This window comes from Bradyrhizobium sp. LA6.8, from assembly GCF_040547935.1.
GTDB classification, from domain to species: domain Bacteria; phylum Pseudomonadota; class Alphaproteobacteria; order Rhizobiales; family Xanthobacteraceae; genus Bradyrhizobium; species Bradyrhizobium barranii.
Genome location: NZ_JBEPQQ010000004.1, coordinates 1 through 112542 on the forward strand (window position 1 = coordinate 1; position 112542 = coordinate 112542).

General features: G+C 64.6%; 106 protein-coding genes and 1 other RNA gene (1 of these 107 only partly in view). 31 read left to right on the plus strand and 76 right to left on the minus strand.

Annotation, left to right across the window (positions count from 1 at the left end; all coding sequences use genetic code 11):
• Positions 1–258: 258 nt before the first annotated feature.
• The 9 genes from ABIA90_RS20195 to ABIA90_RS20235 form a co-directional block, all read right to left on the minus strand.
• Positions 259–1428: a Gfo/Idh/MocA family protein gene (locus ABIA90_RS20195; protein WP_354122064.1), complete on the minus strand. Its 1170-nt coding sequence runs from the start codon at positions 1426–1428 to the stop codon at positions 259–261.
• 50 nt (positions 1429–1478) lie between these two features.
• Entirely contained in the window at positions 1479–1793 is a 315-nt protein-coding gene (locus ABIA90_RS20200; protein WP_071910599.1) for a septal ring lytic transglycosylase RlpA family protein, read from the minus strand.
• Positions 1794–1895: 102 nt separating this feature from the next.
• Positions 1896–2741, minus strand: a complete 846-nt coding sequence (locus tag ABIA90_RS20205) for a CmcJ/NvfI family oxidoreductase (RefSeq protein ID WP_354122063.1) — start codon at positions 2739–2741, stop codon at positions 1896–1898.
• A gap of 353 nt (positions 2742–3094) precedes the next feature.
• Complete coding sequence (locus ABIA90_RS20210; RefSeq protein WP_354122062.1) at positions 3095–4033, minus strand: ABC transporter substrate-binding protein; 939 nt, start codon at positions 4031–4033, stop codon at positions 3095–3097.
• A complete protein-coding gene (locus tag ABIA90_RS20215) occupies positions 4030–5130 on the minus strand; it encodes an LLM class flavin-dependent oxidoreductase (protein ID WP_354122061.1) in 1101 nt (366 codons plus the stop codon). Before ABIA90_RS20215 ends, ABIA90_RS20210 begins: the two co-directional genes overlap by 4 nt.
• A gap of 29 nt (positions 5131–5159) precedes the next feature.
• A complete protein-coding gene (locus ABIA90_RS20220; protein ID WP_354122060.1) occupies positions 5160–6332 on the minus strand; it encodes an acyl-CoA dehydrogenase family protein in 1173 nt (390 codons plus the stop codon).
• The gene (locus ABIA90_RS20225; protein WP_354122059.1) at positions 6326–7123 is read right to left on the minus strand and encodes an ABC transporter ATP-binding protein; all 798 of its coding nucleotides are present in this window, start codon (positions 7121–7123) and stop codon (positions 6326–6328) included. Before ABIA90_RS20225 ends, ABIA90_RS20220 begins: the two co-directional genes overlap by 7 nt.
• Entirely contained in the window at positions 7117–8139 is a 1023-nt protein-coding gene (locus tag ABIA90_RS20230) for an ABC transporter permease (RefSeq protein WP_063981662.1), read from the minus strand. Before ABIA90_RS20230 ends, ABIA90_RS20225 begins: the two co-directional genes overlap by 7 nt.
• Entirely contained in the window at positions 8117–9220 is a 1104-nt protein-coding gene (locus tag ABIA90_RS20235; protein ID WP_354122058.1) for an ABC transporter substrate-binding protein, read from the minus strand. The genes ABIA90_RS20230 and ABIA90_RS20235 overlap by 23 nt, the downstream gene beginning before the upstream one ends.
• Before the next feature lie 475 nt (positions 9221–9695).
• Here ABIA90_RS20235 and ABIA90_RS20240 point away from each other — a divergent pair, with 475 nt between their 5' ends.
• Positions 9696–10676: an ABC transporter substrate-binding protein gene (locus ABIA90_RS20240; protein WP_354122057.1), complete on the plus strand. Its 981-nt coding sequence runs from the start codon at positions 9696–9698 to the stop codon at positions 10674–10676.
• Between the two features lie 128 nt (positions 10677–10804).
• Here the strand turns inward: ABIA90_RS20240 and ABIA90_RS20245 are convergent, their stop codons facing one another.
• Positions 10805–11284, minus strand: a complete 480-nt coding sequence (locus ABIA90_RS20245) for a hypothetical protein (protein WP_354122056.1) — start codon at positions 11282–11284, stop codon at positions 10805–10807.
• Between the two features lie 338 nt (positions 11285–11622).
• Between ABIA90_RS20245 and glgC the strand changes: the two genes are divergently transcribed.
• From glgC to ABIA90_RS20265, 4 genes are all read left to right on the plus strand, one after another.
• Positions 11623–12885 carry a glucose-1-phosphate adenylyltransferase gene (glgC, locus tag ABIA90_RS20250; RefSeq protein ID WP_354122055.1) on the plus strand — a complete coding sequence of 421 codons (1263 nt, stop codon included), beginning with the start codon at positions 11623–11625 and terminating at the stop codon, positions 12883–12885.
• Positions 12882–14345, plus strand: coding sequence for a glycogen synthase GlgA (glgA, locus tag ABIA90_RS20255; RefSeq protein WP_354122054.1), 1464 nt, complete (start codon positions 12882–12884; stop codon positions 14343–14345). Before glgC ends, glgA begins: the two co-directional genes overlap by 4 nt.
• Positions 14346–14375: 30 nt before the next feature.
• Positions 14376–14636 (plus strand): SemiSWEET transporter, encoded by a 261-nt coding sequence (locus tag ABIA90_RS20260; RefSeq protein WP_354122053.1) that lies wholly within the window; start codon positions 14376–14378, stop codon positions 14634–14636.
• A 313-nt stretch (positions 14637–14949) separates the two neighbouring features.
• Positions 14950–15633, plus strand: coding sequence for a nucleoside deaminase (locus ABIA90_RS20265; protein WP_208088093.1), 684 nt, complete (start codon positions 14950–14952; stop codon positions 15631–15633).
• Positions 15634–15657: 24 nt separating this feature from the next.
• Here the strand turns inward: ABIA90_RS20265 and ABIA90_RS20270 are convergent, their stop codons facing one another.
• Positions 15658–16428 (minus strand): phosphorylase family protein, encoded by a 771-nt coding sequence (locus tag ABIA90_RS20270; protein WP_247303855.1) that lies wholly within the window; start codon positions 16426–16428, stop codon positions 15658–15660.
• Between the two features lie 516 nt (positions 16429–16944).
• Entirely contained in the window at positions 16945–17739 is a 795-nt protein-coding gene (locus ABIA90_RS20275) for a DODA-type extradiol aromatic ring-opening family dioxygenase (protein ID WP_354122052.1), read from the minus strand.
• 158 nt (positions 17740–17897) lie between these two features.
• Between ABIA90_RS20275 and ABIA90_RS20280 the strand changes: the two genes are divergently transcribed.
• Positions 17898–18077, plus strand: a complete 180-nt coding sequence (locus tag ABIA90_RS20280; protein ID WP_014493109.1) for a hypothetical protein — start codon at positions 17898–17900, stop codon at positions 18075–18077.
• A gap of 7 nt (positions 18078–18084) precedes the next feature.
• On the opposite strand, the gene ABIA90_RS20285 is transcribed toward ABIA90_RS20280, so the two are convergent.
• Together ABIA90_RS20285 and ABIA90_RS20290 are read right to left on the minus strand one after the other, a co-directional pair.
• Entirely contained in the window at positions 18085–19557 is a 1473-nt protein-coding gene (locus ABIA90_RS20285; protein WP_354122051.1) for a carboxylesterase/lipase family protein, read from the minus strand.
• Positions 19558–19638: 81 nt separating this feature from the next.
• Positions 19639–19815 (minus strand): hypothetical protein, encoded by a 177-nt coding sequence (locus tag ABIA90_RS20290; protein ID WP_231143017.1) that lies wholly within the window; start codon positions 19813–19815, stop codon positions 19639–19641.
• 260 nt (positions 19816–20075) lie between these two features.
• Between ABIA90_RS20290 and ABIA90_RS20295 the strand changes: the two genes are divergently transcribed.
• The 3 genes from ABIA90_RS20295 to ABIA90_RS20305 all read left to right on the plus strand — a co-directional run bounded on the left by ABIA90_RS20295 (position 20076) and on the right by ABIA90_RS20305 (position 23589).
• Positions 20076–22766 (plus strand): flavin-containing monooxygenase, encoded by a 2691-nt coding sequence (locus ABIA90_RS20295; protein ID WP_354122050.1) that lies wholly within the window; start codon positions 20076–20078, stop codon positions 22764–22766.
• 133 nt (positions 22767–22899) lie between these two features.
• Positions 22900–23172, plus strand: coding sequence for a hypothetical protein (locus ABIA90_RS20300; RefSeq protein ID WP_208088099.1), 273 nt, complete (start codon positions 22900–22902; stop codon positions 23170–23172).
• Positions 23173–23283: 111 nt separating this feature from the next.
• Positions 23284–23589, plus strand: a complete 306-nt coding sequence (locus tag ABIA90_RS20305) for a hypothetical protein (RefSeq protein ID WP_014493104.1) — start codon at positions 23284–23286, stop codon at positions 23587–23589.
• Between the two features lie 327 nt (positions 23590–23916).
• Here the strand turns inward: ABIA90_RS20305 and ABIA90_RS20310 are convergent, their stop codons facing one another.
• The 11 genes from ABIA90_RS20310 to ABIA90_RS20360 form a co-directional block, all read right to left on the minus strand.
• Positions 23917–24072 carry a hypothetical protein gene (locus tag ABIA90_RS20310; RefSeq protein ID WP_166343542.1) on the minus strand — a complete coding sequence of 52 codons (156 nt, stop codon included), beginning with the start codon at positions 24070–24072 and terminating at the stop codon, positions 23917–23919.
• 115 nt (positions 24073–24187) lie between these two features.
• Positions 24188–24703, minus strand: a complete 516-nt coding sequence (locus ABIA90_RS20315) for a septal ring lytic transglycosylase RlpA family protein (RefSeq protein WP_085401556.1) — start codon at positions 24701–24703, stop codon at positions 24188–24190.
• Positions 24704–24855: 152 nt separating this feature from the next.
• Positions 24856–25023, minus strand: coding sequence for a hypothetical protein (locus tag ABIA90_RS20320; RefSeq protein WP_166101541.1), 168 nt, complete (start codon positions 25021–25023; stop codon positions 24856–24858).
• Positions 25024–25053: 30 nt separating this feature from the next.
• Positions 25054–26304 (minus strand): DUF1501 domain-containing protein, encoded by a 1251-nt coding sequence (locus ABIA90_RS20325; protein WP_354122049.1) that lies wholly within the window; start codon positions 26302–26304, stop codon positions 25054–25056.
• A 2-nt stretch (positions 26305–26306) separates the two neighbouring features.
• Positions 26307–27788, minus strand: a complete 1482-nt coding sequence (locus ABIA90_RS20330; protein ID WP_354122048.1) for a DUF1800 domain-containing protein — start codon at positions 27786–27788, stop codon at positions 26307–26309.
• A gap of 185 nt (positions 27789–27973) precedes the next feature.
• Complete coding sequence (locus tag ABIA90_RS20335) at positions 27974–29986, minus strand: serine hydrolase (RefSeq protein WP_354122047.1); 2013 nt, start codon at positions 29984–29986, stop codon at positions 27974–27976.
• A gap of 62 nt (positions 29987–30048) precedes the next feature.
• Entirely contained in the window at positions 30049–32568 is a 2520-nt protein-coding gene (locus ABIA90_RS20340) for a M56 family metallopeptidase (RefSeq protein WP_354122046.1), read from the minus strand.
• Entirely contained in the window at positions 32565–32957 is a 393-nt protein-coding gene (locus ABIA90_RS20345; RefSeq protein WP_354122045.1) for a BlaI/MecI/CopY family transcriptional regulator, read from the minus strand. Before ABIA90_RS20345 ends, ABIA90_RS20340 begins: the two co-directional genes overlap by 4 nt.
• A gap of 201 nt (positions 32958–33158) precedes the next feature.
• Positions 33159–34754 (minus strand): NAD-dependent malic enzyme, encoded by a 1596-nt coding sequence (locus tag ABIA90_RS20350; RefSeq protein WP_354122065.1) that lies wholly within the window; start codon positions 34752–34754, stop codon positions 33159–33161.
• A 219-nt stretch (positions 34755–34973) separates the two neighbouring features.
• Positions 34974–35972 carry a Bug family tripartite tricarboxylate transporter substrate binding protein gene (locus ABIA90_RS20355; RefSeq protein WP_354122044.1) on the minus strand — a complete coding sequence of 333 codons (999 nt, stop codon included), beginning with the start codon at positions 35970–35972 and terminating at the stop codon, positions 34974–34976.
• A gap of 99 nt (positions 35973–36071) precedes the next feature.
• On the minus strand, positions 36072–38405 hold the full coding sequence (locus ABIA90_RS20360) for a mechanosensitive ion channel domain-containing protein (RefSeq protein WP_166101560.1): 2334 nt from the start codon (positions 38403–38405) through the stop codon (positions 36072–36074).
• A gap of 720 nt (positions 38406–39125) precedes the next feature.
• On the opposite strand from ABIA90_RS20360, the gene ABIA90_RS20365 reads away from it, so the two are divergent.
• Positions 39126–40010: an MBL fold metallo-hydrolase gene (locus ABIA90_RS20365; RefSeq protein WP_071910560.1), complete on the plus strand. Its 885-nt coding sequence runs from the start codon at positions 39126–39128 to the stop codon at positions 40008–40010.
• A gap of 142 nt (positions 40011–40152) precedes the next feature.
• On the opposite strand, the gene ABIA90_RS20370 is transcribed toward ABIA90_RS20365, so the two are convergent.
• The 10 genes from ABIA90_RS20370 to ABIA90_RS20415 all read right to left on the minus strand — a co-directional run bounded on the left by ABIA90_RS20370 (position 40153) and on the right by ABIA90_RS20415 (position 48911).
• A complete protein-coding gene (locus tag ABIA90_RS20370) occupies positions 40153–40407 on the minus strand; it encodes a DUF3551 domain-containing protein (protein WP_071910559.1) in 255 nt (84 codons plus the stop codon).
• Positions 40408–40420: 13 nt separating this feature from the next.
• Positions 40421–41458, minus strand: coding sequence for a patatin-like phospholipase family protein (locus tag ABIA90_RS20375; RefSeq protein WP_354122043.1), 1038 nt, complete (start codon positions 41456–41458; stop codon positions 40421–40423).
• Positions 41455–42384 (minus strand): polyphosphate kinase 2 family protein, encoded by a 930-nt coding sequence (locus tag ABIA90_RS20380; protein WP_071910555.1) that lies wholly within the window; start codon positions 42382–42384, stop codon positions 41455–41457. Before ABIA90_RS20380 ends, ABIA90_RS20375 begins: the two co-directional genes overlap by 4 nt.
• Positions 42344–43363, minus strand: coding sequence for a branched-chain amino acid ABC transporter permease (locus ABIA90_RS20385; RefSeq protein WP_354097217.1), 1020 nt, complete (start codon positions 43361–43363; stop codon positions 42344–42346). Before ABIA90_RS20385 ends, ABIA90_RS20380 begins: the two co-directional genes overlap by 41 nt.
• Complete coding sequence (locus tag ABIA90_RS20390) at positions 43360–44241, minus strand: branched-chain amino acid ABC transporter permease (RefSeq protein WP_063981643.1); 882 nt, start codon at positions 44239–44241, stop codon at positions 43360–43362. The genes ABIA90_RS20385 and ABIA90_RS20390 overlap by 4 nt, the downstream gene beginning before the upstream one ends.
• A 13-nt stretch (positions 44242–44254) precedes the next feature.
• Positions 44255–44959 (minus strand): ABC transporter ATP-binding protein, encoded by a 705-nt coding sequence (locus ABIA90_RS20395; RefSeq protein WP_028150400.1) that lies wholly within the window; start codon positions 44957–44959, stop codon positions 44255–44257.
• Positions 44960–44962: 3 nt separating this feature from the next.
• Positions 44963–45730: an ABC transporter ATP-binding protein gene (locus ABIA90_RS20400; protein WP_354122042.1), complete on the minus strand. Its 768-nt coding sequence runs from the start codon at positions 45728–45730 to the stop codon at positions 44963–44965.
• Positions 45731–45745: 15 nt separating this feature from the next.
• Positions 45746–47056: an ABC transporter substrate-binding protein gene (locus ABIA90_RS20405; protein ID WP_283017480.1), complete on the minus strand. Its 1311-nt coding sequence runs from the start codon at positions 47054–47056 to the stop codon at positions 45746–45748.
• Between the two features lie 95 nt (positions 47057–47151).
• Positions 47152–47856: an NUDIX hydrolase gene (locus ABIA90_RS20410; RefSeq protein WP_135214124.1), complete on the minus strand. Its 705-nt coding sequence runs from the start codon at positions 47854–47856 to the stop codon at positions 47152–47154.
• A gap of 29 nt (positions 47857–47885) precedes the next feature.
• On the minus strand, positions 47886–48911 hold the full coding sequence (locus ABIA90_RS20415) for an ABC transporter substrate-binding protein (protein ID WP_354122041.1): 1026 nt from the start codon (positions 48909–48911) through the stop codon (positions 47886–47888).
• Between the two features lie 139 nt (positions 48912–49050).
• Here ABIA90_RS20415 and ABIA90_RS20420 point away from each other — a divergent pair, with 139 nt between their 5' ends.
• A complete protein-coding gene (locus ABIA90_RS20420) occupies positions 49051–49500 on the plus strand; it encodes a cupin domain-containing protein (protein ID WP_354122040.1) in 450 nt (149 codons plus the stop codon).
• 73 nt (positions 49501–49573) lie between these two features.
• Here the strand turns inward: ABIA90_RS20420 and ABIA90_RS20425 are convergent, their stop codons facing one another.
• From ABIA90_RS20425 to ABIA90_RS20450, 6 genes are all read right to left on the minus strand, one after another.
• Positions 49574–50347 carry an anti-sigma factor family protein gene (locus ABIA90_RS20425; RefSeq protein ID WP_354122039.1) on the minus strand — a complete coding sequence of 258 codons (774 nt, stop codon included), beginning with the start codon at positions 50345–50347 and terminating at the stop codon, positions 49574–49576.
• Positions 50344–50853, minus strand: coding sequence for a sigma-70 family RNA polymerase sigma factor (locus ABIA90_RS20430; protein ID WP_038942280.1), 510 nt, complete (start codon positions 50851–50853; stop codon positions 50344–50346). Before ABIA90_RS20430 ends, ABIA90_RS20425 begins: the two co-directional genes overlap by 4 nt.
• A gap of 49 nt (positions 50854–50902) precedes the next feature.
• Positions 50903–52372, minus strand: a complete 1470-nt coding sequence (locus tag ABIA90_RS20435) for a YncE family protein (RefSeq protein ID WP_354122038.1) — start codon at positions 52370–52372, stop codon at positions 50903–50905.
• A 9-nt stretch (positions 52373–52381) separates the two neighbouring features.
• A complete protein-coding gene (locus tag ABIA90_RS20440; RefSeq protein WP_354122037.1) occupies positions 52382–52918 on the minus strand; it encodes a DUF305 domain-containing protein in 537 nt (178 codons plus the stop codon).
• Positions 52919–53020: 102 nt separating this feature from the next.
• Positions 53021–53806, minus strand: coding sequence for an ABC transporter permease (locus ABIA90_RS20445; RefSeq protein WP_014493076.1), 786 nt, complete (start codon positions 53804–53806; stop codon positions 53021–53023).
• The gene (locus ABIA90_RS20450; RefSeq protein WP_354122036.1) at positions 53806–54624 is read right to left on the minus strand and encodes an ABC transporter ATP-binding protein; all 819 of its coding nucleotides are present in this window, start codon (positions 54622–54624) and stop codon (positions 53806–53808) included. Before ABIA90_RS20450 ends, ABIA90_RS20445 begins: the two co-directional genes overlap by 1 nt.
• A gap of 280 nt (positions 54625–54904) precedes the next feature.
• Here ABIA90_RS20450 and ABIA90_RS20455 point away from each other — a divergent pair, with 280 nt between their 5' ends.
• Complete coding sequence (locus tag ABIA90_RS20455) at positions 54905–55687, plus strand: ATP-binding cassette domain-containing protein (protein ID WP_354122035.1); 783 nt, start codon at positions 54905–54907, stop codon at positions 55685–55687.
• A complete protein-coding gene (locus tag ABIA90_RS20460; protein WP_354122034.1) occupies positions 55684–57243 on the plus strand; it encodes a glycine betaine ABC transporter substrate-binding protein in 1560 nt (519 codons plus the stop codon). Before ABIA90_RS20455 ends, ABIA90_RS20460 begins: the two co-directional genes overlap by 4 nt.
• Before the next feature lie 128 nt (positions 57244–57371).
• Here the strand turns inward: ABIA90_RS20460 and ABIA90_RS20465 are convergent, their stop codons facing one another.
• Together ABIA90_RS20465 and ABIA90_RS20470 are read right to left on the minus strand one after the other, a co-directional pair.
• Entirely contained in the window at positions 57372–59087 is a 1716-nt protein-coding gene (locus ABIA90_RS20465; protein WP_071910536.1) for a sulfatase-like hydrolase/transferase, read from the minus strand.
• A 303-nt stretch (positions 59088–59390) separates the two neighbouring features.
• Entirely contained in the window at positions 59391–60056 is a 666-nt protein-coding gene (locus ABIA90_RS20470) for a TetR/AcrR family transcriptional regulator (protein WP_354122033.1), read from the minus strand.
• Positions 60057–60162: 106 nt separating this feature from the next.
• On the opposite strand from ABIA90_RS20470, the gene ABIA90_RS20475 reads away from it, so the two are divergent.
• The gene (locus ABIA90_RS20475; RefSeq protein ID WP_063981630.1) at positions 60163–60783 is read left to right on the plus strand and encodes a hypothetical protein; all 621 of its coding nucleotides are present in this window, start codon (positions 60163–60165) and stop codon (positions 60781–60783) included.
• Between the two features lie 7 nt (positions 60784–60790).
• Here ABIA90_RS20475 and ABIA90_RS20480 read toward each other — a convergent pair whose 3' ends face one another.
• From ABIA90_RS20480 to miaA, 9 genes are all read right to left on the minus strand, one after another.
• Positions 60791–61642 (minus strand): SDR family oxidoreductase, encoded by an 852-nt coding sequence (locus ABIA90_RS20480; RefSeq protein ID WP_063981629.1) that lies wholly within the window; start codon positions 61640–61642, stop codon positions 60791–60793.
• Positions 61643–62123: 481 nt separating this feature from the next.
• Entirely contained in the window at positions 62124–63143 is a 1020-nt protein-coding gene (gene ilvC / locus ABIA90_RS20485) for a ketol-acid reductoisomerase (RefSeq protein ID WP_354122032.1), read from the minus strand.
• 132 nt (positions 63144–63275) lie between these two features.
• On the minus strand, positions 63276–63878 hold the full coding sequence (locus ABIA90_RS20490) for a LysE family translocator (protein WP_354122031.1): 603 nt from the start codon (positions 63876–63878) through the stop codon (positions 63276–63278).
• Between the two features lie 7 nt (positions 63879–63885).
• Positions 63886–64761 (minus strand): EamA family transporter, encoded by an 876-nt coding sequence (locus ABIA90_RS20495; protein WP_354122030.1) that lies wholly within the window; start codon positions 64759–64761, stop codon positions 63886–63888.
• A gap of 49 nt (positions 64762–64810) precedes the next feature.
• On the minus strand, positions 64811–65506 hold the full coding sequence (locus tag ABIA90_RS20500) for a class I SAM-dependent methyltransferase (RefSeq protein ID WP_247303935.1): 696 nt from the start codon (positions 65504–65506) through the stop codon (positions 64811–64813).
• A 3-nt stretch (positions 65507–65509) separates the two neighbouring features.
• Positions 65510–66052: an acetolactate synthase small subunit gene (gene ilvN / locus ABIA90_RS20505; protein WP_014493064.1), complete on the minus strand. Its 543-nt coding sequence runs from the start codon at positions 66050–66052 to the stop codon at positions 65510–65512.
• Between the two features lie 23 nt (positions 66053–66075).
• Positions 66076–67047 (minus strand): threonine dehydratase, encoded by a 972-nt coding sequence (locus ABIA90_RS20510; RefSeq protein ID WP_354122029.1) that lies wholly within the window; start codon positions 67045–67047, stop codon positions 66076–66078.
• Between the two features lie 4 nt (positions 67048–67051).
• Positions 67052–68827, minus strand: a complete 1776-nt coding sequence (locus tag ABIA90_RS20515; protein ID WP_014493062.1) for an acetolactate synthase 3 large subunit — start codon at positions 68825–68827, stop codon at positions 67052–67054.
• 329 nt (positions 68828–69156) lie between these two features.
• A complete protein-coding gene (gene miaA / locus ABIA90_RS20520; protein ID WP_354122028.1) occupies positions 69157–70113 on the minus strand; it encodes a tRNA (adenosine(37)-N6)-dimethylallyltransferase MiaA in 957 nt (318 codons plus the stop codon).
• 11 nt (positions 70114–70124) lie between these two features.
• Between miaA and serB the strand changes: the two genes are divergently transcribed.
• Positions 70125–71030: a phosphoserine phosphatase SerB gene (serB, locus tag ABIA90_RS20525; protein ID WP_354122027.1), complete on the plus strand. Its 906-nt coding sequence runs from the start codon at positions 70125–70127 to the stop codon at positions 71028–71030.
• Positions 71031–71150: 120 nt separating this feature from the next.
• On the opposite strand, the gene ABIA90_RS20530 is transcribed toward serB, so the two are convergent.
• The 12 genes from ABIA90_RS20530 to ABIA90_RS20585 all read right to left on the minus strand — a co-directional run bounded on the left by ABIA90_RS20530 (position 71151) and on the right by ABIA90_RS20585 (position 81867).
• Complete coding sequence (locus tag ABIA90_RS20530; RefSeq protein WP_071910517.1) at positions 71151–72656, minus strand: Do family serine endopeptidase; 1506 nt, start codon at positions 72654–72656, stop codon at positions 71151–71153.
• 157 nt (positions 72657–72813) lie between these two features.
• The gene (locus ABIA90_RS20535) at positions 72814–73020 is read right to left on the minus strand and encodes a DUF2065 domain-containing protein (RefSeq protein ID WP_025038031.1); all 207 of its coding nucleotides are present in this window, start codon (positions 73018–73020) and stop codon (positions 72814–72816) included.
• A 71-nt stretch (positions 73021–73091) separates the two neighbouring features.
• On the minus strand, positions 73092–73988 hold the full coding sequence (gene hflC, locus ABIA90_RS20540) for a protease modulator HflC (RefSeq protein ID WP_063981620.1): 897 nt from the start codon (positions 73986–73988) through the stop codon (positions 73092–73094).
• Positions 73985–75121 (minus strand): FtsH protease activity modulator HflK, encoded by a 1137-nt coding sequence (hflK, locus tag ABIA90_RS20545; RefSeq protein ID WP_063981619.1) that lies wholly within the window; start codon positions 75119–75121, stop codon positions 73985–73987. Before hflK ends, hflC begins: the two co-directional genes overlap by 4 nt.
• Before the next feature lie 154 nt (positions 75122–75275).
• Positions 75276–75785, minus strand: coding sequence for a dihydrofolate reductase (locus ABIA90_RS20550; RefSeq protein WP_166343608.1), 510 nt, complete (start codon positions 75783–75785; stop codon positions 75276–75278).
• Positions 75785–76270 carry a GNAT family N-acetyltransferase gene (locus tag ABIA90_RS20555; protein WP_354122026.1) on the minus strand — a complete coding sequence of 162 codons (486 nt, stop codon included), beginning with the start codon at positions 76268–76270 and terminating at the stop codon, positions 75785–75787. The genes ABIA90_RS20550 and ABIA90_RS20555 overlap by 1 nt, the downstream gene beginning before the upstream one ends.
• A gap of 5 nt (positions 76271–76275) precedes the next feature.
• Positions 76276–77070, minus strand: a complete 795-nt coding sequence (locus ABIA90_RS20560; protein WP_166101661.1) for a thymidylate synthase — start codon at positions 77068–77070, stop codon at positions 76276–76278.
• 170 nt (positions 77071–77240) lie between these two features.
• Positions 77241–78221 carry a tripartite tricarboxylate transporter substrate binding protein BugD gene (locus ABIA90_RS20565; protein ID WP_071910509.1) on the minus strand — a complete coding sequence of 327 codons (981 nt, stop codon included), beginning with the start codon at positions 78219–78221 and terminating at the stop codon, positions 77241–77243.
• A 135-nt stretch (positions 78222–78356) separates the two neighbouring features.
• Positions 78357–79871, minus strand: coding sequence for a tripartite tricarboxylate transporter permease (locus ABIA90_RS20570; RefSeq protein ID WP_028147708.1), 1515 nt, complete (start codon positions 79869–79871; stop codon positions 78357–78359).
• A gap of 7 nt (positions 79872–79878) precedes the next feature.
• Positions 79879–80640, minus strand: coding sequence for a tripartite tricarboxylate transporter TctB family protein (locus ABIA90_RS20575; protein WP_354122025.1), 762 nt, complete (start codon positions 80638–80640; stop codon positions 79879–79881).
• 94 nt (positions 80641–80734) lie between these two features.
• Positions 80735–81265: a chromate transporter gene (locus tag ABIA90_RS20580; protein ID WP_354122024.1), complete on the minus strand. Its 531-nt coding sequence runs from the start codon at positions 81263–81265 to the stop codon at positions 80735–80737.
• Positions 81262–81867 (minus strand): chromate transporter, encoded by a 606-nt coding sequence (locus ABIA90_RS20585; RefSeq protein WP_354122023.1) that lies wholly within the window; start codon positions 81865–81867, stop codon positions 81262–81264. Before ABIA90_RS20585 ends, ABIA90_RS20580 begins: the two co-directional genes overlap by 4 nt.
• Before the next feature lie 96 nt (positions 81868–81963).
• Here ABIA90_RS20585 and ssrA point away from each other — a divergent pair.
• The 7 genes from ssrA to feoB all read left to right on the plus strand — a co-directional run bounded on the left by ssrA (position 81964) and on the right by feoB (position 87504).
• Positions 81964–82329, plus strand: a transfer-messenger RNA (tmRNA) gene (ssrA, locus tag ABIA90_RS20590).
• Positions 82330–82443: 114 nt separating this feature from the next.
• Entirely contained in the window at positions 82444–82962 is a 519-nt protein-coding gene (locus tag ABIA90_RS20595) for an SspB family protein (protein ID WP_354122022.1), read from the plus strand.
• 89 nt (positions 82963–83051) lie between these two features.
• Positions 83052–84500: a class II fumarate hydratase gene (gene fumC / locus ABIA90_RS20600; protein ID WP_502916688.1), complete on the plus strand. Its 1449-nt coding sequence runs from the start codon at positions 83052–83054 to the stop codon at positions 84498–84500.
• Between the two features lie 278 nt (positions 84501–84778).
• Positions 84779–84967 (plus strand): DUF4169 family protein, encoded by a 189-nt coding sequence (locus ABIA90_RS20605; RefSeq protein WP_247303956.1) that lies wholly within the window; start codon positions 84779–84781, stop codon positions 84965–84967.
• Positions 84964–85218 (plus strand): ribbon-helix-helix domain-containing protein, encoded by a 255-nt coding sequence (locus ABIA90_RS20610; RefSeq protein ID WP_014493044.1) that lies wholly within the window; start codon positions 84964–84966, stop codon positions 85216–85218. The genes ABIA90_RS20605 and ABIA90_RS20610 overlap by 4 nt, the downstream gene beginning before the upstream one ends.
• A gap of 115 nt (positions 85219–85333) precedes the next feature.
• Entirely contained in the window at positions 85334–85609 is a 276-nt protein-coding gene (locus ABIA90_RS20615) for a FeoA family protein (RefSeq protein ID WP_354122021.1), read from the plus strand.
• A 23-nt stretch (positions 85610–85632) separates the two neighbouring features.
• Positions 85633–87504, plus strand: a complete 1872-nt coding sequence (gene feoB / locus ABIA90_RS20620) for a ferrous iron transporter B (RefSeq protein ID WP_354122020.1) — start codon at positions 85633–85635, stop codon at positions 87502–87504.
• Positions 87505–87982: 478 nt separating this feature from the next.
• Here the strand turns inward: feoB and ABIA90_RS20625 are convergent, their stop codons facing one another.
• Together ABIA90_RS20625 and ABIA90_RS20630 are read right to left on the minus strand one after the other, a co-directional pair.
• Positions 87983–88744, minus strand: coding sequence for an outer membrane protein (locus ABIA90_RS20625; protein ID WP_354122019.1), 762 nt, complete (start codon positions 88742–88744; stop codon positions 87983–87985).
• Positions 88745–88910: 166 nt separating this feature from the next.
• A complete protein-coding gene (locus tag ABIA90_RS20630; RefSeq protein ID WP_063981607.1) occupies positions 88911–89177 on the minus strand; it encodes a hypothetical protein in 267 nt (88 codons plus the stop codon).
• Positions 89178–89574: 397 nt separating this feature from the next.
• Between ABIA90_RS20630 and ABIA90_RS20635 the strand changes: the two genes are divergently transcribed.
• From ABIA90_RS20635 to ABIA90_RS20645, 3 genes are all read left to right on the plus strand, one after another.
• Positions 89575–91089 carry an ATPase domain-containing protein gene (locus tag ABIA90_RS20635; protein WP_247303963.1) on the plus strand — a complete coding sequence of 505 codons (1515 nt, stop codon included), beginning with the start codon at positions 89575–89577 and terminating at the stop codon, positions 91087–91089.
• Positions 91086–92792, plus strand: coding sequence for an ATP-binding protein (locus tag ABIA90_RS20640; RefSeq protein WP_354122018.1), 1707 nt, complete (start codon positions 91086–91088; stop codon positions 92790–92792). The genes ABIA90_RS20635 and ABIA90_RS20640 overlap by 4 nt, the downstream gene beginning before the upstream one ends.
• Before the next feature lie 64 nt (positions 92793–92856).
• Complete coding sequence (locus ABIA90_RS20645; RefSeq protein WP_085399738.1) at positions 92857–93354, plus strand: GNAT family N-acetyltransferase; 498 nt, start codon at positions 92857–92859, stop codon at positions 93352–93354.
• Between the two features lie 120 nt (positions 93355–93474).
• Here ABIA90_RS20645 and ABIA90_RS20650 read toward each other — a convergent pair whose 3' ends face one another.
• The 3 genes from ABIA90_RS20650 to ABIA90_RS20660 all read right to left on the minus strand — a co-directional run bounded on the left by ABIA90_RS20650 (position 93475) and on the right by ABIA90_RS20660 (position 95524).
• The gene (locus ABIA90_RS20650) at positions 93475–93960 is read right to left on the minus strand and encodes a YkgB family protein (protein ID WP_354122017.1); all 486 of its coding nucleotides are present in this window, start codon (positions 93958–93960) and stop codon (positions 93475–93477) included.
• A gap of 399 nt (positions 93961–94359) precedes the next feature.
• The gene (locus ABIA90_RS20655; RefSeq protein WP_071910488.1) at positions 94360–94788 is read right to left on the minus strand and encodes a universal stress protein; all 429 of its coding nucleotides are present in this window, start codon (positions 94786–94788) and stop codon (positions 94360–94362) included.
• A gap of 193 nt (positions 94789–94981) precedes the next feature.
• Positions 94982–95524, minus strand: a complete 543-nt coding sequence (locus ABIA90_RS20660) for a TetR/AcrR family transcriptional regulator (protein WP_248577196.1) — start codon at positions 95522–95524, stop codon at positions 94982–94984.
• Positions 95525–95674: 150 nt separating this feature from the next.
• Between ABIA90_RS20660 and ABIA90_RS20665 the strand changes: the two genes are divergently transcribed.
• Positions 95675–96412: a 3-oxoacyl-ACP reductase family protein gene (locus ABIA90_RS20665; protein ID WP_354122016.1), complete on the plus strand. Its 738-nt coding sequence runs from the start codon at positions 95675–95677 to the stop codon at positions 96410–96412.
• A gap of 381 nt (positions 96413–96793) precedes the next feature.
• On the plus strand, positions 96794–98119 hold the full coding sequence (locus tag ABIA90_RS20670) for an MFS transporter (RefSeq protein ID WP_063981599.1): 1326 nt from the start codon (positions 96794–96796) through the stop codon (positions 98117–98119).
• Between the two features lie 16 nt (positions 98120–98135).
• On the opposite strand, the gene ABIA90_RS20675 is transcribed toward ABIA90_RS20670, so the two are convergent.
• The 4 genes from ABIA90_RS20675 to ABIA90_RS20690 form a co-directional block, all read right to left on the minus strand.
• A complete protein-coding gene (locus tag ABIA90_RS20675) occupies positions 98136–98369 on the minus strand; it encodes a hypothetical protein (protein ID WP_028156428.1) in 234 nt (77 codons plus the stop codon).
• 20 nt (positions 98370–98389) lie between these two features.
• On the minus strand, positions 98390–99508 hold the full coding sequence (locus ABIA90_RS20680; RefSeq protein WP_166343635.1) for a DUF2336 domain-containing protein: 1119 nt from the start codon (positions 99506–99508) through the stop codon (positions 98390–98392).
• Positions 99509–99707: 199 nt separating this feature from the next.
• Positions 99708–103352, minus strand: a complete 3645-nt coding sequence (locus ABIA90_RS20685; RefSeq protein WP_354122015.1) for an AsmA family protein — start codon at positions 103350–103352, stop codon at positions 99708–99710.
• A 270-nt stretch (positions 103353–103622) separates the two neighbouring features.
• Positions 103623–104852: a cytochrome P450 gene (locus ABIA90_RS20690; protein ID WP_354122014.1), complete on the minus strand. Its 1230-nt coding sequence runs from the start codon at positions 104850–104852 to the stop codon at positions 103623–103625.
• 131 nt (positions 104853–104983) lie between these two features.
• On the opposite strand from ABIA90_RS20690, the gene ABIA90_RS20695 reads away from it, so the two are divergent.
• From ABIA90_RS20695 to ABIA90_RS20710, 4 genes are all read left to right on the plus strand, one after another.
• Complete coding sequence (locus ABIA90_RS20695) at positions 104984–105595, plus strand: TetR/AcrR family transcriptional regulator (RefSeq protein ID WP_085399746.1); 612 nt, start codon at positions 104984–104986, stop codon at positions 105593–105595.
• Between the two features lie 312 nt (positions 105596–105907).
• The gene (locus tag ABIA90_RS20700) at positions 105908–106198 is read left to right on the plus strand and encodes a hypothetical protein (protein WP_166101726.1); all 291 of its coding nucleotides are present in this window, start codon (positions 105908–105910) and stop codon (positions 106196–106198) included.
• Between the two features lie 129 nt (positions 106199–106327).
• A complete protein-coding gene (locus ABIA90_RS20705) occupies positions 106328–107533 on the plus strand; it encodes an NAD(P)/FAD-dependent oxidoreductase (protein WP_354122013.1) in 1206 nt (401 codons plus the stop codon).
• Positions 107534–107625: 92 nt separating this feature from the next.
• Complete coding sequence (locus tag ABIA90_RS20710; protein WP_166353337.1) at positions 107626–108543, plus strand: MBL fold metallo-hydrolase; 918 nt, start codon at positions 107626–107628, stop codon at positions 108541–108543.
• 94 nt (positions 108544–108637) lie between these two features.
• On the opposite strand, the gene ABIA90_RS20715 is transcribed toward ABIA90_RS20710, so the two are convergent.
• The 3 genes from ABIA90_RS20715 to ABIA90_RS20725 form a co-directional block, all read right to left on the minus strand.
• Complete coding sequence (locus ABIA90_RS20715; protein WP_354122472.1) at positions 108638–109387, minus strand: hypothetical protein; 750 nt, start codon at positions 109385–109387, stop codon at positions 108638–108640.
• 88 nt (positions 109388–109475) lie between these two features.
• Positions 109476–112061 carry an EAL domain-containing protein gene (locus ABIA90_RS20720; RefSeq protein WP_354122011.1) on the minus strand — a complete coding sequence of 862 codons (2586 nt, stop codon included), beginning with the start codon at positions 112059–112061 and terminating at the stop codon, positions 109476–109478.
• A 156-nt stretch (positions 112062–112217) separates the two neighbouring features.
• A protein-coding gene (locus ABIA90_RS20725; RefSeq protein ID WP_354122010.1) for an MFS transporter crosses the window boundary here: on the minus strand, positions 112218–112542 show its 3' end. It continues 977 nt past the right edge of the window; only the last 325 of its 1302 coding nucleotides appear in the window; its start codon lies beyond the right edge, outside the window; it ends in the stop codon at positions 112218–112220.

Here is a 112542-nt window from a genome sequence, read left to right on the forward strand (position 1 = left end):
GCTGTCCCGTCCGCTTGACCGCCATCGCTACCCTCCAAGGCTTTGCCCTAGGGAATCACAATTGACGAATTACGCAACAGGCCCCTTGTGGGAGAGGGTGGCTAGCCGCGTAGCGGCGAGACGGGTGAGGGGTTATCTCCGCAAGCACATATCTTACGTTCGAACTCGCGGAGAGAGACCCCTCATCCAGCGCTTCGCGCCACCTTCTCCCACAAGGGGAGAAGGGATGGCAGCGTGCCTGCGGTCTCTTCAGCGGCCCTACAACACCACCCGCCGTCCCTCCTCTGCGGCCCAATAGCCGGCGTAGTTCACCTTGATCGTCTCATACGCCAGCGCCAAGTCCGACAGCGGCTGCCTCCCGCTCGCGGCGCATTCCATGAAATCCTGGATCTCCTGGAGATAGCCGCGTGTCCACTCCTCCTCGAGGCAGACATATTGCCAGCCGGTTTTGCGGTCGACCTTCTCGGTGATGTAGACGCTGGCGAGCTTCTCCTCGCTGGTCTGGTAGCTCATCAGATGCGTGTTCGGGGTGATGTTGGCGAACAGCGAACCGCCGGAGGTGTAGGTTTCGATCAGATTGCGCACGCCGCCCATGATCATGTCGCCGGAAAACACGGTCGCCTTGGTGCCGTCGGAGAAGGTCGCCGTCAGCGTGCCCCAATCCTCGACATCGACCGGATTGGCCTTGATGTAGGTGCGCTCCTCGGGTTTCAGGACGGCCGTGACGTTGCCGACATCGCCGGTGACGCTGGCGACACGGATGTTTTCGCCGCGCGCCCTGGCCTCCACCTGCTTGAGATAAAGCACGGCCGAGAGCGGATGGCAGCCCATGCGGATCAGCGAGCCGCCGCCGGTCATCGCCCATTGCGCGGCATGCGCGGCGTGCGAGCCGGAATGACTCTCCTCGCCCTTCATGAACAGGATCTTGTCTTTCGTCGCCCTGATGATCTCTGCGGTCTTGGTCACCGCCGGCGCGTAGATCCAGTCCTCGGCATACATGAAGAGTTTTCCGGTGCGCTCGATCGCGGCGCGGGTCGCGTCCATCTCCTCCAGCACCCGCTCATACATCAGCGCCTTCGGCACATGCTTGCCGATCGGCTGCGCGTCGCCTGCCCGGCCGAAATAGCCGGCGAACGGCTTTTCGCAGATCACGTGCTTGCCGGCCTGCATGCTGGCGACAATCATGTCGGCATGGAGATTGGGCGGGGTGCAGATGTCGATGACATCGAGCTCGCGGTCCGCGATCAGTTCGGCGAAGCTGCGATAGACCCGCGGAATGCCATGGCGGCCGGCGAATTCAACGACATGATCGCCGCGCGCCGCGACCGCCGCGACCTCGACATCCACACCGTAGACGCGGCGGAACGCATACATGTGCAGCTCCGACACGAAGCCGCAGCCGACAAGCCCCACCCGAATCCTGGCCATAGCGCCCCCCTTAGCCTTGCGTTGGGCGGCACTATAGCGCGACGACCAGCCTATTCCACCGAGACCCGCACCACGCCGGCGCTCATCATACCGAGCGCTTTGGCCGCCGGCACCGAGAGATCGACGATCCGGCCGCGGATAAACGGGCCGCGATCATTGACGCGGCACTGAATCGACCGGCCACCGTAGGACACCGTCAGCACGCTGCCGAACGCGCGCGTGCGGTGAGCGCAGGTCAGTTCGCCGCCCTTACCGGCTTTTCCGTAACCGTAGTATGAGGCAAGCCCGCTTTCGGCTTGCGCGACAGAAAATGCAGAAAGCGAAAAAGTGGCCAGACTGAAGAAAAGCGTCGTCTGCGTTCGCACGGCACCGCTCCCGGTTGCCCTGCCCGGCGCTGCAAACGTCGATTTGTTCCGGTAAGTTCCAGGAGCACTGCCGGGCGCGCCCGGCAGTGCCATCACACATTGTTACTGTTTATGGAACACCAGCGTGCGGACCTCGATGCTTTCGCGCGGCGCCGCATCGGCCGGCGTGGTCGGATCGACGAAGGCCGTATGCGGCCCGAACCGGGTCCGGCCGTCGGTTGCGGAATCATAGCACTTGAGCAGCAGCGCCTCGTCCGGCGTCATCTCGGGAAAATAGAACCAGCGGTGGTTCGGATTGTATTTCACCGAATAGGTCTCGCCGCGGCGATTGGGATAGATCAGATCGGAGGCGACGAGATCGTCGGGCGCAACCGTCGTGCCGTCTGCCATCGCCAGCGGTGAATCGCGCAAGGGTCCGCGGATCGGCCGCCAGAGGTTGATCACCTGCACACGCCCCTTCAAAAGCGCGTCGGCTTCGTCGGGCAGATGCTCGCGCACGCGGTTGGCGCCGGAGACGGCGGTCTGGTCGACATGCACGCGCGTCGCAGGCTGGCGCGGGCCGCCGTCGCGAATATCCGCCGCCCCCTCGACACGCCTGCGCACGGTGTGATCGAAAATGAAGACCCGATCGGCCTTCAGCGTCGCGCGCAGGAACGCCTCGACCGCGGGGTAGTAGACCGTGCGGATTTCCTCGTCGTTGTAAAAATCCTTCACCTGCGTCGGATGCCGCACCAGCGCAAATCCCTCGCGGTCGAGCGAGATATTGTTCGCGATCAGCCGCGCATCGAAGATCGGGACCTGATGCGGCTCCGGCAACGACGTGCTCTTGGGCTCGCCCGGCGGCGGATCGAAAGCATAGGTGCGCGGCTTGCCCGAAACCGGCGCGAGGTAGTTGAGTTCAGCAGTGACGAAGGGAAGCGATTCGATTTTTGTTTCTTGCAGGCCCATGGCCGGTCTCCCGATGTGGTCGTCTGAATGATTTTTGCGGGGATGCGGCGCGGTGCAAGGGAGGCGGTGTAAATAGCAATGGGGCTGTTGTCGGGAGTTCGAAATGCAGAAGGAATGTTTCGAGGAAGGCGATTGCGCTGGAAACGTCCTTCTTTTCTCACGATCCCTTGAAGCGCCCGTGAGAGCGTTCTTCCTTCTCCCCTTGTGGGAGAAGGTGGCGCGAAGCGCCGGATGAGGGGTATCTATCCGCGAGCTCCATCGCGAGAGGTGAGTACGCGGAGAGAGACCCCTCACCCGTCTCGCCGCTACGCGGCGAGCCACCCTCTCCCACAAGGGGAGAGGGAAAGCGCGCACTACAGCCCCGCCTTCGCAATCGCATCGGCAAAAGACCGATCCACGATCTCGGCCGCATCGAGCTTCTGCTTGATCAGGCCCCAGCGGAAATAGAGGTCGATCGTGCTCTGCTCGTCCGCGACCACGCCGTCGTCGATCGGCGCGATGCGGATCTTTGCGCGCGACAGCCAGTTCTGCGGCACGGCGGTCGGGATGTTCATCAGCTTGCCCCAGGTCGCGGCATAGCTGTCGACGTTGCTCAGCGACCATGCTCGCGCTGCCGTGAGGCGACGGATGAAGTCCGTCAGCTCCGCGCGCTTGTCGCGGATGGCGTCGGGCCGTGCGACCTGGAAGCTCAGCCCCGGCGTCAGGCCCTCAGAGGTGATGACGCGGCGCGACTTGAACAGCACCTCCTCCTGGCTGACATAGGGCTCCCAGGTCGACCATGCATCGACGGAGCCTTGCGTATAGGCGATCTTGGCATCGGACGGCGCCAGGAACGCGATCTGCACATCACTTGCGCTCCAGCCGTTCTTCTCGAGCGCGGCGAGGATCAGCTGATGGCCGATCGAGCCGCGGCCGGTCGCGATCTTCTTGCCGCGCAGATCGGCGAAGCTCTTGATCGGCGAATTCTCGGGCACGAGGATCGCGAGTCCCTCGCGCGTCTGACGGATCGCGGCAATCGCCTTCACCGGCGCGCCGGAGGCGGCGGCGAAGGTGAAGGGTGCATCGCCGACGATACCGGTCTCGATCGCGCCGGCGCTGAGCGCTTCCAGCAGCGGTGCCGCCGCCGGAAACTCCTTCCACTCGATCTTGTAAGGCACGTCCTTGAGCACGCCCGCCGCTTCCATCACGGCCTGCGAGTTGCCCTTCTGGTCGCCAACGCGCAAGGTGGTTTGCGCCGCCGCGAGCTCCAACGAGCCGAACAGCAGCGCACCGGCCAGCATGAGACGGATCATTCCGCCGCCTCGCCGCGAACGGCCTGGCGCTTGGCGACCAGCTCGCGTGTCAGCGGGATCAGCTCGCGGCCATATTCGATGGCGTCGATCAGGGGATCGAAGCCGCGGATCAGGAAGTGGCTGATACCGAGATCGTAATAGTCGCCGAAGACTTCGGCGACTTGCTCGGGCGTGCCGACCAGCGCGGTGGTGTTGCTGTTGGCGCCGGTGAGCTTTGCGATCTCGGTCCAGAGCCGCTTGTCGATGCGGCTGCCCTGGTCGGCAAGCGAGAGCAGACGCCGCGCGCCGGCCGTGGCATGGCCGTCGGCGGGCTTGCGGTAGCCGGTCTTGTCCTGGAGCGCGGTGGCGCGCGCCAGAATCTCTTCCGCCTTCTCCCAGGCCTGCTTCTCGGTCGGGGCAATGATCGGCCGCACCGAGAGGCTGAAACGCGGCGTCGGCCGTCCCTGGCGAACCGCCGCGTTGTGGACGCGAGAGGTGACGTCGCGCACCTGGGCATAGGATTCGCCCCACAGTGCAAAGGTGTCGGCATGCTTGCCGGCGACCTCGATCGCCGCATCCGAAGCGCCGCCGAAATAGATCCGGATGCCCTCGGGGCGATACGGCTTCACCTGCGAGAATGCGTTCTCGACCTGGTAGTGCTTGCCCTTGTAGGTGAACGGCTTGTCGCTGGTCCATTCGAGCTTGAGGACATCGAGGAACTCGGAGGTGCGGGCATAACGCTCGTCCTTGTCGTCGAGCGTGTTGCCATCCTGCCGAAGCTCGGTCGCATTGCCGCCGGTGATGACATGCAGAGCGACCCTGCCGCGCGAAAACTGGTCGAGCACGGCGAACTGGCGCGCCAGCAGCGTCGGCGCAGTGAAGCCCGGCCGCTGCGCGATCAGCACATTGAGGCGGTCGGTGACGCCCAGCACGTGCTGGGCAATCTGGAGCGCGTCCGGCGTCGTCGAATGAAACGCCAGCAGGGCGCGGTCGAAGCCGGCATTCTCGTGCGCCTTCGCCACCGTCTCGATATGGGTGGGGTTGAGGACCGGCCCTTCGCGAACGACGGTCTCGGACGAATTGTTGTTGCTGATGAAGCCGATGAACTCGATCGACATGATCGTCTCCCTGTTTGTTTTCCTGAAAGCTAGAGGCCCAATGCGGCGCGGCCGAGGCCGGTGCGGGTCGCATCGTCCTGCGGCGTGTGCACGCGGCCGCACAGCACGTCGCGATAGTGCCGCTCCAGTGGATTTCTGCGGGACAGGCCGTGATTGCCGGTCAGCGATAGTGCATCCTCGACCACGGCGACGGCGTTGTTGGTCACCGTCAGCTTGATCACGTTGGATTCGCCGGTGGAGAGAGCGACGCCGTCATCGAAGTCGCGGGCGAACGTCTCGATCAGCCGCGCATTGACCGCGAGCCTGGCCTCGATGGCACCGAGAATCTCCTGCGCCCGCGGCAAGGTCGCAAGCGGCGCGCCGAGGCTGGCGGGGACGCGCTGCTTCAGGAACGAGACGAACCAGTCGCGCGCGGCGCGGGCAATGCCGTCATAGATCGCGGCAACGAACACCGTGTGGACGGTCGCCTGCGCGACGTCGGGCGCACGCCACTCCGAAGGCCTTCGGACATCGACCTCGGCATCAAGCGGGATCACGACGTCGTCGAAGATGACGTCGTGGCTGCCGCTGGCGCGCAGGCCATGATGATCCCAGGTCTCGACGATGCGGGTGCCCGGCAGCCCCGCCGGCACCAGGAACTGGCCGACGCGCGGCTCGGCTTCGTCGGTCCGCGCCCAGACCAGATACCATTTCAGGATCGGCGACCCCGTCGAATAGATCTTGTGACCGGTCAGGCGCCAGCCGGTCTCGGTGCGCCGCGCGATCGTCGCCGGCAGGCCGCCGCGCGCGGGCGAGCCCAGCTCGGGCTCGACGCGGAGCGCGTTCACGAGCGCGAGGCCCTCGACGCTCTCACGCGCAAGCTTGCGCGAGAGCTTCGCCGGCCAGGTCGGGCTGCGCCCCATCACCAGATGGTTGATGTAGTGCATCGACAGCACCAGCGCGGTCGAGGAATCGGCCTTGCCGATGATCCCGATGACCCGCGCGGCATATCGCGCGCCCGCTCCGGCCCCGCCATGAACGGCCGGCACCGTCAGCGACAGCAGGCCCGCCTCGGACAGCTCGCGAAAATTCTCGAAGGGAAAGCTGCCGGTGCGATCATGCTCGGCTGCACGCGCAGCAAAGCCTTCAGCCAGCGCCTCGGCGCGCGCGATGTAGTCGGGCTCGCTATGGGCCGCCCGGCCCTTGGCTACGGACGTTACCATGTGGCGTCTAACCCCAGGAGACCAAGAATCTGGCGGCGCAGATCCGCGAGATATGGATCGCCGCGATGGCGCGGATAGGGCCGGTCGACACGGATGTCGGCCTTCACCCGCGCCGGGCGGTCGCTGAACACGATGACGCGGTTGGCGAGCACCAGCGCCTCCTCGGCGTCATGCGTCACCAGCAGCGTGGTAAAGCCCTTGCGCTGCCAGAGCGAGACGAGCTCGGCCTGCATGGTGATGCGGGTCAGCGAGTCGAGTTTGCCGAGCGGCTCGTCGAGGATCAGGATTTTTGGATCGTTCACGAGCGCGCGGGCGAGCGCGACGCGTTGCGCCATGCCGCCGGAGAGCTGATGCGGATAGGCATTGCGGAACGACGACAGCCCAACGAGATCGAGCGCGTCATCGACACGCTTCCGCTGGCTCTTCAAAATGCCCTGGGCCTCGAGGCCCAGGGCGACGTTGTCCCAGACCGACCGCCAGGGAAACAGGGTCGGATCCTGGAACACGACCACACGCGAGGGATGCGGGCGGGTGATGCGCACCTCGTCCTCGCGGAGCGTTCCGGCCTTGGGCTTGTCGAGGCCGGCGACGAGCCGGAGCAAGGTCGACTTGCCGCAGCCGGAGGGGCCGAGCAGCGCGACGAACTCGCCCGGCTCCACGGAGATGCTGACGTCGCTGAGAACAGGCAGCTCAGTGCCATCGATATCGAAGGCGTGGCTGACCTGCTCGATGTCGAGCGCGGCGCCGGCGGCCGGCGGCGTGACCTCGGCCAGTGCGGTTGCGGCTACCATTTCACGGTCCCCTTCTGCCAGACCAGCAGGCGATCGCGGATGGCGAACAGCAGCGTGATGGCGCCGGAGCAGAGCAGCGACATCACGATCAGCGCCGCATACATGTTGGCGTAGGCGGCCCAGCCCTGCGCCCATTGCAGGTACCAGCCGAGACCGGCCTTGACGCCGATCATCTCGGCGACGACCAGCACGGCGAAGGACGAGCCGAGGCCCATGAACAGGCCGACAAAGACGTGCGGGAGTGCCGCGGGGATCGCGACCTTCAGCACCAGGAAGGATGGCTTTGCGCCCAGCGTACGTGCGACGTCGTAGTAGGCGTTGCTGACGCTCGCGACGCCGGACCAGGTCAAGACGGTGACCGGGAAGCCGGTCGCGAGCGCGATCAGGAAGGTCGAGGCGCTCCAGCTCGACGGGAACGTGAAGAAGGCGATCGGCAGCCAGGCGGTCGCCGGCAGCGGGCCGATGAAGCGGAGCACCGGATGCACCCAATAGCCGACCGCGCGCGACCAGCCGATCGAGACGCCGGTCAGGAAGCCGACCGTGGCGCCGATCAGATAGCCGCCAAGCTGGAGCTTGACCGAGGCGAAGACGCTGTCGAGCAGCTTTGGCAGATCGTCGGTATAGACCTCGATGATCGACTGCGGCGGCGGGAAGAACGGCAGCGGCAGCCAGGCGAATTTTGCGGTGGCAACTTCCCACAGCGTCAGGAATGCGCCGAGCGCCACGAGCCAGGGCGCGCGCTGGCGCAAGGCCTTACCGGCGGAGCCGAGGTAGTCGGCGCCGACGGTGCCGAACAAGGCGATTGCGGCAACGATGAAGGCGGCGATGCCGAGCGAGTGCGTCCGCGACCAGTCGCCGACATCCTCCCACCACAGGCAGGACAGGCCGAACGCGATCCACGCGACGCTGGCGAGAATGCCGACGCCGGATTCCCGGACCCAGCTCGCAAGAACCGGCGCGCGCGAGAGGCGCGGCGCGCCGGAGGCGAGGCCGTCAGACAGCGAATACGTCGACATAGATGCGCTCCGCGAATTTGGCGGTATCGGTGCTTTGCTTGAAGACCTGGACGCTCTTCAGATCGTCGGCATAGGCCTTGAGCTCGCGCTTCAACACCTCACCCACGGGATGATGATGGTGGGTGTGGTAGCGCACCATGCCCTCGATATCGGCGAGTGATGCCGTCTTCGGCGCATAAGGCTGGAACGACTTCGCCGTTACGGTCGGGTTCTGAGCGGTGAACATCGCGGCATCGAGCAGCGCCTGCGTCAGGGCGCGCGCGACCTGCGGCTCCTCGCGCACCAGGCTGCCGCGCAGGCCGAGGATGCAGCAGCTCTTGTCGCGATATTCGCCGTCGAGGTTGGAGGCGACTTCCTTGTACTGGGTGTCCTTGAGCCAGAGATAGCCGAGCGGATCGGAGGACAGGAAGGCCTGCACCTCGCCCTTCTCGACGGCGACGGTGAGCAGGTTGCCGGGATAGGCGCGCCAGTCGACATCCTTGACCGGATCGATACCGAGCTTGGCGAGCTGAATGGAGAAGAAGTTCTTGTCGGGGCCACCGAGGTCGCCGACCGCGACGATCTTGCCCTTGAGGTCGGCGAGCTTGCTCACGTTGGAGTCGGCGCGGGTCAGGACGCGCATGCAGCCGCCATGGGTGCCGGCGGCGATCTTGACGTCAAAGCCCTGCTCCAGCGGCTTCAGCCAACGCAGCGCCATGCCGAGCCCGGCATCGCTCTTTCCCGTCGCGATCGCCTCGAGCAGCTGATCGGTCGAGCCCGAATAGTTGATGAGCTCGATGTCGAGATTGTGCTTCTGGAAGAAGCCGTGCTCGATGGCGACGGGCACCGGGGCGAGACAGACCGCGCCGGCGTTCCAGGAGAGTTTCAGCTTGCGCGGCGCGCCGGTGAGGACGGGGCCATCCGCGGCCGTCCGGCACAGCGGAAACTCAGAGAGATCGACACCGGGCGCGATCGCCTGTGGCGCAAAGGCCTGGGCTGCACCAAAGGCACCAAGCGGCGCGGCGAATGCCGCCGCAAGCCCCGCCTGCAGCAAATGACGCCGGTCGAGGCCCGATCCGCTGCCCTTGTTGTCGTTGCCCATCAGTCCCCACTCCTGCGCTGGCACAGCTCCGCCATTCACGCAACGTCTCGCGTTGCGCATGTTCCATGTGGAGCTGCGTTGAGAGAATAATTTCGCCGGCGCTTCCCGCGCCGCTTTGATGCGATGCGCAAATCATGCGGCGCGCCCGTCGCATCGTCAATGAAATGGAATTTCGAATGTGGCGCGAAGCGAGGTCATTCTCTCCATCAGCGCATGGGACAGCGATGAAACGATTTTCGTTGCTGCATCATCTTGCAAGGATACGCCGCGACTCCGCGGCCTGCATCATTCTTGCGCATCTCCCGCCGCGCACGCGGTGCGTTCTCGAAAGCGGCGCTGCGCTGAAACGTCATTGCCCGACGCATCTGCAATACGGATAGCCATTTCATTGACTGCGCATCGCGCCGTCATAGACTTGATCGTCTCGCTGCATCGCTCGCTCACGCGTCGTGGGCAAAGCAACAAGACAGGCTACATGAGCATCAACTCCGACGACCATTCCATCACACGCCGGCTCGCAGCATCGCTGTTCGCCGCAGCCATCACCTTGTCGACCGCGGCCGCCTCGTTCGCGGCCGACACCGTCGTGCTGCGCGTCGGCGACCAGAAGGGCGGCAACCGTTCGCTGCTCGAAATCTCCGGCTATGCGAAGGACCTGCCCTACAAGATCGAATGGTCGGAATTCCCTGCCGCCGCTCCGATCCTGGAAGCGCTGAACGCCGGCGCGCTCGACGTCGGCTATACCGGAGATCTCTCCTTCCTTTCGGTCTATGCGGCCGGCGCGCCGATCAAGGCAATCGGCGGCACAAAGTCGGATGCGAAGACGCAAGCGATACTCGTGCGCCAGGATTCGCCGATCAAGTCGGCCGCCGATCTCAAGGGAAAACGCCTCGCCGGCACCCGCGGCGGCTGGGGCCAGTTCCTGATCGACGCGACGCTGGAGAAAGCGCAGATCAAGCTGGAGGACGCGACCTTCGCGCCGCTCGGCCCGGTCGACGCCAAGATCGCACTCGTCGCCGGCTCGATCGATGCCTGGGCGGTGTGGGAGCCCTACGTCTCGTTCGCGACGCTGAAGGACAAGGCCCGCGTGATCGCCGACGGCGAAGGCCTGACGCCGACCATCACCTTCATCGTGGCCTCCGACAACGCCATCGCCACCAAGCGCGCGGCGGTGCAGGACCTCGTGCAGCGGCTGAACAAGGCACGGCTGTGGTCGCTCGATCATGTTGCCGAATACGCAAAGAGCACGGCCGAGCTGACAAAACTGCCGGAGGACGTGCTGCTGTCGGCCTACACCGCGCAGCGCACCAGCCCGATCGTGATCGACCAGAACGTGGTGAAGGAGGTGCAGGAAGCCTCCGACCGCTCGACGCGCTACGGCATCCTGCCGAAGACGCTCGATGTGAGCAAAGCCGTCGACCGCAGCTTTACAGCCGCGGCCGCGGGGTCAAACTAGCGCGGGGCGCGGCGGGATGCGCAAGTCTAGCCTCAAGGCCGGCCCGCTGCATCTCGTCGCGATCGTGCTCGCGCATCTCGCCTGCATGAGCCTGATCGTGTGGCTCTCGCTCTAGCCGCGCAGCGTCCTTACCAATATCCGCGATCATAGGCCCGGTACGGCCGGTAGTAGCCGTAGCGAGGGCCGTAGTATGGACGATAGGCTCGATAGCCGTAGTAGCTGGGACGCGCGTAGTAGCCGCCATACCCATAGCTCGGCCCGTAGCCGCCGTAATAGGCCGGCGCATAGCCATAGGACGGAGCGTAGCCATAGCCGTAGCCCGAGCCATAACCAGAACCACCATAACCGCCGTAATATGGGCCGCCGCCATAGTAACCATAGGGCGCGCTGCTCGCGATGGCACCGCCGATGATTGCTCCGGCGAGGAGGCCTCCTGCGCCCCATCCCCAGCCACGGCCGCGCCAATACACCGGGGTGACATCGTCACCAACGGCAGCCTTCATGGTCGCGACGTTGGTCGGCAGCGGAGCCGCCGCCGCCTGCTCGATTTGGCCGGCCATCACCGCGCCCGCCAGCGAACAGGCAATTGCCGTTTTCCAGATACTCATCGTCTTGCTCCCTGTCTGACGTTTTGCTTGGAAAAGGATCGCAAGGCCATGATCGGGCATCCTTGCCCCAAGTCAAAGCCTCCGAAAGTCACAGCCTGCATTGCGTGCACCGCACAAGAATACAAGCGCATGCCTCGATTGTGGTCCGGCCAACGCCAGCGCCCGCACGGGCATGACACCGGTGCGACGGAGCCACAGGCCACAGCAAAGCATTAAGCTTCCCGGGCGTTCGCAACCAACAAGCACCTTCCCGATTTACTATTCGTACCGTTACTATCGGTTCCAATGTGCGCGGCCGGGAGGCTTCTCGCAAAGCGCCAGAGGTGTGGGAGGATGACATGAGTGCCGCGAGACCCGAGCCGCTTGCCCGTCAGGCGCTGGCGTTCGTCCTGGCCGGCGGACGCGGCAGCCGGCTTCTGGAACTGACCGACCGGCGCGCCAAGCCCGCGGTCTATTTCGGCGGTAAGTCCCGCATCATCGATTTCGCGCTGTCCAATGCGGTGAATTCCGGCATCCGCCGGATCGCGGTCGCGACCCAGTACAAGGCGCACAGCCTGATCCGGCACCTTCAGATGGGCTGGAACTTCTTCCGCCCCGAACGCAACGAGAGCTTTGACATCCTCCCGGCCAGTCAGCGCGTCTCGGAGAACATGTGGTATGTCGGCACGGCGGATGCGATCTATCAGAACATCGACATCATCGAGTCGCACAACGCACGCTTCATCGTCGTGCTCGCCGGCGACCACATCTACAAGATGGACTACGAGGTGATGCTGCGCCAGCATGTCGACAGCGGCGCCGACGTCACGGTCGGCTGCCTCGAGATGCCGCGCCAGGAATCTTCCGGCTTCGGCATCATGCATGTCGACGAGAACGGCTGGATCCAGCAGTTCCTGGAGAAGCCGGCCGATCCGCCGCCGATGCCGGGCAAGCCAGACGTCTCGCTCGCCAGCATGGGCATCTACGTGTTCGATACGAAATTCCTGTTCGACCAGCTCAAGCGCGACGCCGAGGATACGAACTCCAGTCACGATTTCGGCAAGGACATCATCCCCTATATCGTCAAGAACGGCCGCGCCATCGCGCATCAATTCTCGACCTCGTGCGTACGCTCGGGCAGCGATCCCCGCGCCTACTGGCGCGATGCCGGCACGGTCGATGCCTATTGGGCGGCCAATATCGACCTCACCGACGTCGTGCCGGAGCTCGACCTGTTCGACCGCGCCTGGCCGATCTGGTCCTATGCGGAGATCACGCCGCCCGCCAAGTTCGTCCATGACGAGGAGAGCCGGCGCGGCCAGGCCGTGAGCTCGCTGGTCTCGGGCGGCTGCATCATCTCCGGCGCCTCGCTGCGCCGCTCGCTGCTGTTCACCGGCGTGCGCGTCAACTCCTACGCCACTGTCGAGAACGCCGTGATCATGCCCTACGTGAACGTCGCTCGCGGCGCTCGCTTGAAGAACGTCGTGATCGACCGCGGCGTCGAAATCCCCGAGGGGCTCGTCGTCGGCGAGGACCCGGAGCTCGACGCCAAGCGCTTCCGCACCACCGAGCAGGGCATCTCGCTCATCACCCAGACAATGCTCGACAGGCTCAATACATGACGCCTGTTCGCGTCCTCGCGGTCGCCTCCGAAGTCTACCCGATCGTCAAGACCGGCGGCCTCGCGGATGTCGCCGGCGCACTGCCGCTTGCTCTGAAGGCGCACGGCGTCGAGATGCGCACGCTGATGCCGGGCTATCCCGACGTGATGCGGATGCTGGGGGGAGCCGGCGAAATCCGGCGCTGGCCGGATTATTTCGGCGGCCCGGGCCGCCTGCTCGCGGGCTCGCATGACGGCCTCGACCTGTTCGTGCTCGACGTGCCGCATCTTTACGCGCGACCGGGCAATCCGTACGTCACCCCTGAGGGCGTCGACTGGCCGGACAATGGCCTGCGCTTCGCCGCGCTGTCACGTATCGCCGCCGACATCGGCCACGGCCTCGTCCCCGCGTTCGTGCCCGATGTGGTGCACGCCCACGACTGGCAGGCGGGGCTTGCGCCCGCGTATCTGCACTATGACAACCGTCCGCGGCCGGGCACCGTGATGACCATCCACAACATGGCCTATCAGGGCAAGTTCGATCGCACGCTGACAAGCGCGATCGGCCTGCCCGCGGCGGCGGCGTTCGACGTTCACGGCCTCGAATATTTCGGCGGCATCAGCTTCCTCAAGGCGGGGCTTCAACTCGCCGATCGCATCACGACGGTATCGCCGACCTATGCGCAGGAGATCCAGAGCGATGAAGGCGGCATGGGGCTCGGCGGCCTGCTGCGCGAACGCGCTGATGTGCTGAGCGGCATCCTCAACGGCATCGACACCGACGTGTGGAATCCGCAAACCGATCCGCACATCGCCTACCGCTTCGGCGCGGAGGACCTCACGTTCCGGGCCGCGAACAAGGCGGTGCTTCAGCAACAGTTTAATCTCGATTCCTCGGACGAGGCGCCGCTGCTCGGCGTCATCAGCCGCCTGTCCTGGCAGAAGGGGCTCGATCTCCTGCTCGAGGCCATTCCGACCATTTTGGGCGACGGCATGCAGCTCGCACTGCTCGGCAGCGGCGATCGCGATCTCCAGGATCGCTATCAGGCCGTCGCCCGCGCGAACCCCGGGCGTATCGGCGTCGTGATCGGCTATGACGAGATTCTGGCGCACCTGATCCAGGCCGGATCGGACGCCCTCATCGTGCCCTCGCGGTTCGAGCCGTGCGGCCTGACCCAGCTCTACGCGCTGCGCTACGGCGCCGTCCCGATCGTGTCGCGCGTCGGCGGCCTCGAAGACACCATCGTCGATATCGGCGAGGCCGACACATCGGACCGCGACGCGACCGGCTTCAAGTTCGCGCCCGTCACCGTGGAGGCCCTCACCGGCACGCTGCGCAAGGCCAACACCGCCTTCCACAACAAGGCGACCTGGCGCCGGCTGCAATTGAGCGGCCTTGCGACCGACGTCTCCTGGCGCAACCGCGCCGGCGACTATGCCGTGCTCTATCGCGATCTCATGGCGGCGCGCCGGACCTCATGATCATCACCGAATCCATGCTATAGAGCCGGCATGGAACCCTTCGCGATCAAGCTGATCGGCTTTGCCGCCGCAACCTGCACCACCGTCGCCTACGCGCCGCAGTTCATCAAGGTCTGGAAGACCCGCTCGGCGCGCGACATTTCGCTCGGCATGTTCCTGGTCATGGTGCTGGGCCTGGCGCTCTGGCTCATCTACGGCCTGCTCTCTGGCGACGCCCCGCTGGTCGCGGCCAACGCCATCACCATGGTGCTCGCCGGCGGTATCCTGTTCATGAAGCTGAGGTATGGGTGAGGTTGAAGCTGCGTAGAGCGGATTGGCGCGAGTACCCATAAAATCCGGGATGTCTGTTTTCGAGGGGCCCCGGAGCGGACATAGACAATCGATCATCGTGTGGTCCGTGCGGTACCTGAAAGGTAACGGTCCTTGATCCAGATCAAGTCAGACTGTTTGTAGCCCGCTGCTTAATTGCCAATATGCCAGGCCGCAGGAGCCGCCTCCGTAGCGGCGCCGGAAACATTCTTCGTCGCTACGACGCCGCCGTAACATGAAGGGGCAGCGACAGACGCATTCTCAACACCGATCTCGCGTTCCCAAGGGGGCGCCTATGAGTAGATCAGAAGCTGACGTCCAAGATCTGCGAATGATGGAAAGATGCCTCGAACTCGCTCGGCAAGGGGTGAAGCAAGGAGAGCTGCCATTCGGCGCCGTAATCGCGTTTCGAGGACAGGTCATCGCAGAAGCGACCAACCACGTTTCATCGGAATGCGACGTGACCCGACACGCGGAACTCGTGGCTCTTTCAGAGGCGCAGAAGATTCTAAGACAAAAGCGTTTGCCGGATTGCACCTTGTATTCAATCGTCGAACCTTGCCCAATGTGTTCTTTCCCGGCACGGGAGGCGCGGATTGGTCGCGTGGTGTTCGCCATTTCATCTCCGATCATGGGCGGATTTTCGAGATGGGACGTTCTGTCGGACAACAATCTGTCGAGCAAATTGCCGGAGGTCTTCGGACCTGCGCCGGAAATCGTCTCTGGCTTGCTATCCCAAAGGGCCGAGCAGGTTTGGCGCGACTGGAACCCGCTCGCCTGGCGATTTATGAGACGACGAGGCTGCTTCGGACGAGCGGCCGAGCAGACTTCGTGCCACGCGGGCGCGCCTCGGCCAACGTTTTCCTGGAACGCGCTGGCAGATATTTTGGCCGCGCCGGCTCTTTCGGTGAGTAACGTCTTCCTGCGCCGGCGTGCAGATTCAAACACCATCTCGGACCTGGACAAGCCTGGAGTCTGAGATCGGGAGCGCGCTGCTGCAGGATCAGGCGCGTGTGGCTATCGTTTCAAGTGCACGCGTCGGAATGGGGACTCGGTCTCGTGAACACAGGTGCGGGAAACCAAAGTGAGCTCCGAGCCGTCGCTTGGCGCTGCGCAAAGCCATCACCGCCATGACAGAGTCAACGGCGAGCCGGCCAAGACCAGGGAGTTGCCCCGGGTCTTGAACAAGCGAACGTCCAATCTTGCGCAGTTCAGGCTTACCTGCTGGCCCGATATCTATGAGCGCTGCCCTCGGAAGTTTTCGATGAGCGGGGTTTAGAACAACACGACAGACGGCAAAGGGAATTCTGAGTTCGGAAGCAATTCGAGCGACGATCTGCGACTCCATATCGGCGGCAACCGCCCCGGTGATGCCATGGAAATCCCGTCTCTCTTCAAGACTTGTCATCGGGGAAGCGACACCAGCTATCGCAGAGTAGCTGGCACCCGGGATCATCCGAATGAGTTCCTCGGCCCAGGGGAGGTCAGCTGGATAAGCTTCATCTTTCGCGGCAAATACCGACGAGGCGATGACGATGTGACCTGGTCGGAGCTTCGGATCTAGCCCGCCGCACACCCCGAAACTTATAATGCCGCGCGCGCCATGTCTGATGGCGTCACGCAAGTAAAAGGCGGTCCGGTCACCTTCAGCGATCATCGCTGGCGCGCCGGCTATTCTGGCCTCGATCGCAAGTCCAACGACGGCGATGACCGCCTTCACGTCACAGCGGGGGGCGCCAGTCTGAGCGTCGTTGACCGTGACATGCAGCGTCATCAGAGGCGTCGATAATCCTGAAACCGAAGTATTTCCAGACTCGGACAATCAAGAGTAAGCCGGCACTAGCACTGTCCGTCTAGACAAAATCGACAGGCCTCCCGATTGGAAGCCAGTTGTTGGAGAACTGTGCCTCGGACACCACAGCTGCCGCCTGATCGCGGCGGAGACTCGCACCTTCAATGGCGCAACGAACCCAAAGCGGACTCCTCGCAAATACCGTGAATCGCTGTGCTTCAGCGAGAGCGGTGCCATGATCGAATTTTGCCGCTGTTTTGCCCGACGTGTCAAACCCGTCGAAATACCGCTCGCGTATCCTGCCCGGCAAAAGTACGCTGCTAAGCTATTCTATTTGCTGGGCCGTTCTACTGTGCATGGGGTTGTTTTCGACATTTTTAGTCGGAACCCCGTAGGGTGGATTAGCCCGCGGCTGCGCGAAGCGCAGTCCGCCAGCGTAATCCACCACCTTCATTGCGGCTCGATGGTGGATTACGCTGCGCTAATCCACCCTACGATTCATCCAAACACATACGACGCCATCGCGACGTTCGCGACCTCGTCGACGAAGACGCGCTTGCCCACGTCGTTGCCGGCGGCACCTGCCGCGACCATCAGCGGCAGCAGATGGTCCTCGCGGGGATGCGCGAGACGCGCGCTCGGCGCGTTCTCCCAGTCGACCAGCATCGCGTTGCGGCGCGCCGCATCCGGGTTGCTGATCGCCTCGTTCAGATAGGCCTCGAAATCATACGAGACCGGCTTTGACTCCGGCCGGTTGAAGCCGCGCATGTTGTGATAGGTCAGCCCGCTGCCGACGATCAGGATGCCTTCGTCGCGGAGCGATGCGATCGCCTGTCCGACCTTGATGTGCTCGGCCGCATCGTAGCTCGCCTTCAGCGACAGCAGCACGATCGGCATGTCCGCGTTCGGATACATCAGGCCGAGCGGCACGAAGGTGCCGTGATCAAAACCCTGATTGGGATCCTCCCGGCAATCGAGGCCCGCGTGCTTGAGCAGTGCCCTCACCTGCGCGGCGAGCTCGGGCTTGCCCGGCGCCGGATATTTGAGGTGATAGGTATGCTCGGGGAAACCGTAATAGTCGTACACCATCGGCGGATGCGCCGAGGTCGACACGGTGAAGGCGTCGGCCTCCCAATGGCCGGTGATGACGAGCACGGCCTTGGGCTTCTCGGGGAGAAGCTGCGGCAGCCGGCCGAACTCCGCGGCCGTCTTGGCATATTGCACCCGCCGGTCCTCCATGAAGGGCCAGGGGCCGCCGCCATGCGACAGGAAGAGGGTTGGAAATCGCGTCATGGATGCCGGCTCGTCTCGTTGACAACATGCGCGTGCGAGCTGCCCGCGCGAACGGCGGCGAGCATAGGCAAACCGGTATGGTTAGCAAGTCGTTAACGATTTGCCGCCCACAATCCGGCCGTGGCCGAAGGAGTCGGCCTGAAGACAAGCGAGATGAGATGAAGAAGTTTGCGCTGGGGGACGTCGTCAACAGTGACAAGGGCCGCCGCGGCGTCGTTCGCGCCGCCTACAGGTCCAAGGACGGCCAGCAGTTCTACGCCGTCGAGAAGGACGGCGCGATGGACCATCTGGAAGAACACCGGCTGAGCCCGGCGCCGCGCGTCGAGCTCGCGGCCTAAGCCCAACTCATTTTCTGCTCTCGCTTGCAAGCCGGTCCAGGCGATCCGACCAGGGGTCGTCTCCGCTCGCGATGCGATCGTTCGTGATCAGCAGCAGGCGATCGCGGTCTGCGGCCGCGTCCCAATGCGGCAGATCCGGGCCGTTGGGATTGCCGTTCTTCGCAAAGTTGATCCAGTAACCGCGCATGCGGGTCGCGACCTCGCGATCCCCCCATGTGAGCAGTCCCGCGCCGGGCACGCCTTCCGCGCCGAAGATGAATTGCAGCTCGCGCCCGTGCCCTTCGTCGGGATTTGTGCGCCGGGCCTCGGTCACGTAAGCGAAGCGATAGCGAAACGTAGGCGCACCGGTTGCCGCATGGAGGCGGGCAAGCAGCCTGACCGGCTCGGAGAAGACCTTGTCGGTGTAGAATTTGGCTGCGCGCTCCGATGGCCTGGCGATATCAGGGTAGAGCTGGCGCAGCTCATCGCTGCTCTCGCCCGAGGACGCCAGCGTCTCCTTGATCTCCCGCTCGCCGTCGAAACGCGTCTCGTCGTCATTCGAGCCGATGATGAGGGGAATGCGGCTTTCGTGTCCCGCCGCAAATCCAGTGGCCACGTCTTCGTTCACCAGGATTCCATCCATCGCGGGCGCGAAGCTGCGCTCGGATTTGGCGAGCAGTTTTTGTTCGGCCGCAAGCAGCCGCGCCGGCGCGGCGACGCGCAAATCCGTCTCCTGCCCCAGCGCCGCCACGAATTGCCGGCCCATGGTCTCCGCCTCCTGCACCGGGCGCAGGCGCGCGCGGCCGGGCAGCGATTGCAGAATGGCTTTCTGGAAGAGGTCGCGCGATGGCGCGCACAGCATCAGCAGCGCGATCGACGTCGCGCCTGCGCCGCCGCCGAACAAGGTGACGTTGTTCGGATCGCCGCCGAAGGCCGCGATGTTGTCGTGCACCCAATGCAGCGCCGCGATCTGGTCCATCAGGCCGTAATTTCCGGAGCCACCTTCCGACAGCGCGGGATGAGCGAGCCAGCCGAGCGCGCCGAGACGATGATTCACGGTGACCACGATGAGGCCGGCTTGCGCGAGCTTTGCACCGTCGAACAGCGGATCGTTCGCGGTGCCGCTGATGAAGCCGCCGTCATGGATGAAGACCATCACCGGCAGCGGACCATCGACCCCGAAGGGACGGAATACGTTGAGCGTGAGGCAGTCCTCGCTCGCGCCCGGCAGCGAGGGCTGAAGACACGGCGCGCCGTACTCATAGGCGGTGCGCATCTCGGGGTTCTCGGCCGTTGCCTGCGGTGGGCGCCAGCGCAGCGCGCCGACCGGAGCCGCCGCGTAGGCCAGCCCCTTGAACGACGCCACCTCGCCCTCGACCGCGCCGAGCATCTGTCCTTCACGCGTCAGCGCGAACGGAAACTGCCCGACCGCCTGAGCGACGGCCGCACCGTCCCAGCAAAGGAGTGAAGACGCCACAACGAGTGCAAACTGGAGTCGCATCCTGGGGGATCTCGATGCGCCAAAAGGTTCCCCGACAGGTTACGTCTGCGGCCCGCGATGAGGCAAGCTCGGCGGCGCCGGCTAGCCGCCCTTGGCGACGATCTCCGCCAACGCGCGGCGTGCGACGATGCCGAGTTCACCAAGCGTGGAATGGCCCGATTGCGCCGCCTCGATCAGGCGCTCGGCGATGAACCTGCGGCTGTCGTGATCGCCGCCGTGCGGCAATTGGCGGCACGTCTGCTCCAGGACGACGTCCATGTTCGCTTTCGTCCGCTCACTCAGCTCTGTCATGACGCCCTGGGTACGCGTGGCTTGTAACCGCAAGCATACACAGAAGGATGTGGTCTGATTAGCCCGGACAATCCCGGCGGTTGTGCATCGCGGTGCGTGTATCGCCGCAACCTTCGCGCGGTCACGATGGTGCCGCAAACGACTACCGAAGATTGTACCTGTCCTGATGACAAGCCAAGCCTGCGGCGATAGCCTGCCGGCAAAACAAAAGACACGGGAGGAATACCATGCCAGACGCAATGGTCGCCGCACGTGAGTCCAAAGCGGCGAGTGGAACAGCCCAACAGGTCGACGTTGCCGTGGTCGGTGCCGGATTTGCCGGCCTTTATCTTCTCCATCGCCTGCGCAAGTCCGGCCTCACGGCGGTCGCCCTCGAGGAAGCCGGCGATGTCGGCGGCACCTGGTACTGGAACCGCTATCCCGGCGCCCGCTGCGATATCCAGACCATCGACTACAGCTACACTTTCGATCCGGAGCTCGATAACGCGTGGACCTGGTCGGAGAAATACGCGACCCAGCCCGAGATCCTGCGCTATCTCGGCTTCGTTGCCGATCGCTACGATCTGCGCCGCGACATCCGCTTCAAGACCAAGGTCACCGAAGCCAAATGGGACGAAGCGACTGAGCGCTGGCAGCTCACCACGAGCAGCGGCACGCCGGTCTCCTGCCGCCACTACATCATGGCCACAGGCTGCCTCTCCGCGCCGAAGCCGCCCGAGATCGACGGCGTCAAGGATTTTGAGGGCAAAGTCTATTTCACCGGGCGCTGGCCGCATGACGGCGTCGATCTCGCCGGCAAGCGCGTCGCCGTGATCGGCACGGGGTCGTCAGCCATCCAGTCGATCCCGCTGATCGCCGAGCAGGCCGCGCATCTGACCGTATTCCAGCGCACGCCAAACTTCGCGCTGCCGGCGCATAACGGCCCCTCGCCGTCCGATCGCATGGATATTTTCCAGAGCGACCGCGCGGCCTATCGCGAGCAGGCGCGACAGTCGATGACCGGCGTGCCCTATCCGCAGCAGACCGTCGTGAGCTGGCAATTGAGCGATGCCGAGCGTCGCGAGCGGTTCGAACGTGCCTGGGCCGCCGGTGACCTCGTCCACATCCTGACGCAGCTCTGGGCCGACCAGGGCGTCGACTTCAACGGCAATGCGCTGATCGGCGAGCTGATCCGCGAGAAGATCGGCGCTGCCGTGAAGGATCCGGAGACGGCGGCGGCGCTGATGCCGCACGACCATCCCTTCGGCGCAAAGCGCCCCTGCCTCGATACCAATTACTACGCGACCTACAACCGGCCGAACGTCACGCTGGTCAATCTGCGCCAGGAGCCGATCAAGGCGATCACCGCGAACAGCATCACGACGGCCAGGCGCAGCGTCGATGTCGACGTCATCGTGTTCGCGACCGGCTTCGACGCCATGACCGGCGCGATCCGCGCCGTGCATCCGATCACCGGACGCGGCGGCAAGTCGCTGACCGATGTCTGGGCGCAGGGGCCGCAGACCTATCTCGGGGTCACGGTCGAAGGGTTCCCCAACTTCTTCATGATCACCGGGCCCGGCAGCCCGTCGGTGCTGTCGAACATGGCGGTGTCGATCGAGCAGCATGTCGACTGGGTCGTCGACCGCATCGCTGCGCTGCGCGACGCTGGCTTCACCACGATCGAGCCGACCGAGACGGCGCAGGCCGGCTGGGGCCGGCACATGACGGACTGTTCGATGGTGACCCTGCACCGGCTCGCCAACACCTGGTACACGGGCGCCAACGTCCCCGGCAAGGTGCAGGGCCTGATGCCTTACACCGGCGGCGTCGGCCCCTATCGCAGCATTTGCGACGAGGTCACGGCCCGCGGCATGCTCGGCTTCAAGCTGACCGGCCCCAACGGCGCCGCGCAATGCAACGACGGCGAGGTGGTATGCCTGCAGCCGGATGTGCGGCTGGTGCTGAACCTGCTGGCATCGCTGAACCTGCCGCCGATCGAGTCGATGGGTGCGCTCGGCGCACGCGCCTTCGTCAACGAGTTCAACCAGGGCCGGCCCGCGGGACGGCTGATCGGCGATATCGTCGACGGCACGCTGCCCGGCACGAACGGCCCGCTGCCTTACCGGATCTACAAGCCGGCAACGCCGGGGCCCCATCCGGTCGTGGTCTATTTCCACGGCGGCGGCTGGGTGCTCGGCGACGAGCAATCGGACGAGCCGCTCTGCCGCGATCTGGTTCGGCGAACCGGCATGATGTTCGTCAGCGTCGGCTATCGCCATGCGCCCGAGCATCGTTTCCCGACCGCGGCCGAGGACGGCTATGCGGCAACGCGCTGGATCGCCGAGCACGCGACCGAGCTTGGCGGCAGGCCGGGCCCGGTGCTGGTCGCGGGCTGGAGCGCCGGCGGCAACATCGCCGCCGTCACCTGCCAGCTTGCGCGCGATCGCGGCGGGCCTGAGATCGCCGGCCAGCTCCTAGTCTGCCCGGTCACCGATTGCACTTTCGACCGGCCCTCCTACAACGACAATGCGACCGGCTATTTCCTGACGCGCTCGCTGATGTACTGGTTCTGGGACCTCTACTGCTCACCGGCCGACCGCACTGATCCGCGCGTCTCGCCGCTGCGCGGCAACGTCGCCGGCCTGCCGCCGGCCTTGGTCGTCACCTGTGAATTCGACCCGTTGCGCGACGAGGGCATCGCCTATGCCGAGGCAATGGCGGCCGCCGGCGTCCCGGTCGAGCAGCTCAGGGCGCGCGGCCATTTCCACTCGTCCTTTGCGATGGTCGACGTGGTGATCACCGGTGTAGCGGGTCGGGTGCAGATGGCCGAAGCCCTGCGGCGCTTCGCCGGGCTTCCGCCGAAAGCCAGCCGCGGCGATGAGGATAGCCACGATCATGCCAGCCCGGGCCACAGAATCGCGGCGGCCGCGAGCTGATTTGCGACAAGGCGGCCGGGAACCTTTTCCCGGCTGCTGCGTTAAGCGCTTGGCATTAAGATGCAGCGATAAGTGTGGGCCCCGGCACGCAGATCCGCGTGTTGGGGCAATTTTTGTTGCGTGAGGCGGGACGATGGGAGACGTGGTTGCGGATTCAAAGGTCGATTTCGGAGCGCCCGCAACCCTGCATAAATGGCCGTCGCTTGCGAACCAGCGCCGACCGGACAGAGATTCTTATCCGATAAGCGAAGGTACGCTCGACCAGTGTATATCGGCCTTCATGGAGAAGCCGGCCACGACCAGGCATCTCTATGAGATTCACACGATTGCGCAGCCGCCGCTGGTCACCGATATCCTCTCGCCCGAGCATGTCATCGAGCTATCGCGGTTGAGAGAATTTCTCTGATTGCGTGCAGACGCGGAAGCTGCACGCGCGCGACAAGCTTTTCATGAGGCAGGAACCTTCTACCGGATTTTCCCGTTAACCGGGATCGGAAGTCGAGACGAGAGCCCCAAGATGCTTGAAGCCGGCGTACCATCCGCGGTCGTGCCCTATGGCGCAGACCAGACCCTGTTCGTGGTGATTGATCGCCGCGACAAGGCGACTGAAATCCGCATCGAACGAAGCGATCTTGAAGCCACGATTGGCGAGCTTGTCGCCGGCTGCTTCAACGATCCGATCAAGGTGATCTCGTTCAACACGCTCGAGCATTGGATGAAGGACATCTCGACCGAAATCGCCGGCGAGATCAAGGCGCGCTGCGACATCGATGGCGTCCGGCTTCCCGACTATCTCAGCGACTTCGTCGAGAGCCATAGCTGACCTGACCGCGCGTCGTTCTCATTGATACGCTTCAAATCGCAGGCAACAAAAAAGCGCCGCTTCCGCGGCGCTTTTCGTGTGGCAGCATTATTGTTTGAGCGTGATCTTATCGGAAAATCACTCCACGCTTTTCCGGATCATGCACTAGTGGTGCCAGAACAATGCCAGCAGCAGAACGATCGGCAGCGGCACGCCAAGCAGCCAAAGCAAAGCACCTCGTCCAAAACCCATGACTTTACTCCTCCACGTTCATCATTGACATGACGCCAGAGACGAACAGAAGTTCCGCGCCTCGCAGCGAGGGCGAATGCGTTCAGTGCATGGTTATCAGGCGCGCCGGTACCTGCCGGCGATGACCTCGATTTCGCGGCGGCGTTCGCCGGCGAAGGTCAGGAGCTTTTCGATGGTCAGCGTATCCGTGATCCGTTTGGCGAGCCGCTCGGCGCGCGCGGCCTGATCTTCGAGATACTGGATCGTGTTCAAACGCCGCCTCCCCCGAGGACCCCAAATTGGAGCCCCGACTTGTTTGGGCACTCATGGTGCGCCAGGGCGACTAACACTCGGTTAAGCGGGGCAGCTCAAGTCAATCAATCGCGCTCTATCGCACCACGTCGAGCCGGACATTGGTGATGCCCTTGTCGACCATGCCGAGCGCCTCGGCCGCGGACGGCGAGATGTCGACCACGCGCCCGCGAACATAGGGCCCGCGATCGTTGACCCTGACGGTCACGAAGCGGCCCGAGGAGACATCGGTGACGCGCAGCTTGGTGCCGAACGGCAGGCTGGGATGCGCCGCGGTCAATTCGTTCTTGTCGAACCTCTCGCCGCTCGCGGTCTCCGTGTCCGAATAGAAGCTGGCAACGCCGTGCGAAGCGGTTTGCTTTGCGTCACGGTCGGGGACGCGTACCCGGCTGATCGGACGCGGATGCAAGGCCGCTACCCTATGGGGCCGCTGGACCGCAGCCTGCCGATTGGTGCCAAGATCGGCCTTCTGGCGGCCGACCGGCGATTGTGCGCAGGCGGCGAGCGATGCGGCACCGACGATGGCGAGCAGCAACCGGCATGAGCTTGCGAGGGAAATTCGGGCACTTTCGGCACGTGCAATGCGAGACATGGTACGCCCTCCGAACTGCCCGGAGTTTCGGCGGGCAATGAGGGCAGAACCTTGGCTGAAGGAAAGCAGGCTTAGGGCCACGACCGTTTCGCGCCGGCTGTGGCGATTCCACCACAGTGGCGTGTCCTAAGTCGAGCCAGACTCGCGAAAAACTAACCCGATACAACACGCCAGACGATCGGGCGCGTCTCCAGCTGCGCGTCGCTCGCCTCGGTGTCACCCTTCAGGAGCCGCATCAGCTCGCGCCGATAGAGCCGCCGCCAGCCGGTTTTCAGACTGGCGAGAAAGTCGAGTTCCCGTTGCGTCAGTGTGCACATCATGGACCCGATCCGGTTGCGCAGGCCGCGCCGTCAGCCGACGAGGCCGCCCATCGGCTTGACGTCAGCACTGCCGGGGAAGACCGCATCCGCCAGCACCTTCTCCTCGACACGCAGATGATCCCTGAGCAGGCCCTTCAGCACGGCGCGGAGATCGGTGGTCGGCTTGAGGTCGCGATCCTCGAACAGTTGCGCCGGCTTGAGGCCCGGCCAGTCCGCGATCACGCGGCCGCCGGCGAGCGCGCCGCCAATGAGGAAGGCGACCGTGCCCGTGCCGTGATCCGTGCCCTGCGTGCCATTGATGCGCGCGGTGCGCCCGAACTCGGTGACGACGGCGACGACCGTCTCGCCCCACACCTCGCCCATGTTGTTCTCGATCGCGGCAAACGCACCGTCGAGCGCGCCGAGCAGATTGTAGAGCTGGCCTGACGCTGCGCCTTCCGCGATGTGCGTATCCCAGCCGACGAAGCCCATCGCGCCGACGCGCGGGCCGTCGGGCTTGGCGAGATAGCGCGCGGCGGTGCCGGCGGCTTCGGCGAAGTAGGCGCGCACGCGCGCGATGCCGGGCGGCATCAATGTCGGATCGTCCGACATCGGATCGCCCGTGCCGGGCGCGCCGCCAAGCGAGGCGAGCTTCATGCGCGCCTGAAGCACGGTCGCGAGCTTCGGATCGGTGTGCTGGTAGAGATCGAGCAGGCGGTTCTGCGTGTCCTCGCTCGCCGGTAACAGTTTTTGCGGCACCCATGTCATGACGGGCGCCGAGCCGCGCACCACCAGCGGCGTCACCGAGCCGATGCCGAGCGCGCGGCTGCCGCGCGGATCGACGCGCCCACCCGACTCCATCGCGAGCAGCGCGCGGTTGAGCCATCCCGATGCGGTGGCACCGGGCTTGGTGAACCCGCTCTCCAGCACGTCCTGGCCGTCGAAATGCGAGCGCTCGCGGTAGGGCGTCGCGGCGGCATGGACGATTGCGGCCTTGCCGGTCTTGTAGAGCCGGTGCAGGTTCGGCATCGCCGGGTTGAGCGCGAAGAAGGAATCGAGCGGCAGCGCCGGCGGCTTGCCGTCCAGCACCAGCGCGCGATCGCCGCGCAAGCCGACCCAGTCGGGATCGCCGACCGGCGCGACCGCACCGAGACCATCGAGCGCGCCACGCAAGACGACGACGAGAAGGCGCGGATCGCGCCCTTCGGCGCGTGCGATCCGCGGCATCTGGCTCCACGCGAACAGCGCACCGGAGCCGACCAGAAGCTCGCGCCGCGTGGGCAAATGATTGACGAAGCCCATGCTCACCTCCTCTGAAAATCCGCCGACATGAACAACAATGCCAGCGCCTGCTGCCGGCTCTCGGCGCGGCCGACCGCCTGCTTCACCTCGGGCGCGATCTGCGATGCGAAGACGTCCTCGACGATCCCCTGCGGATCCGCTGTGGCCGCCACGCGCTCGGCAAAATTGTTGGCGATGTCGAGCCGCCGGCCGATGCCGTCGATCCAGCTTGCCTCGTCATCCGGATAGCCCTTGGGCGCCGACGGCCGCCACAGCCCTTCGCCGAGCAGCTCCTGGCCCGCCGTGAAACGCGTGGGGTCGACGACCGTAATCCCTGTCGCGCGCACCATGCCAACGCCCCATTCACTCGGACGCTTCAGTTTCGATGGCGGCCCGCGCCACGCCTCGTCCGACGAGACCATCGTAATCGCGACCTGCTTGAGATCGCCCTCGGTGTCGCGGAACGTCTTCGCCATTTGTTCGACGAGTGGCGGAGGCGGCTCGTCGGCCACGAAATGCCGTACGAGCTTGGTTGCGACATGGGTCGCGGTCGCCGGATGCGCAGCGAGGTCGCGCAGCACGGCGCGGCCCTGCTCGGCGTCCTCCTGCTCGTAACGCTTGCCGAGCACCGTCTGCCCGCCGGGCTCGTGGAGCCGCGGGTTGAAGGTGAATTCGCCGCCGTGCTCGGGATTGTCTCCGGGCGGAACAAGCGTCCATCCCGTCAACACATTGGCGAAGCTGATCACGTCGTCCTGGGTGTAGCCGGTCCGCACACCCAGCGTGTGCAATTCCATGATCTCACGCGCGATGTTTTCGTTGAGGCCGCGGCTGCGGTTGATGCCGGCGATCGAGTTCGCGCCCATCGAGCCGAGATTATCGAGATAGAACAGCATCGCCGGGTGGCCTTCGACCGCCAGCAGAAGATCGACGAAGTGGCCGAGCGCATTTGCGCGAATGGCCTCGCGCTCGTAAGCACCCGACATGCTCTGGATCTTGTAGGCCGAGATGCAGAAATGATTGGACCAGAACCACACCAGCCGCTCGGCGAAGCCGATGTCGGCGGCGAGCGCGGCTTCGATGCGCAGCTTGGCTTCCTGCAAGTAGATCGGACGGCCGGGATCGGGAACGGCGTCGGCCGCCTGCTTGGCCGCCATCTCGGCAGCATCCTTCTCCTGGCCCTGTGCTGGCGCTTGCCCCTCGGTCTGCGCCTGAGCCTGAGCCTGGTCACCCGGAGCAGTTGGCACCGCAGCCACCTGCTGCTTCTTGGCCTGTTGCTGCGCCTGCTTGGCGCGCGCGGCTCGCCGTGCATTGGCATCGGCCACTGTGCGATAGGCCTTCGCACTGGTGGGAAGGCTGGCGGCGGCGCTCAATGCGAGCGGCCGATCGAGCTCTGCGATCAACGCGCCGCGCGGGTCGGTCCCGACAGCCGCAAGTGATCCCGGTCGCGGCCCCATCCCGAAGCGATGAAGCGCCAGCACCGCTTCAGCCTTTGCAGAATTGCTCATGGCGAACGCCCAATTCTCCGAGCCACCCGACGGCAGCGCGATGTTGCCGCGTGCGGACTACGAACCGTAATGCTACAGACCGTAACACTAGAGATCGGCTTGCGCAAGCCGGGATTGAAAACGCCGCTGCACTATCTCGGTAGAACAAGCGCGCATCCGCTGCCCGGCGGACGCGCGTGAGAGGCCTAGAAATTCGGCCCGAGCGCGATCTTCGCCGCGCGCTGCTCCCAAGGCCCAGGATTCAAGATGAGCCCAGAGACTTTGCCCGCGGCGTCCCTGACGAAAGCGATCCGGGTACGATCTTCGTCGGCTGCGGTGAATTCGTTGCTTGATGTCGCCACGAACGGGGTCGCCTTGCCCTTCTCGAATTCGAGGACCGGCCAGACCCCCGTCGCTTCCGCGACGAGCTTGCCTTCCGCGACGCGAACCTGAAGCCGGACCGAATTGACACGGCGGTCGGTTCTCACGACACTGAGGTCGTTCACGCCGTCTTGCCCCTTGTGGACGAGCTTCATCTTGATCGTCGAGTTGGCTGGCCCTCGCAGCTTGGCCAGGACATCGGCGAGCGCGAGGCCTCTCAGCGGCGCGCCGTCAATTTCAGTGATGAGGTCACCCGCCGTCACACCGGCCTTGGTTGCGGGGCCGCCGCCAGGGTTCGGCTTGTTGATCCTCAGCCCCTCCTGCTCCATGGCGACGAAATTGCCGATTCCAAGCCATCCGGTTTTGCCATCGGCCAGACCCTGCCTGTCACGCGAGCTCACCGTGGCGCCGAAGTCATAGGTCCCGGCATAATCGGCGAGCGCTTCCGGGCTCAGGGTCACCGGCGCGGCCGGCGGGACGGCGATCGACTCGGGAATCGTCAATGCGCCATAGACGAGGTGATTGATCCCCGAATACAGCACCGCCTGGCGCCCTTTGCTGCCGGGCGTCGCCTGGACCATCTGTACGCCGATCAATTGCTCGGCCGGATCGATCCAGAAATACGTGCTCCAATGTCCAGCCCAGGAAAAGCTTCCAACCGCTCCCGGTATCCAGCTTTGGACCGGATCGGCGCGGATGGCGAAGCCAAGCCCGAAGGTTGTTCCGGCGCGGGCGCCGACCTCGTCGCCTCCGAAGATGCTGACACCCGATGGCAGTGCGTACGTCGTCATCTGCTTCACCGCATGCGGGCTGAGCACGCGCACGCCATCGAACTCGCCGCCGTTCAGCAGCATCTGACAAAAGCGGAGATAATCCGATGCAGTCGAGACGAGTCCGCCGCCACCGGAAAACAGCTTCGGCGGCGTCGTGACATCCCAGATCGGCGGCCGTTCCGGCATGGGAGAATCGACGAGGCGGTCGAGCTTCTCTTTCGGCACGTAGAAGCCCGTGTCGACCATATGCAGCGGCGCAAAGATGCGGCTCTGGAGGAATTGGTCGAAAGACTGACCGGAAGCGACTTCGACAACCCGGCCCAGCACGTCAATGCTCCAGCCATATTCATGGACCTCGCCCGGCTCGTGGGCGAGCGGAAGGCCGGCCAGACTGGACACGAAATCCGCCAACGTCCCGTCGCGTCGAAATACGGCCCTGAAGCCATAGAGCCCATGGATTGTCCTGATCCCGAAATCGGCGCTTGCGTCGGCAAGGCCCCGTTCCGGGTAGGCAAAATCGAGCTCCGGATAGATCAGGCCAGACGTATGGCGCAACAGATCGCGAACCGTCATCGGACGTTTTGGTGGTTTTGGCAGACCGAGCCCGTAGTCCATTTCGCCTGTCGCCGGGTCCGTCTTCTGGAAAGCGACCCGCATGTCCGCAAGCTCCGGCAGATATTGCGAGACGGGTGCGTCGAGATCGAGTTTGCCATCGTCCACCAAGATCATCGCGGCGACACTGGTTACCGGCTTGGACATCGAGGCAATCCAGAAGATGGAATCCGTCTTCATCGGGACGGTCTTGGCGCGGTCCTGAAATCCGATGGCCTGCAAATAGGCGAGCTGGCCGCCCTTCGCGATTGCGACGACGGTACCGGGGAGAAGGCCGTCCGACGGCGAGAAAGAATCGAAGCGCGCCTGATACCACGGCGCGATCCGCGCCAGCCGCGAGGCCGAGAATCCCAGGCTTTTTGCATCGCCCGGCGTCGCGAGGTCATCGGCGAACGCCGTCCCCGACAGGCAAAGCACAACGGGAATCGCCCACATCGATGCGACGAGTCTCATTCCGCAGTCTCCGCAGAAGCACAACAAATCTGAACAGGCACTCCTGCGGCAGATGTGAACCGTTAGAAATTGGGTCCGAGCGCGATCTTCGTGATCGTGCCGTTCCTGACGCCGATGCGCCATTCCGCCGAGCCGTTGGCGAACTGCGCGACATAGATGTCGCTGTCGAGCGCCGTGACACCGCGGAAGGAGACCGCACGCAACGCACCGAGCCGCGCCAGGATCGCCTGATCGAACGGAAGCTGCTGGCGCGTGATGTCGGCCACTTCCGACGTCATGTGCTCGTAGTCCGGCTGGCCCTTGCCGACACCATCGATGTAGCGGCGCAGCATCTCCTCACCATTGGCGATCGGAACGGCGCGGCGCGCGGCGCGGCCGGGACGCGCACCGAGGTTTGACGCCTCGACGTTGTGGAAGCGCGTCTGCCGGCCCGGCACCAGAACCTCAAGGCAGCGCCCCGACTTGTCGGCGATCATCCAGGGATTGTTCACGGTGGTCGTGGAGGCCCAGGTCGCGTTGGGCCTGACGACGCTCTGCATCCTGCGATTGCCGCTGGCGTCGAGATTGAAGACCTGAAGGTCCTCGCCCATCTCGTTGTAGACCATGATCCTGATCGGCGAGGTGCCGGCGCGGCCGCGCGCGCTCGCCTCCTCCGAACAGGAGACGATGCCGCCGAGTTCGTCATTGCCGTCGGCCCGGAACAGCACGTCGCCGGCCTTGCCGTCGGGCTCGAGCATCAGGCGGAATTCGGCCGTGCCGTTCTCGAACTTCGCGCCATAGATGTCGTAGCCGCCGGGGCCGACGCCACGGAAGAAGAGCGATTCCACCGCACCGAGCGCCTGGAACGTCCCGCGCATTTCATCGAGCTGCCGGTGGACCTTGGCTGCGAGCGGCGCGCTCATGCGTTCGTAGTTCGGCGTGCCGCGGCGTAAGTCTTCAATCCCGCGCAAGATCATCTCCTTGCCGCCGGCAGCCGGGACCTGCTCCCGGAAGCGGTCAGGAACCTCCGCAAGGCGGCGCGCGAAGTCGGCTTCGACCGCCTGCGCCAACGCCGCATCGATCCGCGGCGCGAGGCGCGCGCCGAAGACCGCGTTCTGGACCAGGACGCGCGACACTCTGGCCTGCTCGTCACGCAGAAAGACCAGGAGACTCTCGCCGTGGATCGAAAAGACGTCGGCACCTTCGGCAAGGAGCGTGGCCCGGCCCTGCACGGTTTCCTGTACCTGGAGCCGATCGCCGTCGCGCCGCACCGTCAGCACGCGGTTCGGCGCGATCCTGTACCAGCCGACATATTGATCGAGCGACGCGGGGTCGACGGCCGCCGTCGGCATCTCGGCGACGCGAACCGCGCGGATATCGCGGCCGTTCATGCGCAGCGTCAGCTCGGAGGAGCGGCGCTCCGCATCGAGCGGGAACGTGATCTCGCCGGACGAGGCCGCGTAGGCCGCGGTGCCGTCACTGCCAACCGTCAGGCGCAGCCTGCGCTGTCCGGTGAGCTGGCCGTAGAGGTCGTCGCCCTCGCGGAAGATGGCGAACACCGAGGCAGGACCCATAGCGTAGAAATTGACGAAGGGGCGGTAATGCTGGGCCGGCACCTCGCCGGTATCCGCGGCGACGGGCACGGGATCCGGGGTGCGATAGGCGATCATGCCGGCGGACACGATCACAGCCGGAATGATCGCGGCTGCGATCCACAGCCGCTTGCGCCAGCCGACCGCGACGGGCATGGCGGCGGCCGCGATGATGCGCTCGACGCGTGCGCGCACGGTCGATACCCGCGCCATCGCGAGCTCCACCGGCCGCGGATTTTCGCTGGTTGCGACATCGAGCAGGATTTCGGCATAGGACCACCGGTCGTCGATGACTTCGATCGCCTCGGCGTCGCTGATGATCTCGGCGAGCTCGGCAAGGCGCGCGAGCTGCCACCACGAGAACGGACTGAACCAGAACACTGCACGGTTGAGCGAGGCGAGCAGCAGGACGTAGAAATCGCGATTGGCGACGTGCGCGCCCTCATGCGCGAGCACCGCGAGGCGCTTCTTCGCATCCCAGCCGGAGAACTGCGGTGGCACCAGAATGGTCGAGCCGAACGTGACGGGACCGCCGACCTCGCGGCTGACGCGCACGTCGGCGTCGATCAGCTGCGGGCCGCTCATCGGCCTTGCCGCGCGTGCCAGACGCCAGGTCAGGCAGAGACCGATGGCCAGCCGCAGCAGCAACGCGCCGGCGACGCCGGCATAGACGATGGTGGCGACCAGCCACCAATTGATCGATACAGCAGCTTTTGCCGGCGCCACGACAGCAGCGCCCGGCGGAATCGGCAGCGCGGGTTGCGGGGCCTCCAGCATCGAGACTTCGGCCGGCAGGAAATCATCCGGCACGGATACCGGCAGAGGCATCCGGGTGATCGTCAGCGTCGGCCAGTGCATCACGAAAGGCATCGCCAGCGATGCCAGCAGCACGACGACCCACGCCGTCATGTGGACGTGCGGATTGCGCACGCGAAACAGGTTGAGACCGAACCAGACGACGCCTCCCAGCACGAAGGAGCGTAGCGCCGCCTCAGCCAGAGTTGCGATCATTCTTTCTTCACTCCCCTCGCCTTCTTCGCGTTGGCCACCTGGTCGGCCAGTGTACGCAGCTGCTGCTGGTCGAGCATCGCATTGTCCACCATGCCGACGAGGACTTCCTCCATCGAGCCGTTGCAGAACCAGTCGACGATACGCTGCACCGCCTTGGCCGCGACCCGCGCGCGCTCTTCTGCAGCGTGGTAGACATAGGTGCGTCCGTCCACGGTGTGCCGAGCATAGCCCTTTTCTTCCAGCCGGCGCAGCACCGTGCGGACCGTGGATTCCTTCAGACGCCGCGACAGCCGCTCGCGCACGACCTCGGCCGTAACGGGACCATGGGCCCAAACCAATTGCATGACCTCGTGCTCGAGGTCGCCCAGTTCGGGCAAACGATCGTCCATGGCATCTGACCTTGCGGATTGAGTTTTCTTGTAACGCTACAGATCGTCGCATATGCGGCCGCGCCGCGCAACGGCGATTCCACCTGAAATGGTGTTGCTATGCCGTCATGCCCGGGCTTGTCCCGGGCATCCACGTTCTTCGTCCCGCGCGGCAAAGCGTGGATGGCCGGGACAAGCCCGGCCATGACGATGTGGAGGCAGTCAGTACTGCGGCTCGTACATCTGGGACTGGACCAGGCCCTTCACGTCGTTGGGTGCGGGTCCGTCGGCGAGACCGCGCTGGTAGGCGACGTCTGCCACCGCAACGGCGATGCGGGCCGAGACCTCGCGAATGCGAGGGAGTGCCGGATAGAGACTGCCCTGCGCGAGGTCCTCCTTGCCGACGCAATCGGCGAGCGTATGGGCGGCCGCCATGAACATCTCGTCCGTCACCAGGCGCGAGCGGCTGGCGATGACGCCGAGGCCGACGCCGGGGAAGATGTAGGAGTTGTTGCCCTGGCGCGGCACGAAGGTGCGGCCGTTGAGCGTCACCGGATCATAGGGACTGCCGCAGGCGAACAGTGCGCGGCCCTCGGTATAGCGGTAGGCATCCTCGGCCGAGCATTCGGCCTTCGAGGTCGGGTTGGAGAGCGCGAACACGATCGGCTGCTCGTTGAGCGCGGCCATCGCCTTGAGCACCTCGGGCGTGAAGGCGCCGCCGACCGCGGCGACACCGATGATCGCCGTCGGCTTCAGCGTCTTGATCGCGGTGAGGAAATCAGCGATCGGCGCCTGGCCGGCATGGGCATAGCGCAGCTTATGGCCAGAGAGGCCGTCACGGCCGCCGACGACGAGGCCGCGGGAATCCACCAGCCAGTTGCGCCGGAGAGCTTCCGCCTCGGAAATCCCCTCCGCCATCATGGCGGAGACGACGAGATCGGCGATGCCGGTTGCCGCCTCGCCCGCACCGAGGAACAGGATGCGCTGATCCCTGAGCTTGCCGCCATTGACGCGCAACGCCGAGAACAGGCCGGCGAGCGCCACGGCCGCGGTGCCCTGGATGTCGTCGTTGAAGACGCAGGCCTCGTCCCGATATTTGTGCAGCAGCTTGAACGCCGAGTGATTAGCGAAATCCTCGAACTGGATCAGCACGCCCGGAAACGTCTTTCGCGCAGCCTGCATGAACTCGTCAACGAAGCTGTCATAGGCCTCGCCGGTGAGCCGCCGCTCGCGCAGGCCGAGATAATAGGGATCGTTCAAGAGCTCTTCGTTGTTGGTGCCGACGTCGAGCACGATCGGCAGGCAATGCTCGGGATGCACGCCGGCGCAGGCTGAATACAGCGAGAGCTTTCCGACCGGGATGCCCATGCCATTGGCACCGAGATCGCCCAGCCCAAGGATGCGTTCGCCATCGGTCACGACGATCAGCTTGGCCGGATAGGGCCAGTTCTTCAGGATCTCCGCGATCTGGCCGCGATCGCGCGATGAGATGAACATGCCGCGCGGCCGCTGGAAGATCAGGCCGTATTTCTGGCAGGCGAGCCCGACCGTCGGGGTGTAGATGATCGGCTGGATCTCGTCGATATTGTCGACGACGACGCGGAAAAACAGCGCCTCGTTGCGGTCATGCAGCGCATTCAGCGCGACGTATTTTTCAAGGTCCGTCGGCAGCGTGCGCAGATTGGTGAGCACGCGCTCGACCTGGGTCTCCATCGTCAGCACGCAAGGCGGCAGCAGGCCGCGCAGGCCGAGCGCGTCGCGCTCCGCTTCCGTGAAGGCGGTGCCCTTGTTGAGCAAGGGATCGCGCAGCAGCGTCATGCCGTGAGCGGGGTCGGATGATGTCGAATGGGCGCTGACCCGAGCAGGTCTATTCACGAAATCCCCCAGGGAGTTTCTTATTGAAGGGCAAACATTGTCGGCCAGCGCTCACCTGAGATCAAGGACGTAGAGACTCAAAGCTCGATTGTGATCTCGCACCGCAGCGAGATTTCGTGAAAAGCCGGCATTTGCGCGCGAGAAGAGGTTAACGTAGCAGGACTACTCGGGCTTGATGTCCGCGGCCTTCACGATCGGCCACCATTTCTCGGTCTCGGCCTTCTGGAAGGCCGCAAGCGCTGCGGGCGTCTGCTGCTCGGTCGGCGGTATCTCCTGCCCCAATTCGCCGAAGCGCTGCTTCACGGATGGATCGGCGAGCACCGCGACGATGGCCGCGTTTAGCTTTGTGACGATCTCCTTCGGCGTGTTCTTCGGTGCCCAGATGCCGTGCCAGTAGGAGATGTAGAGACCGGGCAGGCCCGCCTCGTCGACGGTCGGGATATCAGGCGCGGACGCGAGCCGCGTCGGCGACGTCACCGCGAACGCCTTGATCGCGCCGTTCTTGTACTGCGGCAGCGAGTTCGAGGCCTGGTCGAACATGATGTCGATCTGGCCTGCAACGAGATCGATCATGGCGGGTCCGGCGCCGCGATAAGGCACGAACTGGAAATCGGTGCCGGTCTTCTCCTTGAAGAAGACGCCTGCGACGTGCGCGCCCGTGCCGGCACCAGCCGTGCCAGCAGTCGCCTTGCCGGGGCTGGCCTTCAGCCACGCAATCATCTCTTTCAGATTGTTGGCCTCGAGCGACTTCCGGCCAACGATCAGCTGCGTTCCCATCGCGATCGTCGCGACCGGCTCGAAATCGGCGATCACATCATAGGGCAGCTTGAAGATTGCGCCGTTCAGCACATGCGTGCCCCAATGGCCGATGGTGATCGTCGTGCCGTCAGGCGTCGCGCGCGCGACGCGGGCGCCCGCAATGCTGCCGGAGGCACCGGCGACGTTCTCGACCACGACGGTCGTGTGCAGCTGAGCGGCGATCCGCTCGGACAGGATCCGCGCCAGCGTGTCGGTCGGGCCACCCGCCGCGAACGGCACCACGAGGGTGATCGGGCGCGACGGGAACGGCTGGGCGCCCGCCGGTACGGCCCACGCCGCGGATCCGATCAACGCGCAAATGACGATCACATGACCGCGTAGTCCGGCCCACAGCCCCTGCATTCCATCCACCCTTTTTCATCGCCCGCATGTTGTCAGCGGGCTGGGGCCGGAGTGAACGCTGCCGGGCGGGCAGAGGCAAGCTGGAAATTATGCCGAGCGCTAACCAGCCGCCCGCCGCGGGGCCAGATTGGCGGCGCCATCAGCCGGCGGCGCGATCTGCATCAGGATGGTCTGGACCGGGGACGCGACCTCGATGCCGTTCTGCTGGAAACGCAGCTTCATGCGGCGGTTGAATTCGCGCTGGACCGGCCAGCGGCCGGCCTCCGTGCAGCGGATCTGGCCGACGATCGACACCATGGCACCATCGACCTTGTCGATGCCCCACAGTTCGAGGTCGCCGCGAATTGCCGCGCGAAACTCCGGCTCGCGGCGCATCTCCTCGACGATGTCCTTGAGGATCTGGCCGGCGCGGTCGGTGTCTTCCTTGTAGGCGACATTGACGCTGACGGATGCATTGCCGGCGCCGCGGCTGGCATTGGTGATGGTCGTGACCGCGCTGAACGGCACGATGTGCACGGCGCCGTCGCCGGCGCGCAGACGAATGGTGCGGATCGAGACGTTCTCGACCACGCCGGACAGCCCCGAGACGCTGACATTATCGCCGACCTGGACCGTGTTCTCCAGCAGCAGGAACAGGCCGGTGATGAGATCCTGCACCAGCTTTTGCGAGCCGAAGCCGATGGCGATGCCGACGATGCCGGCGCCGGCCAGCAGCGGCGCGACGTTGACGCCGATCTCGCTCAGCGCGGTGAGGCCGACGACGGTGGCGATCAGGCAGAGCAGCGCCGTTCGCAGCATCGGCTGGAAGGTGCGCAGGCGCGCCGCGCGGGCGTAGTGCCCGTCGCGTGACAGCGTATTGATCTGGCGGTCCAGCAGCGCGTTGCTGGCTTCCCAGATGGCGGCAGCAATGAGCACAGCGATGCCGATGGTCGCAACCGCCGAAATCAGCCGGCCGCCGATCTGGCCTCCATAGAACCAGACGATGGCGTCGACGCCCCAGACTTCAAGCACGGCCACGAAGCCGATGAACGCGATCACGCTGGATACGATCTTGCGCAGCAGCGGCAGATAGCGGTTGGCGCGGATCTCGAGGCCCGGAAAGCGCTGGAGGATCTCCGGCTTGATGCGGAAGCCGCGGTCGATCAGGCTCAGCGTCACCATGATGGCGACGCGCGTGATCAGCGCGACCACGACGGTGCCGACGAAATATTGCAGCAGCAGCGAATAGCCGTTGCGGATGTTGAGCGCCCACACCGCCCACAGCGCGAGGTCGAGCGCGATGGCGAGATAGTGCCAGCCGCCGGCAATGCGGTTGCGCAGTCGCGCCGCGATCCCCTGCCGCTCCGCCGGGGCGCGGATGGCTTCGGCGACCTGGCGGCGGCATTGCAGGATGATGACGACGACGAAGAGATGCACGACCAGCAACACCATGCGCAGCAGCGCGGCATAGCCGGCGCGATGCAGGCCGAGCAGCAGCGCCACATTGGCGAAGGCGATGCCGGAGACACCGACGCCGACGATGCGCCGCGCCCAGATCTCGATATAGGCCGCGGTTTCTGCCCGAACCGGAACCAGGCCAAACGGCCCCGCCAGCGCGCGGACGACGCAGATGAGCCCGCGCGAGAACGCATAGGCATTGACGACGGCGAGGATCACGAGGCGGACGGTTGCGGGATCGCCGATCTCCGTGCCGAGCAGTGCGGTTGCGACGCCGATGAAAACGAACACGGGGAGCAGCTCGAGCAGGAGACGCCCGAGCACGAAGGGCAGCCGCAGCAGCAATTGCCAGACACGTGCGAGACTGTGGCGGCGCTTGTGCAGTTCGGGCGCAGGCGTGACATCGGCGACCGATGACGGCGGATCGGCGATGGGCAGCACCTGCGCCGGCAGGCGCGCGGTTTGCGGGACGCGTCCTTCCAGGAAGGCAACCGGCCGCCGGATCGCGCGAAAGATCACCCACTCCGCCGCAATGGCGCAGCCAAGCACCAGCGCGAGCTTCCACGCGATCTCGATCAGGAGGTTGTAGGCGACGGGATCGTTGGCGGTCCGTACGATCCAGTAATAGAAGGCGGGGAAATGCGTCAGCGTCCGCGCCACGTCGGCGATCTCGCGCGAGATCTCGCCGATCTCTTCCGACACCGTGAGCAGGAGCTGTGCGCCAAGGCCGTCGGCCGAGAGCGGGATCGGCGATTTCTGCTCGGGCGCGGCGGGCACCGGCTGCTGCTGACCGGGCACATTCGCGATCACGCGCAGCGTATCGATCATCTGCGCACGTTTTTTGTCGTCCTGGAGCGTCTCCAGCGCCCGCTTGGCTTCCTCCGGCGACAGTGCGGCAGCCCTGTTGGCGGCCGGCGGCTCGGCGCGAACGGTGGAAAGAGATGAGATCGCGATGAAGAGAGCGGCGAGGAACGCCGGGGCAAGCTTGTGCGACACGAGGATTCCCTGGAAAAGCGCATGCGCCGGCGGAGTCGGGACTGTCGCCGCCGAAGCACTGCGTCATGTCGTATCGACGCTATTCGCCCCGGCGCTGTGTCGGAAGTTGGCCAACGAGGCGACATTCTCTTGGCATTTGCCGCAATGCAGGAACGGGAACCGTCGGCTCCGCGCGGCCGAACATCAGCCGAGTGCGATGCGCACGACAAAACCCTCCCGTCATTCCGGGAGTCGGCCCGGAATGACGGCGAGGAGGAGGAGAAAGCAGGATGTCAAAGCGCCTGTCATGGCGGCCGCATCACGGCCATCCGACACGATCGGTGTGATGCAAAATACAGCGCCGGGTAGGTAGGGGCTTTGCCTCACTGATGCAGCCCGCTAAACCTTTACCCGGCGTGCCGTTCGCGGTTTCTGCCGCTATGCGATAGTCCGAACGAGCTCCATCGCACTTAACGCGGCTGGATCTGCGGAGGTGGAGTCATAGACCTCCCCTTGCTCTGAGATGGACGACGCGTCGCTTGTTTGCGACCAACAGCATGCTCCTCCCGTGACATAAAACTGTCAAGCAGGATCAATGGTGCCGGTATCACATTTGAGGACGTGTTCCCTCCACCGCGATAGATTGATCGCAGTGGATCAGGGAATAAATTCCCTCCCGCCGCGTTTGTGTCAGAGAGTCCATTCGCCTTCCGCATTCCATCCATTTCCAGAAAGCAAGACATGAAAGCATTACTTTGCATCGCCGCTGTCGCGGCCCTCCTGACTGGATCAGCCTTCGCGCAGACCCCGCCGCAGACCTCGACCAAGAAGGTCGACGGCACCGAGAACGTCTACGTCTTCCGCTATGGCGGTCATCAGTCGATGTTCATCGTGACGCCGCAGGGCGTGATCGCGACCGACCCGATCTCGTATTTGCGTCCGGCAAAGCCCTATATCGACGCCATCAAGGCCGTCACCGACAAGCCGATCAAATACGTCATCTACAGCCACCACCATTACGACCACATCGCCGGTGGCCAGCCCTTCAAGGATCTCGGTGCCACCTTCATTGCGCACCGGCGGACCAAGGAGCGCCTGCTCGAGCTAAAGAAGCAGAATTCGCTGCTCGCCGATGTCGTGATGCCGGACCAGGTGATCGACGACAAGAAGAGCATCACGCTCGGCGGCACCACGCTCGAGCTGAACTATGTCGGCCGCAACCATTCCGACAATTCGCTGGTGATGCGGCTGCCGAAGGAGAAGATCGTCTTCGTCGTCGACTTCGCGCCGATCGAGTCCGTGCAGTTCCGCAACATTCCCGACAACGCCTCGCCGATCGAGTATATCGCCTCGCTGAAGAAGCTGGCCTCGCTCGACTGGGAGCGGATGATCCCCGGCCATCCCTATGCCGGCGGCCGCTTCGGCACCAAGAAGGACGTCGAGGACGACATCGCCTACATGGAAGATCTGTCCGCGGAGGTGAAGAAGGCCGCCGATGCCGGCAAATGCTTCGACACCGCGATGAAGGAAGTGAAGCTGCCGAAATACGAGAAATGGGCGAATTACGAGACCGCCCTTCCCGCCAATATCGAGCGCTTCTGCTATTGGTGGGGCCGCGGGTATTGAGGGTCGGCTTGCTCAGACGCGACGAGCTTCGCTCGCGCTGAGATCGTAGGGTGGGCAAAGGCGCTCTTGCGCCGTGCTCACCACCTCTCGCCGGATGAAGATTGGTGGGCACGCTTTGCTTTGCCCACCCTAGGGATCGCCGCTAGCGAACGCGCCGCCCTGTCCTCGCCGACGGCGCCTGCGCGAAATACGGATTCGTCAGACATGTCGCCGGACGCCCCTGCGCGCTTGCCTGGCACTGGGCGAACGAGGAGAAAATGCAGTCCATCCGCTCGCCCTCCAACTCGCCGAAGACGTGCAGGCAGACCGGCGCATCGCCCCCATAGGTCTGGGCGCGCGCGGAACCGGCGATCAAGAGCGCGGCGAACAGGGAAACGACGACAGCAGGCTTGTACACGACAACCTCGAAATCAGAGAAACATTTCAGTCAAATCAACCGTCGACGAGCTGCCGATCCAGTCAAAGTTTTGCGTCAGCCAGATTCGCGCGGCCTCGCGCCCCTCGTCACGCAGGCGGCACAAGAGGCTCCATTCGGGATGGAACTGCGTGGCCGTTCCGAGCTGCGACATCAATTGGTCGTTTCCAATCCAGTGCATGAACATGCGGCTGTGCGTATTGCGATCGAGCTCGCCACTATCGATCAGCCGGGTCGCGAAGGCAATCGCGCGCATCTCACGCATCAGTGACGAATTGAAGCTGATCTCGTTGATGCGATGGAGAACGTCGGCGGCGCTCGCCGGCAGTTCGTCACGCCGGATCGCGGTCACCTGCACGATGATGACGTCTTGGCTACCTTTTCGATAGATCAGCGGAAAGATCGCGGGATTTCCGAGATAGCCGCCATCCCAATAATGCTCGCCGTCGATCTCGACCGCCTGGAAATATGGCGGCAGACAGGCCGAGGCGAGCACGGTCTCCGCGCTGAGCAGCGGCGTCTGGAACACCTTGATCTTGCCGGTACGGACATTCGTGGCGTTGAGAAATAGCTGCGGTGCGTCCGGCGATGAATTGAGCCGATCGAAATCGACCACGCGTAGCAGCAACGACCGGAGCGGATTGAAGTGGAGGGGGTTGAGCAGGTTCGGCGGCACCGTGTGCGTCAGCGTGTGGATGAAAGCATGGACAGGGTGATATTCCGGCGGCAGCTTGAGGGCCTGGATCAACTGGTTGAGTGGCGAGAACAGGTCATAGACCTGATCCATCCGCGAGACCTCGTACCAGAACGCATGCAGGTTCTGCCGCGCCCCCTCGGCTCCGCCGATGGCCATGCCTGAGGCCAGCACCACCGCATTCATCGCGCCCGCGCTTGTAGCGCTGATCGCCTCGATGGCGAGCCTGCCGTCCTCGAGCACGTGGTCCAGCACGCCCCAGACGAAGGCGCCGTGCGCACCGCCGCCCTGGAGCGCGAAGTTGACGTTCTTCTGGTTGCTGGTCTCACGGGCGGTCACTTTGCGGGCTTCCTGCCTCCCTTCCCCTCGCGCTCCAGCGCCTTGCGCACCTCGTCGAATTCCCCAAGCGAGGCCTTGTCGGCGCGGGGGAAGCGCAAGTCCAGCTTTTCGAGCGCCGCGACGATCGCCGAGCCGATCACGACGCGCGCGAACCATTTGTGGTCGGCCGGCACGACATACCAGGGCGCGTGCGACGTTGCCGTATGCCGGACGATGTCCTGATAGACCGCCTGGTAGCGCGGCCACAGCGCGCGCTCCTTGATGTCGTCCATCGAGAACTTCCACTGCTTGGCCGGTTCCTCGAGCCGCTCAAGGAAGCGCTCGCGCTGCTCCTCCTTGGATAGATTGAGGAAGAATTTCAGAACCACCGTGCCGTTGCGGCTGAGGTGGCGCTCGAAGGCGGAAATGTCTTCGAACCGCTCCTTCCAGATGTTCTTGGTGACGAGCCTTTGCGGCAGCTTCTGCCTGGCGAGAATCTCCGGGTGCACCCGCGTGACCAGGCACTCCTCGTAATGGGAGCGGTTGAAGATGCCGATATGGCCGCGCTCGGGCAGCGCGATCGCGTGGCGCCAGAGGAAATCGTGATCGAGCTCCTTGGTGCTCGGCGCCTTGAAAGCATGGACCTCGCAGCCCTGCGGATTGATGCCCTCGAAGATCGCCTTGATCGCAGAATCCTTGCCGGCGGCGTCCATGGCCTGGAGCACGATCAGCACCGACCAGCGGTCCTGGGCGTAGAGCTTCTCCTGAAACTCGATCATCCGCTTCTTGTTGGCGTCGAGAATCTCCTGCGCCTTCTCCTTGTCGAGATCGCCCTTCTCGTTGGTCTTGTAATCCTTGAGGTGAAACTTGCCCGATCCGTCGTAACGGAACGGCGTGATGTAGCGGTCAAGTTCCTGGGCGAGCGATTTGGATGGCTTCTTGCTCATGAGCGCGGGACACCTTGCGTTGCGGCTTCAATCGGTCGAGCACGCTACCAAGGATGCCCTTCGGAAGGAATATGATGAAGAGCACGAGCAGCACGCCGTAAACGAGATTGTCCCAGCCCACCGCCTTGGTCCCGAAGCCGATCCGTAAGGTCTCTGCGAGCAGGATGGTGATGACCGCGCCGACGGTCGGCCCGAGCGAGACGAACAGGCCACCGACGATGGCCGCGAACACCATCTGGAGCGACACCGCGATGCCGCTGACCGTGTCGGGCGTGATGAACATCTGGTACTGGACGTAGATCGAGCCCGCCAGCGCCGTCATCAATGCGCTGATCAGCGTAATCTTCAGCTTCTCCGCGGTGACGTTGACGCCGGCGGCGGCCGCGGCGTCCTCGTCCTCCGAGATCGCCTCCAGCGCGTAGCGGCTCATGCTGCGGTCGATCAAGTGCCAGACGACAATGCCCGCCAGCCACACGCCAAGCGCGATCAGGTACCAGGTCGTCTTGTCGTCGAATTGCAGCGCAAGCAGCTTGTTGCCCGACGCGCGGTTCGGCGTATAGCCAAGCGAGCCGCCGGTATAGTCGCGCGTGGCCGTGATGACCTGGAGCACGATGCCGGAGAGCGCCAGCGTCACCAGCACGAAATAGTGCCCAGTGATGCGGAAGCGGAAGCAGGGATAGCCGACGATCAGCGCCAGCACCCCGGCCGCGGCCATGCCGACGGGAATGCCGATCCAGGGCGACACGCCGAGATGATTCCAGAGCAGCGCCGTGACATAGGCGCCGATCCCCATGAAGCCGCCATGGCCGAGCGAGACCAGGCCAAACCGCCCCATTATCGACCACGACGTATAGGCGAACGACCAGATCAGGATCAGCACCAGGATGTGCAGATGATAGGGATCACGATAGACGAAGGGCAGCGCGATCAATGCTGCAAGCCCGATTGCCCACGCCACAAGCCGGCCCTGCCCCATCATCGGCGCCTCGCAAGCAGGCCCGCGGGCCGGATGAACATCATGACGATGAAGAAGGCGAAGGCGAGCACGTAGCCCCATTCGAGGTCGGAGAACAGGCCGCCGAGCGATATGATCTCGGCGAACACAAAGGCGGCGATGAAGCCGCCGATGAAATTGCCGAGCCCCCCGAGCACGCAGATCAGGAAGGTGATCGGTCCGAAGGAGAGGCCGACGAAGGGATGCACGTCATATTGCAGCACCAGCAGGCAAGCGGCGAGCCCAGCCAGCGCGCCGCCGAGCGCGGAGGTGATGAGATACATTCTCTTCGTGTCGACGCCCATCAGCGCCATGATCTGCCGATCCTGGGAGATGGCGCGGATCGCGGTGCCGGTGAAGGTGCGGGTCATGAACAGGTACACTGCGACCATGCCGACCAGCGCGGCCAGAAAGGATAGCAGCCGCGCGTAGCTGAAATTCATGTCGCCGAAGGCGAGCACCGGCAGGCGGATGCCGAGATTGCGGAAGTCGATGCCGAAGGCGACGGTGGCAAAGCTCTGGAGCACGAACAGCACCCCGCCTGTCGCAAGCAGCTGGTTGATCGGCGGCGCGGTGAGCAGCGGCGCGATCACGAGGTAGTGCAGCGCGGCGCCGAGGATCGCGACGAGCAAAATGGTGAACGGCGCTGCGATGAAGTAGCTGAGGCCGTAATACTGCACGATGAAATACATGGCGTACATGCCGATCATCACCAGCTCTGCGTAGCAGATCCAGGTCACGTCGATGACGCCAAAGATCAGATTGAGCCCGAGCGCGAGCAGTGCCAGCACGCCGCCGAGCAGGATGCCGTTGATCACGGCCTCCAGCAGATAGATGTCGAAAATGCCCAAAAAAGCTTGCATGCCTGCATGAACCTCATACCCCGAGATACGCTTCCTTGACCGTGTCACTCGCCAGCATCTCCGCCGAGGTGCCGGACGCCCGGATCGTGCCCGCCTCGATCAGATAAGCGCGATCAACCACTTTCAGCACCTGCTGCACGTTCTGCTCGACGATCAGCACCGTCAGGCCGCGGGCGCGGATTCGCTTCACCAGCTCAAACACCTGCTGCACCACGACTGGCGCCAGCCCCGCCGACGGCTCGTCGAGCAGCAGGAGTTTTGGATTCGACATCAGCGCGCGGCCGATCGCGCACATCTGCTGCTCGCCGCCGGACATGGTGCCGGCCATCTGGTGGCGGCGTTCCTTCAGGCGCGGAAACAGGTCGAACACGACATCCAGCCGCTCGGCATAGTGGCCGCGCGCCTCCTTCATGAAGGCGCCCATCTTGAGATTGTCGTCGACCGTGAGCTGCGGAAACAGCCGCCGGTTCTCCGGCACATGGGCGATCCCGAGGCTGACGATCTTGTGCGGCGGCGTCGCCACGACGTCGACGCCCTCCATCCTGATCGACCCGCGCGTGGGACGGATCAGGCCGGAAATGACGCGCATCAGGGTGGTCTTGCCGGCGCCGTTCGGACCGATGACGCCGACGGCCTCGCCCGCCTTCACGTCGAGATTGACGTCGAACAGCGCCTGAAACGTGCCGTAACCCGCGCTGACCGAACGAAGCTCCAGCATCGTCTAGCCTCCCGAGCGGCGGCGCGCTTCCGCCGCCGCGGCCTGCGTGGTCTCGGCATCGGTGCCGAGATAGACCTCGATGACGCGCGGGTCGCCGGCAACCGCGCTCGGCAACCCTTCCGAGATCTTCTCACCATGGTCGAGCACCATCACGCGGTCGACGACGCGCATCAGCACGCCCATGATGTGCTCGACCCAGATGATGGTGATGCCGAGCTCGTCGCGGATGTTGCGCAGCATGTCCGCCGCCTGGTCCATCTCGGTCTCGTCGAGACCGCCGAGGCTCTCGTCCGCAAGCAGCAGTTTTGGCGCGGTGGCGAGCGCCTTCGCAAGTTCGAGCTTCTTCAGGCCGGCTGCGCCCAGGCCATCGACGCTGGCATGGCGATCGGTCGGCAAGCCCACCATCGCAAGTGACCGCTCGGCCGCCTCCTCCGCCCTGGCACGACTGTGGCGGCCCTGGCCGTAGAAGCCGGCCAGTGCGACATTCTCGAAGATTGTCAGGCGTCGGAACGGCCGCGGAATCTGGAAGGTGCGGCCGATGCCGCTGTTGATGATCCGGTGCGGCGCAAGGCCCGCGATCTCGACGCCGCCGAACAGGATCGAGCCGGATGTCGGCGCCAGCGTGCCGGAGAGCATGTTGAAGATCGTGCTCTTGCCCGAGCCGTTGGGGCCGATCAGGCCGAGGATCTCGCCCTGATCGACCCGAAACGACACGTTGTTGACGGCGGTGAAGCCACCAAAGCGCTTCACCAGCCCGCTGACTTCCAGCACCGCCCTGCTCCGCCGCTACTGGTTGCTGTAGGTGGTGCCCTTCGGCAGCGGCAGCACGGCCTCGCGCTGCGCCTGACTCTTGGGCCACACCACAGAGGATTTGTCGTCGATGTACTGGATCACGACCGGGAACGAGCGCTCGTTCTGCCCGGCCATCGGCGTGCCCTCGCCGTAGAACTTGACGCCGAAGCCGAGCATCGTGCCGCCTTCGGGGATGTCGGTGTCTAGCGCGGCCTTGCGCAGCGCGTCGGGATCGACGCCGCCATACTTTTTGATCGCGCGCGGCAGCACATCACTCATGAACACGTAAGTGTTGGACGCGCCGATGCCGACATGCGCCGAGCGGATGGCAACGCCGGGCCTGATCTTGTCGAACTCCTCGCCGACCATCTTGATGACGGGCGGGAGCTTCGGATCCATGGTCTTCTGGTTGGCGAGCCAGATCGATATCGGGTCGGTGTTGAAGATGTAGGTGGCGTCGACCCCCATCCCCTCTTTCAGCTTCTCGTAGACGCCGTAGCCGGCGCCATGGCCCATCAGCGCGCCGAACTTCAGCCCCTGCTCGCGGGCCTGGCGCAGCAGCAGCGTGATGTCAGGGTTGTAGCCGGTGTGGAAAATGACATCGGGCTTGGCACGCTTCAGCTTGGTCACCAGCGCGGAGAGATCGGGCGCCGTCGCCGAATAGCCTTCCTTCATCACGACGTTGAAGCCCGCCTTCTTCGCGCCGGCCTCGTTGCCCCTGGAGACGTCGACGCCATAGGCGCCATCCTCGTGGATGATGGCGACGCGCAGGTCCTTCGGCTCCTTGTCGAACTTCGCCTTGGCATTCTGCGCGATGAAATCCATCGTCATCATGCCGAACTGGTCGCCGCTCGCCTGCGGGCGGAACACGTATTTGTAGCCCTTGTCGTTGAACACGGCCGACGAGATGCAGGTCGTCATCCACATGAACTTCTTGAGCTGCTCGACGCGGGCAGCGACCGGCACGCATTGCGCCGATGAGAAGAAGCCGAGCACCATGTCCACCTTCTCCTGCTCGAGCAGGCGGACGGATTCGTTGATGGCGATGTCGGGCTTGCTCTGCGCGTCGGCGTAGACCGCCTCGATCTTGTAGCCTTCGACGCCGGTCTTGGCGAAATGGTCGAGAATAATTTTTGCGCCGATATAGCCGAGCTCAGATCCACCGCCCGCGAGAGGCCCGGTCAGGTCGAAAACAACGCCGATCTTGATCTTCTTCTCTTGAGCCTGAGCCGAAGCCATCAAGCCCGTCGCTGATATCGCGACCAACAGCCCACGTACCAAGCGGGCAGCCATGCGCAGGCGCATCAAAACCTCCCTGGACGATTGTGCATTGCAGTCTTCTTGCTTTTGCTTTTTGGCCCATCACATGGGCTGGGGGCAGCGATGTCAAGCCTCGCGCTTCAGCGCGACGCGAACTGCTGCTCGATAAAGGCCGTGACAAATCGCGGCATGGTCGGCGTGAGATCACTCATCCCACGCACGAGATGAATGGCCGACAGCTCCGGATCGTCCTCGCGGGCGAGGTTGGCCTCGATCCGGGCCCGGGCCACGTCACCCGGCATGTCCAGGTTGATAATTTGAATCATTGCAATCGACGGACCGGTGACGACACAGTGCCAGTCCGGCTGGGTCCGGTAGTCGGCCGCGGTCAAGCCGGTCTCTTCCCCGAGTTCGCGGATGACACTGCCGGGAATGTCGAGCGCGCCGTCACTGACGTCGTCCAGATCGGGCGTGCCCGAGGGGAAATAGATGCGGCCCGCATTGGCGGTGTGCTGCGCCATCTCGCCCATGATGAAGGCGCCGTCGGAGGCGCGCAGCGCGCCCATACCAAAACCGTTGAACACGGCCTTGTCGGGAAAGCCCCAGTCGCGCCAGGCAAGGAAGCTCGCGAAATCCGTCTCGAAATAGGTCGCGGCGAGATGGCCGTCCGTGAACACGGCATCGCGCCCGAGCAGGACGCGGCCGTTCCACATCTTCGGCCGCTCGCGCTGCTTCTCGGCGAAATGCGCCGCAATCTCGGCGCGGCGCTCTTCGGCGAACGGCCAGGCGATTGGCCGCACGGCAAGATCAAGCGTCGTGACGCGATGAATGACCAATGACGTCATGACAGCTGACTACAATGCCTTCGCGTCAGTTATTTGGCATTCCCCGTGGTCTTCTTGGCCTGATCGACGTACTTGTTGGTAAAGGTCTTGCTGACGTCGATCTTGGCGGCGGCCACCTCGGGCGAGCCGACGCTGAACACCGCGAGCACCGCGTCCGCGCCCTTCGGGTCCATCTTGCCGGTTTCGGAGAACATCGGGATCGTGTTCTTCAGCGCGGCGAGATAAAGCTCCTTGTTCTTGCCGACCATCTCGTCCGGCATCTTCGCCATGATCTCCTCCGGCGAATGCGAATGGATCCAGCCGATCGTGGCCAGCATTGCGTTGGTGAGCGCCTGCGTTTCCTTCTCGTGGCCGTTGATCCAGGCCACGGTCGAGTACAGCGCGCCGCCCGGATATTCGCCGCCGAACGTCTCGAGCGTGTCCTTCTGGGTCCGGGTGTCGCTGAGGATGCGCAGATCCTTGTGGCTGCCCTGGAGCACGGTGACGGAGGGATCGAGCATCACGGCGGCGTCAATCTGCCCCTGCTCCATCGCGGCCACGGCGGTGGCGCCGAGGCCGACGCCGATCACGGCGGTGCCAGCGGGATCGAGCCCGTTCTTCTTGAGCAAAAATTTGAGGAAGAAGTCGGTCGAGGAGCCCGGTGCGCTGACGCCGACCTTCTTGCCGGCGAGATCCTTGATCGACTTGATTTCGTTCGTGTGCGACGGCGAGACCACCAGCACGAGGCCGGGATAACGGTCATAGACCACGAAGGCTTGAAGCTCCTGCTTCTTGGCGGCGAGGTTGACGCAATGGTCGAAATAGCCGGAGACCACGTCGGCGCTGCCGCCGAGCACGGCCTTCAGCGCGTCCGAGCCGCCCTTGAGGTCCACGAGCTCGACATTGAGGCCCGCTTTCTCGTATTCGCCGAGTTGCTTGGCCAGCACCGTGGGCAGATAGCACAGGCAGGCGCCGCCTCCGATCGCGATGGTCACCTTGCTTTGCGCCGCGGCAAGACCGGTGGTGAGCGTCAGCGCGAGCAGCAAGCCGGCGAGCCTGGCAATCGTGTTCTTCATTGGTTTCCTCCATTCGGCCGGCGGCACCATAGAGCAGCGGGACTGGCTTGAGAAGCACCGCTTAAGTGGCACTGGCCATTGGCCTTTCGGCGCAATAACATGCTCAGACAAGAACAATTCTTGATGGGGAGGATCATCCATGAATCGCCTTGCAATCGGGCTGTCGATCGCCGCCGCCTTTGCCGCCGGATGCGGCGCAAACCAACTGCTCCGGCCGGCGCTGGCCGCGGAGAACGTCACCGCGCAGATCATCCATACCGGCGAGATGGAAGGCGACGCGCTCGGGCCCGCCAACAATGTCGGCTTCCGTTCCAAGATGTTTGCCAGCGCCGACGGCGCCACCATCTCGATCCAGGTCGGCAATGTGCCCAAGCACATGCATCCCAACACCAACGAGATCCAGTACATCCTCGACGGGACCGGGACGATCTGGCTCGGCGACAAGGAGGTGACGGTGAAACCCGGCGACCTCGTCATCATCCCCAAGGGCACCCCGCATGGCGGCACCAAGCCGATCAGCGGTCAGGTCAAGGCGATCGCGATCAAGACGCCGCCGCAGGCGCCCGATGACACCAAGCTGCTGGACTAGGCTGCCCGCAACTCGGGCCGGTTGAACGTTCGGGCTCGCACTGCCGTGCGGGCCCATTTCGTCAGTTTCGAGGCTAGATCGGGCGCGTCTGCTTCCGGATCTCGTTCGCGATCGGCTTGAGGGTGTCTCCCGGAAGCTGGCCGACGAGCGTGTAACCCATGCCGCCATCCGCCCACACGAAGCCAGCGACATCGCCGGTCGATTGCGGCATCATCGGCGTATCCAGATTGCGGTTGCTCATCGGACGCGTCAGCACGACAACCCGGTCGCCGCGATCGTCATCGTACATGAACATCGCGGCCGGGCCGTGCGACGTCGCAACCAGGCGACCGCCCATCAACCGATAACCTGAGCCGGAGAGGTCCGGCACCTTGACCGGCTGTTTCAGCCGATTCGATACCCATCGCGTGAGCTCGGCACTGTCGGACGCCCTTATCTCGACCGGCCGCACGCGGTCCGGTGCGTAAACGCCATACGAATAGGCTGCCTCCTGTGCCAGCGCAGACAGTCCGTTCGAGCCCTCCTGCAAGACGCCGCGCATGGTCCACCCGCCGAGACCGCCGATGCCGAGAAGCAACATCGCAGCGATCGCCCACCACGTCCGCATGGGAGACCGCCTCCGGCTCTCGATGATGTGCGACAGATTCAGCTCGGCCGGCAACGGCTCGTCGGCGATCGACGCAAACGCCCCGCGCAGCTCCTCCCGCTGGGTGGCGAAGGCCGCAACGCGCGCGGCGACATCCTGATGATCGTCCAGATAGGATGCGACCTCCGCGCGCCGCTCAGGCTCGAGCGCCTGGTCGACATAGGCGTGGAGATCGTCCTCGGTGATCGGCCGCCGGTTCATTTCACGCCCCGCAATGCCACGACGTTCCCTGGAGCCACGCCCTCCATCTCCTGCAATAGCCTCTCCCGCGCGCGCGACAGGCGCGACATCACGGTCCCGACCGGAATCTTCAGCACTCCCGCGGCGTCCGCGTAGGATAGATCCTCAACCGCAACAAGCAACAACACCGCACGCTGCTCTTCCGGCAGTCTCGCAAGCTTTTTCAGGACATCCTGATAGATCAGCCTATGCTCCTGCGCGGCGGCGCTGGCGAGCTCACGCTCGCCTGCATCGTCGATCGGCATATGCCTGCCCCGCGCCGTCGCCTGGCGGAATTGCGTGACCGCCAGATTGTGGAGGATGCTGAACAGCCAGGCGCGCACGCTGCCGTCGCGCCGCTGATGCCAATGGCTGACGGCACGCTCCAGGCAATCCTGAACCAGATCATCGGCAGCCACGCGATCGCGCAAAAGCGCGCGCGCGTAGCGGCGGAGCGCGGGGATAAGCGGCTCGACCTGAACCAGCATGTCCTTCACGAGGCGCTCCACCTGCCCTTTGCCGACGTCGGACGGCGCGTCATTGCGCCTCGATCTGGACCGCCTCACCGGGCATAGCCGCGTCGCCGGCCGCAATCACCAGGTACCGCCTTGCTTCAGCGGCAGACTGGTCGACGATCTGCCGGATCGGACCGGCCACATTGACGATGGCAGATCCAGCCGGATTGGTCATGAACGCCGCCAACGGCTGCAACGGGCCACTGCCGTCGCCATGCTCCGCCAGGGCAAGCACATATTTCTGCTTGGGCTGAAGTCCCGTCACCGAAGCCTGCAAGATCTGAATCAGGCCTTGATCGAACAGCGACACGCTGGTCGGCGCCATGCCGTCCTTTGCACCGTCCTTCGACGCAAGAGTGAGATGAGCGACCTGCCCGGCGACGCCGAGTGCCTGCAAATTCCGGCGGTCATCAGGGTCAGGCGCAGCATTTGGAACATACGCGATCGCCTGCGGCGCCTGGCCGATCGGAACGTTCCCGACCACTTTATTGGTCGCCGTATCGATGGCCGCGAGCGCGTCGGCGTTCTCCAGCCCCACATAGATGCGCGTGCCGTCGCCGGACGGCCAGACGCCGTGCGGCAGATTGCCTACCGGGATCGTCGCGACCTGCGAGAAATCGTCGGTGCGGAACACTTTTACTTCGTTCAGGCCGCCAATGGTGACGTAGGCGAACGTGCCCTTGGCGGTGTGCGCGAAATTGACGTGGTTGGTGATCGGCCCGGTATCGATGGTCTTGATCGCGTTGAACGGTGGCCTGGCGTTGAACACCTGTGTCCGGCCAGTGTCCTTTAGCGTGAACCATACCTGGTCCCCATCCGGCGATGCTGCGATGTTCGGGCAGAATGGGCTCTCCTGCTTCACCGTGGCGATGATCTTGTGCTCGGCCACCGCGACGACGTCGGTCTCGGGATTGAACGACGAGCAGATATAGCCGTATTTGCCGTCGGGTGAGAAAATCTGCATGCCCGGCCCGTTCGGGGTCGTGATCCGGGTCTTCTCCTTGAAGCTGATCGGATCGATGACGGAGATGTAGTTCTCGCCGCGAACGGTGACCCACACTTCCTTGCCGTCCGGCGTGAAGAACGCCTCGTGCGGCGATCGTCCGACGTAAGTGATATGCTTGACCGCGTTGGTTGCGGTGTCGATGAAGCTCACCGAATTCGAACCGATCGACACCACGGCGAGCGTCTTGTGATCGGGCGAGAAGCCCATGCCATGTACGAGCACCTGGCCCTTGTAGAGCGGGCTGAAATTGCCGGGCTGCGGGTCGCCCAGCCGGATCACGCCAAGCAGCTTGTTGTCGACGGGATCGGTGACCGAGACCGTATTCGAGAACTGCTCTGCGGCGTAGACGCGGTCGTGGTGGCTCACCGGAATATCGGGAGCGGACAGCGCGCCCGGCGCCTGCCCTGCCCACGCGACCGAACCCGTCGCAAGCATCGTGGCCGCCAGGAAAATGCTCTTCATCATAGTGCTTCGTGACGTGGTCATCTGCGACTCCTACTTCTTCATTCCCGTGGACATATCCATCTGCATGCCCGGATGATGATGAACGGTTGTGTTGGGAGCTGAGGGCGGTTGGGTCGGGGCGGGCGTGGTGTCTGTCGCCGGCTCGCCGATCGCGAGCTTCATGGCCGCGATCTCCTGCATCTGGTCGACGATGATTTCCTGGGCGATGCGCCGCAGCTGCTCGTTCTTGCCATAACGCAATTCGATGACCGCCATGTCGATCGCGCCCTGATGATGCGGGCTCATCATTGCGACGAAGTCGCGATCGATGTCGCCGGTCGGCTTGGCCGCCATACCGTTCATCATCTTGGTCATCGCCGCTTCGTTTTCTTCCAAAAACGCACGCTCCTCCGTGCTCACCGCGGCCGGCGGGGCGGCCGGATGGGATTCATGCGCGAACACGAGTAGCGGGAGTGCGGACGCGACCAGAATTGGCGCGGCAAGGAACGCCGTGCCGAGGCCGGGTCTGGGCCATCGGCATCTGCTTCCGAACACCGCTACGGCGCGGCGGAACCGTGAGGGGGGCATCCTGAACTCCCATGCAGGTGGTTGCATGGGGGTATGACGTATGGCCGCGCGTTCTATTCCGGGCGGTCAATCACATAAACGTCAGCAGCCAAACGAGGCGGCCTACCCCCGCCCGTCCACGGTCGGGCGCCAGACCAGCAGCCTGCGCTCAACCAGCGTCACCCCGAAGTCGATCAAGATGACGAAGGCCGACAACACGAACATGCCGGCGAACACACCGGCGACGTCGAAGATGCCTTCGGCCTGCTGGATCAGATAGCCGAGCCCTGCCGCCGATCCCAGATATTCGCCGACGACCGCGCCGACCACGGCGAAGCCGACCGAGGTGTGCAGCGAGGAGAACATCCACGACAGCGCCGACGGCCAATAGACGTGCTGCATCAGCTGCCGCTCGCTCATGCCGAGCATGCGGCCATTGTCGAGCACGGTGCGGCTGACTTCCTTGACGCCCTGATAGACGTTGAAGAACACGATGAAGAACACCAGCGTCACGCCGAGCGCGACCTTGGACCAGATGCCGAGGCCCAGCCACAGCGCGAAGATCGGCGCAAGCACGACGCGGGGCAGCGCGTTGACCATCTTGACGTAGGGGTCGAACACTGCGGCAACCAGCGGCTGGCGCGCGAACCAGAAGCCGACCAGCACGCCGCCGAGCGATCCGATCACGAACGCCAAAATCGATTCCGTCAACGTGATGCCGAGATGCTTCCAGATCACGCCGGACGAGAACCATTTGACGATCTGGCTGAACACGTCGACCGGGTTGGAGAAGAAGAACGGCGGCAACAGGATTTTTCCGAACACCGGCACGGTCGCAAAGAGCTGCCACAGTACGAGGCAGACGACAGCGACCAGGACTTGCAGCGCAAGCAGCGTCACGCGCGACATCAGATCGCCTCCGCCGCTTGGGTCGATTGCGCGTAGCCCTTCATCACCTCGTCCTTGAGCACGCTCCAGATCTCGCGGTGGAGCGCATGGAACTCCTTGTCCAGCCGCACCTCGAAAATATCGCGCGGGCGCGGCAAGCTCACGCGCCAGTCGCCGATGATGCGCGAGGACGGCCCCGCCGACATGATCACGACGCGGTCGGCGAGCGCGATCGCCTCTTCGAGATCATGGGTCACGAACAGCACGGCCTTGCGGTCGGCGTTCCAGAGGTCGAGCAGCAGATTGCCCATGACCTGGCGGGTCTGCGCATCGAGCGGCCCGAACGGCTCGTCCATCAGGAGTATCTTTGGGTCGCGGATCAGCACCTGCGCCAGCGCCACGCGCTTGCGCTGGCCGCCGGAGAGCATGTGCGGATAGCGGTTGGCGAAGGCGCCGAGGCCGACGGAGGTCAGCCATTTTTGCGCGCGTTGCAGTGCCTCGGCGCGGGACGTGCCCGCGATCTCGAGCCCGATCGCGACATTGTCGAGCGCGGTCTTCCAGGGGAACAGCGCATCGGCCTGGAACAGGTAGCCGGCGTCCCGGTTCAGCCCCGCGAGCGGCCGGTCGAATATCTTGATGCTGCCGGCAGCGGGCTTGAGCAGGCCGGCCGCGACGTTGAGCAGCGTCGATTTCCCGCAGCCGGTCGGCCCGACGATGGCGACGAACTCGCCCTGCGCCACCGAAAGATGCGCCTTCTCCACCGCCGTATAGACCCGGTCGTCCCCCAGCCGGAACGCGACCTTGGCGTCTTCCAGCGCCACTGCCGTGGGCATCGTCATGTGTTCCCTCCGAACTTGGCCCGATGCCTTAGCCGCTCGCGCGGCCAAGTTCAATCGAGCCGCCAAGCGTGCTACGCATGGGGGCCGTCGCCTCCTTCACCCTCCCCTTGGAGGGGGAGGGTCGGTGCGCATGAAGCGAAGCGGAATGCGGACCGGGGTGGGGTGACGGTCCCTCCACGTCCAACACCGCCCGTGTTGAGAGATCACCCCACCCCGCCCGCGCTTCGCGCGAGCGACCCTCCCCCTCCAGGGGAGGGTAAGGAAGAGTGAGCCGCGTCGAATGCCTTCCAAACCTGCCATCAGCTATTCCCACGTCAGCAAGAACTTCGGCTCACTCAAGGCCGTCGACGATGTGTCGCTCGACATCGCCGAGGGCGAATTTCTGGCCATCGTCGGCGGCTCCGGCTCCGGCAAGACCACGCTGCTGCGGCTCGCCAACCGGCTGATCGAGGCCGATGCCGGCACGATCACGGTCGAGGGCGAGGATGTGCAAGCCGTCGATCCGGTCGCGCTGCGGCGCCGGATCGGCTACGTCTTCCAGAGCGGCGGGCTGTTTCCGCATCTGAGCGTCGCCGACAATATCGGGATCACGCCAAGGCTGCTGGGCGCACCGGCAGCGGACATCACCGCGCGGGTCGACGAGCTGCTCGAGCTCGTGCAACTCGACCGTCGCGCGCATCGCGATCGCCTGCCCGAGGCGCTCTCCGGCGGCCAGCGCCAGCGCGTCGGGGTGGCGCGGGCGCTCGCGGCACGGCCCCGCATCGTGCTGATGGACGAGCCGTTCGGCGCGCTCGATCCCCTCACCCGCGATGCGCTCGGCGACGACTATCGTTCACTGCACCGCAGCCTCGGCCTGACCACGGTCATGATCACGCATGACATGACCGAAGCGATCCTGCTCGCCGACCGCATCGCGGTGATGCGCGGCGGACGACTGCTGGCGCAGGGCACGCCCGCGGAACTCTCAAGCAGCAGCGACGCCTATGTTCTGGAGCTGCTGCGCACGCCGCGGCGCCAGGTCGAGCGGCTGAACGCGCTGCTGCCACAGAGCGGTGCGGCATGAGCCTGTTCGCCGATCCGCGCTGGGGCGAGGCGCTGTCGCATCTGCCCGACTATCTCGGCAACCATGTTCGGGTCAGCCTCGCCGCGCTCGCGCTTGGCCTCGCCGTCAGCCTGCCGCTGGCGATCCTGACGCGCAACCGCCCGGCCCCGCGCGCCGTCCTGCTCGCGCTCGCAAGCATCGTGCAGACGGTGCCCGGCTTGGCACTGCTCGCGCTGTTCTATCCGCTGCTGCTGCTGGCCGCGTCCTTGACACTCGCCTGGTTCGGAATCTCCTTCTCGGCTTTCGGCTTCCTGCCGGCGATGCTGGCGCTCGCGCTCTATTCGATGCTGCCGGTGCTGCGCAACGGCATCACGGGCCTCAACGGCATCGATCCCGCGCTGATCGAAGCCGCCAAGGGCGTCGGCATGACCGCGCGGCAGTCGCTCATCATGGTCGAGTTGCCGCTGGCGCTGCCGGTGATGATGGCCGGCATCCGCACCGCGGCGGTGTGGGTGATCGGCACCGCGACCCTGTCGACGCCGATCGGGCAGACCAGCCTCGGCAATTACATTTTTGCCGGGCTTCAGACCCAGAACTGGGTGTTCGTGCTGTTCGGCTGCTTTGCCTCGGCCCTGCTCGCGCTCACCGTCGATCAGCTGCTCGGCCTGATCGAGAGCGGCTTGCGCCACCGCAACCGCCTGCCTGCCGCGCTCGGCGGCATCGGGATCGCGGCGCTGGTCCTCGCAACGCTGGTGCCGACGATGGGACGCTCGTCGCAGAGCTATGTCGTCGGCGCCAAGACGTTCGCCGAGCAATACGTGCTGTCGGCCCTGCTGAGGGACCGCCTCCAGGCCGCCGGCCTCCCCGCGACCGCGCGGTCGGGACTCGGCTCCAGCGTGATCTTCGAGGCGCTCAAGGCCGGCGACATCGATCTCTATGTCGATTATTCCGGCACGCTGTGGGCCAACCAGCTGCACCGCACGGACATCAAGCCGCGCGCGGAGTTGTTGGCGGAGCTCAAGACGGCGCTCGCGAAGGACAACATCACCCTACTCGGCGAGCTCGGCTTCGAGAACGCCTATGCGCTGGTGATGCCGAAGAAGCGCGCCGAAGCGCTCGGCATCCGCACCATCGCCGATCTCGCCGCGCATGCACCGACGCTGTCCATCGCCGGCGACTACGAGTTCTTCTCGCGCCCCGAATGGGCGGCGCTGCAAAAATCCTATGGCCTCTCGTTCCGCGCCCAGCGCCAGATGCAGCCGGATTTCATGTATGCGGCCGTCGCCAGCGGCGAGGTCGACGTGATCGCCGGCTACACCAGCGACGGGCTGATCGCAAAGTACGATCTCGTCGTGCTCGACGATCCCAGGCACGCGATCCCGCCCTACGACGCGATCCTGCTGCTGGCGCCGAAGCGGGCCGGCGATGAGCGACTACAGGCCGCGCTCAATCCGCTGCTCGGCAAGATCGACATCGCCACAATGCGCGAGGCCAATTTGCGCGCCAGCGGCAACGACGCGAATTCATCGCCGGATGTAGTGGCAAGATGGCTGTGGGAGAAGGTGGGCCAGCGGTAGGCCCGGATTTCGTAGGGTGGGCAAAGGCGCGTAAGCGCCGTGCCCACCGTCTCTCAACACGCGCAACAGGATGGTGGGCACGCTTCGCTTTGCCCACCCTACGATCTGGGTCTGCGTAGCGATCAGCGCTACAGCCCCCGGATGATCCCGGCATTGATCAGCAGGCGGTTGAGCCGCCGCGCCTCGGCGCCGTCCTTGCAGCCGTAGAAGATGCCTTTGCAGCGGAGCATGATCTGCTTCTGCTCGGCAAAGGAGGGATCGAGCGGAATGCCGGCGGCTTCCTGGATCACCAGCGGGAGATAGGGGCCGTCAACCGTGTCCATCACGGCCTCGCTCTTCACCGGCTCGAAATTGATGGCGTCGATCGCGTAATAGGTCGCGTAGAGACGCGGGTCGTAAGCGTCGAGCTTCTTGCCGAGGGCACCCTCGTCGAGCCCGGGCTCGAGGAGGTTCGGCGCAAACTCAGGCTGGTGATCGCCGTAGCGCACGATCAGGAAGGGCTCGCCGGGAAAATTCTTCTTCAGCCCCGCGACAAACGCTCTGTACTGCTCAGCGCTCATCGCCTGCCGGCGCAGATATTCGTCGATGGACGCCACATTATTGCCCGGCGCGCGCCAGTTCGGCAGTAGGTCGGGGCGGAAGCGCGTCTCCCAGGGGAAATGATTGGCGCCGAGATAGATGAAAGTGAACAGCGGCTTGTTCGGCGGCTGCTGGCCCATTAGCTGGAGCGCCTTGTCGTAGAAAAAGGAGTCCGGCTCGACGTCCTTGGCGCCGAGATCCTTCGAGTCGAGGAAGCGTTCGACGCCGGTCGTCACCTGAAAGCTGCGCGCGCCCATGAAGCCGCCATAGGCGGGATAGAGCGATAGCGTGTCATAGCCGCAGCGGCGCAGCGCCAGCGGGAGGCCCCGCTCGACGCGGTTTGAGGCGATGCGCGTCACGAAATAAGCGAAGCGGCCGAACGAGCGCGAGGAGAGGCCAGCGAGCACGTTGTATTCGGTGAACCAGCTCGGCCCGCCATTGCTCTCGGCAAGGAACGTGCGCTGCTTGCCGTCAAAGGATTTGAAATGATCGCCATAGCGCGGCGGCACCTTGATGCCCTGGGCGGCGCGGATGTCGAAGCTCGATTCATCATGGACCATGATGATGTTCGGCCGGCGGCCCGCGGGGTGGCAGGCATCCACCAGCGGCATGTTGAGCCGCTCGTTGGTCGAGGCGGCCGACTCCATGAAGCCGTATTGCGCGAAGTCGGAAACCGCGCTGACGCCGGAGCGGAAGAATTTCGAGAGATAGCCGTCGTCGTAATAGCCGCGCCAGGCCTCGTCTGGATGATAGAGCGAATAGCCGACCAGTGCGGCAAGACAGGCGAGCGTGGACGCGAACGCCGGCAGGCGGCGGATGCGAAACGGATCGAGCCACCACAGCGCATACATCAGCGGCAGCGTGACGAGGCCGGCCCCGATCACCGACCAGCGCAAGTTCGGGAAGATCGTGAACAGGAACGCCACGGTGTCGCGGTCGATCATCATCAGGTCGATGAAGTTGACCGTCATCTGCACGACGTCGTGCTTGAGACGCGACAGCAGCACCAGCACGACGACCATGGTCAGCGACAGCGCACCCGACAGTGCCGGCCGCCGCAAGAGCGTGATCCAGAAGAAATTGAGGATGCCCCAGGCGAGCACGAACGAAAGCCGCGAACCGAAATCGGTCTCGGTCTCGTACATGAGCGCGAGGGCGGCAAGATGCGGCGCGGCAACCGCAAGCAGGCGCCAGATGCCGAGCGCGGCAACGCTCGCCAGCACGGCGGTGGTGGCAGAAGGACCTGGATTCGGCGCGGACGCCATCGACGGCACGCAACTTCTGGTCCGGCGCGATGAATACCCAGCCGTCGGGCCGGCCTGCGGCGTTCGGCGCAGCCGGAAGCCTGCACCGTGTCATAAAACTGTAATTGAATGGTCACGGACAAGCAACGCGTGTCGCGGTCCGACCTTCGCTTAATGTTAGCAGGCGGCGAACAGCCGCACGGCCAACTCCATCCCCTCACCCTGAGGAGCCTGCGAAGCAGGCGTCTCGAAGGGCGAGGCCCGAGTGGGCCTGCATGGTTCGAGACGGCGCTACGCGCCTCGTCGCCATGAGGGTCAGTCAGTTCAGGAGCCGCGGCCCGACTTCGCGATCCCCGCGATGAAGAGGTCGATCACCCCTTCCGCCATCCGCTCGGTCTCGCCCTCCTCCACCCCCCAGCGCGGAAAGTGGCCGTCGAGGTTCATCCGGGCAAAGCCGTAGACCAGGGCGCGGCCGGCGATCTGGATGCGCTTGAGGTCGGCCGACCGCAGCAGGCCCTGCTCCGCCGCGTCTGCCAGCATCCGTTCGGTCAGGGCGATCAGTTCGACATTGTCGCGTGCCAGCTCCGCGGAGCTGCCATGGGCGAAGTAGCGCCCCGTGGAGATGATCTCGAAATGCGCGGGGTTGCGCATCGCCCAGCGCAGGTAAGCGAGCCCGAAGGCGCGGAAGCGGCCGAGCGGGTCGGTGGCCGGCGCCTGGTCCAGCGCCACCTCGATCTCGGCACGAAAGCGCCGCTGCGCCTCCCCGGCCACCGCCGCCATCAGCGCGTCGCGGTTGGGGAAGTGCCGGAACGGCGCCCCCGGCGAAACCGCGGCCCGGCGCGCGGCCTCGCGCACCGAGACTTCGGCGCCTTCCGCAGCCAGTTGCAACGCAGCATCGATCAGCACGCGGCGGAGGTCACCGTGATGATACGGCCGGGCTTCTGGCGATTGGCGGCGGGCGCGCGGCTTGGACGGCTGTCGGGCAGGCATGGCGCTTCCTAGCATCACCCGAACGTGAATGTAAGCACCGATTACACCGTTGACGATTTCGCCAGCCTGAAATGTAATCGATGCTTACATTAAGGAGGAGACCGCCATGTCACAACGCCAAAACTGGTTCGAGGGCTGGCGGCTGCTCGCCGTTCTCACCCTGAGCCTGATCGCGCTCAGCCTGTGGATCGCGTCGATGCGGCAGTTCGAGGTCGAGGGCGTGCGGATGGTGATCCGTTTCACGGCGCGAAGCTCGCTGCTGCTATTCTGCCTTGCCTTCAGTGCAGCGGCGCTCGCCCGGCTGTGGCCGAACGCCTGGACCCGCTGGCAGCGCCGCAACCGCCGCGATCTGGGCCTGAGCTTTGCGGCCTCCCACGCCATCCACGCAGTTGCGATCGTTGCCTTTGCCAAAATGGACCCGGCCGGCTTTGTGGAGGCCACCTCGGCCGCCTCCTACATCTTCGGCGGCATCGGCTATGCATTCATCATCGCCATGAGCGCGACCTCGTTCGACCGCACCGCCGCGCTGCTCGGGCCGCAGGCCTGGCGCGTGCTGCACCTCGTCGGCGGCTACTATCTCTGGTTCCAGTTCATGGTGTCGTTCGGCAAGCGCGTGCCGGCGATGCCGCTCTATGCCGCCTTCCTCATTCCGCTGCTCGCCGTGATGGCGCTGCGGCTGATCGCGATGGCCGCCCACCCCCGCCGACGGACGGCCGAAGCGAGCTGAACGTCGATCAGCCCTGCGGCAGGAACCCCAGCCGCTTGGCGATGATGCGATCGACCGTCCGTTTCGGCAGCAATGCGCCGATCAGATGGCGCAGCGGGTCCGGCGTGATCTGGTAGCGCACCTTGGGGCTCGCGGCGGTCAGCGCCTCGAACACGATTTCGGCGATCCGCTCGGCCGGCAGACCCTTCGCACCGAGGTCCATCATGAACGCCATGACCTTGTTCAGCGCCGGCAGATAGGGCGAGTTCTGATAGACGGAGAGATCGATCTCTTCGGCCTTGCTCCAGATCGGCGTCTTCACTGCGCCCGGGGCGACGATGATGACGTCGATCCCGAACAGCATCAGCTCGCGCCGCAGGCTCTCCGACAGGCCTTCGATGGCATGCTTGGAGGTGCAGTAAGGCGCCGACAGCGGATTGCCGTTCTTGCCGGCGACCGAGCTGATCATCACGATCCGCCCCTTCGGCCCCTTCAGCGATGGGTCCGCGCCGAGCAGCGGCCCAAAGGCTTGCGTCGCGATGACCGGGCCGATGACGTTGATGTCCATCTGGCGGCGGAAATCGTCGACCGACAATTCCAGGACCGGCCCCGCGACCGCAATGCCGGCATTGTTGACGAGCCCCGCCAGCGTCTCGCCAGCCAGCGCCTCGCGAACCTGGCGCGCAGCGGCGAGCACGGCGGCCTCGTCGGTAACGTCGAACAGGAGCGGCGTGAAGTTCGCGCCGAACTCACCCCTGAGCCGGTCGGCGTCGGCCTGCTTGCGGACGCTGCCGAAGACGCGGTAGCCGCGCCCGATCAGAAATTTCGCAATGGCCCAGCCGATGCCGGTGGACGCGCCGGTGACGACGACAGATCGCATAGACCCCTCCCCCCTCAAGTTCCCGCGATCATGGAGAGAAGGATGTGTCAGCGCAATGCCACCCAACGCTCAAAGGGACGTCGCGGGTGTCGATTCTTAAGATGAAGCGGCGCGCGAACTTCGCGACATGAGATTGATTGCGCCCTGAAGATGCAGATGAAGATCCGAATCCTCGATCTTGAAGACGCTGGGCTTTTGGCGATCGCGAGCTTCTGGAAAGGTTCTGAAACGACGCGAGACCAAGAATGCGGTTTAAGCGTCAGTTCTTCGTGCTCAGAGGGCACGTCAGCTCGCGAAGAATTTGAATGAAGCAGCAATGCTTCGCGCGAGATGACGAGATGAAAGGAGCGAGACCGCCGTTCGCGATCTCGCTCCGATGTAGTCGAGAAGGTTTAAAATTTGGTTTGGCGAGCGAAGCTTGTGTTTCGCTCGTCATTCCGGGGCGCGACGAAGTCGCGAACCCGGAATGACGGCGCAGCCGTCAGTTCTTGCTCTTGTCGACCAGCGCGCCCTTCTTGATCCAGGGCATCATGTCGCGGAGTTTCGCGCCGACTTCCTCGATCGGGTGCGCGGCGAGCTTGGCGCGGGTCGCCTTGAACGAGGTCTGGTTGACCTTGTTCTCGAGCATCCAGTCGCGGGCGAACTTGCCGCCCTGGATGTCGGCGAGAACGCGCTTCATCTCGGCCTTGGTCTCCGCCGTGACGATCCGCGGACCGGTGACGTACTCGCCATACTCCGCGGTGTTGGAGATCGAGTAGTTCATGTTGGCGATGCCGCCTTCATAAATCAGGTCGACGATCAGCTTCACTTCGTGCAGGCACTCGAAATAGGCCATCTCCGGCGCGTAGCCGGCCTCGACCAGGGTCTCGTAACCGGCCTTGATCAGCTCGACCAAGCCGCCGCAGAGCACGACCTGCTCGCCGAACAGGTCGGTCTCGCACTCTTCCTTGAAGGTGGTCTCGATGATGCCGGCGCGGCCGCCACCAACGGCGGAGGCGTAGGACAGGCCGAGGTCATGGGCGTTGCCCGAGACGTCCTTGGCGATCGCGATCAGGCAGGGCACGCCGCCGCCGCGCTGATATTCCGAACGCACCGTGTGGCCGGGGCCCTTCGGCGCGATCATGAGCACGTCGAGGTCGGCGCGCGGGTCGAGCAGGTTGAAGTGGACGTTGAGGCCGTGCGCGAACACGAGGGCGGCGCCCTTCTTCATGTTGTCGTGCAGGTGCTCACGATAAATGTCGCCCTGGAGCTCGTCCGGGGTCAGCATCATGACGAGGTCGGCCCATTTGGCGGCTTCGGCGACTTCCATCACCTTGAAGCCGGCGGCTTCCGCCTTCTTGACCGAGCCCGATTCCTTGCGCAGCGCAATGGCGACTTCCTTGACGCCGGAGTCCTTGAGGTTGAGCGCATGGGCGTGGCCCTGGCTGCCATAGCCGACGATGGCGACCTTCTTGCCCTTGATCAGGTTCAGGTCGGCGTCGCGATCGTAATAAACACGCATAGTCGTTTCCTCGTTCAGGGCCAGAAGCGGCCGATAGTCAGTGTCCGAAGGGTGAAATTTGCGGATTTCGGGGGCTGTCTAGAGCATTTTCAGCCCCTAGGGAAACCCGTTTCTGCATGGAAATCCGCGACATCATGCATCCATGAAAACGGGGTAGAGGGAGGCGAGCAACAGGAGCGCCATCACGATATTGAAGGCGCGGACCAGCCGCTCCGAGGTCAGTACCGGTCGTAGTGCAGTGCCGAACAGGGCCCAGACCACCGTCGAGACCGTGCCGACGAGCAGGCTGATCAGGGTCTGGATCGCGATGTTGATCGGGAACTGGGCAATCGCCGCATAGGCGGTGATGGTGCCGATCACGATCACCCAGCCCTTGGCGTTGATCCACTGGAACATCGCCGCGGCCCAGAAGGTCATCGGGCCACGGCCGTCCTCCTCGCCCGGCTTGGCCGGACCCGAGAAGGCGATCACCGCGGCGAGGTAAATCAAGTAGGCGGCGCCGGCATATTTCAGGATGGTCTGGAGGATCGGATAGGCCAGAAACACAGTGCCGAGCCCGAGGCCAACGGCGCCGACCATGAAGGCGAAGCCGATCGTGATGCCGGCGATATGCGGGATGGTGCGGCGGAAGCCGTAAGTCAGTCCCGACGACAGCAGCATGATGTTGTTCGGCCCCGGCGTGAAGAACATCACGAGGGCGAAGATGATGAAGGCATAGAGCAGCGACTGGGACATGCTCACCTCACGCGGTCTTCGGCAGCGGCTGCGGGCGTCTCGCCAGCACCATCACCGCGATGCCGCCGATGACCGTCAGCATCCCTGCCAGCCGCAACGGGCCGAACTTCTCGCCAAACACGATGCTGGAAGCGGCCGAGCCGACGAACGGCACCAGCAGCGCGAACGGCACCACTTGAGCGGCTGGATAATCACGCAGCAGCCGGCCCCACAGCCAATAGGCGATGCTGGTCGAGATGGCGCCGATCGCCAGCAGGCAGACGAGGCCAGTCGGCGACATATGGATCAGCGACTGGAAGGTCGGCGCCGGCCCGTTGACGACCAGCGCCAGCGCGAACAGCGGCACGGCGGCGGTGAGGCAGAGCCAGGCGAACAGGTCGAACATCGGCGCGCCACGGGCGCCGCGCAGCAGGAGATTGCCGACGGCAAAGCAAATCGGGGCGATCATCAGCACCGCGAAGGCGCCAACGCTGAAATCGTAACCGACGGTACCGCAGATCAAGAGCAGTCCGACTGCGGCGACGACGATGCCAAGCGTCTGCACCGGCGTCGGCCGCTCGCCAAATGCGATCGCGGCAAAGCCGATGGTAAACAGCGCCTGGCTCTGCACGACGACAGAAGTCAGCCCCACCGGCACACCGTGGGCGATGCCATAGGCCTGGCTCAGGAACTGGCCGAGGAACAGCGTGAAGCTGATCGCGATCAGCAGCGACCAGGCGATCTTCGGCTTGGGAATGAACAGGCACGGCACCGCGGCAATGGTGAAGCGCATCGCCGTCATCAGCTCCGGCGAAAATTCGTCGAGCGCGATCCGGCTCGCCACGAAGGCAAGCCCCCAAATGACCGCCACCAGAATGGCGATGAGGATATCGGCCGGCTTCATTGTTGTTCTCGGTTCTGCTTTGTCGTGCAGCCCTGTTTGTTGTTCTGTTCTAGCCTTGCTCGCCGGCTTTCGGTTTCCGCAGCAGATAAGTGCCGTGCATGGGCGCGTGGTAGTCGACCGAGACCAGCGTGAAGCCGACATCGATCAGCATCCGTTCCATCACCCAGCCGAAGGTGGAATATTCGTCGCGCATGTGCGTGACGACGCTTTCGCGCGAAAAATCGTGGTTCTTGATATGGAAGTCGGCCCATTGCTCGACGTCGCGCTCGATGGCGTCGGGCATCGAGGCGTAGACGATGTCGCGCAGATAGAAGCTCGCGCCCGGCTTCAGTGCACGATAGATCCGCGACATCGCCACCGCCTTCCAGAAATCCGGCAGATGGTGCAGCGTGAACTCGCTGACGATCAGATCGTAGGATTCCGGCCGGTAGGCGAAGCTGAGCAAGCCGGCCGACTGCGTGCGCACCGGCGCCTTGCGGTCGCGGGCGTAGATCTCGGCGAGCGCCAGCATCGCCGGCGAGATGTCGATGGCGTCCACCTCGGCACCCAACAACGCCGCTTCGGTGGCGAGCACACCGTTGCCGCAGCCGATATCCGCGATGCGCCAGCCTCGCTGCACCCCAAGCATTTTCAGCGCGGCGCGCGCCCGCAGATCGGCATCGTCATGGGCGTCGTAGATCGAAGCCACTGCGGGCTCGATCCCCATCCGGTTGCGCTCGTTATAGTACCAGTCGCGCGCCAGCATGGCTCACATCCCCTCAGGCCCGCGGCCAATCGCGGCAACGCCGGTGCGCGACACCTCGACAAGGCCGAGCGGGCGCATCAGGTCGATAAACTGATTGATCTTGTCAGTATTGCCTGTGATCTCGAACACAAAGCTCTCGGTGGTGGCGTCGATCACGCGAGCGCGGAACGCATCCGCCAGCCGCAGCGCCTCGACACGATGCTCGCCCTGCCCGCGCACCTTCACCATCGCAAGCTCGCGCTCGATCGAGCGCTTGGTCAGGGTCATGTCGACGACGCGATAGACCGGGATCATGCGGTCGAGCTGGTGCTTGATCTGCTCGATCACCATCGGCGTTCCCGTGGTGACGATGGTGATGCGCGACAGATGCTTCTGGCTCTCGGTCTCCGAGACTGTGAGACTCTCGATGTTGTAGCCGCGCCCGGAGAACAGCCCGATGACGCGCGCGAGCACGCCCGGCTCGTTCTGCACGAGCACCGAGAGCGTATGCGTCTCGTTGGGATCGTGGCGGTCCTCGATGAAATAGGCGGATGCCGGCTGGTTCATGGTCGTCCCCTCTTGTCTCTCCGTCACGCCATCGCTGGCGCCTCTGCCCCGACCCAACTGCGGAACAGATCGAAATCGATATTGCCGCCGGACAGCACGAGACCGACGCGCTTGCCTGACAGTTTGGCTTTCTCCTGAAGCGCCGCGGCGAGCGCGGCGGCACCGGCGCCTTCCGCAAGATTGTGCGTGTCGGTCCAGTAGGCGCGGATCGCGGCGGCGACCTCGTCGTCGGAAACCTGCACGATGCGCGCGGCACCCTTGCGGATCAGCGCGAACGCGTCTGCGTCGGGAATGCGCGTTGCCATGCCGTCGGCCAGCGTGTTGCTGGTCTTCGTCGTCACGACCTTGCCGGCCGCGAACGACAGCGCATAGGACGGCGCTTCGGTGGACTGCACGCCGACGATCTCGGTCTTCAGGCCCAGAAGGTCGCGCGCCATGATGCAGCCGGAGATTCCAGAGCCCTGCCCGATCGGCACATAGAGAACATCGAGATCCGGCGCAGTCCGGAACAGTTCGAGCGCATAGGTGGCGACGCCGAGCACGAGATCCGGATGGAACGACGGCACCATGTGCAGGCCGGTGAATTGGGCGCGCCGCTGCGCCTCTTCGGCGGCTGCCTGAAAGTCCTCGCCATGCTCGACGAGCTCGGCGCCAAACGCCTTCATCGCCCGGTTCTTCTCGACCGAGTTGCCGCGCGGCACGTAAATCACCGCCGGCACGCCGTGGCGGCTCGCGGCAAAGGCCAGACTCTGGCCGTGATTGCCGCGCGTCGCCGAGATGATGCCGGGTGTGTTCGGCCGCTCGCGCTTCAGCCTTTCGAGATAGACGAGACCGCCGCGCACCTTGAAGGCGCCGATCGGCGTGTGGTTCTCGTGCTTGACGATGACCTGCGTCCCGAGGCGCTCGGCGAGCAGCGGCCAGCCGCGTGCCGGCGTCGCCGGCATCGCCTGCCCCACGATCGCATGTGCGCGCTCGAGCTCCGTCAGGTCGAACATGACGTCACACCAGCGCCTTGCCGCCGGCGAACGCCTTTGCGGTGGCTTCGTCGTTCGCCTGCTCGGGCAACAGCATCTCGTTGTGCGCCTTGCCGGAGGGGATCATCGGGAAGCAGTTTTCGAGCGCCGCGACGCGGCAGTCGAACAGCACCGGACGCTTGACCGAGATCATCTCCTGGATGGCGCCGTCGAGATCAGAGGGCTTGTGCACCTGGATGCCGACGCCGCCATAGGCTTCGGCGAGCTTGACGAAATCCGGCAACGCCTCCGAATAGGAATGCGACAGCCGGTTGCCGTGCAGCAGCTGCTGCCATTGCCGCACCATACCCATGTACTGGTTGTTCAGGATGAAGATCTTGATCGGCAGTTCGTACTGCACCGCCGTCGACATCTCCTGCATCGTCATCTGCACCGAGGCATCGCCCGCGATGTCGATGACGAGGCTGTCGGGATGGGCAACCTGCACGCCGATCGCGGCCGGCAGGCCGTAGCCCATGGTGCCGAGACCGCCCGACGTCATCCAGCGATGCGGCTCCTCGAAGCCGAAGAACTGCGCCGCCCACATCTGGTGCTGGCCGACTTCCGTCGTGATGTAAGTGTCCTTGCCGCGTGTCGCCTCGAACAGGCTCTGGATCGCGTGTTGCGGCAGGATCACGTCGTTGCTCTTCTTGTAATAGAGCGAGTTGCGGGCGCGCCATTGCGCGATCTGCTGCCACCAGGCCTTGATGTCGGGCTTCTTCGCTTCCGCCTTGAACACCTGGAGGATGTCGCCGAGGATGTTGCCGCAGTCGCCGATGATCGGCACGTCGACACGGATGTTCTTGTTGATCGAGGATGGATCGATGTCGATGTGGATCTTCTTCGAGCCCGGCGAGAACGCATCGACGCGGCCGGTGATGCGGTCGTCGAAGCGCGCGCCGACGCACAGCATGACGTCGCAATCATGCATGGTCATGTTGGCTTCATAGGTGCCGTGCATGCCGAGCATGCCGAGCCAGTTCTTGCCCGACGCCGGATAGGCACCCAGACCCATCAGCGTGGAGGTGATCGGGAAGCCGGTGACCTCGACCAGCTCACGCAGGAGCTTGGTCGCCTCGGGGCCGGAATTGATGACGCCGCCACCGCTGTAGATCACCGGACGCTTGGCGTTGGCGAGCAGCGACACGGCCTTGCGGATCTGCGTCGCGTCGCCCTTCACGCGCGGCGCGTAGGAGCGGTGCACGTCGGACTTGCGCGGCGGATGATAGGTGCCGGTCGCGAACTGCACGTCCTTGGGCACGTCGACGAGCACCGGGCCGGGACGGCCGGAGGTCGCGACATAGAAGGCCTCGTGCAGCACCTTGGCGAGATCGTTGACGTCGCGCACCAGCCAATTGTGCTTGGTGCAGGGCCGCGTGATGCCGACCGTGTCGCACTCCTGGAACGCGTCGTTGCCGATCAGATGCGTCGGCACCTGGCCGGAGATGCAGACCAGCGGGATCGAGTCCATCAGCGCGTCGGTCAGCGGCGTCACCATGTTGGTGGCGCCGGGACCGGAGGTCACCAGCGCAACGCCCGGCTTGCCGGTCGAGCGCGCATAGCCCTCGGCGGCGTGGCCCGCGCCCTGCTCGTGGCGGACCAGGATGTGCTGGACCTCGCTCTGCTGGAAGATCTCGTCATAGATCGGAAGCACGGCGCCACCGGGATAGCCGAAAATGTCGGTCACGCCATGATCGATGAGCGCGCGAACGATCATCGCGGCGCCGGTCATCTGGTTCGGATCGTGGCTCTTGTCGCTCATTGTCTTGCTCCGGATGCGCTGTTGTCAGCGGCTTCGTTCGTGTCGGGTTCGGGAAATAAAAAAGGCCCCGAAGAGGGCCCATGCACACCGCCTGTCTTGTGGATGGCAGCTAGCCACCCCCGGCGGTGTGCCTGGGTACGACGGCGATAAGGAGTTTGGTAATAATGTTACGCATGGCAGGTGCCCGGCTTCCCAAAGGTTGCGCGAAACATAACGGTCAAAGCCCGGATGTCAAGGCAATGCGACCGTTCCCGCGCGATTTTGCCAATGTAGCGGTGTTCCCAGGGTTCGGCGAGAGGTAAATTCGGGAACCCGGGTACAAAAGCGCGTCAGCCGGGGTCTCGGGCCGCATTCACGATGGCGGCAAGCCACCCCCTCGCCTCCTCCGGCTTCACCCATTCGAACTCGGGCAGTTGGTGCCGGAACCAGGTGAATTGCCGCTTGGCGTAGTGGCGGGTGTCGGCACGACCGATCATGGCCGCCTCGTCCAGGCCGATCTCACCGCGCAGATGCCGGATCAGGGCCGGCACGCCATGGGCTTTCATCGCCGGCAGCAGCGGATCGAGATGTCTGGCGGCGAGCCACTCCACCTCCCTCAACGCGCCGGCACCGAGCATGGCATCGAAACGGGCATCGATGCGGGCATAGAGCTCGTCGCGCTCGGGGGCGAGAAACACCGCGCGAAAACTGTCCTTGGGCAGCAGCGGCGGCTGGCCTTCATGGTGCCAGTCGAGCAGCGAACGGCCCGTCGCTTCGACCACTTCGAGCGCGCGCGCGATCCGGGTGCGGTCGCGCAGGTTCAATCGTTCGGCAGCGCGCGGATCACGGCGTGCAAGTTCCTCATGCAGCGCCTCGACGCCGTTCCGCTCCAGCCGCGCGCGCACGTCCTCACGTGTTTCGGCGGGAATGGGCGGCACCACGGAGAGGCCCGCCGTCAGCGCCTTGAAATAAAGGCCCGTGCCGCCGATGAAGATCGGCAGGCGGCCTTCGGCCTTCGCCTCTTCCAGCGCCTTCGTCGCGTCGACCACCCATGCGCCGGCCGAGAAATTCACGGCCGCATCGACGTGGCCGTAGAGACGGTGCGGTGCGCGTCCTTCCTCGCCATGTGTGGGGCGCGCGGTGATGATGCGGAGGTCGCGATAGACCTGCATGGAATCGGCATTGATGACGATTCCGCCCGTACTCAAGGCAAGCTCGAGCGCCAGCGCCGACTTGCCGCTGGCGGTCGGGCCTGCGATAAGCACGGCCTTGCCAACATGTCTTCTGCTGACTTGTCCCTCGCTCACGAAAACCTCAAATGTCCCTCGTCGCCACGCTGATCTGCAATCCCGACAATCCCGCGCTCGACAGCACCATCGTCGACGGCGCCCGCGCCGTGCTGCCCCAGGCGCAACCTGCGCACTGGCTGTTCGACGGGGTTGCGGTCGACATCCCCTTCGGCGCGCAGGATAACCTCCAAGGCGACCGTCACGCCATCGAACAGCGGTTGCGCGAGCTTCGCGGCGACCTCCCCATCGACATCGTGGTGCAGCCAGTCGGCTTCCGGCGCAAGAAGCTTTTTCTCGCCGACATGGATTCCACCATGATCGGCCAGGAATGCATCGACGAGCTCGCCGATCTCGTCGGGAAGAAGGCCCACGTGGCCGCCATCACGGAACGCGCGATGCGCGGCGAGATCGAGTTCGAGCCGGCGCTGCGCGAGCGCGTCGCGCTGCTGAAGGACCTTCCCGCCAGCGTGGTCGACGAGGTGCTGGCCAAGCGCATCACGCTGACGCCGGGCGGCCGCGAACTGGTCGCGACCATGCGCGCCCATGGCGCCTATACCTGTCTCGTCTCCGGCGGCTTCACGCTGTTCACGCGTGCGGTCGCCGCCAAGATCGGCTTCCAGGAGAACCGCGCCAACGAGCTCGTCGTCCGCGACGGCAAGTTCACCGGCGAGGTCAAGGAGCCGATTTTGGGCCGCGCGGCAAAGCTTGCGACGCTGGTGGATCTGATGGAGTCGTTCGATCTCGACGACATCGACTCCGTCGTGGTCGGCGACGGCGCCAACGATCTCGCGATGATCCAGGCTGCGGGACTGGGCGTGGCGTATCACGCCAAGCCAGCGGTCGCGGCTGCGGCTGCCGCGCGGATCGACCATGGCGATCTCACCGCGCTGCTCTACGCGCAGGGGTATCGGCGGGACGAGTTCGTGGAGACGTAAGTCTCAACACCGTCATGCCCGGGCTTGTCCCGGGCATCCACGTCTTGGTCAGTCCACGTTGCAAAGGCGTGGATGGCCGGGTCAAGCCCGGCCATGACGAGAAGCAAGAGCGAGCGCCCCCTACTGCACGCTCAGCGCCACAAACCTCAGCTCGCCGTCGGCGTTGGAGACGAGCAGCAGCACGGACTTCTTGCCGTCCTTCTTGAGCTGGTCGACCCGCTTCTGGATGTCGGCGCCGCTGGAGACGGCCTCCTGCGCAACCTCGACGATGACGTCACCGGCGGAGAGGCGCTTCTCGGCAGCGTCCGAATTGGCGTCGACATTGGTGACGACCACGCCCTTGACGCTGTCCTTGATCTTGTAGCGCGTGCGCAAATCCTTGCTGAGCGCGGCAAGATCGAGACCGAGCGCCTTCTGCGTCACCGGCTTCTCGGGCGCCGGCTCGTCGGTCTTGACCGCGGCCTGCACCTTGTCGGGATCCTGGAGACGGCCGAGCGTGACCTTCTTGGTCTCCTCCTGGCCCTTGCGGATGATGACGACATCGACTTCCTTGCCGACCGCCGTGTCGGCGACGACGCGGGAGAGATCCTTGGGATCCTTGACGTCCTTGCCGTCGAACTTGACGACGACGTCGCCGGGCTCGATGCCGGCGGGCTTGGCCGGGCCCTTGTCATCGACGCCGGCGACCAGCGCGCCGCGCGCGGGCTTGATGTTGAGGCTCTCGGCGATCTCGTCGGTGACGCTCTGGATGCGCACGCCGAGCCAGCCGCGGCGCAGTTCGCCGAACTGGCGGAGCTGATCGACCACGGCGACAACCGTCTTCGAGGGCACGGCAAAGCCGATGCCGATCGAGCCGCCGGAGGGCGAGATGATCAGCGTGTTGACGCCGATGACGTCGCCATCGAGGTTGAACAGCGGACCGCCGGAATTGCCGCGGTTGATGGAAGCGTCGGTCTGGATATAGCTGTCATACGGCCCCGAGGAGATGTCGCGGTTCTTGGCCGAGACGATACCGGCCGTCACCGTGCCGCCGAGGCTGAACGGATTGCCGATCGCGATCACCCAGTCGCCGAGGCGCAACTTGTCGGAGTCGCCGAACTTTACCGCCACCAGCGGCTTCGGCGGCTTGATCTTCAGCACGGCGAGGTCGGTCTTCTTGTCGACGCCAACCAGGTCGGCCTTGATCTTGGTGCCGTCGTTGAGGATGACGTTGATCTCGTCGGCGTCCGCGATGACGTGGTTGTTGGTGACGACGACGCCAGCGGTGTCGATGATGAAGCCGGAGCCGAGCGAGTTGGTCTTGCGGGGCGGGTTGTCACCGCGCTCGCCGCCCTTGCTGCCGCCGCCGGGGCCGCGGCGGTTCTTGAAGAAGTCGTCGAAGAACTCCTCGAAGGGCGAGCCGGGCGGCAGTTGCGGCATGGTGTTGCTGCCGCCGCCGCCGCCCTTGGCTTCGACGGTCTGCGAGGTCGAGATGTTGACGACCGCGTCGATCACCTTCTCGGCGACGTCGGCGATCCCGTCCGGGCCACGGGCAAGGGCCGGCGTGCCGAACGCGCTGAATGCACTGACGGCGAGCGCGGCCAGCCCTAAGCGCAAGCGGGTCGGGGCAATGGTGGCAGCGGTCATTGGTATCTCCAGAGAAAAGGATCAGGCCCCAAGGATTCGCCTCCAAGACTGCGCTCGAACGGGGGGACGGCGCAAGCGCGGAGCTTAACGGGCCTCAAGACCCGGATAATACGGCGAAAACCAGTCTCTCGCCTTCACTTTGGCGTTGGCGTGACGCCTAAATCGGACGGCGCATAACCCAGATCAAGACCAGGCCGGCCACGGCCGAACCGATCCCAACCGCCCGCAGGATATTGTCCGGCGTGGCGATGGCGCTTTTCATGGCCTTGCGCATCCAGTTGGGACTTGCCGCGAACATCAAGCCTTCCAGCACGAACAGGATGCCTAAGCCGATGAGGAAGTCGGCGAACGCAATGGACCTCATCGGAATGGAACCTCCCGTTGTGCTGTTCTTGTCTGGACGAAGGGCGGCAGAACTGCCGCCCTCTGTCTAGCTCACGGCTTCGCCGGCGTCTCGGTCGCCGTCTTGCCGGACGGGTTACCAAAGAACCGGAAGAAATCCGAGTCCGGCCGTAGCAGGAAGCGGGTGTCGTTCGCGCGCAGCCCGTTCTCGTAGGCCGTCATCGACCGGTAGAAGGCGAAGAAGTCGGCGTCTTTGCCGTAGGCTTCCGCGAACAGGCGGTTGCGCTCGGCGTCGCCGACGCCGCGGATCTGCTCGGCCTGCGATTTGGCTTCCGCCTCGATCACGGTCGCCTCGCGGTCGGCCTTGGAGCGGATCTCCTGTGCCTTCTGGCCGCCCTGCGCACGGAACTCGGCGGCTTCACGCTCGCGCTCGGTCTTCATGCGCTGGTAGACCGCCTGGCTGTTCTGCTCCGGCAGGTCGGCGCGGCGGATCCGGACGTCGACGACCTGGATACCGTAGCCGTCGGCCTCGCGATCGAGCTGGTCGCGGATGCGCTGCATCAGCTTCTCGCGGTCGTCGCGCACCACGTTGATGAAGGTGACCTCGCCGAGCACGCGGCGCAGCGCCGCGTTCAGGAGCGTGGTGAGCTGGATGTTGGCAGCCTGGATCGAGCCGACGCTCTGGTAGAAGCGCAGCGCGTCCTTGATGCGGTAACGCGCGAAGGCGTCGACCACGAGCCGCTTCTGGTCGGACGCGATCGCTTCCTGCGACGGGTTCTCCAGATCGAGGATCCGCTTGTCGATGTTGATCACCGAATTCCACGGCGCCTTGAAGTGCAGGCCGGGCGCGGTGACGACGTCGACGGGACGGCCGAACTGCAGCACGATGGTCTGCTCGGTCTGTTGCACCGTGAACAGCGACATGTAGCCGACGATCACGACGAGCAGGAGGGCGAGCAGCGTGACGATACCTGTGACCGGAGACCTCATCGGTTGCCTCCGCTCGACTGCTGACCGGTGGTAGGCGGCCGCTTGGTCGTCAACTCACTGAGCGGCAGATAGGGCACGACGCCCTGGCCCGAGGGGCCGCCGTCATAGACGAGCTTGTCGGCGCCGCCGAGCACGCGCTCCATCGTCTCCAGATAGATCCGTTCACGCGTCACGTCGGGCGCCTTCTTGTATTCTTCGTAAACCTTCAGGAAGCGGGAGCTCTGGCCCTTGGCCTCGGCGACCGTCTGCTCCCTGTAGCCTTCGGCGGCCTGCGTGATCTGCGCCGCACGTCCGCGGGCCTGCGGCACGACCTGGTTGGCGTAGGTCTGCGCCTCGTTCTGCAGCTGCTCGAGATTGGCGCGCGCCGCCTGGACGTCGCGGAACGCGTCGATCACCTGCGCCGGCGGGTCGACCTTCTGCATCTGCACCTGGCTGATGAGAATACCGGCGCCGTAGCTGTCCAAAGTCCTCTGGATCAGCTCCTGCACGCCCTGTTCGGTGACGTTGCGCGCACCGGTCAGGATCGGCTGGATCTGCGAACGGCCGATCACCTCGCGCATCGCGCTCTCGGAGACCGCCTTCACGGTGCCTTCGGGATTCTGGATGTTGAAGAGGAAGTCGCCGACGCCGTCCGGCTTGATGCGCCAGAGCACGGTGAAGTCGACGTCGACGATGTTCTCGTCGCCGGTCAGCATAAGGCTCTCTTCCGGCACGTCACGAATGGAGCGGCCGCGCCGCGCCGGATCGTCGATCAGCGTCATACCGATGGAGATCGTGTTGACGCGCAACGCCTTCGGCAGCAGCACGGTTTCGATCGGATAGGGCAGATGATAGTTCAGACCCGGCTGCACGGTGCGGACATGCTTGCCGAAGCGCAGCACGACGCCGAGCTCTTCGGATTGCACCCGGAAGAAGCCCGACAGCAGCCAGAACGCGATGATGAGCAGGACGATCAGCGTGATGCCGATGCCGGAGAAATAGCCGCCCGGCATGATCTGCTGGAGGCGGTCCTGGCCGCGCCGCAGAAGGTCTTCCAGATCCGGCGGCCTTGGCCCGACCGGTTGCGGGCCGTTGCCCCATGGTCCCTTCGGACCCGAGCCCCATGGGCCACCGCCCTGATTCTTCCACGGCATTCGACGCTCTCCTCGGCAGGGTGAAAATCGCCCCCGCCCGCTTTGTCCGGTCCGGCTTTATAGGGGACAGGCAAGTCCCTTACAACGCGGCCCGGGCTGTCCTTCGAGCTATGCTCGGGCACGAAAAAGTCAATGTAAACATTGACGAATGCGGTTAATTGCCCGCCCGCCGACGATATGTCACATAGGAGTAGTCGGCGCTGTCGTCGGGTCCGGCAGGATGCCGGATGCGCTCAACCTCATCCCACTCTGCCTTGTCGATGTCGAAATGCGTGTCGCCTTCGGGACGCGCGTGCACTTCGGTGATTTCGAGGCGATCGGCGCGATCGAGCCATTGCCGATAGATCTCGGCGCCACCGATCACCGCGATCTCGGCGACCGAACGCCGCAGGGCATCGCCACGCGCAACCGCGCCCGCATCGGCAGCCGATGTCGTCACGATGGCGCCATTGGCGCGATAATCCGCATCGCGCGTGATGACGATGTTGGTACGGCCAGGAAGCGGCCGGCGCAGGGTTTCGAAGGTCTTGCGGCCCATGATCACGGGCTTGCCGATCGTGAGCGCCTTGAAGCGCGCCATGTCGGATTTCAATCGCCACGGGAACCCGTTGCCGGCGCCGATGACGCCGTTCTCCGCGATCGCGACGACGAAGATGATCTCCATCAGGACGCGCTCCCCGCAAGTCGTGTCAGTGCCGGGCCCGTGACGCGGCACAGCGTCCAGTCGTCCATCATGACGGCGCCGAGCGATTGGTAGAACGCGATCGACGGCGCGTTCCAGTCGAGCACCGCCCATTGCAGCCGCGACCAGCCGTTGTCGACGCACTCCCTGGCGAGATAGACCAGCAGCGCCTTGCCGAGGCCCTTACCCCGATGCGACGGCCGCACATAGAGATCTTCGAGATAGATGCCGTGACGGCCGCTGAAAGTGGAGAAATTGACGAACCAGACCGCAAAGCCGACGGGCTCGCCGTTCCACTCGGCAATCGCGCAATAGAGCTGCGGACGCTCGCCGAACAGCGCTTCCGCAATCATCGCCTCGGTCGCCTCGACCTCGTGCGAAAGCTTTTCGTATTCCGCAAGCTCGCGGATGAGAGCAAGAACCAGCCCGGCTTCACCGGCGCGCACGCGGCGGATGGTCAACGGCATTTGCGCTAGACCGCGACTTCCGCCTTGATGTGCGGATGCGGATCGTAGCCGACGAGCTCGAAATCCTCGTAACGGAAGGAGAAGATGTCCTTCACATCAGGATTGATCCGCATCACCGGCAGCGTCCGCGGCGCACGCGTGAGCTGGAGCCGCGCCTGCTCCAGGTGATTGGAATAGAGATGGGTGTCGCCGAGCGAATGCACGAAGTCGCCGGGCTTCAATCCCGTGACCTGCGCGACCATCATCGTCAGCAGCGCATAGGACGCGATGTTGAAGGGCACGCCGAGGAAGACGTCGGCCGAGCGCTGATAGAGCTGGCAGGACAATTTGCCGTTGGCGACATAGAACTGGAACAGCAGGTGGCAGGGCGGCAGCGCCATCTTCTCGACGTCGGCGGGATTCCAGGCGGTGACGATCAGCCGGCGCGAGTCCGGGGTGCGTTTGATCATGTCGATGACATTGGCGATCTGGTCGATGCTGCGCCCGTCGGCCGTGGGCCAGGAACGCCATTGATGGCCATAGACCGGTCCGAGATCGCCATTGGCATCGGCCCATTCGTCCCAGATGGTGACGCCGTTGTCGCGCAGATATTTGATGTTGGTGTCGCCCTTCAGGAACCACAACAGCTCATGCACGATCGCCTTCAGCGGCAGCCGCTTGGTGGTCAGCATCGGGAAGCCGGCAGACAGGTTGAAGCGCATCTGATGGCCGAACACCGACAGCGTGCCGGTGCCGGTCCGGTCGGTCTTCTCGGCGCCGTCTGAAAGAATCCGCTCGAGCAGGTCCTGATACTGGTGCATGTGCCATTGAGCCTTTGGGGAGGCGGCGAACTTAACGGCGCGCCCCGCGCTACGACAGCAGCGATTCGCTGTTTAAGCCCATTATACCCCGAAAAGTGACTGTTCCCGGTGCAAACAACAAGGGGCGGAACTTGCGTCCCGCCCCTCGCCTATCGGCTTGAAAGTGCTCGTTAAGTTGCCGGCTTGAGCACCGGGGTCCACTTCGCGATCTCGTTCTTGACGAGGGTCGCCAGCGCCTCCGGCGTCCGGTCCTTGGGACCCGGAATGACGCTGCCGAGCTCGAGCAGGCGCTTCTTCACGGTCTCGTCGTCGAGCGCCTTGATGGCGGCGGCATTCAGGCTCGCAATGATCGCGGGCGAAGTTCCCTTCGGCGCGAACATCGCGTTCCAGGCCTGGGCCTGGAATGCAGGCAGGCCGGCCTCCGCCGTGGTCGGCACGTTCGGCAGCGACGGATTGCGCTCGGCCGTCGCGATCGCATAGGCCTTGATGGTGCCGGCATTGATCTGCGGCACCGCATTGACGATCTGGTCGCACATGTAGTCGACCTGTCCGGCCACCAGCGCATTCATCGCGGGGCCCGTGCCGTTGAAGGGCACGCCGACCGGCTTGATGTCGAGGATCGAGTGCAGGAGCTCGCAGGAGACGTGCGAGACCGAGCCGACGCCGGCATGCGCGGCGTTGACCTTCTCCGCGTTCGCTTTCACGTAGGCGACGAACTCCTTGAGGTCTTTCGGCGGAAAGTCCTTGCGCGCCAGGATCAGGATCGGCGTGCCCGCGAGCAGCGCGACCGGCTCAAAATCCTTTTCCGGGTGGTAGGCGAGTTTCGGATAGAGCGGCACGGAGGCTGCATGCGTGCCCATATGCCCGGTAATGAGCGTATAGCCGTCATTGGCCGCGCGCGCAGCGCGCGTGGTCGCGGTGGTGCCGCCAGCGCCGACCACGTTCTCGATGATGATGCTCTGTCCGAGCGTCTGCGCCATGTGCCCGGTGACGATGCGCGAAATCACGTCGGTCGGTCCGCCGGCCGCGAACGGCACGATCATGGTGATGCTGCGCGTCGGATAGGTCTGCGCCTCCGCCGGTGCGACAAAGCCGCACAACGATGCGAACGCCGCAGCACATGCGCCCGCAAGCGCGCGAATGGAAGTCATCTCGATCCCCTCGGACGTAAAACAAAAATGCCGGCCACAGGGCCGGCATTTTCATTTCACGAAGCGGTCACACAAGTCGATTCGACTTCCGAATGCGGCGTGCGGACGCAGGGCGCTGCGACGACGCAGGCGCGGTCAGTTCTCGGATTCGGTGAACACCTCGTCGCGCTTGGCACGCAGCACCGGCAGGACCGTGAGGATCAGCAGAAACGCCGCGATCGCCAGCAGCACCGCCGACAACGGACGCGTCAGGAACACGCTCCAGTCGCCGCGCGAGATCAGCAGCGCACGACGCAGGTTCTCTTCCATCAGCGGTCCGAGCACCATGCCGAGCAGCAGCGGCGCCGGCTCGAAATCGTGCTTGATCAGCCAGTAGCCGACCAGACCGAAGACGCCGGCAAGGATGACATCGACCGGTGCGTTGTTCACCGAGTAGATGCCGATCGCGCAGAAGATCACGATCGAGGGGAACATCAGCCGGTAAGGCACGCGCAGCAGCCGCACCCAGATTCCGACGAGCGGCAGGTTGATGATGATCAGCATCAGATTGCCTATCCACATCGAGGCGATCATGCCCCAGACCAGATCCGGCTGCTTCTGCATCACCTGCGGGCCCGGCACGATGCCGTGGATGGTCATCGCGCCGACCATCAGCGCCATCACCGCGTTCGGCGGGATGCCGAGCGTCAGCAGCGGAATGAACGAGGTCTGCGCCGCGGCGTTGTTGGCGCTTTCCGGCCCCGCCACGCCCTCGATCGCGCCGCGGCCGAACCGCGACGGGTTCTTGGCGAGCTTCTTCTCGAGCGTATAGGCGGCAAACGACGCGATGACAGCGCCGCCGCCCGGCAGAATGCCGAGGATCGAGCCGAGCACCGTGCCGCGCAGGATCGCAGGCGCCGAGTCGGTCAGGTCTTTCCTGGTCGGCATCAGGCCGGTGATCTTCTGCTGCACCAGATCGCGATTCATCTCGGCGCCGGCGTCGAGATTGCGGATGATCTCGGCGAAGCCGAATACACCCATCGCCACCGTCGCGAAGCCGAGGCCGTCGGCGAGCTCCGGAATGTTGAAGGCCATGCGCGAGGCGCCGGTCTCGATGTCCGAGCCGACGATCGAGAGCAGCAGGCCGAACACGATCATCGCGATCGCCTTCAGCACCGAGCCTTTGGCCAGCACCACCGCGAAGATCAGGCCGAGCACCATCAGCGAGAAATACTCGGCCGGACCGAACGCCAGCGCGAGCTTCGTGAGCGGCGCGCCGAGGACGGCGATCAAAACGGTCGCAACGCAGCCGGCGAAGAACGAGCCGATCGCCGCGATCGCCAGCGCCGGGCCGGCGCGGCCCTGCTTGGCCATCTGGTGACCGTCAATGGCGGTGACGACCGAGGTCGCCTCACCGGGTATGTTAACCAGGATCGACGTGGTCGAGCCGCCATACTGGGCGCCATAATAAATGCCGGCGAGCATGATCAGCGCGCCGACCGGCGGCAGGCCGAAAGTGATCGGCAGCAGCATCGCGACCGTCGCGATGGTGCCGATGCCCGGCAACACGCCGACCAGCGTGCCCACGAGGGCGCCGATCAGGCACATCAGCAGGTTGATCGGAGAGAACGCGACGGCAAAACCGTGAGCGAGGTTGGCAAAGAGCTCCATTACACCCTCACTGAACCAGGAAACGCGGGAACATCGGCATCGGCAATCCGAGGACGTACGGGAACAGGATTGCGCAGCCGAGCGTCAGGCAGGCGCCGACGATGGCGGCCTCCAGCCAGCGCGTCTCATGCGAGCCCAGCGCTGCAATCATGAAGCTCACGAAGGCCGTGACCACGAGGCCGAGCGGCCGGATCGCCAGCGCGAAAAACAGGATCGCGACCATCACGAACAGAGGCCCGCGCCAGGAATAATGGGCCATCGCCGGCCCATCGGTCAAAAGACCGGTCAAGGCGATGGCGGCCGACAAGGCCACCAGCAATCCACCGAACATCCGCGGTGCCGTGCCGGCGCCGAAGGAGAAGCCGCGCATGCCCTGCAGATCGCTCGACGCCCACAGCGCGAACAGGGCGAGCGCCATCAGGATGACGCCGCCGACATAATCCTGCGCCGACCGGATCGTCATGAACAGCGTGAGGATCGCCACTGCAAACAGTGGATAGGAATAGATCAGGGCCAGCAGCACATCGGATGATGCCTTCTTGGTGCCGCTACCGAACGATCCGAATATTGCACTGGGCGCGCCGGCGAGCAGCGCCGTCGCATGGCCGGTTACGACCTGCAGTGGGCCGCGCCCGGCACCCCAGCCGAAGATCGTCCCGATCGACCAGATGAATTCGAAAATCTGCGGCGCGATCGCCAGCAGGCAGAAGCCGATCGCCACCGAGGTGTTTCGGGTGGCAGTCGCCGAGTGGCCCATCGTGTCGGCCATGCTTGTCTCCTCCGCGACTCCTAAGTCACGAGCACTGTTGTTCTAATCGGCTGGAAAAGGATCCCCCGCCCGGATCACTGCCTAGCGATTTTCATTACACAATGCCAGCAAAACCAATCAGGCCTCCGGCGAGCAGAAGCCAGAGTGGATTGATGCGCGAGACGGACGCGAGCACTGCAACCGCCGCGGTCAGAAGCAGCGCAGCAAAGGTGCGATCGGTCGACTGGGCCAGGATCAGGGCGCTGGCTGCCATCAATCCAATCGATAGCGGAACCAGTGCAGTCTGAATCAAGGCGGGCCAGCGCGATTGGCTGGGCCGGCTCAGCAGACGGCTGACATAATAGGCAAGCAGCGCCGTCGGCAGGCACATCGCCAGCGTTGCCGCCAGCGCGCCGGGGATGCCGGCGACGGCATAGCCGATTAACGTGACGATAAGTACGTTCGGACCTGGCGAGAGCTGTGCGATCGCATAGGCGTCGGCGAACTGCTTCTCGGTCATCCAGTGATGCACGTCGACTGCGATGCGGTGCATCTCCGGCACCGCCGCCGCTGCGCCGCCGACCGCGAACAGCGACATTAGACCAAAGGTGAAGATCAGCGCCCAGATCGGGTTTTCGCTGTTCATGCTGCTACCTTCCGCCGCACCCAATATGTGACGCCGATACTGATGGGAATCGCGACCAGCAGCACCGCCTGGAGCGGCAGGCGAAGCACACCGATCGCAACGAACACGCCGAGCATGAGAATGAGCACGACAACGTCCATCCGCTTGAGCAGGGGCATCATCATGCGGAAGACCACCGCGATCAGCAGCCCGACCGCCGCGCAGGAGATGCCCGCGAGGATCCGGCGCAGCACCTCCACATCGCCGAACCGGGCGTAGATGATCGCAAGCACGGTCATGATCACCCTCGGCGGCAGCAACAGCCCGGTAAAGGCGGCAACGCCGCCGGCGATGCCGCGCAGCCGCGACCCGAACACCATCGACAGGTTGACGATGTTGGGCCCGGGCAGGAAATGGCAGAGCGCAAAGGTCTCGTTGAACTCGTCCGCCGTCATCCAGCGGTGCTGATCGACGATGGCGTGGCGGGCAAACACCAGGACCCCGCCGAAGCCGGCCAGCGACATCCGGGCGAAGGCCAGGAACAGCGCGACGAGGCCGGGCGGAGGAGCGTGGGCGGCTGGATGGTCCGGCTCTTGGGCGGCCGGTGCTGAATCCGTGGACATGTCAGGAGCTTAGAACGCTGGCCGTCCCAGGGCCAAGATCATACGGAGGCCCGGCCAGAACCTATCCAAAGGGAACCGCGGGATCACCGCTCGAAACACCTGTCATTTGAAACCTTTGCCCCCTATATTGGGGGTGCCGGTTCGCCGGCTATGGAAATAAACGGTCGTCGCAATAAACCATTCGGACCCGGGGGCGGTACCCGGCGCCTCCACCAAAGCCCACCAGCGGGCGCACCCAGAGCGGGTTTTGGCGGGGGCGAAATAGGATCGACGAGGGCGTAAAGGGCGTGCTTTTTCCCGGTATTGTTCCGCCGTTATCGGGCTACTGCAATAGTTGCCAACGACAACTTTGCTCCGGTTGCTCAGGCTGCGTAACGCAGTTTGAAAGACCATCTTAAAGTCCTAACGGGTTAAGCTCCGTTAGGCGGGGTTCGGAGGCACCTGGCAACAGAAGCCTCCACTTACCTCTTATTTCCTTCCCGGCGGGGACTCCTGCTGACCCGTCAGGCGCGGTACTATTGCGGCTTGGCGAGTCGGGCCGGCAGGGCCCAACTCCTGGAATGCAACAGGACCACCATGGCGACCGATCATATCCGATACGATGTGCTGGCCCGCGACGCGCTGCGCGGCGTGCTGCGGAAGGTGCTGACCGATGCCGCGTCCCATGGACTGCCGGGCGAGCACCATTTCTTCATCACCTTCGTGTCGAAGGCCGAGGGCGTGAAGCTGTCGCCGCGGCTCCTGGCGCAATACCCGGAAGAGATGACGATCATCCTCCAGCACCAGTTCTGGGATCTGACCGTGCTCGAGGACCGTTTCGAGGTCGGCCTGTCCTTCGGCGGCATTCCGGAGCGGCTGATCGTGCCGTTCAGCGCGATCAAGAGCTTCCTCGATCCGTCCGTGAAGTTCGGCCTCCAGTTCGACACCTCCGATGTCGCCGAGGTCTCATCCGAGACATTGCCGGCCGCTCCCGCGCCGTCGGCCGTCGCAGTGCCCGCGCCTGCCAGTGAGCCGGCCGAAAGTGCCGAGGAGCCGACCGCCCCGAACCAGGGCGGCGCCGAGGTGGTGCGGCTCGATCGTTTCCGCAAGAAATGATCTAGGTTGGGCGCGAAACGGTCGCGCCCGGCCAAACTGCCGATATAGAAGAGCACATGAAGAGGCTGCACGGCATTCCGTGCCGCAGAATGGATGTGCTCATGGCCAAGACTGCTCGCTCGAACACTGCTCGCTCGAAGACTGCCCGCCCCGCCAGCCGCACCGAGACCGACAGTTTCGGTCCCATCGAGGTCCCCGCTGATCGCTATTGGGGGGCGCAGACTGAACGTTCGCGCCAGAATTTCCGTATCGGCATCGACCGCATGCCGATCGAGCTCGTGCATGCGCTCGGCATCGTCAAGCTCGCCGCCGCACAATCCAACCTCGCGCTCGGCCTGCTCGACCAGCGCCGGGCCAACGCCATCATCCGCGCCGCGCGCGAGGTGATCGAGGGCAAGCTGGACGATCATTTTCCGCTTGTCGTGTGGCAGACCGGCTCGGGCACGCAGAGCAACATGAATCTCAACGAGGTCATCGCCAACCGCGCCAATGAGCTGCTCGGCGGCGAGCTCGGCGCCAAGAAGCCGGTGCATCCCAACGATCACGTCAACATGAGCCAGTCGTCGAACGACTCATTCCCGACCGCGATGCACATCGCGGCCGCAAGCCGCATCAATGCCGATCTCGTCCCTGCCCTCGGCGAGCTGCTGCGCGCGCTCCGCAAGAAGGAGAAGGAGTTCGCAAAAATCGTCAAGATCGGGCGGACACACACCCAGGACGCGACGCCGCTGACGCTCGGCCAGGAATTTTCGGGCTACGCCGCACAGGTCGAAAGCGGCATCGCCCGCCTCAAGGTGGCGGTGAAGGACCTCTATCCGCTGGCCCAGGGCGGCACCGCCGTCGGCACCGGCCTCAACTCCAAGCCGCGCTTCGCAAGACTGTTCGCAAAGCACGTTACCGGGATTACGAAGCTGCCCTTCACCAGCGCCGCCAACAAATTCGAGGCGCTGGCCTCGAACGACGCCTATGTGCTGGCGCACGGCGCCATCAATTCCGTCGCGACAGGCCTGTTCAAGATCGCCAACGACATCCGCCTGCTCGGATCGGGCCCGCGCTCGGGCCTCGGCGAGCTGATCCTGCCGGAGAACGAGCCGGGCTCTTCGATCATGCCCGGCAAGGTCAACCCGACGCAGTGCGAGGCGATGACGATGGTGTGCTGCCAGGTGTTCGGCAATCACACCGCGATCACGGTCGCCGGCAGCCAGGGCCATTTCGAGCTCAACGTCTACAAGCCCGTGCTCGCCTACAACATGCTGCACTCGATCCGGCTGATGGCGGACGCCGCGCGCTCCTTCACCGAACATTGCGTCAGCGGCATCCGCGCCGACGAAAAGCGCATCAGGGAGCTGATGCAGCGCTCGCTGATGCTGGTGACCGCGCTCGCCCCGAAGATCGGCTATGACAACGCCGCCAAGGTGGCGAAGACCGCGCATGCCAACGGCACCACGCTGAAGGAGGAGGCGCTGCGGCTCGGCTTCGTCTCGGCCGACGAGTTCGACCGGCTGGTGCAGCCGGAGAAAATGACGCGGCCCGGATGAATTCCGAATTCCGATAGTCATCCGTAATGATACGGTGCCTTGGGGCTCATAAATATAAGGCCTAAGGGCCGGGATTTGATTACCGTCAATGTTGTGGCGAGGCGGCGTGCTACGCAGGCCTCTCTGCCCTTTGACGGGGCTAATTCATCGTTTGATGGCCCAAGGGGCCAATTGACGAGGACGAGCGAATGGCGATCAAGTCTCATAGGGCGCAACACGGCACCCAGTTTCTGAATGTTTCATCCTGCCAGAAGAGGAGCGGATGATGGAGACGCGGCATGGGGAACGTCATCAACCTGAATCGTTTCAGGAAGCGCGCCGAGCGGGAAGCATCGGCGAAGCAGGCGGACACCAATCGGGCGAAGTTCGGCCGCACGAAGGCGGAGCGGTCGGCGGAGGAGACGCGCGCGGACCAGGCGAAGGCGCGTCTGGACCAGCATCAGATCGATCGCGAGGATCAGTCATGAAGTCGCCCGTGGTGAAACGGTCGATCGTGGTCGCCGGCCACAAGACCAGCGTCAGCCTGGAAGAGGCGTTCTGGAACGGCATGAAGGAGATCTCGGGCCTGCGCAACATGACGCTGTCCGAGCTGGTCGGCGAGATCGACGGCAACCGCCAGCAGGGCAATCTGTCCTCGGCGATCCGCCTGTTCGTCCTCGACTACTTCAAGAGCCGCGCCATGGCCGCCATCCAGCCGGAAAAGGTCCCGGCCCAGTAGCCGTTGGGCGTCCTCCAACGGCGCCTCCCGGTTCTGCACTTTAAAATCACTCTAAGGTGCAGTTTCAGCCGACCCGCGCGCTTGACCTCACTGCCCTGCGTTGAAAATACAGGGCATGACCGACACCAATGACACGCGTTCGCGGATGCCGCTGGGCCTGGCCCAGCGCGGCTATATCGGCGTCATCCAACACCTTTCCGCCAGGGATGCGGGCTCGGCGCTCTCGGACATTGAGCTCGAGAGCCGGCTGATCGAGCTCGGCTTCGTCGAGGGCGCCCGGGTCGAGGTCCTGCACGAGGGCCTGATCGGGCGCGACCCGATCGCCGTCCGTGTCGACAACATCACGATCGCGGTCCGCCGTCGTGAAGCCATGGCCATCATTGTCGCCTAGATAGCGACCGGAAATCTGATCCCATGGAAGCTCCTCTGCTGCATCTCGCCCTGGTGGGCACGCCGAACAGCGGCAAGACGTCGCTGTTCAACGCGCTGACCGGCAGCCGACAGAAAGTCGCGAACTATCCCGGCGTCACCGTCGAGCGCAAGGAAGGCTTCTTCGTCACGCCCCTGGGACGCCAGGTCTCGGTGGTCGACCTGCCCGGCACCTACTCGCTGCGCGGCCGCAGCCCGGACGAGGAGATCACCCGCGACTTCGTGCTCGGCAAGGCGTCCGGCGAAACCGTGCCCGACCTCGTGCTGTGCGTGGCCGACTCGACCAATCTGCGCCTGACCATCCGCCTGCTGCTGGAGTTGAAGCGCACCGGCCGGCCGATGATCCTCGTGCTCAACATGTTCGACATCGCGAGCCGCCGCGGCATCACCGTCGACGTGGAGCGGCTCGCCAAGGAGCTCGGCGTGCCCGTGGTCACCTCGATCGCGGTGCGCAAGAGCGGCACGGCCGACCTGTTGGCGCTGACCGACGAGATCTCGGCGAAACTCGCCGCGGAGCCGCGGGAGAACAGCTGGCGCGCGCTCAGCGTCGCCGAGCTGCGCGCCACCCAGCGCGAGGCCGACCGCATCATCGCCGACTGCGTCAGCCTGCCTGCTAGACCCGACACCTGGACCGCGCGGATCGATGCGGTGGTGCTGCATCCCGTCGGCGGGCTCATCGTGCTTGCGCTGATCCTGTTCGTGATGTTCCAGGCGGTGTTCGCCTGGGCACAGCCGCTGATGGACCTGCTCAACAACGGCTTCGACGCGCTCGGCGAATTCGTGCACGCCACCCTGCCCGCCGGCCTGCTGCAGAGCTTCCTTCAGAACGGCGTGATATCAGGCGTCGGCAGCGTCATCGTGTTCCTGCCGCAGATCATCATCATTTTCCTGTTCATCCTGCTGCTGGAAGACTTCGGCTACATGGCGCGCGCCGCGTTCCTGATGGACCGCATCATGGGCGGCGCCGGCCTGCACGGCCGCGCCTTCATTCCGCTGCTGTCGAGCTTTGCCTGCGCCATTCCCGGCATCATGGCGACGCGCGTGATCGACAACAAGCGCGACCGGCTGACCACGATCCTGATCGCGCCGCTGATGACCTGCTCGGCGCGCATTCCCGTCTACACGCTGATCATCTCCGCCTTCATTCCGGCCAGGGACGTCTGGGGCTTCATCAACCTCCAGGGTCTCGTGATGTTCGGCCTCTACGCCGCCGGCATCACAAGCGCGCTTGCGGTCTCGTTCCTGATCAAATTCTTCATGCTGCGCGACTATGCGCCGGCGCCATTCATGCTGGAGCTGCCGGACTACAAGATGCCGCGGCTGAAATCGATCGCGATCGGCGTCTACACGCGGGCGAAAATGTTTCTGCACCGCGCCGGCACCACGATCTTCTCGATGATGGTGCTGATCTGGTTTCTGGCCTCGTTCCCGCAGCCGCCCGCGGGCGCCACCGAACCCGCGATCGACTTCAGCCTGGCCGCGATCATCGGCAAGGCGCTCGAGCCGCTGCTTGCCCCCGTCGGCTTCAACTGGCAGATCGCGGTCGCGCTGATCCCGGGCATGGCGGCGCGCGAGGTCGCGGTCGCAGCGCTCGGCACCGTCTACGCGATCGAAGGCGGCAAGGAAGCGGCCGAGCAGATCGGCCAGGTGCTGGCGACGAAATGGTCGCTCGCGACCGCGCTGTCGATGCTGGCCTGGTACATCTTCGCCCCGCAATGCGCATCCACGCTCGCGGTGATCCGGCGCGAGACCGGCAGCTGGGCCTGGATGGCCGTGACCTTCTTCTACATGCTGGTGCTGGCTTATGCCGCGAGCCTTCTGACCTACAACGTCGCGGTCGCGCTCGGCGCGGGCTAGCGCCCTCTCCAAACTAAAATTGCGAAAACAACCCCATGCACAGTGGACGGCGTTTGCCGGGCCTGCGCCCGGTGACGTCAGTGAAGTCGTTGATACATCCGAGGAAACAGACCTAGCCCGGATGGAGCGCAGCGAAGTCCGGGAAAGCGCATCCGATGCGAGGATTCCCGGATTGCGCTTCGCTCCATCCGGGCTACGGACTACGGCGTGCCGGTTGCGCCGTCGGGCAAAACAGGAGGACGATGGCATCCTCCGCGGATTGCCACCTCGACTGCGCCACCACACGACTGGACGCGTTCGGTCCGAACCAAAATCAACAAATCAAATGGAGGCGACGCAAGGCCTCCTCCGGTGCCTCATCATTACTGGCAAACATAACCGCAGGAATTGATGCCGGACATCCGCGCGTTTTTTTACGCTCCCCATGAAAAAGGCCCCGGTCGATGCCGGGGCCCGAAGTCACTGGGAGGACACCAGCTCAGTAGCGAGCAGGAGCACCATAACCAGCACCATAACCGCCGAAGCGATAGTTCACGCGAAGCGTGACCATGTCCACATCCTGGCTGACCCCGGTGCCTAGGAGGGTGCGCCCTCCGGGCGTGACCACGGCTGCGAAGGAGGTGTTGTCATTCCCCATCCAGAGATGGTCGTATTCAACACCGACGGACCAGTTCGGTGCGAAGCCGTATTCCCAGCCGACACCCAAGGCGCCGCCCCAGCGCGTGTGACCTGCCGAGGCCAGGCCGACTCCGGTGATGTTGTTGAATACATCAAAGCGATTGCGAGTGACGGCCGCGCCACCCTTCACGTAGAGCAGTGACGCGTTCCATGCCCATCCGAGTTGGGCCGTGAAGAGGCCAATGCCATCGGTTTTCCCTGTGGTTGAAATCAGCGGATCAATCAGGCTCACGCGCGTGTTCTTGATCTCCGCCCAATCGCCCTGTGCTTCCAAGCCAAGCACAAACTGATTGGTTTGCCAGCGATATCCGATCTGGCCGCCGACGAGACCCCCGGAGCGATCAGCGCAACCGCCTCCCACTGTTCCTACGAGCGTGACGAAATCCACGCAATTATGGCTCTGCCCCCAACCTCCATTGGCGCCAATGTAGAATCCGCTCCAGTTATAGACCGCCACCATCGGTGCCGGCGGCGGTGCCTTGACGGCCATGTCAGCCGCCATGGCCGGAGCCACCCAGCTCAGCGCCGCGAAGCCGATCGCGGCTATCGAAAGCTTTTTCATCGTTTCGTCCCCTTTGCTCAAATCTCTCGTCCGTCAAAAAAGCGAGCCCTTATGCAGGCTGGCGTGCATAAGTGCTGCGAACAGCCTGAAGTCTATGCGCGAGGGGATTCCTGGCCCGTACCAAAATGGCAACACTCAAACGCCATCGCTGTGCACAGAAGAGTGCTTAGTCAGTCTTTGAAGTGCCGTGCGCTCCAGCACCGTCCTGTTCGTCAGCAAGCCACGCGCCGATGCCGGAGGATGGGATCACCCGCTTCGGCAGGTGCGGGTTGATCGTGCCTGCAAAGACGGAAAGTCCCTCATCGCGCTTGGCGCGCGCAAACAGCTTCGCTTCATGCTCAGTCGCGAAGGTCTTCGTCTCGCGCGGACTTCGTTGTCTCGGCAGAACGCCTCGCCGTTGCACTTCGAAGGTGACGTACCAGGTCGGACTCATTGCGCACACCAACATGTCACCAGTCCCTGGAGTCGCGTTGTGGTGCGGCTGTCATCCGCCTGTTTGATTCAGATCAAGCAGCGACTTGACTGCGAACGCTTGACGCGCCGGGCTGCGAACTGAGGATCGGTTGACCCGTCGGGCAACACAGGAGCACGATGGCATCGTCGGCTTCAGCGACATCCGGCTCGCGACCTTCTCCGTCCTGCGAGTGGCGGTGCGATACCGTCTTCGGGCTGGGTCGGCGTCGTGATCAGGGCCGACCGCCTCCCCATGAGCAGGGAACCCGGCGCCGAGCTGAGAGTTCGTTCCAAGGCCGTTCGGCTTAACCGAGTGCGAGCCCCGGAGCTCGTGCAGGGGCGGTGGCGCCCTTCTCTCGAAGCGTCAAGGGAAACCAATGAGCAGTCCATCCAGCACTGTTGCGGACAGTGCGCCCCGAGAGCTGTCCAGAATATCGACCGGCAGCGCCGGCCTGGACGACATCCTGGGAGGCGGCTTCGACGCCAACCGGATGTATCTCTACGAGGGGCAGCCCGGCACGGGCAAAACCACCATCGCGCTTCAGTTCCTGCTGAGGGGGGTGCGGGACGGAGAGCGCGTGCTCTACATTTCGCTGTCCGAAACCAAGCGCGAGCTGGACGTCGTGGCACAGCGGCACGGCTGGACGCTGGACGGCATCGACATCTTCGAACTGGTTCCGCCGGAGACGACGCTCGATCCGGAGCGCGAGCTCACGGTGTTTCATCCCGCCGAAATGGAGCTGAGCGAGACGACCGGCCTGATCTTTAGGGAAGTCGAGCGGGTCAATCCCAACCGCGTCGTGCTCGACAGCCTGTCCGAACTGCGCCTGCTTGCCCAGAACCCGCTTCGTTACAGGCGCCAAGTGCTGGCCCTGAAACATTTTTTCACCAACCGCAATTGCACAGTGGTCCTGCTCGACGATCTTTCGTCATCTCAGGACGATTTGCAGCTCCATTCCATTGCGCACGGCGTGGTGATGCTCGAACAGGTCGCGATCGATTACGGCGCCGAGCGGCGCCGGCTCCGCGTGATCAAGATGCGCGGCATCCGGTTTCGCGGCGGGTTTCACGATTTCACGATCGAGCGAGGCGGCCTGCAGATATTCCCCCGCCTGGTGGCGGCCGAACATCACAAGACCTTCGTCGGCGACTTCACCCCGAGTGGCAACGCCGAGCTCGACCAGCTCCTGGGAGGCGGCCTCGAGCGCGGCACCAATGCGCTGCTCATCGGCGCCGCCGGCGTGGGCAAATCATCGGTTGCGCTCACCTACGCGATCGCGGCGGCCGAACGTGGCGAGCACGCGGTGTTCTTCGCGTTCGATGAAGGCCGCGGCACGGTCGAAGCGCGCGCCCGGACACTTGGCCTGCACCTGCAAGAACACGTCGATTCGGGGCTTGTCCGGTTTCAGCAGATCGATCCCGCCGAGCTGTCGCCGGGTGAGTTCGCCGCAAACGTGCGAAAGAGCGTCGAGGCCGACAATGCCCGCCTCGTCATCATCGACAGTCTGAACGGCTATCTGGCCGCGATGCCCGACGAGCGATTTCTCATCCTGCAGATGCACGAACTCTTGAGCTACCTGGGGCAGCAGGGTGTGCTGACCATCCTGGTCCTCGCCCAGCATGGCCTCGTCGGTCCGATGGATACGCCTCTCGACATAAGCTATCTCAGCGATTCCGTGGTCATGCTGCGCTATTTCGAGGTCGGCGGAACGGTGCGGCGCGCTCTGTCTGTCGTCAAGAAGCGCAGCGGCCGACACGAGCATACCATCCGGGAATTTCGGCTTAGCAGCGCCGGCATCACGCTCGGCCCGCCCCTGAGGGAGTTCAGCGGCATCTTTTCCGGCAATCCGCATTATACCGGGGCACCTAAGCCCGAAGGGTCGGTTGAATGAGCGTTGAGCGAGATCACCATGTTCTCGTCTTTGCTCCGATCGGGCGCGACGGACTTGCCTCCGTCGAGCTGTTCCGGAGTTCGCACCTGGAAGCGACCAGCTGCCGCAGTCTGCCCGAACTCGTCAGCGAGATGGCAGCCGGCGTCGGCGCCGTGTTCGTTGCCGAGGAAGCTCTGTTCGGGAAAGACACCTCGCCGCTGGCACAATGGATCGAGAGCCAGCCGCCCTGGTCCGACCTGCCCTTCGTCGTCCTGACCAGCCATCGCGAGCAGCCGGCCGTCCTCGCCTGGCGCCGCAGCATTGTCGCGCTTCTCCGTAACGTCTCGCTGCTCGAGCGGCCGGTTCAGCCAATGACGCTGACCAGCGCCGTTCAATCGGCACTGCGCGCACGGCGGCGCCAATACGAAATCCGGGCTCTGTTCGCGGCGCGCGAACAGGCGGCTCAGGAGCTCGAGACGCTGGTGGTCGAGCGCACGCGGGCCCTTGCGGAAGCCGTCGAGCAATTGCGCGTCGAGATGGACGAGCGTACCCGGGTCGAGGAGACGCTTCGACAAGCCCAGAAGATCGAAGCCATCGGACAGCTGACCGGCGGGGTGGCGCACGACTTCAACAATCTGCTGATGGTGATCTCCGGCGGCCTCGACATGCTCGACCGCCAGACCGATCCGGACCGTCGCCGCCGGCTCATGGACGGGATGGTCCAGGCCGCCCAGCGCGGGGCCAGCCTGACCAGGCAGCTTCTCGCGTTCTCCCGCCGGCAGACGCTCCGGCCGGAGCCCGTCGACGTCGCCTCGCAGATGGGCGGCATGCGCGAACTGCTCGATCGAAGCCTGAGAGGCGACGTCCATGTCGAGTTCGATTTTCCGGACACGCTCTGGCCGGTGGAGGTCGATCCCGGCGAGCTCGAACTCGTGATCCTCAACCTCGCTGTCAACGCCCGCGACGCCATGCCCAATGGCGGCACGATTCTCGTGCGCGGGGAAAATCTGCCCGATCTGAATGACGAGCAGATCGCCGGAGACTATGTGCGCCTGTCCGTCGTCGATACCGGTGTCGGCATGAGTCCGGAGATCCTGTCACGCGTTTTCGAGCCATTCTTCACGACCAAGGAGGTCGGAAAGGGCTCGGGGCTCGGGCTTGCCCAGGTTCATGGATTCGCGACGCAGTCACGGGGGACGGTCCGCATTCGATCCGAAGTCGGCCGAGGCACCAGCATCGAACTCTATTTGCCGCGATCGCTCAGCATTCCTTCCAGGGAGCGACACCTGATCGATCTCAACATGGTGCGGCCGAAGAAGAGCAATCATGGCCGAATCCTTCTGGTCGAAGACGATGACGAGGTTGCCGCACTGGTGAGCGAGATGCTGGGCCAGCTCGGTTACGAGGTCACGCACGCGGCGAGTGGCGCGGCCGCGCTCGGTGCCCTGGCCGACGGCCGCGCCGTCGACCTCGTCTTTTCCGATGTCATGATGCCCGGTGGCATGAATGGGGTCGAGCTGGCGCGGGAGATCAAGAGAAGGCGAAGCGACATACCCGTGCTTCTGACCAGCGGATACTCCGAAGCCGCAGTTCACGACGCCGAATTGGCGGGTCTGCAGATTCTGCCGAAACCCTACCATATCGACGAGCTGGCCGCGGCGCTCAGCGCGGCCAAGTCAGAACCCGGGCGCGACATGGAGTCCAAGCGGTCCAGCCGCTGCTGATGGCGTGCGGTGTCGCATCGCGAAAGCGATCGACGACCGGCCGCCAAAGCGGCTATCAGTCCCCATGGACCGCTTCAGCACCGACAGATTGACCGCCGAGAGGCTTCGCGAAGACCACCTCGACGACCTCGTCACGCTGCATCTCGATGCCGAGGTGTCCCGCTATCTCGGCGGCGTGCGTGCACCCGAGGTCACCAAGACCTATCTCGCGACCAACATGGCGCATTGGGACCAGCACGGTTTTGGGCTGTGGGTGCTGCGAACGAAGGACGGCGCCTTCGCCGGGCGAGCGGGCATCCGGCACATCCTCGTGGACGACATCGACGAGATCGAGATTGCCTACGCCTTCAAGCGCGAGTTCTGGGGCCGCGGATTTGCGAGCGAGGTCGCAATCGCGCTGACGGACATTGGGCTGTCGCACCACGAACTGCCGTCTCTCATCGGCCTTGTCTATGTCAGCAACGGCGCATCCCGCCGCGTGCTGGAGAAGGCCAATTACATCCTCGAGAAGAGCACGACGCGTCATGGCAATGATGTCGTGATTTACCGCGCTCGGCGGTGAGATGCGTCTCGCGGGATGGGTAGCAAAGCGAAACTCATCCTTGCTTCCAGGCGCGTTGAAGCGTGATGGGTTTCGCTGTGCTCTACCCGTCCTACGGGCTATCGCAAAGCCGCTTTACGCTCAGCCGGTGCGGAGCCGGACAACCGACTGCGGCAACGAAGCGAGAAACAGAACGACGCACACACACAGCAGGACGATATCCTTGAACAGGAACTCGCCGGCCAGATTCCACGCCATCGGATCGGTTGAGAGGCTCCATGTGACGACGCCCGGCGTCGTAAAGAAGAACGACCACGTGATCGCGAAGGTCACCATGCCCATGAACGAACCCAGCGCCGACAAGACCGGACTGAAGCTGCCGGCCACGAGCAGCGCCGCGATCACGAATTCGGCGACACCGAGAACATAGGCCTCTCCCCTCAGGCCGAATACCGACAGCCAGGAGATGAACGGGCTGTGGCTGATGAACTGGGCGATACCCTGTGCGGATTGCAGTGTGAATTTCTGCATTCCAAACGATACGAATATGACCACCATGACCCAGCGCAGAATGGCGAGCGGACGATAAGAACCTCCACCATTCTCCGCGACGTTGAATCCCATCATGCGACGATTTCTCCCCGGATTGCGCATCCATCTATTGGCGAACGAAGCGTCCGCTACGGGCTATTCGGAGGGGAGCGTCTGTCGTTACATCCGCGGCGGGGTTCCACGATCACAGCTGCGTGCAACGCGCGTGTTCGCGCCGCGGTCGAGACTCGCGCATTTCGGATCGACAGGCTCTAGCCGTCGCCGCAATTGCGGTGACAGTGCATTCAATTGATGCGCACGGGGTCTCCTGCTTCGAGTTAAGTGCACTGTCACCGGCTACCCGGGTGCCGGGCCGACAAGGCCTGACCGGCAGGTAAGGCCCGCAGATGACGAAAGCAGACAAGGCGGTTTATGCGGCCGTTGAGTTTTCTAGTCCTCGCGGCGAGCGAGAACTCTGTCAGCAGGTCCGCGCATTCACGGACAAATCAGTACGGGAGTTTTCGCCTGCGCCAGCACCTTGTTTGTCACGCTACCGATGAGAAGCATGGAGAGTCCGCTGCGGCCATGGGATGACATCACGATGAGATCGCAACCTTTATTCTCGGCTGCTGCGATGATGGCTTGATGGGGTTGCCCGTTCTCCACTTGAATCGGTTCGCAGGAAACGCCGGCCTCCTTGGCCGCATTTGCCGCGCGATCCAACGTGCTCGTGGCCTGTTCCTTGCGCAGCTCGGCATATGTTGCGACTGCTTCACGGAACCGCCCTGTCATTTCTGAAAACGGCTCCACAACGAAGATTAGAGATACCTTGGCTCCAAGGGATTTCGCCAGCGCCAACCCATGCGCCACGCCGTGCTCCGCTAGCTCCGACCCATCTGTCGGAATGAGAATATGCCGGTACATGCTTCACCTCCCGCCTGTCTGGACGTATCGTTGCCTTCCGAATGTAAGCTGGGCCCGCGTTTCGGATACGGTCTTGAGATAGATCAATCTCTCGGCCCAGCTCGTAGGATGGATAGAGCGGAGCGAAACCCATCAATACGCCTGGATGGAACGATGGGTCTCGCTGCGCTCTACCCATCGTACAGGCCGCGAGCTACCGCTCGCCCGGCCACATCGCCATGGCCGCCTTCGCTACGCCTCTCAACTCCTCAGGCGTCGCGTCGTCCTTGGCCTGGATCGCCATGCCTTCGAAGACGCTGAGGTAGAACCGGCTCAGCGCATCGATGTCGGTTGCGGCAGGCAGTTCGCCGCTCGCGACCGCAGCCTCCAGCCGCCCGCGCAAATTGCCGAGCATGTCGAGCCGGGCCTTCTTGATCTCGCGGGCAATCGTTGCCGGCCATTCGTCGCTGACGGCGCCCAGCACGGCCATGCAGCCGGCCGGCGCTCTCCGGGATTTCGGCAGGGTCTCGGCCGCCCCGATCAGCAGATTCTCGATGCCGGCGCGCGCGGTCGCGCCTTCCGCAAGCCGGTCCCAGACCGGCTGGCCCTGGGTCTCGACGTAATGCTCGATCGCGGCAAGGTAGAGTGCCTCCTTGCTTTCGAAGGCCGCATAGAGGCTGGGCGAGCTGACGCCCATGGCGTCGCAGAGGTCGTGCATCGAGGCTGCCGCAAAGCCCTTGCGCCAAAACAGCAGCATGGCGGCCTCCAACGCCGCGTCGCGATCAAATTCCCGTGGCCGACCTGCCATCGCCCGTCTTTCTGTAATGATCAACACATAATTCACTTGACCGCGGCAATCAAGACTCCACATATTCTGTGTCGATCATTACAGAATTGGAGAGATCACATGACGCTGGCAGGAAAACGGGCCCTGGTGACGGGCGCAAGCAGGGGTATCGGTGCGGCCATCGCGAAGGCGCTCGCCGCGGAAGGCGCCGATGTCGCGATTACTTACGAGAAGTCGGCGGAGAGCGCCGCCAAGGTCGTGGACGCGATCAAGGCGACGGGCCAGAAAGCCGTAGCGATCCAAGCCGACAGCGCCGATGTCGCTGCCGTTCAGGCTTCGGTCGACAAGACCGTCAAGGAGCTGGGCGGGCTCGACATCCTGGTCAACAATGCCGGCATTCTGCGATTGGGCGGCCTCAACGACATCTCGCTCGCCGACATCGACGCGATGCTGAACGTCAACGTGCGTTCGCCGATCGCCGCGAGCAAGGCGGCGCTGCCGCACCTTGGCAAGGGCGGCCGCATCATCACCATCGGCAGCTATTTCGCCGACCGCGTGCCCTCGCCGGCGCTCGGCGTGTACGCGGCGTCGAAGTCGGCGCTAACCGCATTCACCAAGGCGCTGTCGCGGGAGCTTGGCCCGAGGGACGTCACGGTCAACCTCGTGGCACCGGGCTCGATCGACACCGACATGAATCCGGCGCACGGACCGACCGCGGAGACGCTGAAACAGTTCATGGCACTGGGCCGGTATGGTGCGACGGAAGACATCGCGAATGCCGTGGCATTCCTGGCGAGCGCGAAGGCAAAATACATCACCGGCTCGACCTTGACCGTCGACGGCGGCGCGAACGCCTAGACATTCTGGCGCTTCGTGTTCGTCCAACAGGAGGTTGAGAAGCTGGCCATGATTGCGATCGAGTTTCCGCCGACGCAGAAAGGCGCGAGCTTCAAACGCGATGCCGGCAAGGCGAGGATCGAGTCGGCCGGGACGGCGATGACAAAATAAGATGATGTTCGCGATCATCATGGCGGGCGGCCGATGCCTCGGCCGCCCCCGAGCGTTAGATGGAGCGTGTCGCGTGCTTCGTCTCTCGTCCAGCTTCGAGCATGACAGCACGACTGTCACTTTGGCTTGAACGTCAAAATGCCGTTTGCACTCATCGTTCGCACCCGTCATTGTTTCGCAACGCCGCCCGGATGTTGAGCGGGTTCCGGTGATCAAACGGGAGGCCTTGCCATGCAAGACGTCGAGAAGCGTGTCATTGGCAAGGTTATGTGGCGGCTTATACCGTTCCTGATCGTCTGCTATTTCGTGGCCTATCTTGACCGCGTCAATGTCGGCTTTGCCAAGCTGCACATGAACCAGGCGCTGGGTTTAAGTGAAGCAGCGTTCGGACTGGGCGCGGGCTTGTTCTTCGTCGGGTATTTCCTGTTTGAAGTGCCCTCCAACATCTTCCTGGAACGAGTCGGCGCGCGCGTCTGGATCGCCCGCATCATGATTACGTGGGGGATCGTCTCGGCGGCCTTCGCATTCATCCCATCGATATCGGCAGCAACGGGAATACCGACGACGGGCGTCTTCTACTCTCTTCGGTTGCTGCTCGGCGCCTGCGAGGCGGGATTCTTTCCTGGCATCATCTTCTATCTGACCCTGTGGTTCCCGGCGGTTTACCGGGCTCGGGTGATCAGCCTGTTCATGCTGGCGATCCCGATTTCGTCCATCATCGGGTCGCCCATCTCCGGGCTTCTGCTCGGCGTGACCGGTTGGGGATTGGAAGGCTGGCAGTGGCTGTTCATTCTCGAGGCGCTGCCGTCGGTCGTGGTAGGCATCTGCGTCCTGCTCTATCTGACCGATTTTCCGCGCCAGGCCCGCTGGCTGCAACAAGACGAGATTGCCTGGCTGGAAGACGTGCAGGCCACCGAGAAGCGAAACAAGGAGAAAGTCGAACACCTGTCATTGGGTCAGGCGCTCACCGATTACCGCATTTTGTTGTGCGCTCTGGTGTACTTCTGCCTAAATGCGGCAAGTTACGGCGTGGCGTTCTTCCTGCCAACCATCATCAAGGGTTTTGGCGTCAGTGATACCCAGACCGGCTTGCTCGCAGCGCTGCCCTTTATTTTCGGGGCCGCGGGCATGGTGCTGCTTGGTCGTCATTCCGATCGCACCATGGAACGAAAGGGTCACGTAGCCGCGGCACTGTTGATGGCAGCGGTGGGCATCGGAGTGGCAGGTCTCGTTTCCAACTCCGTCCTTGTCATGGCATTGCTTTGCTTCGCACAGATCGGCGTCTCCGCGGTCCCCCCGATGTTTTGGCCGCTGCCGGCGAGCTTTCTAACGGGAGCATCGGCTGCCGCCGGCATCGCCGCGATCAACTCGCTTGGAAATCTTTCCGGCTTCGCCGGTCCTTACGCAATGGGCTACCTGAAGGACTTAACCGGCAGCTTTACCGCAGGGCTTCTGTTGCTGGCAGGTTGTGCGCTGGTGGGCGCAGTCGTTGTCGTGCTGCTGCGCATCGATGCAAGGCGCGAGCAAGTGTCCGGCGAAATCGCGATGGCGCACTAGACGCTGGTGATCGTCGCTACCTGAAATAGCCGAGCACGAGATCGATGTCCGAGCTGCCGGCGACCGTGCCGTTGAGCTCGGCGTCGATGACGCGGCGGCAGGCTGCGATCGCGGCGTGATCGCCGAGATCGTTGGCGGCTTCCAGCACGAGCCAGGCGGCGTCGACGGAGGCCTTCTCGGGGGCCGAACCGCCGGCATCGACGGGCAGGCTCTTGTTCTTGCGAATTGCGGTGCCGAATTGAGGCAACATGGCAAATACTCCCCTCTGGCTCAGTGCACCTGGAGCTCGGGCTGACGGCCCGTATCGGCACCCGCGCCGGTCTTGCGCGACTGGTAGAACTTCAGAATGCTGCGCGACGTCTCGATCTTGAGCTTGCCGAACTCGCGCTCGCTGTCATGAAGCTCGCGCGCCGTGATCAGATGATCCTTGGCGCCGAGGAACAGCAGCGACATGGTCGTGTCCCACGAGAAGTCGAGCGCCTTGCACAGCACCAGAAGTATCTCGCGATTGCGGTCCATCATCGCGCGCTCGATCACGTCGACCGGAAGCGACGACAATAGTGACAGGCCGATCTGCACCTCGTCGAAACGGTGCTGGCGCGCATAGTTCGAGATCGAGTCCTGGTTGAGGTTACCCTGGCGGTACTGCGTCGTCACCACGCGCTTGGCGACGAAATAGCTGCGCGAGGACGGACCGAACTTGGACTGCAGATCGCCGGTGACGTCGGTCACCGAGCTCTGGATCTGCGCCATCATCTCGGGCCGCTCGTGCTCGAGGCGGCGGCGGACGTCTTCCGACGCCTTGGAAATGAGCTGCTGGAAGATGTGGCGCGGCACGTCCTTGCGCAGGCCGAGCTGCTCGGCGAGGATCGAGTCGCCCTCCGCGCGCCTGACCATGTGCAGCAGGCCCGAGCCCGAGAAGCGCGCGCCCTCGTTCCTTGCGACGGAGGTCACGACCGCCTGGTCGCCGCGCTTGACCAGCACGTCGGTGACGGCTTCGCCGATCGACTTGCGCTGGGCGATCGCAAGCAGATGCGCCTGGCCCTTGGTCATGGCGCTCTGGACCAGCATCTTCTCGTCGATACGAGCGGAGTCGCGCAGCACGGGACCGGCCACGTCGATCTCGTCGTCGAGGGCGAGCTTTTCGATGACATTGAGCGGAGCGTGGTCGCAGGCCGACATCAGCTCGGAGAGCTGCGCCCGCGCGGCGACCTCGATCTCGTCGGCGAGCCGCCCGATGACCTCGCCGAACATGCTGATCTCGTCGTCGCTGTAGCGGCCGGTGATCAGGATGTCGGTCGCATGCCACAACGCCTTCGCCCGGCTCTCGTCGGTGCCGCGCGCGATCGCGTCGTCCAGATCCTGCAGAAGCGATTTCGCCCCGTTCATCTCGTTACCCCAGTTCTTGGCTAGCCATCCCGCTCGTGCTGGCAGGACGCCGAATTCCTCTGGGAACCGACACTAGAGATCAAACGCGAGAATCCAGTAAAGTCGGCAGATCAGTTTTGCCGAGCAAAATTCGTTAAAATGCGCGGGAATGGGTTTACCGGCGGGCAAGGGCCAGCGCTTGCCGAACAGGCTGCCGCGTTCACGGATTCGACGGCGTCAGCACCAGCGGTGGCTTCGGCTTGGGTTTTGCGGGCGGCGGGCCCGGCGCCGGCCTCACCTCGATCGGCGGCGGCAGCGGGGCGATCTGCTGGCTCGCGAGCGGCGGGCTTGTGAGTGGCGGGCTCGGCACCGCGGGCGCTGCCTGCGGCGCCTTCGGCGTCGGCGCGGCCTTTGGCTTCGGCGGCGCGCGGCGCGGATCGCGGCCGGGCAACGGCACGTCGGTCAGCGACGGCTCGGGCACCGGATCGGGCGAGACCAGCGTCGGCAGCGCCGCGGTCGCCGGCGGCGGCTCGCCGCGCTCGATCGCGTCCAGCCGGCGCGTCTCGCGATCGATCGTACGCACCGCGAGCCAGGACGACAGCGGCGCGAGATCGACGGTGCGGCTGAGCTTGTCGGGGGGACCTGCCGCGAACAACTGGATCTCCGGCGGCGCGCCGGAAAGCCCGGTCATGATCGGCGTCAGGCTGGCGCGGATGTCGGCCTGGTCGGCGGGAATGTCGTAGCCGCCAGAGACGATGGCGCGGGCGTTCTTTGCTTCCAACGGTGTCGCGCCGACGCGCAGGCGCCCGTCGCGGATCGTGAACGGGATCTGCGCCGAGGCGACCGCGATCGGACCTGCCGACAGCGCGGGCTCGACGAGCTGCCGCAGCCTGTTGTCGTCGGCAACCTGGCCGCCGTCGCTGGCGCGGATGGCGATCTCGAAGGCACGCGGATTGAGGCCGCTGATTTCCGCGGCCTCGAGCGTCACCGTGCCATTGCCGGCGAGCGCACCGGTCAACGCCGCAACGCTGCGGCCCTGGCTGGTCAGGGCCATCTGCACCGAGGCGCGTCCCTTGGGCAATGCGAGATCGCGGTAGCGCAGCGCCGCCGCATCGACATTGCGCAGCTCGATACGTGCATTCAGCGCAACGCCATTGGCGCCATTGCGCGCGTCGAAACTCGCCGACATCTCACCGCCGCCGACACCGCCCTTGAGCGCGTCGAGCGCGAGCGACTGGCCGTCGCTCCGGATCGTGCCGCCGACGGGGCGCAGCTCGATGCCGTCAGGCAAGGTGCCGCGCAAGGCCTGGAAGGCGATCCGGCCGCGCCAGCCGCCGAGCAGCCCCGCACTCAGGGGATCGCCGGCATCATGTCCGGCGGCGCCGATGGCCATTGCGAACGCGGGCGCAAGATCGAGCGCGTCGAGGCCGATTTCGCCATCGACGCTCTTCTCCTGGTCGAGCGTCACCGCGAGATGGCCGCGCAGATGCGAGCCGGCCGCGCTGCTGTCGAGATCGTCGAAGGTCAGGCGGTTGCCGGAGAGGCCGACGCGCGAGGACAGGTTGACGCTCTGCACCGATCTGTCGGTTGGACTGGTCCCGAACAGCGGCGCCAGATTGGCATTGCGCACGCGCAAATTCACGCTGGCCTTCGGCTGGGACGAATTGGGGTCCGACAATTCGATGCTGCCTTGCGCATCCGCATCCAGCCCGCCGCCACTGAGCTTTGCGTTCAATTGCAACGGCCGGCGCCACGCGCCGCTCAACCGGCCCTCGAACTGCGAAGGGCCCTCGCCCGCGGCGGCGACGCGATCGAGGCCCAGCAGCGCCAGCAATGCGCCGGCCTTCGGCGTCGAGATTTTCGAGTCCAGCGTGAAGTCGCTGTTGCGCAAGCGGTCGATGTCGATGCCGTTGACCGCCGCCACCGGCGTCTGCCCGGCCAGCGTCGCCGTTGCCTTGAGCTGCGGCGCATCGAGATCGAGCACGGCGCGCGCGTCGTTGCGATCGGCATGGTCGGCGTTCTTGTCGAGGCTGAGGTCGAGCTTCAGCCGCGTCGCGCCGGGCAATGACGGGATGGCGTCGAACCGTGCGCGCACCGAAGGCGCAATCGGCTCGAGCAGCGCGGTGAGCTCACGCAGCGAATTGGCCGAGGATTTCAGCGCGAGCTTGCCGGTGGCATGAACGCGGTCGAAGCTGCCGCTCGCTTCGGTGGTCACCCCGCTCGCCTGGCCGAAGCGCAACTGCTCCAGCGACAGCGCCGCAGGGCCGTAGCCGAGCTTCGCCGTGAACGGCCGCAGCTCCTGTCCGGCCGACATCGCGCGGCCGACATCGAGCGCAAGCTTGGCTTCCTCCGGCCATTCGCCCTGCGGCCCCGCGAGCGCGCGCACGAAGCTTGCGGCGGCATCGAGGTCGAGACGGTCGGCCTTGAGCTCGGCGTCGATCCGCGAGCCCTTGCTCGCGCCGGTCTGGACGAAGGCGATGCGGCCCTCCACCGCGCCGCCCTCGATCTCGGCCTTCAACCTGTCGACGGCGAGATGGTTGGCGGCGATGGTCACGTCGCCGGCAAGGCGCAGCGGCCGCGTGCTACGGCGGTTGATCTCGCTGCGGCCCTGGAGCCAGGCCACCAGCGTATCGGGATCGGACGACTCGACGCTGAGACGGCCACTGAAGCTGTCGGCGCCGGGCGTTGCGCCGTTGAGCGAGAGCTGCGTCATGCCGGGTGCGCGCAGCTCGAGCCGCTGGAAAGTCCAGGACCTTCCGTCGGTCTGAAGCTCCGCCGTGATGTTCTGGAGCGGACGCCCGCCCAGCATGATCTGGTCGGAGTTGAACTCGATCTGCGCCGGCATCGGCGCCTGCGGGATCGCCGCAAGGCCCGCGCGCAGCGCCGGCAAGACGCGCTGCGGCTCGGCATCGTCCTTGCCCGCCAGCTTGTCGGCATCGACCTGGCGCGCCGACAGCACCGCGCGCAGCAGCGGCGAGGCGCCGAACCTGACATCGCCGACACCGCCAAACTTGAGCGCATTGTCCTCGGCGCCGAAGCTCGCATCGATCTGATCGAATTTGGCGCCGGCCGGATCGGCCTTGAGCTTTGCCGTGAGCTTCCAGGGTGTCGGCCCCGCCGTGCCCGCCTTCTTGACCGGGGGCACAGCGAGCGTCAGCGCGCCGTCGAATTTCGGCAGGCGGTTGTCGAAGGCGAGCACGCCTTCGAGATCGGCCAAGATTGCGCGCTCGCCGGGATCGATGTTGAGGTGGAGACGGGTGGCGCTGCCGTCGGCGCTCGGGCCGGAGGAGACGCGGAACGGATAGCGCACCCCGGTGGCGGTGAAACTGCCGTCGCCGCGGACCGAGCCGGCCAGCGAGCGCACGTCGCCGGAAAAGGTGATGTCGTTCAATTCCAGCGTCGAGCGGCTGGCGGCATCGTGCAGGGCGATGCGGCCGGTGAGGTTCAGCCGTTCGATCGCGAGCGAGGCCAGGTTGAAGGTGCCGCTCGCGGTGGACGGCAAATCGACCCGGCCCTTGGCATCCAGGCCGAGATCCACCGCCATGCCGTTGACGGTCAGCTCGGTGGCGCGCCATTCGCCGCGCATCAGCGAGCTCAGGCTGAACTCGACGTCGAGCTTGTCGGCGCGCAGGCGGCCGAGATCGTTGTTGCCGCCGAAGGTCACCGAGCGCAGCCGCAGCGTCGGCGCCGGCAGCAGCCGCGCATCCAGTTCGCCCGCCACCCGCACCGGCACGCCCATGATCGTGCCCGCCTCCGCCTCGAACTGGGGCCTGAATTGGTTCCAGTCGATGAAGTAAGGCCCGATCAGCGCGGTCAGCAGCGCAATGATGAAGGCAATCGCCAATCCGAGCAGCGTCGTCTGCACGGGTCTCCCCTCGGCCAAATCGGCCCGGGCCGAACCTGAGGGCCTCAGGCGCGCCGGAACAGCCCCTTATATAAGGGGAAGTGTGGCGAAGTCACAGCGACTGTTGCGCGCGGAGGTTAACGCTGGCGGGAGACCCTCATGGTGAGGAGGCGCGCTAAGCGCCGTCTCGAACCATAGAGGCCCCCGCGCCCGCGGCCATCCTTCGAGACGGCTCCTTTGCAGCCTCCTCAGGATGAGGACCGGCGCTCGCAGATGCAGCGCTGGCGGCCATCACCAGCTTGCCGGCAGGCGTTTCAGGCCGCGCAGCACGAAGGTCGGGCGCCATTCCGGGTTCTCGACGTCGTCGATGCGCAGATCCGGCAGCCGCCGCAACAGCGTCGCGATGGCGATTTCGGCCTCGATGCGCGCCAATTGGGCGCCCAGGCAGAAATGGATGCCGCCGCCGAACGACAGCGGCTTGACGTTGGGCCTGGTGACGTCGAGCCTGTCGGGGCGATCAGGGTAGACCGCCGGATCGCGGTTGGCCGAGCCGAGCAGGCACAGCACGGTCTCGCCCTTTGGGATGCTCTTGCCGCCGAGATCCGCGATGTCCTCCAGCGCAACGCGTCCGGTCATCTGCACCGAGGAATCGTAGCGCAAGAATTCCTCGATCGCGTTGACCATCAACTCGGGCCGCGCCTTCAGGAGCGCGAGCTGATCCGGATTGCGGTGCAGCGCGAGCAGGCCGTTTCCGATCAGATTGACGGTGGTCTCGTGGCCGGCGCCGAACAGCAGGATGATGTTGGCGGTCAATTCCTCGTTGGTGAGCTTGTGGCCGTCTTCCTCGGCCTGCACCAGCTGGGTGGTGAGATCGTCGCCGGGATTGCGGCGGCGCAGCTCGAACAGCTGCTGGAAATACATCTGCGCCATCATGTTGCCGGCGTTGCCCTTCGCGATCTCCTCCGGCGTCAGCGGCACGGGGTCAAGCAGCCGCCCGCCATCGCGCGAGCTGTTGTAGAAGGTCTCGCGATGATCCTCGGGGATTCCGAGCATGTCGCAGATGATGGTGACCGGCAGGCGGAAGGCGAAATCCTCGATCAGGTCCATGTGGCCGCGCTCGATCACCGCATCGATGGCCTGGTCGACGATCGCCTGGATCCGCGGCCGCATGTCCTCGACGCGGCGGGCGGTGAAGGCTTTCACGACGAGGCCGCGCAGGCGGGTGTGGTCGGGCGGATCGGATTGCAGCATCCAGTGGCTCATGCTGCGGAACACCGGCTCGTCCATGATGGCAGGGCTATAGCGGCGCTTGGAGCGCTCGACAAAATCCTTGCCGAAGCGCTTGTCGCGCATCACGAGGCTGACATCGGCGTGGCGGCTGGTGACGAATTGGCCGAACGGCGTCACATGGATCGGCTCCATCGTGCGCAGCCGGTCATAGTGCGGATAGGGATCGCGGATGAAGTCCGGCGACAGCGGGTTGAACAGCGGTCCGCCTGTGGGTTGCACTTGCTCGTTCATGGTGACCTCAATCGGTTGCCGCATGACACGAATACGCCGGCAGCCCCCTTGCGTGCGCGGCGTAACCATCCCCAAGATTATAAACTCGATACATTGTTGTATCGAGTTGCATTCTGCCCTAACCTGCGCCGATGTCAAGGCTGAGAACCAGGCCGACCAGGGACCACACACGCGACAAACTGTTCGAGGCGGCCGCGCGCGTGTTCGAGGCGGACGGCATCGGCGGCGCCAGCATCGAGGCGATCGCGGCCGCCGCGGGCTTCACCCGCGGCGCGTTCTATTCCAACTTCAAGAGCAAGGACGAATTGATCATCGCCATGCTCGAGGATCATGTCGAGCAGTCGATCCGGCGCAACCTCGACATCCTCGCGCAGCACGACAATCTCGACGATTTCATCGCGGCGCTGAAGACGATGGATCGCAGCCGGCAAGACCCGCTCGGCCGCTCGCCCCTCCTGCACATGGAGATGATCCTGTTCGTCGCGCGCGCCGAGAAACGCCGCCCGGAGCTTGCCAAGCGGCTGCGCGCGCGGCGCAAGCTGGTCGCCGACATCGTCGAGGCCACGCTGAAGAGCAACGGCAGGAACGACACGCTGAATCCACCGTGGATGGCCTCCGTCGTGCTGGCGCTGGAAGATGGCTTTCGCCTGCACCGCCTGATCGATCCGGAGACGACGCCGGCCGACAGTTTTCTGCGCGCGATCACGGATCTCAGGCGCAGGACGGGATTATCGTCGAACTAGCCTGGATCGCCGATATGAGGCTCGCGACCGGACCGTCATCCGACCGGCGTTGGATTCTCCGACAACTCGCCGTCCGCCCCCAATCGTGCGTTTGTGAAAACGTGGGCCTGCTTGCGGCAGGATCGGACAAGGCATGGCCGCTTCGGGAAATACGCCGGGCCTCCGCGCCGCTAACCGGTGAGACACCGAGCGATTGGCGCAGGCGCGTGGGTTAGCAGCAATCTCTCGACAGGGACGGCAATCGCTCTGGCGCAGTCGACGATCCGGTTGGCTAAACATCGCAACGTCACATCATGGGGACGGAGACAAACGATGGACAGGAAACGGCTTGCAATCGCGCCACGACGGAAGGCCGTCTCGACGGCGCTCATGTACGGGCTTTCGCTGACCGTGCGTTTCACCTCGCCGACGGCCGAAGAGGCACCGCCACAGATCGCACAAGACGCCAAGGTCTCGACGTCGATCCTGATCGATCGGGGCTGGACCAACAAACCTGCGCTGCCGGTCGCCCTGCGCGGCTGGCCATCGGGCCCGCGAAGCTGCCGCGCAGGATGTGAAGGCCCTGCGCTGCTGTCCTCGCTGCCGAACTGCACCGCGCCGTAAAGGCCCGGCGGTCTCCGTCTCACCTCTTCGCGTCATCATCGCTCGCAACAGGCACTGCTCGCATCGAGCGGCGGCGATGGCGCGCGTTTCGAACCAACAAACCCAGAACCAAATCCAGGAGTGAACCACATGCGACTGCTCATCATTGGCGCCGGCTTCGCCGGCATGTACGCCGCCCTCTCCGCCGCCCGCCTGCGCGACATTCAGGGGGTCTCGCCGGAAGAGCTCGAGATCGCGCTCATCGCACCGGAGCCGACGCTGGTGGTCCGCCCTCGGCTCTATGAGCCGAAGCCGGAAACCCTGACGGCGCCGCTGCTCGATGTCCTCAAGGCGATCGACGTCGACTACATCCAGGGGAGCGCCGAGACTGTCAACACCGAAGCGCTGACGGTGCAGATCTCGACTCCCAAAGGCACCCGCAAGACCCTGTCCTACGACCGCCTGGTGATCGCCACCGGCAGCCGCCTCTTCCGACCCAACATTCCCGGCCTTGCCGAACACGGCTTCAGCGTCGACTCGCTCGACGATGCGGTTGCCCTCGACAAGCATCTGCATGGCCTCGCCGACCGGCCGGCCGTCAATGGACGCGACACGGTCGTGGTCGCCGGCGGCGGCTTCACCGGCATCGAGGCGGCGACCGAGCTGCCCGCACGCCTGCGCGCCATCTTCGGCCAAAACGCCAGGACGCGCGTGATCATCGTCGAGCGTAACGGCGCGATCGCTCCCGACATGGGCGAAGGCTCCCGCCCGGTCATCGAGCAAGCGCTGCGCAAGCTCGGCGTGGAGACAAGGCTCGGTACCGGCGTTGCCTCGCTCGACAGATCCGGCGTGACGCTGTCGACCGGCGAACACATCGAAACCGAGACGGTGGTCTGGGCAGCCGGTATTCGCGCCGCGCCGTTGACGGCGCAGATTCCCGCCGAGCGCGACAATTTCGGCCGGCTGCTGGTGGACCGCGATCTGCGTGTGCCCGGCATCGCCGGTGTCTTCGCCACCGGCGATGCCGCGCGGGCCGCATGCGACGACGAGGGCAATTACGCGCTGATGTCGTGCCAGCACGCCACGCGGATGGGCGCCTTTGCCGGCAACAATGCCGCCGCTGAACTCCTGCGCGTCCCGACCAGGCCGTATCACCAGAAGGCCTACGTCACCTGCCTCGATCTCGGCGAAGCCGGCGCACTGTTCACGCGCGGCTGGGAGCGCAAGGTCGAGATGGTCGGCGACGTCGCCAAGAAGACCAAGCAGGAGATCAACACGGTCTGGATCTACCCGCCCCGCGCCGAGCGTGCCGCAGCGCTCGCGTCGGCCGATCCGGAGCGTGTGACGAGCCTCTAGAAGCGCGAAACGATCACGGCCGCACCTCCCTGGCTGCGCGGCCTGCTCAACCAAGACCAGCCGGGAGCCCTACCTTGAAACAGGAGACCAACATGAACCTGCACAACACCTCATACCCCGCGACATCAAAGCCGGAAGAGCTCGTTCCATCGCGCTACGCGCTGAAGGTCGGCGAGATCGACGTGCTGGTGGTCAGCGACGGCGTGCTGCCGCTGCCAACCACGATGCTGGCGCACAATGCCGACCCGGCCGTCCGGGCGACCTGGCTGCACGACATGTTCCTCCCGCAGGACGCTTTCGACTGGGCGTTGAATGTGGTCGTGGTGCGCAGCGGCGACAAGACCATCCTCATCGACGCCGGACTGGGGTCCGACCCGGATCTGCACTTGCCGCGCGCCGGCCAGTTGATCAAGCGACTGGAGGCCGCCGGCATCGATCTTTCGTCCGTGACCGATCTGGTGCTGACTCACTTGCACATGGACCACATTGGCGGACTGCTCGTCGACGGGGTGAAGGAGCGGCTGCGTAAAGACCTCCGGATCCACGTGGCGGCCGCCGAGGTCAAATTCTGGGAGGCGCCCGATTTCTCCCACACCGCGATGCCGCCGGGCTTCCCGGACGCGCTTCGGGCGACCGCCAAGCGGTTCGTCAAGGAGTACGGAAGTCAGCTGCGGCAGTTCGATGAGCAGCACGAGGTTGCGCCGGGCGTCGTCGTTCGTCGCACCGGCGGTCACACCCCCGGACACAGCGTGGTTCGCGTGGCATCCGGCGGCGACGGGCTGACATTCGCCGGCGACGCCGTGTTTGCCGTCGGGTTCGATCAACCCGACTGGCACAACGGTTTCGAACACGACCCCGAAGAGGCGGCGCGCGTTCGGGTCGGTCTGTTGCGAGAGATTGCCGCGAGCGGCGAGATGCTGGTGGCGACCCACATGCCGTTCCCGTCCGTCGGCCATGTGGCGGTCGCCGGCGACGCCTTCCGCTGGGTGCCGGTGTTCTGGGACTACTGATCGCTCGCTGAGCCAACGTGAGACCAGGGCGCGCATTCATGGCGGGCCCTGGTTTCTATGCGGCGAACCGAGTCAGCGCGGCGCGCCACCGATATTAGATCCGATCGTTGATCAGGACGCCGGACAACGACGGATCGTTCGCATTGGTCGTATCGCCTGATTTCGTCGCGCTATAGGTCGAGTCCGCAAGCGAGCTTTTCAGCTGCTGGAGAAACTGTTGCAGCAGCTCCGCCGTCGAATTGCCGCTTGACGAGTCGTCCGTGCCGTTGACCGAGGGAGGCTCGCCGGATGGCGGTGGCCCGTCCGGCGGCGGTCCACCCGCTCCGTGCGGTCCATGCGAGAGCGCCGCCTTGAAAATTCCTTGCAACTCGGTGGCCTGCTCGTCCGTCAGCTTGCCGGCCGACACTTGCTGCTGGATGAGGCCATTAATCTTCGACGCGAAGGCGTCGGGCGAAGATGCCCCGCCGCCGGATTGATCGCTTGCGCCGGTTGACTGCAACGCGGAGCCGATGCTGCTGAGCGCGGCCGACAGCGCCGACTGATCCGACGCATCGATCGCGCCGGAACCGACTTCCGTTTGCAGTTCGTCTTGTAATTGTTGCAACGGTGATGAGCGGTGGTGATGGGAGGAGAGCGCAGAAATCGAGGTCATGGTGGCTTTCCGTGCTTTTGGCGGACCCGAGGTGACGTTGCCCCGAGTCCCATCCAGTCCTGAGTTCGCCCCGGCAGTTGGATTTGCCCGGTTGCACGGTGGTAGGAACGGGAGCTGGCGCGGAGCATTTGGCAGGGCGCCGCGCCGGTTGCTCGATATTGCCAATCGGCAATCAGTAATATCCAGAAACAAAAATCCGACCAGCCGATCGTCAGCCGGCGCTGGAGCTACCCGTTGAAAGGGATGACTGCCGGATTGTGCGCGAACGCCCTGGAGCCGACTATGCCGACCGCTTCACCACGTCGCGATCTGCCGGCGTAACATCGAGCCGCCCCAGCATCGCCCTCGCCTGCTCGGCGCAGTGCTCGATCAGCCAGCGTTCGAATGCGACCGGGGGCAGCGCGGGCGCGTAGAGGAAGCCCTGGACGACGTCGCAGCCGAGCTCGGCCAGCGTCTTGCGCTGGCCTTCGGTCTCGACGCCTTCGGCGACGACGGTCATGCCGAGGCCCTGTCCGACGCGCACCACGGCGGTGGCGACCGCGAGCGCGCCCGCGTCTCTCTCGATGTTGCGCATGAAACTGCGGTCGATTTTCAGCTCGCGGATCGGCAGATGCGCGAGCCGGCTGAGGCTGGAATAGCCGGTGCCGAAATCGTCTACGGACAAGCCGATGCCGAGCGCGCGGATCGCATGCATCGTCTCCAGCGCGGCGGCGCCATCCTGCATGAAGGTTCCTTCGGTGATCTCGAGCATCAGCGCGTCCGACGGCAGATCGTATTCGGCGAGGATGTCCTTGAGCCGCGCCGCCAGCGTGACGTTGCGGAAATTGATCGGCGACAGGTTCACCGACACGCTGGGAATGTTGAGCCCGGCGCGGCGCCAGTCCGCCATCTGCCGGCAGGCCTCACGCACCGACCACAGGCCGATCTGCTCGATCAAGCCGCACTCCTCGGCGAGCGGGATGAATTTCGCCGGCGAGACGTCGCCGAGCACGGCATCATGCCAGCGCGCCAATGCCTCGACGCCGTGGACGGCACCGTCGCAACTGCGGATCTGCGGCTGGTAGCTGAGGGTCAGCGCGCCCTCGGCGATGGCGCGACGGAGTGCTGCAATCAGCGCCAGGCGCTGCTCGGTGAGCCCGTTCATTTCGGCGCTGAAGATGCGATGGGTAGAGCGGCCGGCTTGCTTGGCCATGTACATGGCCGCGTCCGCCTGCTGCATCAAGGTGTCGATGTCGGTCGCATGGTCGGGATAGAGGCTGATGCCGATGCTTGCCGACATCTGCAGCTGCCTGGAGCCAAGCCGCAGCGGCGCGGCGAGCGCCTCCGCGACCCCGGCCGCGACGCGCTCGGCGCTCTCGGCATTGCGCTGCGGCAGCAGGATGACGAACTCGTCGCCGCCGAGCCGTCCCAGCATGTCCTCAGGGCCGATCTGCTCGCGCAGGCGCTGCGCGAGCTGGATCAGCAGCTCATCGCCGGCGGCGTGGCCGAACGTGTCGTTGACGTCCTTGAAATGATCGACGTCGAGGAAGGCCAGCGCGACGTGGCTGCCGGTCGGGCAGGCATCGATGGCCGTGGTGATCAGGTGCCGCAGTTGCGCGCGGTTCGGCAGCCCGGTGAGAATGTCGTGATAGGCGAGCCGCGCGATCTCGGCCCGCGCTTCCTTGCGCTCGATCGCGAAGGCGCCGAGATCGACGCAGGCGTTGACGATGCGGCGGTGCCAGTTGCTCGGCGCGCGCGTTTCACGGAAATAGAAGGCGAAGGTGGCGATGACCCGGCCGTCCTTGGCCTTGATCGGTGTCGACCAGCAGGCGCGCAGGCCCACTTCGAGCGGACGCGTCTTGTAGGGCTGCCAGCGCGGATCGGTGTCGAGATCTTCGGCCAGCACCGGTTCGCCGTAGAAGGCCGCGGTGCCGCAGGATCCGACATTCGGACCGATCGCGATGCCGTCCAGTGCACGCGAATAGTCCTCGGGCAGGCTGGGGCCGCCGAGCGGATGGACGAGGCCTGCGGCATCGACGTGAAGCAGCGAGCAAACCACGTCGGGCGCGATCTCCTCGACCCGGCGGCACAGCCTGTCGGCGATATCGGTGATCGGAACCTCGTCGGCCAGCGCACTCATGATGAGCTGCTGGAGCGAGCGCAGCTGCCTGGTCTCGGTGATGTCCTCGAGCAGCGCGAAGATGTGCCTGGCACGGCCCTTCTTGTCGCGGAAGACGTCGATACGGGCGCAGACCCAGATCTCCTCGCCGTCCTTGTTGTAGACCAGCGTCTCGATTTCGCCGCGGCGGCCGCCGGTCATCAGGCGCTTGACGAGCTTCGCGACGGCCTTCCGATCGGTGTGGCGGCCGGCGATCAGCGCGCCTGCGCGGCGGCCCTCGGCCTCCTCGCTGGTGTAGCCAAACAGCGTCGCGAAGGTGGAATTGACGTAGACGATGTTCTGCTCCGTGTCGGTGATGAGCACCGCGCGGTTGGTCTGGTCGGAGACAGCGTGGAGAAGCCCGATTCTGACGCGGCGCTCGGCCTCCGCGGTGACATCACGCGCGAACACGACGTGATGGTTGACGCCGCCACGCGTGACGGATGACAGCGAGATGGCCGCCCGGATCCGGGTGCCGTCGCGCCGCACGAGGCTGATCTCGTCGCGGAACTCCGCGACCGGATCGGCCTGAAGGCATTTGAGCGTGAGAAGTTCGGCGTCGCGGCCGAGCGCCTCGGCGCGCGCGAGTTTCCAGATCCGCTCTGCACCGGCATTGAAATGCGTGATGCGACGCGCGCTGTCGACGATGACGATGCCGCCGTCGGCGCATTCGAGCGCAGCCAGCAGCACGTCCGAAATTTCTGTCATGGGACAATCGGCGGCAGACATCGTTGGACCCGGATGCATCGGGAAGATGGCAAGGGGGGCCGAGGCTAGCGCCGCGATGGTGTCCAAGACGTTTTTGCAACCGGGTCGCGTCCGGCCAAGACGCGACATGATTAACGGCTCGCGAAAGCTGCGAAGACAATCCGATGCATTCGGAACCTATTCGGCCGCGCTTGTGGGCTTGAGCTTGTGCAGCCGGCCGGCCACCGCCCGCACCTTGCGGGGAGCGGCCTGCCAGACCGCGAGCGCCGACAGTCCGCTCACGACCATGGCGATGGCGAAGGCGAGCGTGTAGTCGCCGGTGCGATCATAGAGAAAACCCGTGAGCCAGGGACCCGCCGCGCCGCCGGCCAGGGCCGCCAGCATGATCGTTCCAAAAATGCTGCCCTGGTGCCTGCCCTGGAAGATCTCGAACACCACCGCGCCCATGATCGAGGTGAGGCCGTAGCCGAGCGCGCCTTGCGCGAACACCATGACATAGACC

What these genes read in the sequence shown, in the direction of transcription:
- ABIA90_RS20195 (WP_354122064.1), bottom strand. Translation starts at nt 1,428, where the DNA reads ATGGCCAGGATTCGGGTGGGGCTTGTCGGCTGCGGCTTCGTGTCGGAG.
- ABIA90_RS20205 (WP_354122063.1), bottom strand. Translation starts at nt 2,741, where the DNA reads ATGGGCCTGCAAGAAACAAAAATCGAATCGCTTCCCTTCGTCACTGCT.
- ABIA90_RS20210 (WP_354122062.1), bottom strand. Translation starts at nt 4,033, where the DNA reads ATGATCCGTCTCATGCTGGCCGGTGCGCTGCTGTTCGGCTCGTTGGAG.
- ABIA90_RS20215 (WP_354122061.1), bottom strand. Translation starts at nt 5,130, where the DNA reads ATGTCGATCGAGTTCATCGGCTTCATCAGCAACAACAATTCGTCCGAG.
- ABIA90_RS20220 (WP_354122060.1), bottom strand. Translation starts at nt 6,332, where the DNA reads ATGGTAACGTCCGTAGCCAAGGGCCGGGCGGCCCATAGCGAGCCCGAC.
- ABIA90_RS20225 (WP_354122059.1), bottom strand. Translation starts at nt 7,123, where the DNA reads ATGGTAGCCGCAACCGCACTGGCCGAGGTCACGCCGCCGGCCGCCGGC.
- ABIA90_RS20230 (WP_063981662.1), bottom strand. Translation starts at nt 8,139, where the DNA reads ATGTCGACGTATTCGCTGTCTGACGGCCTCGCCTCCGGCGCGCCGCGC.
- ABIA90_RS20235 (WP_354122058.1), bottom strand. Translation starts at nt 9,220, where the DNA reads ATGGGCAACGACAACAAGGGCAGCGGATCGGGCCTCGACCGGCGTCAT.
- ABIA90_RS20240 (WP_354122057.1), top strand. Translation starts at nt 9,696, where the DNA reads ATGAGCATCAACTCCGACGACCATTCCATCACACGCCGGCTCGCAGCA.
- ABIA90_RS20245 (WP_354122056.1), bottom strand. Translation starts at nt 11,284, where the DNA reads ATGAGTATCTGGAAAACGGCAATTGCCTGTTCGCTGGCGGGCGCGGTG.
- glgC (WP_354122055.1), top strand. Translation starts at nt 11,623, where the DNA reads ATGAGTGCCGCGAGACCCGAGCCGCTTGCCCGTCAGGCGCTGGCGTTC.
- glgA (WP_354122054.1), top strand. Translation starts at nt 12,882, where the DNA reads ATGACGCCTGTTCGCGTCCTCGCGGTCGCCTCCGAAGTCTACCCGATC.
- ABIA90_RS20260 (WP_354122053.1), top strand. Translation starts at nt 14,376, where the DNA reads ATGGAACCCTTCGCGATCAAGCTGATCGGCTTTGCCGCCGCAACCTGC.
- ABIA90_RS20265 (WP_208088093.1), top strand. Translation starts at nt 14,950, where the DNA reads ATGAGTAGATCAGAAGCTGACGTCCAAGATCTGCGAATGATGGAAAGA.
- ABIA90_RS20270 (WP_247303855.1), bottom strand. Translation starts at nt 16,428, where the DNA reads ATGACGCTGCATGTCACGGTCAACGACGCTCAGACTGGCGCCCCCCGC.
- ABIA90_RS20275 (WP_354122052.1), bottom strand. Translation starts at nt 17,739, where the DNA reads ATGACGCGATTTCCAACCCTCTTCCTGTCGCATGGCGGCGGCCCCTGG.
- ABIA90_RS20280 (WP_014493109.1), top strand. Translation starts at nt 17,898, where the DNA reads ATGAAGAAGTTTGCGCTGGGGGACGTCGTCAACAGTGACAAGGGCCGC.
- ABIA90_RS20285 (WP_354122051.1), bottom strand. Translation starts at nt 19,557, where the DNA reads ATGCGACTCCAGTTTGCACTCGTTGTGGCGTCTTCACTCCTTTGCTGG.
- ABIA90_RS20290 (WP_231143017.1), bottom strand. Translation starts at nt 19,815, where the DNA reads ATGGACGTCGTCCTGGAGCAGACGTGCCGCCAATTGCCGCACGGCGGC.
- ABIA90_RS20295 (WP_354122050.1), top strand. Translation starts at nt 20,076, where the DNA reads ATGCCAGACGCAATGGTCGCCGCACGTGAGTCCAAAGCGGCGAGTGGA.
- ABIA90_RS20300 (WP_208088099.1), top strand. Translation starts at nt 22,900, where the DNA reads ATGGGAGACGTGGTTGCGGATTCAAAGGTCGATTTCGGAGCGCCCGCA.
- ABIA90_RS20305 (WP_014493104.1), top strand. Translation starts at nt 23,284, where the DNA reads ATGCTTGAAGCCGGCGTACCATCCGCGGTCGTGCCCTATGGCGCAGAC.
- ABIA90_RS20315 (WP_085401556.1), bottom strand. Translation starts at nt 24,703, where the DNA reads ATGTCTCGCATTGCACGTGCCGAAAGTGCCCGAATTTCCCTCGCAAGC.
- ABIA90_RS20320 (WP_166101541.1), bottom strand. Translation starts at nt 25,023, where the DNA reads ATGATGTGCACACTGACGCAACGGGAACTCGACTTTCTCGCCAGTCTG.
- ABIA90_RS20325 (WP_354122049.1), bottom strand. Translation starts at nt 26,304, where the DNA reads ATGGGCTTCGTCAATCATTTGCCCACGCGGCGCGAGCTTCTGGTCGGC.
- ABIA90_RS20330 (WP_354122048.1), bottom strand. Translation starts at nt 27,788, where the DNA reads ATGAGCAATTCTGCAAAGGCTGAAGCGGTGCTGGCGCTTCATCGCTTC.
- ABIA90_RS20335 (WP_354122047.1), bottom strand. Translation starts at nt 29,986, where the DNA reads ATGAGACTCGTCGCATCGATGTGGGCGATTCCCGTTGTGCTTTGCCTG.
- ABIA90_RS20340 (WP_354122046.1), bottom strand. Translation starts at nt 32,568, where the DNA reads ATGATCGCAACTCTGGCTGAGGCGGCGCTACGCTCCTTCGTGCTGGGA.
- ABIA90_RS20345 (WP_354122045.1), bottom strand. Translation starts at nt 32,957, where the DNA reads ATGGACGATCGTTTGCCCGAACTGGGCGACCTCGAGCACGAGGTCATG.
- ABIA90_RS20350 (WP_354122065.1), bottom strand. Translation starts at nt 34,754, where the DNA reads ATGACGCTGCTGCGCGATCCCTTGCTCAACAAGGGCACCGCCTTCACG.
- ABIA90_RS20355 (WP_354122044.1), bottom strand. Translation starts at nt 35,972, where the DNA reads ATGCAGGGGCTGTGGGCCGGACTACGCGGTCATGTGATCGTCATTTGC.
- ABIA90_RS20365 (WP_071910560.1), top strand. Translation starts at nt 39,126, where the DNA reads ATGAAAGCATTACTTTGCATCGCCGCTGTCGCGGCCCTCCTGACTGGA.
- ABIA90_RS20380 (WP_071910555.1), bottom strand. Translation starts at nt 42,384, where the DNA reads ATGAGCAAGAAGCCATCCAAATCGCTCGCCCAGGAACTTGACCGCTAC.
- ABIA90_RS20385 (WP_354097217.1), bottom strand. Translation starts at nt 43,363, where the DNA reads ATGATGGGGCAGGGCCGGCTTGTGGCGTGGGCAATCGGGCTTGCAGCA.
- ABIA90_RS20390 (WP_063981643.1), bottom strand. Translation starts at nt 44,241, where the DNA reads ATGCAAGCTTTTTTGGGCATTTTCGACATCTATCTGCTGGAGGCCGTG.
- ABIA90_RS20395 (WP_028150400.1), bottom strand. Translation starts at nt 44,959, where the DNA reads ATGCTGGAGCTTCGTTCGGTCAGCGCGGGTTACGGCACGTTTCAGGCG.
- ABIA90_RS20405 (WP_283017480.1), bottom strand. Translation starts at nt 47,056, where the DNA reads ATGCGCCTGCGCATGGCTGCCCGCTTGGTACGTGGGCTGTTGGTCGCG.
- ABIA90_RS20410 (WP_135214124.1), bottom strand. Translation starts at nt 47,856, where the DNA reads ATGACGTCATTGGTCATTCATCGCGTCACGACGCTTGATCTTGCCGTG.
- ABIA90_RS20415 (WP_354122041.1), bottom strand. Translation starts at nt 48,911, where the DNA reads ATGAAGAACACGATTGCCAGGCTCGCCGGCTTGCTGCTCGCGCTGACG.
- ABIA90_RS20420 (WP_354122040.1), top strand. Translation starts at nt 49,051, where the DNA reads ATGAATCGCCTTGCAATCGGGCTGTCGATCGCCGCCGCCTTTGCCGCC.
- ABIA90_RS20425 (WP_354122039.1), bottom strand. Translation starts at nt 50,347, where the DNA reads ATGAACCGGCGGCCGATCACCGAGGACGATCTCCACGCCTATGTCGAC.
- ABIA90_RS20430 (WP_038942280.1), bottom strand. Translation starts at nt 50,853, where the DNA reads ATGCTGGTTCAGGTCGAGCCGCTTATCCCCGCGCTCCGCCGCTACGCG.
- ABIA90_RS20435 (WP_354122038.1), bottom strand. Translation starts at nt 52,372, where the DNA reads ATGACCACGTCACGAAGCACTATGATGAAGAGCATTTTCCTGGCGGCC.
- ABIA90_RS20440 (WP_354122037.1), bottom strand. Translation starts at nt 52,918, where the DNA reads ATGCCCCCCTCACGGTTCCGCCGCGCCGTAGCGGTGTTCGGAAGCAGA.
- ABIA90_RS20445 (WP_014493076.1), bottom strand. Translation starts at nt 53,806, where the DNA reads ATGTCGCGCGTGACGCTGCTTGCGCTGCAAGTCCTGGTCGCTGTCGTC.
- ABIA90_RS20450 (WP_354122036.1), bottom strand. Translation starts at nt 54,624, where the DNA reads ATGACGATGCCCACGGCAGTGGCGCTGGAAGACGCCAAGGTCGCGTTC.
- ABIA90_RS20455 (WP_354122035.1), top strand. Translation starts at nt 54,905, where the DNA reads ATGCCTTCCAAACCTGCCATCAGCTATTCCCACGTCAGCAAGAACTTC.
- ABIA90_RS20460 (WP_354122034.1), top strand. Translation starts at nt 55,684, where the DNA reads ATGAGCCTGTTCGCCGATCCGCGCTGGGGCGAGGCGCTGTCGCATCTG.
- ABIA90_RS20465 (WP_071910536.1), bottom strand. Translation starts at nt 59,087, where the DNA reads ATGGCGTCCGCGCCGAATCCAGGTCCTTCTGCCACCACCGCCGTGCTG.
- ABIA90_RS20470 (WP_354122033.1), bottom strand. Translation starts at nt 60,056, where the DNA reads ATGCCTGCCCGACAGCCGTCCAAGCCGCGCGCCCGCCGCCAATCGCCA.
- ABIA90_RS20475 (WP_063981630.1), top strand. Translation starts at nt 60,163, where the DNA reads ATGTCACAACGCCAAAACTGGTTCGAGGGCTGGCGGCTGCTCGCCGTT.
- ABIA90_RS20480 (WP_063981629.1), bottom strand. Translation starts at nt 61,642, where the DNA reads ATGCGATCTGTCGTCGTCACCGGCGCGTCCACCGGCATCGGCTGGGCC.
- ilvC (WP_354122032.1), bottom strand. Translation starts at nt 63,143, where the DNA reads ATGCGTGTTTATTACGATCGCGACGCCGACCTGAACCTGATCAAGGGC.
- ABIA90_RS20490 (WP_354122031.1), bottom strand. Translation starts at nt 63,878, where the DNA reads ATGTCCCAGTCGCTGCTCTATGCCTTCATCATCTTCGCCCTCGTGATG.
- ABIA90_RS20495 (WP_354122030.1), bottom strand. Translation starts at nt 64,761, where the DNA reads ATGAAGCCGGCCGATATCCTCATCGCCATTCTGGTGGCGGTCATTTGG.
- ABIA90_RS20500 (WP_247303935.1), bottom strand. Translation starts at nt 65,506, where the DNA reads ATGCTGGCGCGCGACTGGTACTATAACGAGCGCAACCGGATGGGGATC.
- ilvN (WP_014493064.1), bottom strand. Translation starts at nt 66,052, where the DNA reads ATGAACCAGCCGGCATCCGCCTATTTCATCGAGGACCGCCACGATCCC.
- ABIA90_RS20510 (WP_354122029.1), bottom strand. Translation starts at nt 67,047, where the DNA reads ATGTTCGACCTGACGGAGCTCGAGCGCGCACATGCGATCGTGGGGCAG.
- ABIA90_RS20515 (WP_014493062.1), bottom strand. Translation starts at nt 68,827, where the DNA reads ATGAGCGACAAGAGCCACGATCCGAACCAGATGACCGGCGCCGCGATG.
- serB (WP_354122027.1), top strand. Translation starts at nt 70,125, where the DNA reads ATGTCCCTCGTCGCCACGCTGATCTGCAATCCCGACAATCCCGCGCTC.
- ABIA90_RS20530 (WP_071910517.1), bottom strand. Translation starts at nt 72,656, where the DNA reads ATGACCGCTGCCACCATTGCCCCGACCCGCTTGCGCTTAGGGCTGGCC.
- ABIA90_RS20535 (WP_025038031.1), bottom strand. Translation starts at nt 73,020, where the DNA reads ATGAGGTCCATTGCGTTCGCCGACTTCCTCATCGGCTTAGGCATCCTG.
- hflC (WP_063981620.1), bottom strand. Translation starts at nt 73,988, where the DNA reads ATGAGGTCTCCGGTCACAGGTATCGTCACGCTGCTCGCCCTCCTGCTC.
- hflK (WP_063981619.1), bottom strand. Translation starts at nt 75,121, where the DNA reads ATGCCGTGGAAGAATCAGGGCGGTGGCCCATGGGGCTCGGGTCCGAAG.
- ABIA90_RS20550 (WP_166343608.1), bottom strand. Translation starts at nt 75,785, where the DNA reads ATGGAGATCATCTTCGTCGTCGCGATCGCGGAGAACGGCGTCATCGGC.
- ABIA90_RS20555 (WP_354122026.1), bottom strand. Translation starts at nt 76,270, where the DNA reads ATGCCGTTGACCATCCGCCGCGTGCGCGCCGGTGAAGCCGGGCTGGTT.
- ABIA90_RS20560 (WP_166101661.1), bottom strand. Translation starts at nt 77,070, where the DNA reads ATGCACCAGTATCAGGACCTGCTCGAGCGGATTCTTTCAGACGGCGCC.
- ABIA90_RS20565 (WP_071910509.1), bottom strand. Translation starts at nt 78,221, where the DNA reads ATGACTTCCATTCGCGCGCTTGCGGGCGCATGTGCTGCGGCGTTCGCA.
- ABIA90_RS20570 (WP_028147708.1), bottom strand. Translation starts at nt 79,871, where the DNA reads ATGGAGCTCTTTGCCAACCTCGCTCACGGTTTTGCCGTCGCGTTCTCT.
- ABIA90_RS20575 (WP_354122025.1), bottom strand. Translation starts at nt 80,640, where the DNA reads ATGGCCGACACGATGGGCCACTCGGCGACTGCCACCCGAAACACCTCG.
- ABIA90_RS20580 (WP_354122024.1), bottom strand. Translation starts at nt 81,265, where the DNA reads ATGAACAGCGAAAACCCGATCTGGGCGCTGATCTTCACCTTTGGTCTA.
- ABIA90_RS20585 (WP_354122023.1), bottom strand. Translation starts at nt 81,867, where the DNA reads ATGTCCACGGATTCAGCACCGGCCGCCCAAGAGCCGGACCATCCAGCC.
- ABIA90_RS20595 (WP_354122022.1), top strand. Translation starts at nt 82,444, where the DNA reads ATGGCGACCGATCATATCCGATACGATGTGCTGGCCCGCGACGCGCTG.
- fumC (WP_502916688.1), top strand. Translation starts at nt 83,052, where the DNA reads ATGGATGTGCTCATGGCCAAGACTGCTCGCTCGAACACTGCTCGCTCG.
- ABIA90_RS20605 (WP_247303956.1), top strand. Translation starts at nt 84,779, where the DNA reads ATGGGGAACGTCATCAACCTGAATCGTTTCAGGAAGCGCGCCGAGCGG.
- ABIA90_RS20610 (WP_014493044.1), top strand. Translation starts at nt 84,964, where the DNA reads ATGAAGTCGCCCGTGGTGAAACGGTCGATCGTGGTCGCCGGCCACAAG.
- ABIA90_RS20615 (WP_354122021.1), top strand. Translation starts at nt 85,334, where the DNA reads ATGACCGACACCAATGACACGCGTTCGCGGATGCCGCTGGGCCTGGCC.
- feoB (WP_354122020.1), top strand. Translation starts at nt 85,633, where the DNA reads ATGGAAGCTCCTCTGCTGCATCTCGCCCTGGTGGGCACGCCGAACAGC.
- ABIA90_RS20625 (WP_354122019.1), bottom strand. Translation starts at nt 88,744, where the DNA reads ATGAAAAAGCTTTCGATAGCCGCGATCGGCTTCGCGGCGCTGAGCTGG.
- ABIA90_RS20630 (WP_063981607.1), bottom strand. Translation starts at nt 89,177, where the DNA reads ATGAGTCCGACCTGGTACGTCACCTTCGAAGTGCAACGGCGAGGCGTT.
- ABIA90_RS20635 (WP_247303963.1), top strand. Translation starts at nt 89,575, where the DNA reads ATGAGCAGTCCATCCAGCACTGTTGCGGACAGTGCGCCCCGAGAGCTG.
- ABIA90_RS20640 (WP_354122018.1), top strand. Translation starts at nt 91,086, where the DNA reads ATGAGCGTTGAGCGAGATCACCATGTTCTCGTCTTTGCTCCGATCGGG.
- ABIA90_RS20645 (WP_085399738.1), top strand. Translation starts at nt 92,857, where the DNA reads ATGGACCGCTTCAGCACCGACAGATTGACCGCCGAGAGGCTTCGCGAA.
- ABIA90_RS20650 (WP_354122017.1), bottom strand. Translation starts at nt 93,960, where the DNA reads ATGATGGGATTCAACGTCGCGGAGAATGGTGGAGGTTCTTATCGTCCG.
- ABIA90_RS20655 (WP_071910488.1), bottom strand. Translation starts at nt 94,788, where the DNA reads ATGTACCGGCATATTCTCATTCCGACAGATGGGTCGGAGCTAGCGGAG.
- ABIA90_RS20660 (WP_248577196.1), bottom strand. Translation starts at nt 95,524, where the DNA reads ATGCTGCTGTTTTGGCGCAAGGGCTTTGCGGCAGCCTCGATGCACGAC.
- ABIA90_RS20665 (WP_354122016.1), top strand. Translation starts at nt 95,675, where the DNA reads ATGACGCTGGCAGGAAAACGGGCCCTGGTGACGGGCGCAAGCAGGGGT.
- ABIA90_RS20670 (WP_063981599.1), top strand. Translation starts at nt 96,794, where the DNA reads ATGCAAGACGTCGAGAAGCGTGTCATTGGCAAGGTTATGTGGCGGCTT.
- ABIA90_RS20675 (WP_028156428.1), bottom strand. Translation starts at nt 98,369, where the DNA reads ATGTTGCCTCAATTCGGCACCGCAATTCGCAAGAACAAGAGCCTGCCC.
- ABIA90_RS20680 (WP_166343635.1), bottom strand. Translation starts at nt 99,508, where the DNA reads ATGAACGGGGCGAAATCGCTTCTGCAGGATCTGGACGACGCGATCGCG.
- ABIA90_RS20690 (WP_354122014.1), bottom strand. Translation starts at nt 104,852, where the DNA reads ATGAACGAGCAAGTGCAACCCACAGGCGGACCGCTGTTCAACCCGCTG.
- ABIA90_RS20695 (WP_085399746.1), top strand. Translation starts at nt 104,984, where the DNA reads ATGTCAAGGCTGAGAACCAGGCCGACCAGGGACCACACACGCGACAAA.
- ABIA90_RS20700 (WP_166101726.1), top strand. Translation starts at nt 105,908, where the DNA reads ATGGACAGGAAACGGCTTGCAATCGCGCCACGACGGAAGGCCGTCTCG.
- ABIA90_RS20705 (WP_354122013.1), top strand. Translation starts at nt 106,328, where the DNA reads ATGCGACTGCTCATCATTGGCGCCGGCTTCGCCGGCATGTACGCCGCC.
- ABIA90_RS20710 (WP_166353337.1), top strand. Translation starts at nt 107,626, where the DNA reads ATGAACCTGCACAACACCTCATACCCCGCGACATCAAAGCCGGAAGAG.
- ABIA90_RS20720 (WP_354122011.1), bottom strand. Translation starts at nt 112,061, where the DNA reads ATGTCTGCCGCCGATTGTCCCATGACAGAAATTTCGGACGTGCTGCTG.